General features: G+C 70.4%; 102 protein-coding genes, 1 tRNA gene, 1 other RNA gene and 1 pseudogene (1 of these 105 running past the window's edge). 48 read left to right on the top strand and 57 right to left on the bottom strand.

Annotated elements, in window-relative coordinates; all coding sequences use genetic code 11:
- Window positions 1-681, top strand: partial view of a type VII secretion protein EccB gene (gene eccB / locus WH85_RS20520; RefSeq protein WP_045743535.1) — the 3' portion only. Its footprint begins 645 nt before the window's first position; the window shows 681 of its 1,326 coding nt (coding positions 646-1,326); its start codon lies off the left edge, out of view; its stop codon occupies window positions 679-681.
- Between the two features lie 41 nt (window positions 682-722).
- Here the strand turns inward: eccB and WH85_RS20515 are convergent, their stop codons facing one another.
- Genes WH85_RS20515 through WH85_RS20505 form a run of 3 tightly spaced genes read right to left on the bottom strand, consistent with a single transcriptional unit; the run spans window position 723 to window position 2,619 of the window.
- Window positions 723-1,958: a S8 family serine peptidase gene (locus WH85_RS20515; RefSeq protein WP_045743534.1), complete on the bottom strand. Its 1,236-nt coding sequence runs from the start codon at window positions 1,956-1,958 to the stop codon at window positions 723-725.
- A 1-nt stretch (window position 1,959) separates the two neighbouring features.
- The gene (locus tag WH85_RS20510; protein ID WP_045743533.1) at window positions 1,960-2,244 is read right to left on the bottom strand and encodes a WXG100 family type VII secretion target; all 285 of its coding nucleotides are present in this window, start codon (window positions 2,242-2,244) and stop codon (window positions 1,960-1,962) included.
- 21 nt (window positions 2,245-2,265) lie between these two features.
- Window positions 2,266-2,619: a WXG100 family type VII secretion target gene (locus WH85_RS20505; RefSeq protein WP_245674018.1), complete on the bottom strand. Its 354-nt coding sequence runs from the start codon at window positions 2,617-2,619 to the stop codon at window positions 2,266-2,268.
- 149 nt (window positions 2,620-2,768) lie between these two features.
- On the opposite strand from WH85_RS20505, the gene WH85_RS20500 reads away from it, so the two are divergent.
- Together WH85_RS20500 and WH85_RS50575 are read left to right on the top strand one after the other, a co-directional pair.
- Window positions 2,769-3,695, top strand: a complete 927-nt coding sequence (locus WH85_RS20500) for a hypothetical protein (RefSeq protein WP_045743531.1) — start codon at window positions 2,769-2,771, stop codon at window positions 3,693-3,695.
- A gap of 2 nt (window positions 3,696-3,697) precedes the next feature.
- Complete coding sequence (locus WH85_RS50575) at window positions 3,698-5,725, top strand: hypothetical protein (RefSeq protein WP_157411111.1); 2,028 nt, start codon at window positions 3,698-3,700, stop codon at window positions 5,723-5,725.
- Here the strand turns inward: WH85_RS50575 and WH85_RS20485 are convergent, their stop codons facing one another.
- On the bottom strand, window positions 5,726-6,142 hold the full coding sequence (locus tag WH85_RS20485; protein WP_157411113.1) for an RDD family protein: 417 nt from the start codon (window positions 6,140-6,142) through the stop codon (window positions 5,726-5,728).
- A gap of 183 nt (window positions 6,143-6,325) precedes the next feature.
- Here WH85_RS20485 and glnA (WH85_RS20480) point away from each other — a divergent pair, with 183 nt between their 5' ends.
- A complete protein-coding gene (gene glnA / locus WH85_RS20480; RefSeq protein ID WP_045743528.1) occupies window positions 6,326-7,750 on the top strand; it encodes a type I glutamate--ammonia ligase in 1,425 nt (474 codons plus the stop codon).
- A 208-nt stretch (window positions 7,751-7,958) separates the two neighbouring features.
- Window positions 7,959-10,280: an FxSxx-COOH system tetratricopeptide repeat protein gene (gene fxsT, locus WH85_RS20475; protein ID WP_157411110.1), complete on the top strand. Its 2,322-nt coding sequence runs from the start codon at window positions 7,959-7,961 to the stop codon at window positions 10,278-10,280.
- Here the strand turns inward: fxsT and WH85_RS20470 are convergent.
- From WH85_RS20470 to WH85_RS20460, 3 genes are all read right to left on the bottom strand, one after another.
- Entirely contained in the window at window positions 10,277-11,302 is a 1,026-nt protein-coding gene (locus WH85_RS20470; protein WP_045743527.1) for a WxL protein peptidoglycan domain-containing protein, read from the bottom strand. The two genes, fxsT and WH85_RS20470, sit on opposite strands and share 4 nt — an antisense overlap.
- Before the next feature lie 59 nt (window positions 11,303-11,361).
- Window positions 11,362-13,314, bottom strand: a complete 1,953-nt coding sequence (locus tag WH85_RS20465) for a purple acid phosphatase family protein (protein ID WP_045743526.1) — start codon at window positions 13,312-13,314, stop codon at window positions 11,362-11,364.
- A gap of 106 nt (window positions 13,315-13,420) precedes the next feature.
- Entirely contained in the window at window positions 13,421-14,098 is a 678-nt protein-coding gene (locus WH85_RS20460) for a hypothetical protein (RefSeq protein WP_052720567.1), read from the bottom strand.
- Window positions 14,099-14,211: 113 nt separating this feature from the next.
- On the opposite strand from WH85_RS20460, the gene WH85_RS20455 reads away from it, so the two are divergent.
- The 3 genes from WH85_RS20455 to WH85_RS20445 are packed head-to-tail and all read left to right on the top strand — an operon-like array spanning window position 14,212 to window position 16,415.
- Window positions 14,212-14,877 (top strand): type 1 periplasmic-binding domain-containing protein, encoded by a 666-nt coding sequence (locus WH85_RS20455; protein WP_045743525.1) that lies wholly within the window; start codon window positions 14,212-14,214, stop codon window positions 14,875-14,877.
- Between the two features lie 37 nt (window positions 14,878-14,914).
- Window positions 14,915-15,670, top strand: coding sequence for a DUF2927 domain-containing protein (locus tag WH85_RS47130; protein ID WP_052720566.1), 756 nt, complete (start codon window positions 14,915-14,917; stop codon window positions 15,668-15,670).
- A gap of 43 nt (window positions 15,671-15,713) precedes the next feature.
- Window positions 15,714-16,415, top strand: a complete 702-nt coding sequence (locus tag WH85_RS20445; RefSeq protein ID WP_157411109.1) for a YdcF family protein — start codon at window positions 15,714-15,716, stop codon at window positions 16,413-16,415.
- 8 nt (window positions 16,416-16,423) lie between these two features.
- Here WH85_RS20445 and WH85_RS20440 read toward each other — a convergent pair whose 3' ends face one another.
- The 7 genes from WH85_RS20440 to mptB form a co-directional block, all read right to left on the bottom strand.
- Window positions 16,424-17,218, bottom strand: a complete 795-nt coding sequence (locus WH85_RS20440) for a hypothetical protein (protein WP_045743523.1) — start codon at window positions 17,216-17,218, stop codon at window positions 16,424-16,426.
- Window positions 17,219-17,227: 9 nt separating this feature from the next.
- The gene (locus WH85_RS20435) at window positions 17,228-17,548 is read right to left on the bottom strand and encodes a hypothetical protein (RefSeq protein ID WP_045743522.1); all 321 of its coding nucleotides are present in this window, start codon (window positions 17,546-17,548) and stop codon (window positions 17,228-17,230) included.
- A gap of 10 nt (window positions 17,549-17,558) precedes the next feature.
- Entirely contained in the window at window positions 17,559-18,257 is a 699-nt protein-coding gene (locus tag WH85_RS20430; protein ID WP_045743521.1) for a hypothetical protein, read from the bottom strand.
- On the bottom strand, window positions 18,254-18,643 hold the full coding sequence (locus WH85_RS20425) for a hypothetical protein (protein ID WP_157411108.1): 390 nt from the start codon (window positions 18,641-18,643) through the stop codon (window positions 18,254-18,256). Before WH85_RS20425 ends, WH85_RS20430 begins: the two co-directional genes overlap by 4 nt.
- Before the next feature lie 166 nt (window positions 18,644-18,809).
- Complete coding sequence (locus tag WH85_RS20420; RefSeq protein ID WP_045743519.1) at window positions 18,810-20,903, bottom strand: esterase-like activity of phytase family protein; 2,094 nt, start codon at window positions 20,901-20,903, stop codon at window positions 18,810-18,812.
- A 9-nt stretch (window positions 20,904-20,912) separates the two neighbouring features.
- Window positions 20,913-22,067, bottom strand: a complete 1,155-nt coding sequence (locus WH85_RS20415; RefSeq protein ID WP_045743518.1) for a glycosyltransferase 87 family protein — start codon at window positions 22,065-22,067, stop codon at window positions 20,913-20,915.
- A complete protein-coding gene (gene mptB, locus WH85_RS20410; protein WP_045743517.1) occupies window positions 21,985-23,358 on the bottom strand; it encodes a polyprenol phosphomannose-dependent alpha 1,6 mannosyltransferase MptB in 1,374 nt (457 codons plus the stop codon). Before mptB ends, WH85_RS20415 begins: the two co-directional genes overlap by 83 nt.
- Window positions 23,359-23,415: 57 nt before the next feature.
- On the opposite strand from mptB, the gene WH85_RS20405 reads away from it, so the two are divergent.
- On the top strand, window positions 23,416-24,957 hold the full coding sequence (locus WH85_RS20405) for a hypothetical protein (RefSeq protein WP_045743516.1): 1,542 nt from the start codon (window positions 23,416-23,418) through the stop codon (window positions 24,955-24,957).
- Between the two features lie 94 nt (window positions 24,958-25,051).
- On the opposite strand, the gene WH85_RS20400 is transcribed toward WH85_RS20405, so the two are convergent.
- Complete coding sequence (locus WH85_RS20400) at window positions 25,052-25,258, bottom strand: hypothetical protein (RefSeq protein ID WP_045743515.1); 207 nt, start codon at window positions 25,256-25,258, stop codon at window positions 25,052-25,054.
- Window positions 25,259-25,343: 85 nt separating this feature from the next.
- On the opposite strand from WH85_RS20400, the gene WH85_RS20395 reads away from it, so the two are divergent.
- Both WH85_RS20395 and WH85_RS20390 read left to right on the top strand, forming a co-directional pair.
- Entirely contained in the window at window positions 25,344-25,787 is a 444-nt protein-coding gene (locus WH85_RS20395; RefSeq protein WP_045743514.1) for a MarR family winged helix-turn-helix transcriptional regulator, read from the top strand.
- A 386-nt stretch (window positions 25,788-26,173) separates the two neighbouring features.
- On the top strand, window positions 26,174-26,872 hold the full coding sequence (locus tag WH85_RS20390) for a hypothetical protein (RefSeq protein ID WP_157411107.1): 699 nt from the start codon (window positions 26,174-26,176) through the stop codon (window positions 26,870-26,872).
- Window positions 26,873-26,884: 12 nt separating this feature from the next.
- Here the strand turns inward: WH85_RS20390 and WH85_RS20385 are convergent, their stop codons facing one another.
- The 4 genes from WH85_RS20385 to WH85_RS20370 form a co-directional block, all read right to left on the bottom strand.
- Entirely contained in the window at window positions 26,885-29,887 is a 3,003-nt protein-coding gene (locus WH85_RS20385) for a bifunctional [glutamine synthetase] adenylyltransferase/[glutamine synthetase]-adenylyl-L-tyrosine phosphorylase (protein WP_045743512.1), read from the bottom strand.
- The gene (locus WH85_RS20380; RefSeq protein ID WP_045743511.1) at window positions 29,887-30,672 is read right to left on the bottom strand and encodes a type 1 glutamine amidotransferase; all 786 of its coding nucleotides are present in this window, start codon (window positions 30,670-30,672) and stop codon (window positions 29,887-29,889) included. Before WH85_RS20380 ends, WH85_RS20385 begins: the two co-directional genes overlap by 1 nt.
- Before the next feature lie 9 nt (window positions 30,673-30,681).
- Entirely contained in the window at window positions 30,682-31,131 is a 450-nt protein-coding gene (locus WH85_RS20375) for a GNAT family N-acetyltransferase (RefSeq protein WP_045743510.1), read from the bottom strand.
- A gap of 117 nt (window positions 31,132-31,248) precedes the next feature.
- Window positions 31,249-31,674 carry a DUF350 domain-containing protein gene (locus tag WH85_RS20370; RefSeq protein ID WP_045743509.1) on the bottom strand — a complete coding sequence of 142 codons (426 nt, stop codon included), beginning with the start codon at window positions 31,672-31,674 and terminating at the stop codon, window positions 31,249-31,251.
- A 161-nt stretch (window positions 31,675-31,835) separates the two neighbouring features.
- Here WH85_RS20370 and WH85_RS20365 point away from each other — a divergent pair, with 161 nt between their 5' ends.
- Together WH85_RS20365 and WH85_RS47125 are read left to right on the top strand one after the other, a co-directional pair.
- Complete coding sequence (locus WH85_RS20365) at window positions 31,836-32,468, top strand: RNA polymerase sigma factor (RefSeq protein WP_045743508.1); 633 nt, start codon at window positions 31,836-31,838, stop codon at window positions 32,466-32,468.
- Complete coding sequence (locus WH85_RS47125; protein ID WP_157411106.1) at window positions 32,465-33,451, top strand: hypothetical protein; 987 nt, start codon at window positions 32,465-32,467, stop codon at window positions 33,449-33,451. Before WH85_RS20365 ends, WH85_RS47125 begins: the two co-directional genes overlap by 4 nt.
- Window positions 33,452-33,784: 333 nt before the next feature.
- On the opposite strand, the gene glnA (WH85_RS20355) is transcribed toward WH85_RS47125, so the two are convergent.
- Window positions 33,785-35,137, bottom strand: a complete 1,353-nt coding sequence (gene glnA, locus WH85_RS20355) for a type I glutamate--ammonia ligase (RefSeq protein ID WP_045743507.1) — start codon at window positions 35,135-35,137, stop codon at window positions 33,785-33,787.
- A gap of 113 nt (window positions 35,138-35,250) precedes the next feature.
- Between glnA (WH85_RS20355) and WH85_RS20350 the strand changes: the two genes are divergently transcribed.
- Both WH85_RS20350 and panB read left to right on the top strand, forming a co-directional pair.
- Window positions 35,251-37,026, top strand: a complete 1,776-nt coding sequence (locus WH85_RS20350; protein ID WP_045743506.1) for an NAD+ synthase — start codon at window positions 35,251-35,253, stop codon at window positions 37,024-37,026.
- A 103-nt stretch (window positions 37,027-37,129) separates the two neighbouring features.
- The gene (gene panB, locus WH85_RS20345) at window positions 37,130-37,960 is read left to right on the top strand and encodes a 3-methyl-2-oxobutanoate hydroxymethyltransferase (RefSeq protein WP_045743505.1); all 831 of its coding nucleotides are present in this window, start codon (window positions 37,130-37,132) and stop codon (window positions 37,958-37,960) included.
- Window positions 37,961-38,188: 228 nt separating this feature from the next.
- Here panB and WH85_RS48885 read toward each other — a convergent pair whose 3' ends face one another.
- The 4 genes from WH85_RS48885 to WH85_RS20320 form a co-directional block, all read right to left on the bottom strand.
- Complete coding sequence (locus WH85_RS48885; protein WP_211275403.1) at window positions 38,189-39,931, bottom strand: RNB domain-containing ribonuclease; 1,743 nt, start codon at window positions 39,929-39,931, stop codon at window positions 38,189-38,191.
- Between the two features lie 517 nt (window positions 39,932-40,448).
- Window positions 40,449-43,823, bottom strand: a complete 3,375-nt coding sequence (locus WH85_RS50570) for a hypothetical protein (protein ID WP_052720564.1) — start codon at window positions 43,821-43,823, stop codon at window positions 40,449-40,451.
- 88 nt (window positions 43,824-43,911) lie between these two features.
- Window positions 43,912-44,118 (bottom strand): hypothetical protein, encoded by a 207-nt coding sequence (locus WH85_RS20325; protein ID WP_045743504.1) that lies wholly within the window; start codon window positions 44,116-44,118, stop codon window positions 43,912-43,914.
- A gap of 298 nt (window positions 44,119-44,416) precedes the next feature.
- Window positions 44,417-45,442, bottom strand: coding sequence for an aspartate-semialdehyde dehydrogenase (locus WH85_RS20320; RefSeq protein ID WP_045743503.1), 1,026 nt, complete (start codon window positions 45,440-45,442; stop codon window positions 44,417-44,419).
- Window positions 45,443-45,544: 102 nt separating this feature from the next.
- Between WH85_RS20320 and WH85_RS20315 the strand changes: the two genes are divergently transcribed.
- Window positions 45,545-46,336, top strand: coding sequence for a methyltransferase domain-containing protein (locus WH85_RS20315; protein WP_045743502.1), 792 nt, complete (start codon window positions 45,545-45,547; stop codon window positions 46,334-46,336).
- Here WH85_RS20315 and WH85_RS20310 read toward each other — a convergent pair.
- From WH85_RS20310 to WH85_RS20290, 5 genes are all read right to left on the bottom strand, one after another.
- Window positions 46,333-46,887, bottom strand: coding sequence for a M15 family metallopeptidase (locus WH85_RS20310; RefSeq protein WP_245674017.1), 555 nt, complete (start codon window positions 46,885-46,887; stop codon window positions 46,333-46,335). The genes WH85_RS20315 and WH85_RS20310 overlap by 4 nt on opposite strands.
- A gap of 70 nt (window positions 46,888-46,957) precedes the next feature.
- Window positions 46,958-47,560, bottom strand: coding sequence for a GTP cyclohydrolase II (locus WH85_RS20305; RefSeq protein ID WP_045743500.1), 603 nt, complete (start codon window positions 47,558-47,560; stop codon window positions 46,958-46,960).
- Window positions 47,561-47,617: 57 nt separating this feature from the next.
- The gene (locus WH85_RS20300) at window positions 47,618-48,715 is read right to left on the bottom strand and encodes an ABC transporter permease (RefSeq protein WP_045743499.1); all 1,098 of its coding nucleotides are present in this window, start codon (window positions 48,713-48,715) and stop codon (window positions 47,618-47,620) included.
- Between the two features lie 40 nt (window positions 48,716-48,755).
- Window positions 48,756-49,676: a threonine/serine dehydratase gene (locus WH85_RS20295; RefSeq protein ID WP_045743498.1), complete on the bottom strand. Its 921-nt coding sequence runs from the start codon at window positions 49,674-49,676 to the stop codon at window positions 48,756-48,758.
- The gene (locus WH85_RS20290) at window positions 49,673-50,752 is read right to left on the bottom strand and encodes a type I glyceraldehyde-3-phosphate dehydrogenase (protein WP_045743497.1); all 1,080 of its coding nucleotides are present in this window, start codon (window positions 50,750-50,752) and stop codon (window positions 49,673-49,675) included. The genes WH85_RS20295 and WH85_RS20290 overlap by 4 nt, the downstream gene beginning before the upstream one ends.
- 20 nt (window positions 50,753-50,772) lie before the next feature.
- On the opposite strand from WH85_RS20290, the pseudogene WH85_RS54150 reads away from it, so the two are divergent.
- Together WH85_RS54150 and rnpB are read left to right on the top strand one after the other, a co-directional pair.
- A pseudogene (locus tag WH85_RS54150) lies at window positions 50,773-51,264 on the top strand (toll/interleukin-1 receptor domain-containing protein); the annotation flags it as partial.
- Between the two features lie 83 nt (window positions 51,265-51,347).
- Window positions 51,348-51,756, top strand: an RNA gene (gene rnpB, locus WH85_RS47135) — RNase P RNA component class A.
- A 569-nt stretch (window positions 51,757-52,325) separates the two neighbouring features.
- Here the strand turns inward: rnpB and WH85_RS20280 are convergent.
- The gene (locus WH85_RS20280) at window positions 52,326-53,048 is read right to left on the bottom strand and encodes a hypothetical protein (RefSeq protein WP_045743495.1); all 723 of its coding nucleotides are present in this window, start codon (window positions 53,046-53,048) and stop codon (window positions 52,326-52,328) included.
- A gap of 156 nt (window positions 53,049-53,204) precedes the next feature.
- Between WH85_RS20280 and WH85_RS20275 the strand changes: the two genes are divergently transcribed.
- Window positions 53,205-53,945: a DUF6301 family protein gene (locus WH85_RS20275; protein WP_157411105.1), complete on the top strand. Its 741-nt coding sequence runs from the start codon at window positions 53,205-53,207 to the stop codon at window positions 53,943-53,945.
- On the opposite strand, the gene mctP is transcribed toward WH85_RS20275, so the two are convergent.
- The 7 genes from mctP to WH85_RS20240 all read right to left on the bottom strand — a co-directional run bounded on the left by mctP (window position 53,914) and on the right by WH85_RS20240 (window position 60,518).
- Window positions 53,914-55,557 carry a monocarboxylate uptake permease MctP gene (mctP, locus tag WH85_RS20270; RefSeq protein ID WP_045743493.1) on the bottom strand — a complete coding sequence of 548 codons (1,644 nt, stop codon included), beginning with the start codon at window positions 55,555-55,557 and terminating at the stop codon, window positions 53,914-53,916. The genes WH85_RS20275 and mctP overlap by 32 nt on opposite strands.
- A complete protein-coding gene (locus WH85_RS20265) occupies window positions 55,550-55,768 on the bottom strand; it encodes a DUF3311 domain-containing protein (RefSeq protein WP_045743492.1) in 219 nt (72 codons plus the stop codon). The genes mctP and WH85_RS20265 overlap by 8 nt, the downstream gene beginning before the upstream one ends.
- Window positions 55,769-55,909: 141 nt before the next feature.
- On the bottom strand, window positions 55,910-57,019 hold the full coding sequence (locus tag WH85_RS20260) for a bifunctional RNase H/acid phosphatase (RefSeq protein ID WP_045743545.1): 1,110 nt from the start codon (window positions 57,017-57,019) through the stop codon (window positions 55,910-55,912).
- 5 nt (window positions 57,020-57,024) lie between these two features.
- Window positions 57,025-57,759, bottom strand: a complete 735-nt coding sequence (locus WH85_RS20255; protein WP_045743491.1) for a zinc ribbon domain-containing protein — start codon at window positions 57,757-57,759, stop codon at window positions 57,025-57,027.
- Window positions 57,756-58,643 (bottom strand): Nif3-like dinuclear metal center hexameric protein, encoded by an 888-nt coding sequence (locus WH85_RS20250; RefSeq protein WP_045743490.1) that lies wholly within the window; start codon window positions 58,641-58,643, stop codon window positions 57,756-57,758. The genes WH85_RS20255 and WH85_RS20250 overlap by 4 nt, the downstream gene beginning before the upstream one ends.
- A gap of 47 nt (window positions 58,644-58,690) precedes the next feature.
- On the bottom strand, window positions 58,691-59,275 hold the full coding sequence (locus tag WH85_RS20245; protein WP_045743544.1) for a flavoprotein: 585 nt from the start codon (window positions 59,273-59,275) through the stop codon (window positions 58,691-58,693).
- 16 nt (window positions 59,276-59,291) lie between these two features.
- Entirely contained in the window at window positions 59,292-60,518 is a 1,227-nt protein-coding gene (locus tag WH85_RS20240; protein ID WP_045743489.1) for a helix-turn-helix domain-containing protein, read from the bottom strand.
- Window positions 60,519-60,735: 217 nt separating this feature from the next.
- On the opposite strand from WH85_RS20240, the gene WH85_RS20235 reads away from it, so the two are divergent.
- Together WH85_RS20235 and WH85_RS20230 are read left to right on the top strand one after the other, a co-directional pair.
- A complete protein-coding gene (locus tag WH85_RS20235; RefSeq protein ID WP_045743488.1) occupies window positions 60,736-61,380 on the top strand; it encodes a bifunctional DNA primase/polymerase in 645 nt (214 codons plus the stop codon).
- Between the two features lie 477 nt (window positions 61,381-61,857).
- Window positions 61,858-63,468, top strand: a complete 1,611-nt coding sequence (locus tag WH85_RS20230; RefSeq protein ID WP_045743487.1) for a methyl-accepting chemotaxis protein — start codon at window positions 61,858-61,860, stop codon at window positions 63,466-63,468.
- A gap of 126 nt (window positions 63,469-63,594) precedes the next feature.
- Here WH85_RS20230 and WH85_RS47115 read toward each other — a convergent pair whose 3' ends face one another.
- From WH85_RS47115 to WH85_RS20200, 5 genes are all read right to left on the bottom strand, one after another.
- Window positions 63,595-63,840, bottom strand: a complete 246-nt coding sequence (locus tag WH85_RS47115) for a hypothetical protein (protein WP_052720562.1) — start codon at window positions 63,838-63,840, stop codon at window positions 63,595-63,597.
- Window positions 63,841-64,755: 915 nt separating this feature from the next.
- Window positions 64,756-64,827, bottom strand: a tRNA-Val gene (locus WH85_RS20215).
- Window positions 64,828-64,861: 34 nt separating this feature from the next.
- Window positions 64,862-65,323, bottom strand: a complete 462-nt coding sequence (locus WH85_RS20210) for a peroxiredoxin (RefSeq protein ID WP_045743484.1) — start codon at window positions 65,321-65,323, stop codon at window positions 64,862-64,864.
- Window positions 65,324-65,375: 52 nt separating this feature from the next.
- On the bottom strand, window positions 65,376-65,807 hold the full coding sequence (locus WH85_RS20205; protein WP_045743483.1) for a DUF3052 domain-containing protein: 432 nt from the start codon (window positions 65,805-65,807) through the stop codon (window positions 65,376-65,378).
- A gap of 107 nt (window positions 65,808-65,914) precedes the next feature.
- Window positions 65,915-68,140, bottom strand: a complete 2,226-nt coding sequence (locus WH85_RS20200; protein WP_045743482.1) for a transketolase C-terminal domain-containing protein — start codon at window positions 68,138-68,140, stop codon at window positions 65,915-65,917.
- Between the two features lie 62 nt (window positions 68,141-68,202).
- On the opposite strand from WH85_RS20200, the gene WH85_RS20195 reads away from it, so the two are divergent.
- The 5 genes from WH85_RS20195 to WH85_RS20175 all read left to right on the top strand — a co-directional run bounded on the left by WH85_RS20195 (window position 68,203) and on the right by WH85_RS20175 (window position 76,283).
- Window positions 68,203-68,607, top strand: coding sequence for a YjbQ family protein (locus WH85_RS20195; protein ID WP_045743481.1), 405 nt, complete (start codon window positions 68,203-68,205; stop codon window positions 68,605-68,607).
- 288 nt (window positions 68,608-68,895) lie between these two features.
- The gene (aceE, locus tag WH85_RS20190; protein ID WP_045743480.1) at window positions 68,896-71,634 is read left to right on the top strand and encodes a pyruvate dehydrogenase (acetyl-transferring), homodimeric type; all 2,739 of its coding nucleotides are present in this window, start codon (window positions 68,896-68,898) and stop codon (window positions 71,632-71,634) included.
- Between the two features lie 94 nt (window positions 71,635-71,728).
- On the top strand, window positions 71,729-73,843 hold the full coding sequence (locus tag WH85_RS20185) for a methyl-accepting chemotaxis protein (protein WP_045743479.1): 2,115 nt from the start codon (window positions 71,729-71,731) through the stop codon (window positions 73,841-73,843).
- Between the two features lie 70 nt (window positions 73,844-73,913).
- On the top strand, window positions 73,914-75,326 hold the full coding sequence (gltX, locus tag WH85_RS20180; RefSeq protein WP_083449126.1) for a glutamate--tRNA ligase: 1,413 nt from the start codon (window positions 73,914-73,916) through the stop codon (window positions 75,324-75,326).
- A 351-nt stretch (window positions 75,327-75,677) separates the two neighbouring features.
- On the top strand, window positions 75,678-76,283 hold the full coding sequence (locus WH85_RS20175) for a hypothetical protein (RefSeq protein WP_245674016.1): 606 nt from the start codon (window positions 75,678-75,680) through the stop codon (window positions 76,281-76,283).
- A gap of 71 nt (window positions 76,284-76,354) precedes the next feature.
- On the opposite strand, the gene WH85_RS53025 is transcribed toward WH85_RS20175, so the two are convergent.
- Together WH85_RS53025 and WH85_RS20165 are read right to left on the bottom strand one after the other, a co-directional pair.
- Window positions 76,355-77,176, bottom strand: coding sequence for a TetR/AcrR family transcriptional regulator (locus tag WH85_RS53025; RefSeq protein ID WP_245674015.1), 822 nt, complete (start codon window positions 77,174-77,176; stop codon window positions 76,355-76,357).
- A gap of 136 nt (window positions 77,177-77,312) precedes the next feature.
- Window positions 77,313-77,537 (bottom strand): hypothetical protein, encoded by a 225-nt coding sequence (locus tag WH85_RS20165; protein WP_045743476.1) that lies wholly within the window; start codon window positions 77,535-77,537, stop codon window positions 77,313-77,315.
- A 400-nt stretch (window positions 77,538-77,937) separates the two neighbouring features.
- Between WH85_RS20165 and WH85_RS20160 the strand changes: the two genes are divergently transcribed.
- The 5 genes from WH85_RS20160 (at window position 77,938) to fabF (ending at window position 82,666) form a co-directional block, all read left to right on the top strand.
- Window positions 77,938-79,023: a PucR family transcriptional regulator gene (locus tag WH85_RS20160; protein WP_083449125.1), complete on the top strand. Its 1,086-nt coding sequence runs from the start codon at window positions 77,938-77,940 to the stop codon at window positions 79,021-79,023.
- A gap of 192 nt (window positions 79,024-79,215) precedes the next feature.
- Window positions 79,216-80,142: an ACP S-malonyltransferase gene (locus WH85_RS20155; RefSeq protein WP_045743475.1), complete on the top strand. Its 927-nt coding sequence runs from the start codon at window positions 79,216-79,218 to the stop codon at window positions 80,140-80,142.
- A gap of 52 nt (window positions 80,143-80,194) precedes the next feature.
- Window positions 80,195-81,145 carry a beta-ketoacyl-ACP synthase III gene (locus WH85_RS20150; RefSeq protein WP_045743474.1) on the top strand — a complete coding sequence of 317 codons (951 nt, stop codon included), beginning with the start codon at window positions 80,195-80,197 and terminating at the stop codon, window positions 81,143-81,145.
- A 50-nt stretch (window positions 81,146-81,195) separates the two neighbouring features.
- Entirely contained in the window at window positions 81,196-81,438 is a 243-nt protein-coding gene (locus WH85_RS20145; RefSeq protein WP_043525374.1) for an acyl carrier protein, read from the top strand.
- A 1-nt stretch (window position 81,439) separates the two neighbouring features.
- Complete coding sequence (gene fabF, locus WH85_RS20140; protein ID WP_045743473.1) at window positions 81,440-82,666, top strand: beta-ketoacyl-ACP synthase II; 1,227 nt, start codon at window positions 81,440-81,442, stop codon at window positions 82,664-82,666.
- Window positions 82,667-82,732: 66 nt separating this feature from the next.
- Here fabF and WH85_RS20135 read toward each other — a convergent pair whose 3' ends face one another.
- Together WH85_RS20135 and WH85_RS20130 are read right to left on the bottom strand one after the other, a co-directional pair.
- The gene (locus WH85_RS20135) at window positions 82,733-84,463 is read right to left on the bottom strand and encodes a glycoside hydrolase family 3 protein (RefSeq protein ID WP_425394656.1); all 1,731 of its coding nucleotides are present in this window, start codon (window positions 84,461-84,463) and stop codon (window positions 82,733-82,735) included.
- 228 nt (window positions 84,464-84,691) lie between these two features.
- Window positions 84,692-85,183 (bottom strand): DUF3145 domain-containing protein, encoded by a 492-nt coding sequence (locus tag WH85_RS20130; RefSeq protein ID WP_045743471.1) that lies wholly within the window; start codon window positions 85,181-85,183, stop codon window positions 84,692-84,694.
- A gap of 232 nt (window positions 85,184-85,415) precedes the next feature.
- On the opposite strand from WH85_RS20130, the gene WH85_RS20125 reads away from it, so the two are divergent.
- Window positions 85,416-85,742: a hypothetical protein gene (locus WH85_RS20125; protein ID WP_045743470.1), complete on the top strand. Its 327-nt coding sequence runs from the start codon at window positions 85,416-85,418 to the stop codon at window positions 85,740-85,742.
- Window positions 85,743-85,836: 94 nt separating this feature from the next.
- Here the strand turns inward: WH85_RS20125 and WH85_RS50565 are convergent, their stop codons facing one another.
- Together WH85_RS50565 and WH85_RS20120 are read right to left on the bottom strand one after the other, a co-directional pair.
- Window positions 85,837-85,995 (bottom strand): hypothetical protein, encoded by a 159-nt coding sequence (locus WH85_RS50565; protein ID WP_157411104.1) that lies wholly within the window; start codon window positions 85,993-85,995, stop codon window positions 85,837-85,839.
- 239 nt (window positions 85,996-86,234) lie between these two features.
- On the bottom strand, window positions 86,235-86,846 hold the full coding sequence (locus WH85_RS20120; protein ID WP_045743469.1) for a carbonic anhydrase: 612 nt from the start codon (window positions 86,844-86,846) through the stop codon (window positions 86,235-86,237).
- A 181-nt stretch (window positions 86,847-87,027) separates the two neighbouring features.
- On the opposite strand from WH85_RS20120, the gene WH85_RS20115 reads away from it, so the two are divergent.
- Complete coding sequence (locus tag WH85_RS20115) at window positions 87,028-87,993, top strand: alpha/beta fold hydrolase (protein WP_045743541.1); 966 nt, start codon at window positions 87,028-87,030, stop codon at window positions 87,991-87,993.
- Between the two features lie 225 nt (window positions 87,994-88,218).
- On the top strand, window positions 88,219-90,342 hold the full coding sequence (locus WH85_RS20110; protein ID WP_045743468.1) for a HelD family protein: 2,124 nt from the start codon (window positions 88,219-88,221) through the stop codon (window positions 90,340-90,342).
- Here the strand turns inward: WH85_RS20110 and WH85_RS20105 are convergent.
- Window positions 90,339-91,262 (bottom strand): SMP-30/gluconolactonase/LRE family protein, encoded by a 924-nt coding sequence (locus WH85_RS20105; RefSeq protein WP_052720570.1) that lies wholly within the window; start codon window positions 91,260-91,262, stop codon window positions 90,339-90,341. The two genes, WH85_RS20110 and WH85_RS20105, sit on opposite strands and share 4 nt — an antisense overlap.
- A gap of 82 nt (window positions 91,263-91,344) precedes the next feature.
- On the opposite strand from WH85_RS20105, the gene WH85_RS20100 reads away from it, so the two are divergent.
- From WH85_RS20100 to surE, 3 genes are read left to right on the top strand one after another with little or no spacing between them, the layout of a single operon-like run.
- Entirely contained in the window at window positions 91,345-92,256 is a 912-nt protein-coding gene (locus WH85_RS20100) for a cation diffusion facilitator family transporter (protein ID WP_045743467.1), read from the top strand.
- Between the two features lie 58 nt (window positions 92,257-92,314).
- Window positions 92,315-93,259 (top strand): 1-phosphofructokinase family hexose kinase, encoded by a 945-nt coding sequence (locus WH85_RS20095; protein ID WP_245674014.1) that lies wholly within the window; start codon window positions 92,315-92,317, stop codon window positions 93,257-93,259.
- 26 nt (window positions 93,260-93,285) lie between these two features.
- Window positions 93,286-94,122 carry a 5'/3'-nucleotidase SurE gene (gene surE / locus WH85_RS20090; RefSeq protein ID WP_083449124.1) on the top strand — a complete coding sequence of 279 codons (837 nt, stop codon included), beginning with the start codon at window positions 93,286-93,288 and terminating at the stop codon, window positions 94,120-94,122.
- Window positions 94,123-94,148: 26 nt separating this feature from the next.
- Here surE and WH85_RS20085 read toward each other — a convergent pair whose 3' ends face one another.
- Window positions 94,149-94,499: an STAS domain-containing protein gene (locus tag WH85_RS20085; protein WP_045743465.1), complete on the bottom strand. Its 351-nt coding sequence runs from the start codon at window positions 94,497-94,499 to the stop codon at window positions 94,149-94,151.
- A 305-nt stretch (window positions 94,500-94,804) separates the two neighbouring features.
- Here WH85_RS20085 and WH85_RS20080 point away from each other — a divergent pair, with 305 nt between their 5' ends.
- The 3 genes from WH85_RS20080 (at window position 94,805) to WH85_RS20070 (ending at window position 97,503) form a co-directional block, all read left to right on the top strand.
- Window positions 94,805-95,218: a hypothetical protein gene (locus WH85_RS20080; protein ID WP_045743464.1), complete on the top strand. Its 414-nt coding sequence runs from the start codon at window positions 94,805-94,807 to the stop codon at window positions 95,216-95,218.
- A 175-nt stretch (window positions 95,219-95,393) separates the two neighbouring features.
- Window positions 95,394-96,821, top strand: a complete 1,428-nt coding sequence (locus WH85_RS20075; RefSeq protein ID WP_342669800.1) for a serine/threonine-protein kinase — start codon at window positions 95,394-95,396, stop codon at window positions 96,819-96,821.
- Window positions 96,822-96,873: 52 nt separating this feature from the next.
- On the top strand, window positions 96,874-97,503 hold the full coding sequence (locus WH85_RS20070) for a sulfite exporter TauE/SafE family protein (RefSeq protein ID WP_045743462.1): 630 nt from the start codon (window positions 96,874-96,876) through the stop codon (window positions 97,501-97,503).
- Between the two features lie 51 nt (window positions 97,504-97,554).
- Here the strand turns inward: WH85_RS20070 and WH85_RS20065 are convergent, their stop codons facing one another.
- From WH85_RS20065 to WH85_RS20055, 3 genes are all read right to left on the bottom strand, one after another.
- Entirely contained in the window at window positions 97,555-99,339 is a 1,785-nt protein-coding gene (locus tag WH85_RS20065; protein ID WP_045743461.1) for a bifunctional metallophosphatase/5'-nucleotidase, read from the bottom strand.
- 105 nt (window positions 99,340-99,444) lie between these two features.
- The gene (argS, locus tag WH85_RS20060; RefSeq protein WP_045743460.1) at window positions 99,445-101,085 is read right to left on the bottom strand and encodes an arginine--tRNA ligase; all 1,641 of its coding nucleotides are present in this window, start codon (window positions 101,083-101,085) and stop codon (window positions 99,445-99,447) included.
- Window positions 101,086-101,236: 151 nt separating this feature from the next.
- Window positions 101,237-102,469: an MFS transporter gene (locus tag WH85_RS20055; protein ID WP_045743459.1), complete on the bottom strand. Its 1,233-nt coding sequence runs from the start codon at window positions 102,467-102,469 to the stop codon at window positions 101,237-101,239.
- A 70-nt stretch (window positions 102,470-102,539) separates the two neighbouring features.
- Here WH85_RS20055 and WH85_RS20050 point away from each other — a divergent pair, with 70 nt between their 5' ends.
- On the top strand, window positions 102,540-102,989 hold the full coding sequence (locus WH85_RS20050; RefSeq protein ID WP_425394655.1) for a protein-tyrosine phosphatase family protein: 450 nt from the start codon (window positions 102,540-102,542) through the stop codon (window positions 102,987-102,989).
- 153 nt (window positions 102,990-103,142) lie between these two features.
- Here WH85_RS20050 and WH85_RS20045 read toward each other — a convergent pair whose 3' ends face one another.
- Window positions 103,143-105,611 carry a rhamnogalacturonan lyase family protein gene (locus tag WH85_RS20045; RefSeq protein WP_052720560.1) on the bottom strand — a complete coding sequence of 823 codons (2,469 nt, stop codon included), beginning with the start codon at window positions 105,609-105,611 and terminating at the stop codon, window positions 103,143-103,145.
- Complete coding sequence (locus WH85_RS20040) at window positions 105,608-106,060, bottom strand: MarR family winged helix-turn-helix transcriptional regulator (RefSeq protein ID WP_045743458.1); 453 nt, start codon at window positions 106,058-106,060, stop codon at window positions 105,608-105,610. The genes WH85_RS20045 and WH85_RS20040 overlap by 4 nt, the downstream gene beginning before the upstream one ends.
- A 69-nt stretch (window positions 106,061-106,129) precedes the next feature.
- Between WH85_RS20040 and WH85_RS20035 the strand changes: the two genes are divergently transcribed.
- From WH85_RS20035 to urtE, 6 genes are all read left to right on the top strand, one after another.
- Window positions 106,130-107,188 (top strand): substrate-binding domain-containing protein, encoded by a 1,059-nt coding sequence (locus WH85_RS20035; RefSeq protein ID WP_045743457.1) that lies wholly within the window; start codon window positions 106,130-106,132, stop codon window positions 107,186-107,188.
- A gap of 199 nt (window positions 107,189-107,387) precedes the next feature.
- Window positions 107,388-108,626: an urea ABC transporter substrate-binding protein gene (urtA, locus tag WH85_RS20030; RefSeq protein ID WP_045743456.1), complete on the top strand. Its 1,239-nt coding sequence runs from the start codon at window positions 107,388-107,390 to the stop codon at window positions 108,624-108,626.
- Window positions 108,626-109,513: an urea ABC transporter permease subunit UrtB gene (gene urtB / locus WH85_RS20025; RefSeq protein WP_045743455.1), complete on the top strand. Its 888-nt coding sequence runs from the start codon at window positions 108,626-108,628 to the stop codon at window positions 109,511-109,513. The genes urtA and urtB overlap by 1 nt, the downstream gene beginning before the upstream one ends.
- Window positions 109,510-110,565 (top strand): urea ABC transporter permease subunit UrtC, encoded by a 1,056-nt coding sequence (gene urtC / locus WH85_RS20020; protein WP_045743454.1) that lies wholly within the window; start codon window positions 109,510-109,512, stop codon window positions 110,563-110,565. Before urtB ends, urtC begins: the two co-directional genes overlap by 4 nt.
- Window positions 110,562-111,302, top strand: a complete 741-nt coding sequence (gene urtD, locus WH85_RS20015) for an urea ABC transporter ATP-binding protein UrtD (RefSeq protein WP_045743453.1) — start codon at window positions 110,562-110,564, stop codon at window positions 111,300-111,302. Before urtC ends, urtD begins: the two co-directional genes overlap by 4 nt.
- Entirely contained in the window at window positions 111,302-111,994 is a 693-nt protein-coding gene (gene urtE / locus WH85_RS20010) for an urea ABC transporter ATP-binding subunit UrtE (RefSeq protein ID WP_045743452.1), read from the top strand. The genes urtD and urtE overlap by 1 nt, the downstream gene beginning before the upstream one ends.
- A gap of 14 nt (window positions 111,995-112,008) precedes the next feature.
- Here the strand turns inward: urtE and WH85_RS20005 are convergent, their stop codons facing one another.
- On the bottom strand, window positions 112,009-113,139 hold the full coding sequence (locus WH85_RS20005; RefSeq protein WP_045743451.1) for a Fic family protein: 1,131 nt from the start codon (window positions 113,137-113,139) through the stop codon (window positions 112,009-112,011).
- 96 nt (window positions 113,140-113,235) lie between these two features.
- On the opposite strand from WH85_RS20005, the gene WH85_RS20000 reads away from it, so the two are divergent.
- Window positions 113,236-114,816, top strand: coding sequence for a DUF2079 domain-containing protein (locus WH85_RS20000; protein WP_045743450.1), 1,581 nt, complete (start codon window positions 113,236-113,238; stop codon window positions 114,814-114,816).
- A 46-nt stretch (window positions 114,817-114,862) separates the two neighbouring features.
- Here the strand turns inward: WH85_RS20000 and WH85_RS51650 are convergent.
- A partial coding sequence (locus WH85_RS51650; protein ID WP_045743449.1) for a hypothetical protein occupies window positions 114,863-115,343 on the bottom strand: 481 nt, incomplete at its 5' end.

Raw genomic sequence — 115,343 nt, 5'->3', positions numbered from 1 at the left:
ATCCGGGTGGACCCCACCTGGCTCAACACCCTGCCCACCGGATCGGACATCGGTCCGCTGCCAGTCGGCAATGCCGGCCGGAGATCCGCGGCCGCCTCGCGCTTCACCAACGGCGACGTGCTCTTCACCGAAACCGGCAACGGCCGCCAGTACTACCTGGTCAAAAATGCAGGCCTGCTTCCGATCAGCGATCTGCAGCAGCGGGTACAACTGGCGCCCACCAGGGACGAGGCTCAAAAGATCGCGGTGGGCGACGTGTCCGACGTGTTGCCGGCCGACGGCTCCCCCGCTTCGGGTCCCGCCACCGTCCCGCAGCTCCTCGAGAACGCCGGTGGTTCGGTGTGCGCAACGACTTCCACGCCCGAGAAGCCGCCGAAGGTGACGGTGGACGTTCCCGAGTCGGCCTACGCAGCGGCGATCAGCACTGGCGGCGGGCCGGGAACCGCCGATCGCGTCCAGGTTCCGGCGGGCAGGTTCGCGCTGGCCCGCGCCTCCGGTGGCCTGTTCCTGATCACTGATCTGGGCCTGCGGCATCCGGTGCCGTCCGCCGACGACCTGCGGTTCCTGGGTTACTCCGCCGACAACGCGACCGAGGTGCCGTCGGCCCTGCTCAACACACTTCCCGCCGGTGTCACGCTGACTTCCGCACAAGCCCGGAAGAGGGCGCCCCAGGAAAATTGACGGGCCGTTTCGAGGGTACGGCTACCCCGCTCGCCCGTGGGCTACCGCGTCGTTCCGGCGGCCGTGTCCAGGAGCATCACCGGGGGCCCGGGCTCCAACGGTTCCGACGGCGCCTCGAGCGGCGCGGTCAGCGCGGGACGCCACCGGCTGGCCCGGCTACGGCGTACCGCCGCGGCCCCGAGCAGCACCGCTCCCACAAGCGCCAGCGCCACCCCGCTGCCGGCCAGCGCGACGTTCCGGGCCCGTACCTGCGCAGCCGTGTCCGGCACTTCCGGCGCCGACACCGGCGACGGCGCCTGGCCTTTGCCGGCCTCCACCAGACCGGTCACCGCGGCCACCGGATCCACCACGCCCAGGCCGAATCCTCTGGTCGCGGGGGCAGCGGAGGCCGTCGCGATCAGCTGCCGGCGTACGCCCTCCGCGCGTAGCCCGGGGCGCCGATCACGGACCAGAGCGGCCGCCGCACCAACAAAACCGGCCGCCACCCCGGTGCTGCTGACCTCCACCAGTCCGCCACCGGTCTGTGTGGTCGGTACCTGGATTCCCGGCGCCACCAGATCCACCGACCGGCCCTGGAGGCCGGGCACCGCGCCGAACTGATCGACGACGCCGACCCCGATGACCTCGTCGTAGGCAGCCGGAAAAGACTGCTGCCCGGCGTCGGCCTCGTCGCGCGGGACCTCGACCGCGCTGATCACCACGACATTCGCGTCGACCGCGGCCCGTACCGCATCCGCGAGACTCTCGTCATCCCGGATCGCCGGCGCAGCCACCACGACCACACGAGCGCCCCGCTGGACCGCCGCCGTGATACCCCGGGCGATCGCGGCCGGCCCGGGGTTCGGGTTCCCGGCCGGATCATCCACCACAGTACGCACCGGCACGATCTCCACGCCCGGAGCGAGATCTGTGATCACGCCGGCGACCTGCGTCCCGCTCCCGGTGCAGTCCTGTCCGATCGGAGTCACCGCGCCTGCCACGTCCACGCCCGCCCTCACCTTGCCGTCGAGCAGCGGATGACCGGCGTCCACCCCGGTGGACAGCACCGCCACCTTGACGTTACTTCCGTCCGCGACCGGCTCGAGTGCCTCGGCGCCGAGCGCGAGCCGCGGCCAGAACGCGTCGATCTTCGCCTCGCCCGGTTCCGCGCAGTTCTGCCCCGGGGCCGCCGACGCGCCCGGGGCGATGCCCAGAGCGCCGACGACCGCGGCGACGGCGATGGCCATGGACCGGCCACCGATGCGGGTCCGGCGGCCGGTCATCGCAGTGGTGTCCATGTCACATGGACGACGCGATCTGGGCGTCCACCTGCTGCATCCGGTCCGCCGAGGCGCCCAGTTTGACGCCGACCGCGGCCAGCGCCGTCTTGATCTCGGTGGCGCCCTGGTTCCACTTCTGCCGGGCCTCGTCGCAGGCGGTGCCGGCCGCGCCGGTCCAGTCCTGGGCGAACAGTGCGGTGAACGCGGCGTACAGGTCGTTGAGGTCGCTGTCCATCCGGCCCTGGAAGGTGTTGATCGACGCCGAGACGTCGGCGATCTGCCCGAAGTTGTAGGTGATGTTCATGTCGGTTCTCCTCGAGTCGAGTCAGCCGCGGAGGATGCCGGCGACGGAACCGTCGACGACTCCGGCGGTACGGATGGACTGGGCGGCTTCCTCGTCGTTCACGCCGTACTGCGTCGACGCGGACGACATCTTGGCGCCGAGCTCGCTCAACGCGCTCATGATCTTCGCGAGGCCGTCGTTGAGCTGTCCCGACACGTCCTGCAGGGCGTTGTTCGCGGTGCCCTGGAAACCGGCGCCGCTGAGTCCCTGGATCTGTCCGAGCAGCTGCCGCATCCCCTGCGAGATGTTCTGCCCGGTGTCGTCGCAACGCTGCGCCATCGCGGTGAGCTGCTCCTGAGTGGCATGGACCTGACCCATGCCCGCGGTTCCTGCCACGGTCCTACTCCCCGGTTCTCGTTCGGCGCGCAACGGTGGTGGCGCCGAGTGGTCTATGCCGGGTCGTACACCCACCGTGTCCGAACGGTTCGAACCAGTCACCAAGATTTCGTGTACACCCCGGCGAAGGACCGAACACGGGAGGCGTGATGGAGGCGAACCCTTACGCGGAACAGACCGCGGCGAACACGAGCGCGGGCTGGCTCGGCGACGGCCCCACGGTCGACGTCGACCTGGACGGCCTCCGCGAGTACGCCCTCCGGATAGCCGAGCAACGGAACTTCCTCGAATCCCGGGCCGACGACCTGCAGGTGCTGGCGGGGTATCCGGCGGAAGCCTTCGCCGGCGATCTCCTCCTGGGCGAGGTGGCAACGATCCGGACCACCTTGGAAGCCAACGCTCGGGAGATGGCGGTCTATCTCGATGCACTTCGGTTGGCGCTCGGTGACATCAGCGTCGTCGCGTCGAGGATCGCCGACATCTTCCAGGACACCGATGCGACCTCTGCGGCGTCGATCAACGACGTGTCGTCCGCGTTCGCCACACCGCTTCCCGGCACTACGACGGAAACGGGGAAACCCGAGTTCGGCGACGGCGTCTACCGGCCCGACCCGAACGCCCCCGGCTCCAACAACCAGATCGTCCAGGTGGCCACCGGACCGAACGGTGAACACCTCCAGCTGAAGACCCTCAGCGTGCCGGGCAGCCCGGTGGTCACCACCGAAACGGTCCACGGCACGAACGGCGTACTCCTCTCGACCTCGACCACCCTGACCTCGACCCGGACCGACGGCCCGGTCGAGACCATCACCCAGGAGAAGTACGACGGTGACGGCGCGCTGGTCAGCAAGATCGAGACCCGGACGACCCACGTCGGCGACGAGGTCGTCGCACGGCAGGTCGAGTCGGTCGACGGGAAGGGCCGGACCACCGAACTGACCACCGAGAACCTCGACCCCGGCACCAAGGAGAACACCGTGGTCACGCTCCGCCCCGGCGAAAGCGGACTGTTGGAGGAGACGAACCGGATAGTCGTCGGCCCGCGCACCGCCGGACCGTCCCCGCTGGGAGGCTGACCATGGGCGAATACTGGGGTGCCGTCATCGGCCCGAGCGACCTCTACGACCGAGACGGCCAACTCAAGCGCTACTTCACCGCCCCGGTGCCCTCGGGAAACACCCACACCGGTGCGGCCGGGCCCGGCAACCCTCTCGACCTGGCGGGCGTCGCCGCGAGGATCCGGAACATGCACCCGGAGTCGATGGCGGCACTCGCCGACCAATGGTCGAACGCGGTGACACTGCTGACGAACGCCCGCCACCTCCTGGTGCAACAGAGCACCGTGCTGCAGGACGAGCACTGGCGATCGTCAGCGGCCCGCGACGCGTTCCTGAAACAGGGGCCGGGCCGGACCCTCACCTTCCTGGACGCCTGGATCGACGGCGCCCAGCAGAACGTGACCGCACTCCGGCATCTGGTCTCGATCACCGACAGCGCGCGGGCCGAAGTGGACAACCTGGTGCGAAACTACCAGGCGGAGGCCGCCAGGATCCCGGCTCTCGCCATCGCCCAGACCGCCCATCTGGTCTACGGGAACGACCTCGAGCTCCAGACGGCGAAGACGCTGAAGGGCGGCGCCCTCCAGGCCGAACTCGACCACCGGTACAACCACGAGGCCCAACAGCTGGCCGCGCGATACGGCCAGGAGATCTACCCGTACATCTTCCGGGTGTCGAGTGGTCTCGGGCCGCAGTACAAACCACCGCTCTCCCCCTTGAAGCTCTCCGACTGGCGCTTCGTCGGCACACCGCAGTTCACTGATCCCCACCCTTTCCGGTCGCACGGGTTCATGTCGGTGAGCAACGAGGCCACGGCATCCGGGGGTTCGCCCCAGGGACTGGCGCCGCCGTCGGCGGTTCCGCCCGGCTCATCCGCGCCGGGCGTCGTCCCGCCGGGCGTCGTGGTGCCCGGCGGTAAGGCACCCGGGACGCTGCCGCCCGGGATTCGGCCGCCGGGGACGGTACCGCCGAGCATTCTTCCGCCGGGTGGGGCCGGGCGGTTGCCGGGGGCCGTACCGCCGCCGGGACAGGCGTTTCCGCCGCGGGGCACGCTGCCGCCCGGTGGCACCGTGCCCGGGCCGGGGACGCTGCCGCCCGGCGGAACTGTGCCGGGACCGGGAACGCTGCCGCCTGGCGGGACCGTGCCGGGACCGGGAACGGTGCCGTCGCCCGGGACGCCGCCGCCAGGCGCCGTGCCGGGGACGATTTCGCCGCCGGCGTCCACGCCGATCGGGACGATTCCGCCGGGGACCACCACGCTGCCGCCGCCATTGTTCCGGCCTCGGCAGCCGGGGCAGATCGGCCGGTTCGGTGCGGACGCCACGCAGCAGCCGGGATCAGAGGCGCCGCCCGGCCGGGCGCTGCGGGCGCCGGGAGTGCCGGTCGAAACGGGTGGGGCTGCGATCCGGCCCTCGCTCTCGGGGCCGGGGCAGATCTACGTACCGCCGTCCACAACGGCCGGCCCCCGCCTGCAACCGGGCGTCACGGGGCCTGTCGTGGGCGGTCCCGGGCTTGTCAGGCCAGGTGCCGGAGAAGTAGGAACCGCCGGATCAAGGGCTGCGGGAGTGAGCCCCGGGCCGGGTGGGGGGCAGGCGCCGAGGCAGCCGGCCACTGGAGTGGGCGGGGACGGTCCTCTACGCGTACCCGAGAAGGGGCCGGACCGGACCGCCTCGCCGGAGGTTTCCCCACCACGGGCCGCGCCGCCTTCACCGGAAACGGCGCGGGGAGCGTGGTCGGACCTCTACCGCTCGGAGCAGGGGCGGAACCAGGCCGGGCCGGCGATCATCGGGGCACCGTCGCGGGAGACCGGTGCGGTGGGCCCGCAGGGGCTTCGGAGTCCGGCCTCCGGGCGGGCCGGCAGTCCGGCGGAGCCGTCTCGGCCCGGCGCTGTTCCGGCTGAGCTGGGAAGACGGCGCACCGTGGGCAGGGCAGCAGATCCACACGAAGAGACATTCGGGGTACGGACGCCGGGCGGTGGCGTGATCAGCGGGCGGCCGGCCCAGGACGACGAGGAGGAACCTGGCGGGCGAATGTTCCGGCGGGACTGATCAGCGCGGTCCGGGTGCCTGTCTCGTGCGAGTGACCAGGGAGTCGATCGCGCGGTCGTGCAGGCCCCGTCCGTCCCCGTCCATGATCATGGCAGGGATGAAGAGGCCGAGCAGGACCGCGCGGATCAGCGCCCGGTAGAGGCCGAGCACCCCACCGTCGGGAATCGAGACGCAGCGGATGCGGAACAGGCGCATGCCGACGGTCTGACCGAAAAGGCCGATGAAGAAGGTGTTGGTGAGAACCAGCACGAGGACCACCAGCCACGGCTGCTCCATCGGGCTCACGAAGAGGCCGCCGACGAGCTGGCACAGCAACCAGTCGATCAGCAGAGCACCCAGCCGGGGTCCGAAACCGGCCGGCTCCAGACCCGTTCCGCTCACATCGGCCCTGCGTACCTCGTTGCTGGAAGGCGCCACGGCGGCCAAGCCTACGCGATAGGATCTTGATGATCAGCTCGTGTCGGCGACGTAACACGCCTTAACACGACAGAAACAATAGGGATACGCCGGGGCAACCGCGGGCCCATAACGTCGCGACCAGCCTTGCCCAGTGGTGGTTCAGGCCGCCCGCGGTATCGGAAAACTGCGCCAGGAGGACGTGTGTTCGCCAATCCCGAGGAACTCCTGCGATACCTCAAAGACGAGGACGTCAAGTTCGTCGACGTACGTTTTTGTGACCTTCCCGGCGTGATGCAGCACTTCAACACGCCGACGGAATCGTTCGACGAATCCATCGTGACCGACGGCCTCGCCTTCGACGGATCCTCGATCCGCGGTTTCCAGGCCATCCACGAGTCCGACATGCTCCTCCTGCCGGACGTCACCACCGCCTTCATCGATCCCTTCCGGATCCAGAAGACGCTGGCCCTCAACTTCTTCATCCACGACCCGTTCACCCGTGAGGCCTACTCGCGGGACCCGCGCAACGTGGCCAAGAAGGCCGAGGCGTACCTCGCCTCCAGCGGCATCGCCGACACCGCCTTCTTCGGCGCCGAGGCCGAGTTCTACATCTTCGACTCGATCCGGCACGAGACCTCCGCCCACCAGGCCTACTACTACATCGACTCGATCGAGGGCGCCTGGAACTCCGGCCGTGAGGAGGAGGGCGGCAACCGCGGCTACAAGACCGCGTACAAGGGCGGCTACTTCCCCGTGTCGCCGGTCGACCACTACTCCGACCTGCGCGACGCCATGGTGCGCCGCCTCATCGACGTGGGCTTCACCGTCGAGCGCTCGCACCACGAGGTCGGCACCGCCGGCCAGGCCGAGATCAACTACAAGTTCTCGACCCTGCTGCACGCCGGCGACCAGATGCAGTTGTTCAAGTACATCATCAAGAACACCGCGTGGGAGCACGGCAAGACCGTGACCTTCATGCCCAAGCCGCTGTTCGGCGACAACGGCTCCGGCATGCACACCCACCAGAGCCTGTGGCTGGGCGGCGAGCCGCTGTTCTACGACGAGACCGGCTACGCGGGCCTGTCCGACATGGCCCGCTGGTACATCGGCGGCCTCCTCCAGCACGCGCCGTCGCTGCTCGCCTTCACCAACCCGACGGTCAACTCGTACCGGCGCCTGGTGCCCGGCTACGAGGCCCCGGTCAACCTGGTCTACTCGCAGCGCAACCGCTCCGCCTGCACCCGCATCCCGGTGACCGGCAGCAACCCGAAGGCCAAGCGCGTCGAGTTCCGCGTCCCGGACCCGTCGAGCAACCCGTACCTGTCGTTCTCGGCCCAGATGATGGCCGGCCTCGACGGCATCAAGAACAAGATCGAGCCGCCGGCCCCGATCGACAAGGACCTCTACGACCTGCCGCCCGAGGAGTGGGGCAACGTCAAGCAGGTCCCGGGTTCCCTCGACGCCGTGCTCAACTCCCTCGAGGCGGACAACGACTTCCTCACCGCGGGCGGCGTCTTCACCGACGACCTGATCTCCACGTGGATCGACTACAAGCGTTCCAACGAGATCGACCCGGTGCGGCTGCGCCCGACCCCGCACGAGTTCGAGATGTATTACAACGTCTGATCTCGCTGCCTGAACGCTGAGAGCGGCGGTCACGCCCGGCCCGATCCGGCCGGCGTGGCCGCCGTTCGTCATGGTGCCGAGATGTCGGGCGGCCGCACATCCGGCCACCGACCAAGCCATCACCATCGGTCGATGCATTCCGGCCTGCCGCATGTGCCGCCGCGGGTCTACATTCGACGCTACGGGGCCGAGCGCGGATGGTGACGGCGTGGCTGGACGGGGAGCACCGCGACGGGTGTTCCTGTCGCATGCGGGCGAGCTTCGACGACTCCCCCAGCCGAGATCTTTCGTGGCGGCCGCCGAGGACGCGGTCAAGCGGGCCGGTGATGCCGTCGTCGACATGCACTATCTCGCGGCCACGGACACGCCGCCGAGCCAGGTGTGCCGGGACGCGGTCGCCGAAGCCGACGTGTACGTGCTGATCGCCGGGTTCCGATACGGGTCGCCGGTGCGTGAGCGCCCCGAGTTGTCGTACACCGAGCTGGAGTTCGAAACGGCCACCGAACTGGGCAAGCCGCGGCTGGTGTTCCTGCTCGGCGACGACGTGAGCGGCACCCGGGAGTTGCTGAACGATCTGACGCACGGCCGTCGGCAGGAGGCGTTCCGGACCCGGTTGCCGGACAGCGGTGTCACGGTGACCACCGTGTCCTCGCCAGCCGAGTTGGAGACCGCGCTGTTGCAGGCGCTGACCGGGTTGCGGCGGCCGGAGAAAGCCGGCCGGGTGTGGAACATTCCGCCGCCGAGCACCCTGTTCACCGGCCGGGAGGAGATGCTGGACCGGCTGGAGCAGAACCGGCCGGTGGTGGTGCAGGCCGTGCACGGGATGGGCGGGGTGGGCAAGACGCAGCTGGCGTTGCAGTTCGCGGACAGGCACGCGGACCGGTTCGACATCGGCTGGTGGGTGGACGCGGAGACACCCGAGCGAATCCCGGAGCAGCTGGCCGGTCTGGCCCGGGCACTGGGGCTGGTGCAGGCCGGCGACCCGGTGGAGATCGTGCTGACCCGGTTGTACGGCCTGCTGGCCCGACGCCGACGGTGGCTGCTGGTGTTCGACAACGCCGAGAGCCCACAGGCATTGGACCGGTTTCTGCCAGGAGCGGGGCAGCCGGGCGGCCAGGTGGTCATCACGTCGCGGCATTCCGGCTGGGCGGGCCGGGCAGAGCCGGTGGAGGTGGACGTGTTCGCCCGGGAGGAGTCGGTACGCCTGTTGCGCCGCCGGGTTCCGGCACTGCGGGCCGACGAGGCAGATCGGGTGGCGGAGGCACTCGGTGATCTACCGCTGGCGATCGATCAGGCCGCCGCTTTCCTGTCCGACACGGCGTTGCCGGTGGCGGAATATCTGCGGCTGGTCACCGAGCGAGGCAGTGATGTCCTGGAACGCCAGTTCGGTGGCCGCTATCCAGCGACGGTGGCCGGGGCGTGGCAGGTGGCTTTCGACCGGCTGACCGCCGACGATCCGGCGGCGGCCCAGCTGCTGACGGTGCTGGCGTGGCTGGCACCGGAGCCGGTTCCCCGGACGGTGCTGATCGCCGGGCCGGCGGAGCTGCCTGAGCCGTTGCAGGCGGTGGCCGCCGACGAGTTGCGGCTGGCGGTGACGCTGGCGTCGCTGCGGCAGCACAGCCTGCTCCGGATGGACGCCGACAGTGTGGTGCTGCACCGGATTCCCGCCCTGCTGATCCGGGACCGCAGCGAGGACAAGGCGCAGCATGCCGCGGTGGCAGTGCGGCTGATGGCTCGCGCCGCGCCCGAGGATCCGTGGGAGAACCCGCCGGTCTGGCCGCGGTGGCAACGTCTGCTGCCGCACATCCTGGCCGCCGTGGACGTGCGGCGTCCCGCCGAGGACCCGGTGACGGTGGCCTGGCTGCTCGACCGGGCAGCCACCTACATTCACGTCCGCGGTGAGCCCAGGGCTGCGACCGGGCTGTTCGAACGGGCTTTCGGGCTCTATCGGTCCGAGCTGGGAGCCGATGACCCGCAGACGTTGAACGCGGCCGGCAATCTGGCCGTCAACCTGTCCGCGGTGGGCCGGGCCGACCAGGCGCGGAGGCTCGACGAGGACACCCTCGAGCGCAAGCGCCGGTTGCTCGGCATGGATCATCCCGACACGCTGACCGCGGCCAGTAATCTCGCATTCGTACTGGCCGCGGCGGGTGAGCACGACCGTGCCCGGGACCTGGACGAGGACACCTACGAGCGACGCCGCCGAGTGCTCGGCGACGACCATCCGGCGACCCTCTTCTCGGCCAACAACTTCGCGGTGGTGCTGGCCGCGGTGGGCGAGCACGACCGTGCCCGGGAGCTGAACGAGGACACCTACCAGCGGCGCCGCCGGCTGTTCGGCGCCGACCATCCGAGTACCCTGCTGTCGGCGACCGACCTGGCCGAGGATCTGACCGCGGCCGGTGACCACGAGCGGGCGCGGGACCTCCTCGAGGACACCCTGGAGCGCCGGCGGCGGGTGCTGGGCGACGACCATCCGGACACCCGGGAGTCGGCCGACCGGCTGGCCGCCGCGCGGCGTACCCCCTAATTCGCGGTGTCCTTCTCGCGGAGGGCGGCCTCGACGGCCTCGCGCACGCGCTCGTCCTCGCGCTGCTTGCGCTGGGTGCGGCGGCGCCGGGTCAGGGCCACACCGGCGATCAGAAGGCCGACGAGTACGAGCAGGAGCACGGTGAGCGTCCACGGGAGCGCCCACACGCGTGCCGTGGCGCTGACCGGTTCGAGGGAGGTCGTCGATCCGGAGGCGTCGGTGAGCAGCGGCGTCAGGGTTACCGTGCCGGCCAGCAGGACCGCCGGGGAGACGTCCTTGATCGGCACGGTGACCTGCCACGACTCGCCGGGCAGGAGTTCCGGCGGGGCGGTGATGCCGGTCGCCTCGGTGCGCAGCCAGCCGAACGGCCCGCTGATCGCGACGGCCTGGTCGGCGGTCTGCACCGCGTTGCCGGTGTTGTGAATCGTGTACGAGACGGTGGCCGTCCCCGCGCCGAACGGGTCGGCGACACCCTCGTAGCCGACGTCGAGGTCCTCGATCGCCAGGGCCGGCGCGAGCTCGCCGGCGACGCGCAGCTTGACCCGGATGCCGAGGCGGCGCTCCACGTTGACGTTCGACGACTGGTCGGCGGCGGTCAGCGAGGTGACGATCCCGCCGACGTGGTCGCCCGGGGTGGCGTTGTCCGGGACCGCGATGCTGAACGGCACCTCGACCACCTTGCCGGGCGCCACGGTCACCTCGGTGGTCGTGGCCCGGAGCCAGGCGCCGATGCCTGTCGACTGCTGGTCGCCGGTGAGCAGGTCGAGCTGGCCCGCGCCGGTGGTGTAGCCGTCGGCGGCGTACACCGAGAGTCTGACCGCTTCCCTGCCCTTGTTGGCGACGACCATCGCGTCGGTGGTCGTGGTGCCGGGGCTGACGTCGTAGCTGTAGCTCGACCGGGTCGCGCCGAAGTCGTTGGAGGCGGTCCGCACCGTCCAGGTGACGTCACCCTCAGCGGCCTGCGCGGGGACCGGCACGGAAATGATCACTAAAGCGGCCAGCAGAGCGGCGGCGGTCTTCATGCAGGGGACTCCTAGAGAAGGTGGGCGGGCGCGGAGTGCGCCCGCCCACCGGGGTGCGATCAGCTGCTCAGCGCGGTGATCGTCAGAGTGGTGCGGTAGTTGCCCTTCTCGACCTCGCCCGGGATCTTCAGATCCAGGTCGGCGCCGAGGACGGCCGAGCCACGGGCGTGTCCCTGCTCCGCGTAACCGAGGCCACGGGAGATCGAGAGGCCCTTGCCGTCGTCGTCGTAGCCGGAGGCGACCGAGGTTCCGGCCTTGGCGCCGGCACCGGCGGTGGCGAGGTACGGACCCCAGCCCAGGTACGAGCCGGAGAACTTCTTGTCGGCGTCGACGAAGTCGCCCACGCTCGCCGAGATCGACCACGGCGAGAGGGAACGGCGGCTGTCCGACACCTTGATCGGGTTGATCTTGCCTGCGGCGGCGAAGTACTCGCCCTCCGTCTCGACCGCGGTACCGAGGTCGACCAGGCCGTTGTGGCCGTCGATGGTCCAGCCGAACTCACCCGGGGCGGCCGTCGGGACGGCGACCTGGATGTCCTGGCTGTCACCGTGGTACGGGCGGACCGTCACCTTGTCGACGACCGACCCGACCGGCTGGCCGGCGGTGGTGTTGTCGCACCAGCTGCCGCCCTCGACGGAGGCGTTCGGGGCGGCGCAGGTGCCACTCCGGACGTTCTCCACGACCAGCTTGTCGCTGCGGACCCCGACCTTGATGTAGGAGCGGACGTGCTCCTGGTTCTGGACCGAGTTGTACCAGTAGTTCTCCGGCTTGAGCGGGTCGGCGCCGTTGCCCGCGCCGCTGGTGCCGCTGTTGTCCGGGGTGGTGATGTCGTAGTACTTCGAGCCGGAGGCCGAGTTCGAGGTGACGTACAGGACGCCACCGGGACCGGCGAACACCTCTTCGGCGCCCGGCTGCTCGGCCGCGTTCGCCTTCGCACCGTTCTTGATCAGGTAGCTGCGGGTGTAGACGTGGTCGTGGCCCTGCAGCACCAGGTCGACACCGAGCTCCGAGAAGGTGGTCGGGAAGTCCACCCGGCGGACCTTGTTGTCGCTGTCCTTGGCGTGCGCCGCGGCGGAGTAGATCGAGTGGTGGTAGACCAGGACGGTCCACTTCGCCTCGGCGCCGTGCTGCTTGATCGTGTCGGTCACGTACTTGACGTGCGCCGCGTCACCGCCGCCGCCCTGCGAGGTGGCGTAGGAGTTGCTGTTCAGGTCGATGAACAGGGTGTCCTTGTAGATGTACCAGTAGTTGCCGCCCGAGGTGTTGGACGACGGGGTGCCGTTGGCGTAGTAGGCGCCCGAGCGGTCCGTGTTCGGGGTGAACAGGTGCTGCTCGTACGCCTTGCCGCCGACGTCGTGGTTGCCGATGGTGGCCACCCACGGGTACTGCCGCAGCTTGTCGGACGCCAGGAAGGCGTTCCACTGCGACTCGGTGTTGGCGGTCTCCACCTGGTCGCCGCCGGACACCAGCAGTTCGGCGTCCGGGTTGGCGGCCAGCGAGACGTCCAGGGTGTCGGTCCAGCCGGCCTGGTCCTTGGCGACGTTGCCGGAGGCGCCGATCTGGGGGTCACCGTAGAACAGGAAGTCGTAGTCGCCTTCGAAGTCCTGCGTCTTGAACGTGTACGCCGGCGACCAGTTGCCCTCCGAGCCCACCCGGTAGGAGTACGCGGTGTGCTCGGCGAGCCCGGTGATCGTGGCGTGCCGGTTGTATCCGCCGCTGGTCGCGATGTTCGCCGACCCGAGGGCCGCGAACGTCTGCGCGCTCGCCGGGAACTCGCCGCCGACCACCGAGGCGGCCGGGGCGAGCTGGACCGACTGGGTGGTGTCCGCCGAGGAGTACCAGGTCACGATGCGCTGGGTCTCGGTGGCACCGACGCCGAGGATGACGGCGCTCAGCGTGGCGGGGTCGGCGGCGTAGGCGGGTGCGCCCAGTCCGCCGAAGGCCACCGCCAGCCCGAGGGCCGCCGCCGCGGCGCCCTTGGCCACCCGGTTGCGGGTGAGGTGCGTTCTCATCGGTGTCCGTTCCGTAGATGAGAGAAATCGCTTCCCATGGGGAAAGGTGCGGAAGCGGAGATCAAGCTCGTCGTACTCGATGAACCGGACATGAACCAGATCAAGATCATTGATGGCGTACGCCGGAAGCTCTCCGCCTTCTCAACAGCAAGACCATCGTGGACACCGCGATGAGCAGCACGATGACGGCCGCGGTGACGACGAGCACAGGAGTGCCGCCGAGGGTCAGAACGGGCGTCCCGGCGTTCAGGACGGCGCTGCCCCGCTCCCCCGCCAGGTCGTAGGTGACCTTCGTGGTGGTGTCCCGCACGTACTCCTCCGACTCCGGGAACAGCCCGCTCCGCACCTCGTGACCACCGTCGACGGGGCAGGTCCAGTCCAGCGTCAGAGTCGTGTAGGGGACGTTCTCCTGCGTACCCATGCGGAAGCCACCGACCGGGACCGGGACGCAGGCCTCGCCGCCCGCGGTGATGGTGAAACGGTCGGTCACATAACCGACCGCCGCCGTGGCGTGCGCGTCCAGCGCCGCCGCCTGCGCCTGCTCGTCGCCGGCCTCGAACGCCGCGGTGCCCTCCTGGAAGAGGCCGTCGTCCTTGCCGTAGTCGGCGGCCGACACGACGAACAGGTCGTACTCCAACTCCAGCTCGGTACGGACGTGACCGTCGTCCGCGCCGGAGACGTCCGCGTAGACGGTCGAGGTGAAGCCGTGGGCGAGGGCCGGGCCGGCACCGATTCCGATCAGGACGGCGGCGACCAGCGGGACGAGCAGGCGGTGCGGTGACATGCGAAGGCACGTTGCACCCCACGGGTTAACAAGATCCGGATGTCCGGCGAACCGCTGGCGACAACTCCCTGCCGGCCCTGGACCCGGGCCCGAAAACGTGTAGGAAGGGGACCGTGCACCGCCTCCTCCGGACCGTCGTCGCCGTCGCCTTCCTCGTCGCCGTCGCCGCCTGCGCCGACCCCGATGACTGGTCCCGGTCACGTCCCGTCCCGGCACCGGCCGGTGTCCTCGGCGCCGGCTTCACCGACCCCGCCACGCCACCCACCCCGGAGGCGGTCATCACGCCCAGCCCGGGATCGTGGTCGTCGGTCCGGCCCGCCGAGGGATACCGGGTGGTGCTGCTCACGGCCGGCGAGGACGCCCCCACCAGGGCGCTGGTCACCGCGGTGACCGACTGGGCCGCCGCCGAGGAGGTCTCGCTGAAGACCGTCACCGCCGACGTGACGAAACCCGTCGACGCGATCGTCGCGGCCATGCAGATGCGCCCCGACCTGATCGTCAGCGCCGGCAACGATTTGATCGACCCGCTCGCCCTGGTCAGCCCCAACCATCTCGACCAGCAGTTCCTCATCGTCGGCGCGGAGATCGCCGAACCCACGCACAACGTGACCGCGGTCGACTGGACCGGTGCCTCGTTCCGCGGCGAGGGCCTCGGCGCGGCGTCCGCGTTCGACCCGGCGTCGTTCACCGGGGAACGCTGCGCGGCCGCGATCCGGGCCGGGGTGGCCGCCGTCCTGCACGACGTCACCGGAATCGTCCTCTGGCTCGATCAGTTCTGAGCTCTATATTGGGACCCCTCTCATCGAAGGGGTTCCCGTGGGCCGCAAGCTTGTTGTCGTCTTCGCGGCGCTGCTGATCACCGTCGCGGGGTGCACGCCGACCGCCACCCGGTCGGCGCCGGCGGCGTCCCCGTCAGCGCCGCTGCCCTTCACCTCGTTCTCGGCCTCACCGTCGCCGTCGCCGTCGCCGTCGCAGCCCGGCGTCGACCAGCAGACTCTGCGGTACTTCTTCGAGGTGGCACTGGGCGGCGAGTACGGCGACAAGTTCTCCGTCGCCACCATGTGGACCCAGCCGGTCGTCACCGTCCGGGTCAACGGCAAGCCGACCGCCGCGGCCCGCGACTGCCTCGACACGGTGATCGCCGACTTCAACGCGCTGACCGCCACCACCGACCTGAAGCTCGTCGACGAGCCCGCCGACCTCGAGATGCACTTCGTGCCGCTGTCCAAGTTCGCATCCATCGAGAAGAACTACGTCAAGGGCAACGACGGCTTCATCTACGTGTACTGGTCGGATTCGCACGCCATCACCGAGGGGACCGTGCTGATCCGCTCCACCGGCATCCCCGAACGGATCCGCTGCCACCTGATCCGCGAGGAGCTGACCCAGGGGATGGGCCTGCTCCGCGACTCCGACCGCTATCCGGGCAGTGTCTTCTACGGCGGATACGAACCCGCGCCCACCGGATATTCGGCCATGGACAAGCGGCTCATCAGGCTGCTGTACAGCGGCGCGATCCGGCCCGGCGACGACAGGGACACCGTCACCGCCGCCGTCCGCGTTCAGAGATGATCCCGCTTCCGGCCCGCCGGAATCCGTGATCCGGGCGACCGGCATGCCGACGACGACGGCCGTCGCCTCCGACCGCGTCACCGCCTCCGATCAGGCAGACTTGGCGATCATGAACGGTATGACCGTGCTGCCCGGCACACCCGGCCTCACCCCGGCCGACGTCGCCCACGTACTGGTCCCCGGGCACGGCCGGAACGCCGACGCGACCGGCCTGACCCCGGGCGGCGCCGACCGGTGCCGGGCCGCCGCGGCCCTGGAGGTCCCGGGTGTGATCGTCTGCTCCGGCTACAAATCACCGATCGACGACAAGGGCGCCCCCTGGACCCACCAGGACGAGACCTTCCAGGGCGTGCCGGAAGCTGATCTGATGCGGTCATGGCTGCTCGAGGCGGGCGTCCCGGACACCCGGATCCGAGTGGAGCGGCACTCGGTCGACACCGTGACGAACCTGCTGCGCGCCGACCACGAGGGCCACTTCGGCGACGGCCGGCCGGTGGCGATCGTCGCCCAGCAGGGCCACCTGCGCCGCATCCTGGCCATCGCACCCCGCCTGCTGCGCCGCCCCTACCTGGGCGTGGTCGTCCCCGGCGGCGACACCCGCGAGAACCCGTTGGCGAAACCGGTCAGCCGGTGGATCAGCTCGGGCCTCCCCCGCGACCCGGCCGCCGCGATCGGCACCGCCACCCGCAGGGCCGAACTTCTCTGGGGTACGGCCCGAGCCCTCGGCCGACGCCGCTACTACTGAGCAGGCGGTCAGTCGCCCTTCAGCGACCAGTCGGCGTCCCCGTCCTTGACCGTGGAGTCGCTGAACGTGGCGGTGTTGGAGACCGGCCAGAATCCGCCCGGGAAGGACGCCGGGTCCACCGCCTCGCCGTGCAGCATGACCATCGCGGTGGCCTGAGCCCCTAGAAAAGCGGTCAGGGTACCCACCCCGGCCCAGATCGCCGCGGTGTTGACAGCCGCCTCCTCCAGCATGATTCCCAGTCCGACCCAGGAGAAGGCGATGCTGCCGAGCGCCCCGATGACGAAGACGGTCGCGGCGATCAGCTTCTGGAGGACCGCGGCGAGCAACACGTAGAACGCCGCCCCGGCAACCGCACAGGCGATCAGGTTGGCCGACGTGGTCATCGCGATCGAACCGATGCGGGCGGCCGCGGCCGACTGCGCGGCCACCACCGTCGCGTAGGCGTCACGGGCCGACCCCGACCAGTCGGAATCGTCGATCGACAGATTCTGGTCGGTGAGGTTGCCGCTGACACCGTTCGCCTCGCCGCGGATGTCCATCCAGTTCCAGGCGTCGATGGCCATGTAAATCGGGGCGACAGTCCCCTTGAGGAGATCGATGATCCAGTTGATGATCTCCTTACCGACCTCGACGGACTTGTCGGCGATCGCATGGACCGCCTCGGCAACGCTGTCACTGACGTACCAGTGGCCGGTCGCTTTCCGGGCGGCCGGCTGGACCTTGTCGAGATCGGCGGAGAAGGTGCTGAGACCGCCCTGGATCTCCGCCACGACCGCTTCGAACTGGGCGACGCTGAAACTCATGACCGTCCTCTAATAGATACCGCGGAGCGAGTGCTCGTTCGCCTCGTCCTCGGCCTGGTAGATGTCCGCGACCTTGACGAGCATGTCGCCGATCTCCGTCATGGCACGGGCGCCCTCACCGGCCCGGGACGAGACCGCCCGGATCACATCGTTGTACGGGTCAACCACGAGTTGGAACAGCCCGGCCTCTACCCGGCCGAGTTCCATCCCGTCCACTCGTGCCCTCAGAGCGGCCAATGCGGCGCTCTGGTCGTCCCAGGTCAGGGACTCACGACGGAGGATGTCGGTGGCAACGCGGACTTCCTCCGCGGTCGGTGGCGTGTCTGACATGGCTCTGTCCTCAGTTCGGGTCGGCAACCGTACGCAGGGTGGCGAGTGCTGTGCCGAGGAGATCGTCAGGGCCACGGGTGAGTGGTGCGGGTACGGCGGCCTCCGCCGTACGAAGAGCCCGGCCCAGGGCCGCGGTGATGTCGTCTCCGGAATTACGTTCGGCCCACGCGGCGTCAACGGTGCAGGCCGTCAGCCCCGCTGGGCCCAGGACCACGGCAACGTGTCCCCCGCCGCCGGTTCCCTTCACCGGTTCGGCGGACTGCTCCTGATCAGCGGACCGCGTCGTCTGGAGGGCCCGGATGACATCCTCGGTCAGTTCGCCGAGTTCCCGGGCAAGGCCGGCCGGGGACCGCGGCTGCCCGATCGGCTCGCGGTGGAATCGCTCGTCCTCGACGTCCCGTAGTCGTCCGCGCCATCCGCGGTCGTCCAGCTCGTACGCCCAGTCCTGCATGCCACGCCGGAGGGCGTCGGTGGCAGCGTCCATCACCGCCGAGCCCAAACGGTCCGGCCGCAGGTACCGAGTCCAGTCGTTGCGCACGCGGATCGATCGGGGAAGCCCGTTCGCGCCCAGCGTCACCGTCACCCGGCCGGACTCGTCGCTGCCCTCGGCCTGGCGGGGTGCCGACGCGGTGAACGTCGCCGCCAGATCGCCCCACCGGGCTGTTTCTGCGTGCAACAGGCTCAGACGTCGCATCATCTCGTCGGTCACCGAACCTGCTCCTTCGTTGCGGTGTGGGCATCGGGAGCGCGCAGAACCGCACGGCCGACCATCGCCATCGACAGGGCCGCGTGTGCCAGCAGGAGCGTGAAGACCGCGAGCACGCCGCCGCTGGTCAGCAGCGCGAGGCCGAGAGCCGTCGTGAGTCCGGCGGCGACGAACTGCGCGCCCCCGACGGCCAGGCGCAGTCGGCCATGGACTCCGATCCGGGCGGCAACCAAGCCGGTCAGGGTGACAGCGATCAGCGACACGACGAGAGCCGAGAGGGCGGACCCGCGGACCGGAAGGCCGGCCGTCACATCGGGCATCCCGGCATGGACGAGGAGTACCCCACCCAACTCCACGACGGCGGGAAAGGCCCACAGGACTATCACCACAGAAGCCTCCCCTCGATCGCCTGAAACCCCTGTTCAGAAGTCCCGAAAATCTAGGCGCGCGAGATAATCGGCGCGACTTTCCGTGACTACTATTACCAATAGGAAAGACACAGGAAAGGGCACCGGACAGAACGCCCGGCGCCCTTTCGGCGTACGATGAGAAGGGTTAAAGAAGTTTGCCGAGGTTCATGAAGACGGTTTCGCCGGTGGCGTCGTCGAGGCCGTCGTTGTCGGTCACGGCGTAGGTGCGGCCGTCACCGGCGATCGCGAGGCCCTCGACCTTGTCCTGGACCCAGCCGTTGCCGGACTTGAGGATCGGCAGGAGGTCCTTGGCCGGTTTCTTGGTGACCGTCGGTGTTCCGGACCAGGTGCGCGGCACGTCGAAGGTGTAGATCTTCTTGATCGCGGCGAGGGGGCCGCGCTGGTTGTCGCGTTCGATCACGGCGAACATGTTGCCGTCGACGGCGACGATCTCGGAGAGGCCGGACCAGCCGGTGGGTGCGGCGTCGAGCGGGTAGAGCAGCCACGACCAGGTCTTGGTGACGGTGTCGTAGCGGCCGATGCGCGCGGTGTTCGCCGGGTCGCCCTTGAGGGTGCGCTGTACGGCGACCCAGACCGAGGTGCCGGATTCGGCGACGCCCTCCAGGCCGTTCGTGGTGATGGTGGCGGCGACGTCGGCGGGGAGGGTGATCTCCTCCTGGACGCGGCCCTTCGCGTCGAGCCGGACCAGCAGGTTGGGCGTGCTCGCGGAGCCTTCCACGGCCAGCCAGTATCCGCCCTGCTTACGGGCCACGATGCCCTCGGCGTCGTAGCCGATCGGCGTGCCGTCCTTGGTGACGGTCAGCTGCGAGTCGATCGTGCCGCCGGTGGTCAGGCCCAGGATACGGGTCGGCGTGTAGACGGCGTCGGTGACGCTGACCAGGCGGTCCTTGCGGCCGGGCACGGCGGAGAGCGCGGAAAGCGCACCCCATGGGATGCCATTCCGCGAGATAAGCTGATTTGTCGGATTGGCGCCTAATCCGAAAACCTGGACCGTGCCGCGGATGCCGATCGACGCGTCCTCCTCCTCGCTGGAGACGACGACCAGCCCACGGGACGGCACCGCGACGACGCCCTCGGGACCGTTCGTGGTCGGCAGGAGCTGGGTGAACTTCGGCTTGCGCGGGTTGGACACGTCGTAGACGGCGGTGAAGTTGCCGCGCTCGGAGTTCACGAAGACATAGGGCACGCCGTGGAAGCGACCGAACGCCACGTTCTCCGGTTCGATGCCCTTGGCGTCCGAGCGCTTGTCCGGGTACTGCCCGTAGGAGACGGCGATGTGCTCCAGGGCGTTGCCGGCGTCCCAGACGACCGCGCCGGTCTTCGCGTTGAAGATCGTCCAGCCGCGGGAGCCGCCCTCGTAGTCGCCCTCGTTGGCGGTGGCGAACAGCTCGTCGGTGATCCAGGTGACGCCGTCCGGCTCGCGTTTCGCGGTGATCGAGCCGGTGAGCGCGATCCGGTCGTCGTCGACCGTGTCCACGCCGGACACGGTGACCGCGCCCGCGGTGAAGTGCTTCTTGATCTTTCCGGTCGCGAGGGAGACCACCACCAGGTGGTTGTTCTCCTGCAGCGAGACGACGGCCTCGTCGCGGGAGTTGATGCTGACGTACTCCGGCTCCGGGTCGGTCGGCGCGACCGTGGACAGCCCGGTCAGCGCGACCTTGGTGAGCTTCCACGTCTTGGCGTCGATCACGGCCAGGTAGCCGGCCGGACCCTGCGGGAGGGCGCCGCCGTTGACGTCCTCGTCGCGCTCGTTCTCGATGGCGACGGCGATGTAACGGCCGCTGGGCGCCACGGCGACCGAGTCGGGCTGGCCGCCCAGGTCGATCGTCCTGACGATCTTGCGCGATGCCGAGACGACAACGAGCCGTCCGTCGGCGACCGCGGCCAGGAGCAGGCCGCCGAGATGCGCAACCGACGTCGGCTCACCGCCCATCGCCAGCGTCCCGGCAGGCTGCGGCTTGGACGGGTTCGTGATGTCGACGAAGCCGAGACGCTCGCCGGGGCTGTCGGTGTAGACGACCGTCCGGCCGTCCTCGGTGACCGTGGAGATCTCGGCCGCCGCGGTGTCGCCGATCGACGAGTTCAGATAGGCCGGGAACGTGGAGAGTCGGGTGAAACCGTCGGCGCGACCGTGCGCGGCCGCCGCGGTGGGCACAGCGCCCACTGCGGCCAGGGCCAGGACGGACACGAGCGCCGACGAGGTACGGCGGAGAGACATGCGCTCTGCCTACGTGGTGATCTTGTCCGTCTCATGGACGTCAGACGAACGCCGGGTACCGAGCGGTGTCCAGATCAGCAGAGCCAGGCTGAACCAGACATAGGTGTTGCCGCCGAGGATCTCCAGTGGCGGCCGGGGACGGTTCTCCCACAGCCAGGTCAGCCGGGACGTCATCAGCAGGTAGGCCGCGATCGCCAGGGTCCGCTGCCGTCCACCGTGCTCGAAGCAGCGGATCAGCGCCGGGATCAGCCACACGCAGTGGTGGATCCAGGTGACCGGGCTGAGCAGGCAGCCCAGCACGCCGGTCAGCGCCAGCCCGCCGATCACGTCCTGCGGTGACCGGGCCACCCGCCAGGCCCAGAAGCCCAGAGTGACGACCACGCAGACCAGCCACACCTGCGCCTCGACGGCGTCCAGCGGCAGCCGGGCCAGGAACCCGCGTTCCGACTGGTTGGACAGGAAGTGCAGCTGGCCGACCCGGTTGGTGTCGCGCAGCGCGGAGAACCAGAACTCGCGGGACTCGTTCGGGAAGATCGCCGCGGCCAGCAGGGTCGCCGCGGCGGCCGCACCGATCGAGGTCGCCGCCGCCCGCCACCGGCGCGTCACGAGCAGGTACAGGATGAAGACGCCGGGAGTCAGCTTGATCGCGGTGGCGAGTCCGATGCCGACACCCGCCCAGCGGCTGTCCTTGGCCACGCCGAAGAGCATGTCGAAGGCGACCACGGCCAGCAGCAGCGTGTTGACCTGGCCGAAAGTGAACGTCTCGCGGACCGGTTCGAAAGCCAGGGCCACAAGCACGGCTATCGCGTACGCGTACCAGACGGTCCACCCGCGGCCCCGGATCATCGGGCCGGCCAGCCACCAGACCAGCAGTGCCGTGGTGAGCACCGTGCCGAGGCAGGCCAGCACCACGACCGGCCAGAACGGCAGGTACGCCATCGGCAGCATCACCAGTCCGGCGAACGGCGGATAGGTGAAGCCGTACGGCGTACCGGGTCGCAGCCAGTCGTAGACCATGCCGCCGTCGCCGCGGAACCAGTACTGGATCGCGCCGTAGTAGACCTTCGAGTCGAAGAACCCGTTACGCCTCGCGGCGAGGACGACGATCCCCACCGTGATCAGCGTCAGGACGACGACGGTCGCGATCTGTCTGTTTCGCTTCATGCAGAACTTTCCACGCTAGATATCCGGCGAGCGCGGTCATCACGACCGCACCCTGCGCCTTGGTGGCGAGCGCCAGGTTGTACCCGTCCGGGAGGCAGAGGACGCCGGCCACCGCGCACGGGGCGACCAGCCAGAGGGTGTCGCGCCACGGGGTCGCGGCGAGAAGGGCGAGCGGCCAGATCGCGTACCAAGGGTGGAAGACCGGGGCGAGCAGCACCGTGGCGGCCAGCGCCAGTCCGGCGTGCAGCAGCGGATCGCCCTTGCGCAGCGCCCGCACCCAGAGCAGGAGCAGCACCACGACCAGCGCGGCCATGCCGAGAACCCGGGTGACGGCGACCGCACCGGGCACGCCGATCATCTCCAGGGTCATGCCGATCGCGGTCGACGGGGCGGTCCACTGCACCGAGACGCCGCTGCCGGTCAGCCCGGCGATCCAGCCCAGGCCCAGGCCGGAGCCGAGCGAGACGGCCACCAGCGCCGCCGTCGCTCCCCCACCGATCATCGTCACCGCGCGCCGGAAACGTCCGGGGAAGAACAGCACGGCGAACGGGATCACGACGATCGCGGTGGCCTTGACCCCGACCGCCAGGCCGAGCAGCACGCCCATCATCAGCATGCTTCTTCGCATGGCCAGCCCCGCCATGATCAGGGCGACCATCACCGCCTCGTTGTGCGCGCCGGAGACCAGGTGCACCAGGACCAGCGGGCTCGCCAGAACCAGGAACACCGCTTCCTTGTCGCCACGCAGACACCAACCGATCACCGCGACACCGGCCACCGCGATCACCCTCAGCAACACGACCGCTCCGGTCAGCGAGCCACCCAGCTTCACCGCGACCGCCGCCAGGACCAGGAACACCGGTCCGTAAGGGGCCGGCGAGGAGCGCCAGGTGGGTGCGACGGCGTCGGCCCAGGGACAACCCAGAAGATCGACACCGCCGGAGTACGGGTCGAAGCCCGCGGACTGCTGCCATCCCTGACAGGCGTACGAGTAGACGTCGTAGCTGCCCAACGGGAGGACGGGCAGCAGGGGTACGGCCCACAGCGCGGCGGTCACGAAGGCCCAGCGCACCGACGGCACCCGCCGGCGGCCGAGCACCCAGGCGGCGACCAGCAGACCCGTCCCGGCCAGCCACGCCAGCGGCAGGACGACACCGTTCTGCCCGGCGAGAATCGTGCGCGGAGTCACAGTGGGTTCCCACGGACTGCTCGCGCCACCGAGCCAGGCGGCCACCGCGAGCAGCAGACTGCCTGCAAGCCCCGTGTATCGGACGAGGAACGGACGGGGCATGGCAAGGACCCTACCGTGACAGGCTGCTACCACCGGTGAACCGGTACTGTCGGCGGGATGTGGGCCCGGCACCGGTTGGAATGGATCACCGCGCTGCTGGCGACGGTGGCCGGCATCGTCTTCCTGCTCCTACCACCGATGGGCACCGACCTCGCGGCCCAGACGGCACGGGCCGAGTTCTTCGCGTCACACGGATTCGTCCCGGTCGACCTCCGCTGGTACGCGGGGGTGGAGCAGTTCGGCTACAGCCTCGTCTCCCAGCCGATCATGGCGCTGTTCGGTGTCCGCGTGACCGGCGTCCTGGCGATGATCGCGGGCTCGGTGCTGCTGGCGGTGCTGTTCCGGCGCACCGGGGCGGCCCGGCCGTGGGCGGGGGCGCTGCTCGGGACACTCGGATTCGCCGGGAACCTGGTGAGTGGACGGGTCACGTACGGTCTCGGGATCTGTCTGGGGGTCGCCGCCCTGGTCCTGCTGACCGTGCCACGCCTGCGTCCGCTCGCCGGTGCGGCCGCGTTCCTGGCCGCCGCGACGAGCCCGGTCGCCGGCCTGTTCACCGGTCTCGCCGGAGCGGCCCTCGTGCTGACCGGCCGGTACCGTGACGGGCTGCTGCTGGGGGTGCCGGCCGCGCTGCCGCTGGCGGTGACGTCGCTGCTCTTCGGCGACGGCGGCTGGATGAACATCAGCCGCGCCGACACCGTCCGGACCATGCTGACCGGCCTGGTGGTGGCCGCCTTCGTCCCGATCCGGGCGGTCCGCTTCGGTGCTCTGCTGTCGTCGGCCGGGGTGCTGGCGGCGGCGCTGATCCACACCCCGGTCGGCCTGAACGCGACCCGTCTCGCCGCGATGTTCGGCGTCCCGGTGCTGGCCGCCTACGCGACGCTCGCCCACCGGCTGGTGCCCCGGCCCGGCGCGGTGCTGGCCGTCCTCATCGGAGCGGTGATCTGGTGGCAGCAGCCGGTCGTCGTCGGCGATCTGCGCGACCTCGGCAACCCGACCGTGGCGGACTCCTACTTCCGCCCGTTGCGTGACCAGCTGGCGTCCCGCCCGTTGACCGGGCGGGTGGAGATCCCGCCGACCCGGGCCTACTGGGAGGCGGCGTCGATGGGGCCGGTCCCGCTGGCCCGCGGCTGGCTGCGGCAGGCCGACATCGACCGCAACCCGCTGTTCTTCACGGTCGTCCCGGGGGCTTCGGGGACCGGGGTGGATCTGACGCCGTCGTCCTACGAAGAATGGCTGCACGAGGAGGCCGTCCAGTACGTGGCGGTTCCGTCGGCGGAGCTGTCCTGGCCCGGCCGGGCGGAGGCCGCGATGGTCACGGCCGGTCTCCCCTACCTGTCGCTGATCTGGTCCGACGCGGACTGGAAGCTCTACGAGGTGGCGTCCGCCCGCCCGATCGTCGCCGCCCCGGCCACCCTGGTGTCGCAGGACGCCGCCACGCTGACCTTCGACGCCCCGGCCGCCGGACCGGTGTCCCTGCGCATCCGCCACCACCGCTGGTTCACCGCCTCCGGGGGCGCGTCGGTCACCGCGGACGGCGAGTGGACGACGGTCCGGGTCCCGGCTCCGGGCCGTTACACCGTGACCAGCAGCCTGTTCTGACCCGGACGACCCGGCGGTCGCGGCAGTCGCTTGCGCCGGAACGCAGGTCGCGGCCAGTGCCAGGCCGGGACTCCCGTCGACGCGTACCAGAAAATCAGGACCGCCTGGCCTCGCGCTCCGCACGCTTGCGTTCGCGTTGTTCGCGGGTGAAGCGCTTCCGGTTCTCCAGGTCGCGTTTCCACTGCTCGCGGGCGAACTCGTCGCAACCCTGGACAGCGCCCTTGGTCTGCGCCGGGCCGATCATGGAGCGGAAGAACCAGTCGTCGAACGTGCGGTGGAACCAGTCCGAGAACCTGGACACGGCGCGACTCCTCAGAAACTTGGTGGGCCAATCGTTGGTGCACCAACTATCGGTAGAATACCCAATGACATGAGGAGGCACGCCAGTGAGTGATCCGGACGACCCCCTGGCACTCGAACAACAGGTCTGTTTCGCCCTGTCGGTCGCCGCGCGCAGTGTGGTGGCGATCTACCGCCCGCTGCTGGAGCCGATGGGCCTGACCCACCCGCAATACCTGGTCATGCTCGCCCTCTGGCAACATGCCCCGCTCTCCGTGCGCCGCCTCAGCGAGCTGCTGCAACTCGACCCGGGCACCCTCTCCCCGCTACTGAAACGGCTGGAGGCGATCGGCTACCTGCGCCGCCGGCGGGATCCGGCCGACGAGCGCAGCCTCGCCATCACGCTGACCGACAGTGGTCGCGCGCTGCGGGCCGACGCCGAGCGGATCCCCCCGGCCGTGGTGGCACGCCTCGGCATGCCCGTCGAGGACCTGCGATCGGTGCACGCCGCCCTGACCCGGGTGATCGCCGCCGCCACACCACAGACCTGACCGCGCCCGCCGCGCAAGCCCGGCGTCATCCGATCGAATGAGGACCGGCCGTAAACCGGACGATAAGCCGTCACCCGGGTCGGTTGATCAGCAGAATCGTTGCCCGAAGCGGACGATACGGACGGCCGGGACAACCGATTCACTGGATCCTCGTGTGGAACTGCGTCAACTGCGGCGAGGACAACGCCGATACGCCGGAGCGATGTGCGGTGTGCGGCCAGCCGTGGCAGCCGGACAACGGGGACCAGCCGCTGCCCTGGCAGCCGAGAGACCGCCCCCGGGACCCGATACCGCCGCGGTCCCGGCCCGCGCCGGCACCCGGATTCCGGTCCGGCACACCACCGGCACCACGCAACGCCGCGCCCCGGCACGCCGGCCCGAGCCGCATGACGCAGACCGAAGCTGATCAGAGTGGCGTGACCTGGATCCCGGAGGCCGCCGACCCCGGCGCCCCGGCACCCCGGCGCCGTCGGCGGTCCCGGCTGATGCCCGCGCTGCCACTGGCCGTGCTCGGCGGCGCGTTGATCACCGCGGGGGTGATCGGCGGCCCGCGCCTGATCGGCACCTCCACCGGGCCGAGTACGGCGCCACCGCCGCCGGTGACCGGGAAGCCGATCCTGGAGAACATCCCGGTCAGCCTCTCGCCGATCACCGGGGCCACCGTCACGCCCTCGGCGTCCGCCCTGGTCACCGTGGACCGCACCGTCACCGACAAGCGGGCACCCGCGGTCGCGGCGATGTTCCACACCTACTTCACCGGGATCAACAACAAGGACTACGTCGCGGTGGGGCGGGTACTCGACCCGGACGGCGCGGTCGACCCCGGCGACACCGACCAGATGGCGGCGTTCGCCGAGGGCACCGGCAGCGCCCGCGACTCCCGGGTGGTGCTGCACGCCCTGTCCACCGCCGGCGACGGCACCACCACGGCGGACGTCCGGTTCCGCAGCGAACAGGAGCCCGGAGACGGCCCGGACGGACGGCTGGACGAGACCTGCACGGTGTGGCAGATCACCTACGTGGTCAGCGGCACGGACGGGGCGTACCGGATCGTCCGCGGCAAGGGCACGTCCCAACCCTGCTAGGACCTGGGGCTTTCAAGAGTCGAGGACCCGTTCCATCGCCGCGCGGGACCGCCGGGTCAGCCGCAGGTACCGGTCCACGAACTCACCCGGATCGCCGCCGCCCAGCAGGAGCACCGCGCCCGCCAGCTCGACCCCGTGCCGGGGCAGCTGATCGGTCGGACGCCCGCGGACCAGGGTGAGCGCGTTACGGACCTGGGCGGCCAGGGTCCAGCCGGCCGCCATCGCCTCCGCGTCGGCGGCGCCGACCAGACCGGTCCGGCACTCGTGGTCCAGCGCCTCCAGAGTGCGGGTCCTGCGCAGTTCGGGCTGCTCGTGGGCGTACCGCAACTGGAGCAGCTGGACCGCCCACTCCACATCGGCCAGACCGCCGCGGCCCAGTTTGGTGTGCGTGTTCGGGTCGGCGCCCCGGGGCATCCGCTCGGTCTCCACCCGGGCCTTGATCCGGCGGATCTCGATCACCTGCTCGCGGGTGAGGCCGCCCTCCGGATAGCGCATGCCGTCGGCGAGGGCCTCGAACCGGCGGCCCAGCTCGGCGTCACCAGCGACGAACCGGGCCCGCAGCAGCGCCTGCGCCTCCCACACCCGCGACCACCGGGCGTAGTACTGCTGGTAGGCCTGCAGGCTGCGGACCAGCGGACCCTGCCGGCCCTCCGGTCGCAGGTCGGCGTCGACACCGAGGGCCGGGTCGGGGGCGGGTGCGTTGAGCAGGCGGCGCAACTCCTCGGCGATCGCGTGGGCGGCGGCGCTGGCCTCCCCCTCGGGACAACCGGGCGGCGGCTCGTGGACGAAGAGCACATCGGCGTCGGAGGGGTAGCTCATCTCGTACCCGCCGAGGCGGCCCATCCCGATGACGGCGAACCGCAGGCCCGCCGGACCGGGCCGGCCGCGACGGGCGATGCCCAGCGCCGCGCCCAGGGTCGCATCGGTGATGTCGGAGAGGGCCATGCCGACCCCGTCGACGTCCAGCGGACGATCCGGGGCCAGGTCACCGCCCTCCCGCAGGATGTCGGCGCAGGCGATCCGGAACAACTCCCGCCGGCGCAGGGCACGGACCGCGGCGATCGCCTTCACCGGATCGGGGTGCCGGTCGCCGGCGGCCGCGAACCCGTCGAGCAGCGCCTGCCGGGGGCGGGGCTGCAACTCGGCGTCCTCGGCGAGCAGCCGCAGCGCCTCCGGGTCGCGGGTGAGCAGGTCGGACGCGTACCTCGACAGGCCGATCACCCGGGCCATGCGGCGGGCCACCGGTCCGCCGTCGCGCAGCAGCCGCAGGTACCACGGGGTGCTGCCGAGCTTGTCCGAGACGTGCCGGTAGTTGAGCAGGCCGCGATCCGGTTCGGGGGCGTCGGCGAAGTCCTCGAGCAGCATCGGCAGCAGGGTGCGCTGGATCGCCGCGGTCCGGGTGACACCGCCGGTCAGCGCCTCCAGGTGCCGCAGCGCTCCGGCCGGGTCGGCGAAACCGAGGATCTCCAGGCGCTTGCGGGCCGACTCCGGGGTCATCCGCAGCGACTCGGCGGGCACCCGGGCCACCGCCTCGAGCAGCGGCTGGTAGAGCAGCTTGACGTGCAGGCGCCGGACGTTGGCGGCGTGCCCCACCCAGTCCGAGCGGAACGCCTCGACCGCGTCGCGACCGGGCAGCGCGGTGTAGCCGAGGGCCGCCGCGAGCCAGCGCAGACCGGCCGGGTCGTCCGGCACGGTGTGGGTCCGTTTGAGCTGCTGAAGCTGCAGCCGGTGCTCGACGCCGCGCAGGAAACGGTAACCCCGCAGCAGGGTCTCGCCGTCCTGGCGGCCGACGTAACCGCCCGCAACCAGCGCACGCAGCGCCGGGAGGGTGCCCGGGGCGCGCAGCGTCTCGTCGACCCGGCCGTGCACGAGCTGCAGCAGCTGCACCGCGAACTCGATGTCGCGCAGACCACCGGGACCGCGTTTGATCTCCCGGTCGACCTCCTTGGCCGGCACGTTGTCGATGATCCGCCGGCGCATGTCACGGACGTCGGCGACCGCCTCCGGGCGTTCCGCGGCATGCCACACCAGGGGCGCCAGGTCGGCGATCCACTCACTCGCCAGCGCCAGGTCACCGGCGGCCGGCCGGGCCTTCAACAGCGCCTGGAACTCCCACGTCCGGGCCCAGCGCCGGTAGTACGCCTGATGGCTGGCCAGGGTCCGGACCAGCGGGCCGCGACTGCCCTCGGGGCGCAGCGCCGCGTCGACCGGCCAGGCCACCTGACCGCAGATCTCGATCAGCCGGGCGGCGATCGTGGTGCCCGCACTCAGATCCTCGTCTCCGGCCACCACGAAGATCACGTCCACGTCGGAGACGTAGTTCAGCTCGTTGCCGCCGCACTTACCCATCGCCACGACCGCCAGCCGCGGCTCGGCCACACCCTTCAGACCCAGGACCGCGATCGTGTACGCGGCCGCGAGCGTCTCGTCCGCCAGCCGCGACAGCGCCGCCATGGTCGGCTCGAGTCCCCGCCCGCCGGTCAGGTCCGCGGCCGCGATCCGCAGCAGCGCCAGCCGGTAGGCGGCCCGCAGGCCCGGCACGCCCGTCTCCGGGTCGAACACCAGCCGGCCCTCGGCGTCCGGCGGCAGACCGCTGCGCCCGGTCGACAGTGTCCGCCACTCGTCCGGATTGGCCACCAGGTTGTCGCCGAGCGTGGACGACGCGCCGAGCACCGCCAGCAGCCGGCGCCGCAGACCGTGGTCGCGGTGCAGCTCGACGAAGAACTCGTCGGTCGCCGCGTTCACCGTCAGCGCGCCGCCGGGGCCGACGATCCGGCCGCCGTTGCCCCGCTCGGCGGCCCGGCCGACCGCGTCGACGAGCCGGTGCAGCTGGCGCAGCGACAGGTTCGGATCGGCCGACCGGGAGAGCCCGTCCAGCAGTTCGGCGGCCCGCTCGTCGACCGGGCCCTGCATCCGCGGATCCCACATCCGCAGGCCCTCGTCGCCGAGCAGGTCGGTGGCGCTGGCCCCGTTGTCGGCGAACCCGTACCGGGCGAGCCGGGTCGGCCGGGTCATCAGTGCCCCAGCAGAGGCAGGGTCCGGCCGGTGCTCTGCTGGGGGATGTCGGCGTCCGGCAGGGTGCCGAGGGCCAGCGCGGCGAACCGGACGGCGAACGGCTGCCAGACCTCCTCGACGTCGGCGAGGACCGCCGACGTCGCCGCCACCAGCACCTCGGGGTCGATGCCGAGTTCGGCGAGCGTCGCCGCGTCGCTGCGGCTCCAGTCCTCGATCATCGCCGCGTCGCACTCGATGTGGAACTGCACGCCCCACGCCCGGTCACCGATCCGGAACGCCTGATGCGGGTAGCGGCTGGAAGCGGCGAGCAACGTCGCGTTCGCCGGCAGCTCGGTGATCTCGTCGTGGTGCCACTGCAGCACGTCCGGCAGCAGCGGCACCCACTTGAACAGCGGATCCGTGTCGGCGGCGTCCCGCTTGGCGACCAGCCCGGGACCGATCTCCGGGCCGGCGGTGCTGCGCTCCACCAGGCCGCCGTGCGCGTGGGCCAGGATCTGCCCGCCGAGGCAGACCCCGAGGGTCGGCACCCGGTGGCGGACCGCCTTGCGCAGCAGGCCCTCCAGCGCGGGGAACCAGGGCGCGCCCGGCTCGCCGCCGGGGTCCGGGTAGGCGTTCTGCCCGCCGCCCAGCACCACCAGCGCGGAGAACCCGTCGAGGGTCTCCGGCAGCGGGTCGCCGGCGTGCGGGCGCAGGACGGTGAGGTCCAGGCCCGCTTCGGTCAGCCAGTCGCCCAGTCGGCGAAGATCGTCACTGGGGTCGTTCTCGATGACTAATGCGCCACTCACGTCTCGAGGCTAGTCGCCCGGTGTCCAGCGGGCGACCACCTCGTCACCGTCGGTCTCGCCGGTCTCCACGAAACCGAGGCTCAGGTACAGGTCACGGGCCGCGGTGTTCTCCGGCTGATAGCTCAGGGCCACGTTCGGCGTGCCGGGTACGGCGATCAGCCGGTCCCGCAGCTGGCGGACCAGTTCGCGGCCGATGCCCTGGCGCTGGTGCTCGGCGTCCACCACCACGCCGCCGATCCAGCGGCTGGCGTCGTCGTCGACGGCCCAGATCGCGAAGGCCACCACCTTGCCGTCGCGGGTCACGGCGTACGGCTTCCACAGATCGCCGTAGTTGCACATGCAGAGGTAGTAGGTGACGTCCGCGACGAACTGCTTCTGCTCAGGATGCACGGTCAGGGCGGCGCACTCGCGCCAGTTGGCCTCGGTGACCGGCTCCAGGCGGATCTCGTCCAGATTCATAAAGTTGATCTTGCCACTCCGCGTCAAAGTAGTTCGTCGCCGCTTCTCGTCCTCGACCACCCTCGACCGTCGTCGACCATCCTCGAGCGTCGTCGACCACCGTCGACCGTCGTCGATCTAGGAGATGCAGGCGCAGACGATCAGCGCCGCGCCGAAGTGCGACGCCGCACTGACCAGGGCGCCGCCGTGCCGCTCCGGGGTGCAGATGACCTCGCCCAACTTGCCCGGGGTCATCCAGTCCAGGACCAGGAACGCCAGGCCCATGATGCCGATGCCGACCAGGCCGAACAGCACCGTCGACGCCAGGCCCTGGGCGAACGACTCGTACGACGTGAAGATCGCGGTGAAGACGATCAGCGCGATGCCCAACTGGTTGGCCGCCAGCAACAGCGAGGCGTTCGGGTTGCGCTCGGCCCAGATCAGGTCCCGCAGCTTGCCCGGCGTGAGCAGGTCGATCAGCACGTAGCCGACCGCCATCAGTCCGATGCCCACGATGCCGAACGCGATACTGCGCCCAGCGCCCTCAAGCAGATCTTGCAGCACGGCTTCTCCCTTGTCGCGTGTTCTCCCCGACGACGGTATCGGAGCCGATCTAGCCCGGGGTTCGGACGATAGCCTGTGACGTTTTCGGGCCGGGTGTCGCTGTACCTACGGGTGCCCGCATCCTCGGGGGCGCGATCGGCGAGAGGCGCGGAGGTCGTGTGATGGTGGCACCGGAGGACCTCGGCGCTGTGGTACGCGCGGCGCAGACCGGCGACGAGGACGCGTTCCGGCAGCTCTACCGATTGCAGCAGCCGGTGCTGCTGCGATATCTGCGGGTCCTGGTGGGCGACGACGCGGAGGACGTCGCCTCCGAGGCGTGGCTGCAGATCGCCCGCGACCTGCGCTCGTTCGCGGGCGACGGCGACGGTTTCCGGGGCTGGACCGCAACGATCGCCCGGCACCGGGCGATGGACCTGCTCCGGGCCCAGCGCCGCCGTCCGCAGACCGGCGCACCGGTCGAGGGCCTGGACGGTCTGCGGGCCGGCGACGACACCGCCGAACGCGCCCTGGAGCTGGTCACCACCGACGAGGCGGTGGCCCTGATCGCCACCCTGCCGCCGGAGATGGCCGAGGCGGTGATGCTGCGCGTGGTCGCCGGGCTGGACGCGAAGAGCACCGGGCTGATCCTCGGACGGCGGGCCGGAGCGGTCCGCACCGCGGCGTACCGCGGGTTGCGACAGCTCGCCCAGCGCCTGACCGCCCGCGATCCCAAGCCTCCTGAGCAGCGCCGATCCGCGACCTGGACGGCGCCGGTGACACCGGCGGCAACGGCGGCGCTGAAGGAGATGAGATGACCAGCGAGCGCGTCCCCCGTCACCGGCCGGGCGCCGCACGTGACAGGACGACCGAGGGCGGGAGACCGATGGACCGGGAGACGGCGGAGGGCGCCCTGCGGGGCGATCTGTCCGCGCTGCCGGACGGTCTGGCCCAGGTGCTCCGGGCGGCGCAGGCTCCGGGCCGGCCGCACGAGCTGGCCGGGGAGGACGCCGCGGTGGCCGCGTTCCGGGCAGCGGGCCACGCCCCCGGCGACGCGCGGATCCGCCGCCGGTCGACGATTCTGACACGGCTGCTGAGTCTCAAGGTGGCCGCGGCGGCGTTCGCGACGACGGCGACGATCGGTGGGGTGGCCCTGGCGGCCGGCACCGGCACGTTCTCCGCGGCACCGCCGGCCTCGTCCCCCGTCTCCGACCTGGCGTCGGCAGGCCGGGAGGCAGGTCAGGAGGCGAAGCGGGAGGCTGCGGGCCAGAAAGCGACGGGTCCGGAAACGGCGGGCCTCGGGACGGCGAGCGCGACGCCGGGACCGTCGGCCACCGCCACACCGCAGCGGCTGGCGCAGCTCTGCACCGAGTTCACCGGGCAGGACGAGCAGGAGCGGGATCGGGCGCTCGACGCCGGGTACTACGGCGAGTTGGTCGACCGGGCCGGCGAGCGGGACGAGGTCGGCCGCTTCTGCGGTGACCTCCGCCGGGACGGCACACCCGATGCCACCCGGTCCGCGGCTCCCCGCACCAGCGATCCCGCCGGCCACGGTCCCGGCGGCGGCCGACCGTCGAGCGACCGGCCCTCGGAGGGGCATCCCCGCGACGGCGATCCGCGGACCGGCGACTCCCGGAACGGACGGGACACCCTCGGGTTCGCCGCCCGGAACGGGCAGGACACCACCGGGTTCGCCGCCCGGAACGGACGGATCCCCGCCGGATTCGCCGCCCGGAACGGACACCGCACCCCGTCGGCCGGCGACGGCGTGCGGACGGACCGCGGGTCGAGGGAGAGGTGAGGCAGGTCATGGGCGACCAGGAGCCTCACCGGTGAGAGCCGGCATCCGGTGGACTGGATCTGGGGAACGGGCGGTCCACCGGATGCCTTGTAAGGTCGGCTGACAACGGGGTTGCCCCCACCCTGCGCAGGCAGCCGAACCAGTCGGACGGCGGCGATCCCCGGATCGCCGCCGTCTGGCGTATCCCGGGCTACCCGAGGTGGAGGAGAAGCACCACCGTGACGGAACACAGGCGCAGGACCACAGCACGGCGGACCGCCGGCGCTGAACGAGACGGAGGCCGGGGCGGTCGTCCGCCCCGGCCTCCGGTCGAGCTGTGGGTTCGAGCTGCGCTCAGAGCGCGCCGAGGTAACGCTGACGCTCGTACGGCGTGACCTCGCGGCGGAACTGCTCCCACTCGGCCCGCTTGTTACGCAGGAAGAAGTCGAAGACGTGCTCGCCGAGCACCTCGGCGACCAGCTCGGACTTGGCCATCACGTCGATCGCCTCGGACAGGTTCTCCGGGAGCGCCTCGTAACCGGCGGCCTTACGCTCGGCCGGCGACAGCGACCACACGTCGTCCTCGGCGCCCGGCGGCAGCTCGTAGCCCTCCTCGATGCCCTTGAGACCGGCACCGAGCATGACCGCGAAGGCCAGGTAGGGGTTCGCCGCCGAGTCGATCGAGCGGACCTCGACGCGCGCCGAGCTAGGCTTGCCGAAGGCGGGGACCCGGACCAGGGCGGACCGGTTGAGGTGGCCCCAGCTGACGAACGCCGGCGACTCGGTGATCCGGTCCGGCAGCTGCAGCGGGAACAGCCGCTTGTACGAGTTGACCCACTGGTTCGTGATCGCGGTGTACTCCCGCGCGTGCACCAGCAGGCCGGCGATGAACGCCCGCGCCGTCTTGGACAGCTTCTGCGGGTCCTCGCTGTCGTAGAAGGCGTTGCGTTCGCCCTCCATCAGCGACAGGTGGGTGTGCATGCCGGAACCGGGCTGGTCGGTGTACGGCTTCGGCATGAAGGTCGCCCGGACACCCTGGGTGACGGCCACCTCCTTGACCACATGCCGGAACGTCATGATGTTGTCGGCGGTGGTGAGGGCGTCCGCATACCGCAGGTCGATCTCCTGCTGGCCGGGCGCGACCTCGTGGTGGCTGAACTCGACCGAGATGCCGATCCGCTCCAGGGAGAGCACGGCCTGGCGGCGGAAGTCGCGGGCCACCGCGTGGGTGGTGTGGTCGAAGTAGCCGCCGGTGTCGACCGGGACCGGCACCGAACCGTCGTTCGCGCCGTCCTGGATCAGGAAGAACTCGACCTCGGGGTGGGTGTAGAAGGTGAAGCCCTTCTCGGCGGCCTTGGCCAGGGCGCGGCGCAGCACGTGGCGCGGGTCGGCCCAGGCGGCGCTGCCGTCGGGGAGCAGGATGTCGCAGAACATCCGGGCGCTCTCGCCGCTGACCCCGCCCTCGAACGGGAAGACCTGGAAGGTGGTCGGGTCGGGCATGGCGACCATGTCCGACTCGTAGACCCGGGCGAATCCTTCGATCGCCGAGCCGTCGATCCCGATGCCCTCCTCGAACGCGGACTCGAGTTCGGCCGGGGCGACCGAGACGCTCTTCAGCGTACCCAGCACATCGGTGAACCAAAGGCGGACAAAACGGATGTCGCGCTCCTCGAGCGTGCGAAGCACGAACTCCTGCTGACGGTCCACTTCCACCCCTAGTTCCCGTGTCTACCTATCGAGCCGAGACTACGCTGACCAGAGCCTGTGAGGTCGGCCCGGGTCCGGAACTGAAACCGCGGCATTGGGGAACAATAAGGTCCATGCCAACGCTGCGCATCGCTCTCGCTCAGGTGAACTCGACAGTCGGTGACATACCCGGCAATGCGGCCTCGATCCGCAGGTGGTCACGGACGGCCGCAGACGCCGGGGCGCACCTGGTCGCCTTCCCCGAGATGATGCTGACCGGTTATCCCATCGAGGATCTCGTCTTCCGCAGCTCGTTCGTCACCGCCTCGCAGCAGGCCCTCCGCGGTCTCGCCGCCGATCTGGCCGCGGACGGCCTCGGTGAGCTGCCGGTGATCGTCGGATATGTGGACGCCGACGGCCCGGCCGCGATCAGCTCGGACGCCGAGGCGGGCACCGGACGGCGGGACGCCTCCGCGCTGCTGTTCCGGGGCGAGGTCGCCGCCACCTACTACAAGCACCACCTGCCCAACTACGGCGTCTTCGACGAGGACCGCTACTTCGAGCCGGGCACCGCGCTGACCGTGGTGCGGATCGGTGGCGTGGACGTGGCACTGACCGTCTGCGAGGACATCTGGCAGGCCGGCGGCCCGTTCACCGCGGCGCGGCGGGCCGGCGTGGGACTCGTGGTCAACATCAACGCGTCACCCTACGAGGCGAACAAGGACGACGTCCGTCTCCCCCTGGTACAACGGCGGGCGGCGGAGGCCGGGGCCACGATCGCCTACGTGAACATGGTCGGCGGGCAGGACGAGCTGGTCTTCGACGGCGACTCGATGATCGTGTCGCCGAGCGGGGAGCTGCTCTGCCGGGCGGGCCAGTTCACGGAGGCTCTGCTCGTACACGATCTGGATCTGCCGGAGGCGGACGCGGCGCCGAACACCCCCGGCGAGACCGATGCGGCGAAGCCGCGAGTCGAGCAGGACCGGCCCGACGACATGGCCATCACGCGGGTGGAGATCCCCAAAAATCTGGATCACAACCCCGATGTGGTACGCGGTGAGATCGCCCCGCCGCTGTCCGACGACGCCGAGATCTGGAACGCCCTGGTCGTCGGCCTGCGCGACTATGTCGACAAGAACCGGTTCCGGAGCGTCGTCTTCGGGCTCTCCGGCGGCATCGACTCGGCTGTCGTCGCCGCGATCGCCGTCGACGCCCTCGGCCCGGAACGCGTGGTCGGCGTCTCACTGCCCAGCGGCTACTCCTCGGAGCACTCCAAGGACGACGCCGCCGACCTGGCCAAACGCACCGGCCTGGACTACCGGGTGCAGCCGATCCAGCCGATGGTCGACGGCTTCCTGGCGAACATGTCACTGTCGGGTCTGGCCGTGGAGAACCTGCAGGCCCGGGTCCGCGGCGTGATCCTGATGGCACTCTCCAACCAGGAGGGCCACCTGGTGCTGACCACCGGCAACAAGAGCGAACTGGCGGTCGGTTACTCCACCCTCTACGGCGACTCGGTCGGCGGCTACAACCCGATCAAGGACGTGCCGAAGACGATGGTCTGGCAACTGGCCCGCTGGCGCAACACCCAGGCGGACGCGCCGATCCCGGAGAATTCGATCACCAAGGAACCGAGCGCCGAACTGCGCCCGGACCAGAAGGACTCGGACTCGCTCCCGGACTACTCGATCCTCGACCCGATCATCCGCGGCTACGTGGATCAGGACATGGGCCGGGCCGAGCTGATCGAGGCCGGTAACGACCCGGCCCTGGTCGACCGGACCCTTCGCATGATCGACATCGCGGAGTACAAACGCCGCCAGGCCGCCCCCGGCACCAAGATCTCCGGCAAGGCGTTCGGCCGCGATCGTCGCCTCCCTATTACCAACCTGTTTCGTGAAGGGGTGTGAAAACCCTTACTGAGGCCTGACTTTCAGGGGGTCCCCGGTGTCACGATGTGCGGACACCCGGGGACCGCACCTCAGCGGCCTCGAGGGAAGGGAGAAGTGCGTCATGTCGGAGATTCCCACCTTGTACGGTGGCCCAGCAACCCGCCGCGTCCGCACCCGTGACCTGCTCAACGCCAAGATTCGCGGCGACCGCTGGCCGATGCTGACCGCCTACGACATGTACACGGCGCAGATCTTCGACCAGAACGGGATCCCGGTCCTGCTGGTCGGCGACTCGGCCGCCAACAACGTCTACGGCTACGAAACCACCGTGCAGATCACCGTCGACGAGCTGCTACCGCTGGTCAAGGCGGTGGTCCGGTCCACGAGCACCGCGCTGATCGTCGGTGACCTGCCGTTCGGCAGCTACGAGGAGGGCCCCACCCAGGCCCTGCGCACCGCGGTCCGGTTCATGAAGGAGAGCGGCTGCCACGCCGTGAAACTCGAAGGCGGCCGCAGCGTAGCCCCGCAGATCGCCGCGATCACCGGCGCCGGCATTCCCGTCATGGCCCACATCGGCTTCACCCCGCAGCGCGAACACACCATCGGCGGCTACCGCGTGCAGGGCCGCGACGAGGACGCCGCCGAGGTCATCGCGGACGCCCGGGCCGTCGCCGAGGCGGGCGCCTTCGCCGTGGTCCTCGAAATGGTCCCCGGCGAAGTCTCCAAGCAGATCACCAAGGAACTCACCATCCCCACCGTCGGCATCGGCGCGGGCCCCGACACCGACGCACAGGTGCTGGTCTGGCAGGACATGGCCGGCCTGCGCACCGGCCGGATGCCCCGCTTCGTCAAGCAGTACGCCGACTTGAACAGCGCCCTCGCCGAGGCCACCCGCCAGTTCGCCGCCGAAGTCCGAGGCGGCGAATTCCCGGCAGCCGAACACACCTTCTAAACCCTCCCTCGGTGTACGGGGTGGGCCGCCCAGCCACAGCCCGCCCCGTCCCACCAGCGCCAGCGTCTGGATGGCCGCTCGGAGCCGCTCGGAGCCGCTCGGAGCCGCTCGGAGCCGCTCGGAGCCGCTCGAAGGCCGCTCGAAGGCCGCTCGAAGGCCGCTCGAAGGCCGCTCGAAGGCCGCTCGAAGGCCGCTCGGAGCGGTCGATTCAGGACGGACGGCCGGAGATCAGAGCCGCTCGAAGCGGACGGTTCGGGTTGACGGGTCGGCGGCGGTGAGGCGTGCCGGGATCCGGCGGCCCAGTGGCAGGTCGCCGGCGCACTTGGCGCGGACCGCGGGATCGTCCAGGGCCACCGTCCCACCGGGTGGGCGCTTGCTGTTGCCCTCGTCGCGGTCCAATACGGCCACCTCGAAGGTCTCCCCCACCCGGTGTTCCAGCACCACCGCCTCGGCCAGATCGATCGCACCGCGGTCGGCCGCTCCCGCCACCCGGTCGGTGGTCGCCATCGTCTTCGGCAACCGTCCCAGCGCCTCCCGCACGTCGTCCGGAACCGGGCGTCCCTCGAACAGAGCCAGACAGGCCTCGGTCGCATACCGGTCCGCGAGGCGCCGCAACGGAGCCGTCACATGCGCGTAGGGCGCCCCCACCCCACCATGGCCCACCTCAGCGGGCAACCCGCCGCCACTCCCCGGCCCAGCGCCTTCAAAAGGCGAGCGCCCAGGCCCGGTGTCCCCGGGACGAGCACTTTCAGGACGAGCGCTTTCAGGACGAGCGCTTTCAGGACGAGCGCTTTCAGGACCAGCGTTCCCAGGAGCAGCATTTCCGGCATCTGCGTTCGTCGAGACTGGGCTTTCCGGAGCGATGCTCACCGCGTTCGGGGCTGCTGATGCCGATATCTCTGGCGCGGCTGAAGCCGGAGCGGCTGAAGCCGGAGCAGCTGAAGCCGGAGCAGCTGAAGCCGGCGTTGCCGACTTTGGCGGGACTGCCGGGGACGATGGTTCGGAGGTGGTGCCGAAGGCTGTGTAGGCGGCGCCCCTCAACAGGTCGGCTGCCTGGTCCAGGAACGCGGCGCCGCGAGGACTGGCCGGGTCGACCGAGGATACGACTGCGCCGACTAAGGCTCCCGGGGGCCACGGGACGTCCAGGGACTCGGCGGCGGCACGCAAGGTGGCGACGGCCTCCGGTTTGGGGGCGGGCATGGTGCGGAGCAGGCCTATGCCGCCGGCGAGCATGATCTGGGCGGCGGCCATGCCGGTCAGCAGGGAGATCTGGGCGTTGTGCTCCTCGATCGGCAGGGACGCGCGCAACACCAGGCGCCAGCCGTCACCGTCGCGTTCGACATCCTGCTCGGGCAGAGGCAGATTGACCGCGCCACGGTCGGCGGCTCGCTCGGCCAGGATCGTGCCGATCTCGGGCAGCAGGAGCAGCTCGTCGGGGGCTGTGCCGGCGTCGATCTGCTGCTGCACGCCTGCGTAGTCGAGTTTGGCCCGGCTCCGGATCCGGGCCCGGCCCAGTGCGACACCCACCGTCTCGCCGACGGCGTCCAGGTCGATCGTCCAGACGACAGCGGCCCGGACCACGTCCGGAAGCAGGCTCACCGCGCCCTCGCTGAGCACCGGTGGGTGCAGCGGGACCCGGCCGTCCGGCAGATAGATCGTCTGGCCGCGCACCCAGCTCTCCGCCTCGACCAGGCTGCCCGGGCGGACGTAGGCGAACACGTCAGCGATCGCATAACGAATCCGGTAACCGCCGCCGTCCCGCCGGCTCAGATGCATCGCCTGGTCGAGGTCCTGGGACCCGGCCGGATCGACCGTCAGGAACGGCACCTCCGTCAGATCCGCCTCGGGCAGCGGCGTGTCCCGCGCGGACTCCCCCGCCTCAGCGAGCACCGCCGCCGGGAACTCGTCCGGCAGCCGTAGTTCTCTCCGCAGCACCGAGAAGTCGATCTGCGGCGCCACCACCCTTTTCATCGGCACGGCCCATTCCTACCAGGCCCCACCGACACTTCCCGCCGTCCCGCACCCCGTAGGAGGGTGAACGCACCCGAAATCCCGAGCTCTGCGGTGTCAGGCTGTGCGGCAGCACTGGACAGCAGAGCCGTGGAACAAGCGTTGGGCATCAACCGAGTGGATCCGGCTGAGGCCCAACGCTGTATCGAATACTCGCGAGCAACCGAGAACACCGGTCAAGCCGCTCGCAGGATCGGATAGTACGGGTGGAGCCGGTCGGCTAGACACGTTTCGTGGTCAGGGTGCGAAGCCCATCCGTGTGGTGATTTCGGGCGCGCTCGACGCCCCAATTCACCACACCCCTGGTGGTGTGGTGAATTGGGGCGCGCTGGACGCCCGAAATCACCACGCTGTTGTGGCTGTGGTGAATACGGGCGCGCTGGACGCCCGAAATCACCACGCTGTTGTGGCTGTGGTGAATACGGGCGCGCTGAGCGCCCGAAATCACCACAGAGGCAGACCCTGACTGCGAAGGTGTCTAGCGGGAACGGGCTGCGGTACGGGTCGCCTTGGTCGGAGCGGCCTTGGCGGTGTTTCGGGTACTCCGCGTTGCGGTCTGCGCCCGGCCTGAGGCCGAACTGTTGGCGGCCGAGGTACGGGTCACGCGGCTCGGCTTGGCGGTGTTACCAGTCGACCGGGTCGAAGTGGTGGACGACGCCTTGTTGGCCGCCTTGCCGGTGGCGCCTCGGGTGGTGCTTCCCTTGGCGTTCGCGGCCTTCCCCACAGCGGCCTTCGTAGCGGTCGCCTTCGTAGCGGTCGATTTAGCGGCTGCAGCCTTAGCCCCCGTCGACTTGGCAGCAGTCGACTTGGCAGCAGTCGACTTGGCAGCAGTCGACTTGGCAGCAGTCGACTTGGCCGCCGTCGACTTGGTGGCGGCCGACTTCGCTGCCGTCGACTTGGTGGAGGTCGACTTCGCGGCGGGACGGGACTTTGCCTGGGCCTTGGTGGCTTGGGAACCGACAGTCTTGGCCCCGGTCGACTTCGCCACCGTGGCCTTGGTTTCGGGCCTCTTGGCGGCTGTGGCCTTGGTTCCGGTTGCCTTGGTTCCGGTCGACTTGGCCGCCGTCGCTTTGACTCCGGCCGCCTTGGTCGCCGTCGCTTTGCTCGCCGTCGTCTTGGCCGCCGTGGATTTGGCCGCCGTTGCCTTGGTGGTCTTCGCCGCCGTTGCCTTGCCCGCAGTTGCCTTGCCCGCAGTGCCCCTTGCCGGTGTGGCTTTGGAGGCAGCAGCCTTGGAAACCGCGGTCTTGGCTGCGGTGGCCTTGGTCGCGGCCTTCTTGGGCGTGACGGACTTGGCAGCGGTCTTCTTCGCCGTGGTGACCTTCGCGGTGGCCTTCGTGGCGTTCTTGGCCGGTGTCGCCTTGGCGACGGCCTTCTTCGCGGTGGTCGTCTTGGCCGGGGTCGTCTTGGCCGGGGTCGTCTTGGCCGGGGTCGCCTTGGGCGCGGCCTTCTTCGACGTAGCCTTGGACGCTGCGATCTTGGTGGCTGTGGACTTGGCCGCGGTCGCCTTGGTCGCTGCCGCCTTACCGGCGGCGGCCTTCGTGACTGTCGCCTTCGCTGCCGCTGCCTTCGTCCCGGTGGCCTTGGACGCGGTGGCCTTGGACGCAGGAGCCGCCTTCGAGGCGGTGACCTTTGCGGCTGTCTTCTTGGCTGCCGTCGCCTTCGTGGCCGTGACCTTGGTCGCGGCCTTCTTCGCGGCGGTCGCCTTCGACCCAGCGACCTTCGACCCAGCGACCTTCGACGCGGTGGCCTTCGACCCGGTGGACTTCGACGCTGCCGACTTCGAGGCTGCGGGCTTCGACGCCACGGACTTCGCGCCTGTGGACCTGGTCGCCGCGGGCTTGGTGATGCTCTTCGTCGCGGCGGTGCCGGTGGTCCGGGCCGTCGAACCGGTGGTCTTCTTCGGAGACGCCGTACGGGACGGCTTCGCAACCGCGCCGGACGCGCGGGGACGACGGCGGCCGGCCGGACGCGCGGGTTCGGCGTCGACGTCGTCGTCGTCGAACTCGTCGTCGGACGACGGGGCGGTGGACGCCCCGCCGATGGTCGTGCCGGTGCCGAACATGCGGGTGCCGCCGGTGCCCTCGCCGCGGGCTGCGGCACGACGGGCGGCCGTGGTCCGGGCCGCGGGGTGGGTCTCGTCGTCCTCGAAACCGTGACCGCCCACGACGTCGATCTCCAGGACCTCGGCGACGCCGGGGGCGAACTCGACGTCCTCGTCGATCACCGGGGCCACCTTGGCGACGCCGATCGCGCGAACCGGTTCGTCCTCGTCGTACTCGGGCGCCAGGTCGCCGTCGATCGTCTCGGAACTCTCGCGGGGTTCCACGCCGAACCGGCGCACGATCGGGGCGCCCGCCGCGTAGGAGGCCAGCGCCGCGGCACCGGCTCGGCTCACCTCGTCGGGGGTGGCGATGGTTCCGGGCGGCAGACGGCGCGAACCCTCCTGGTCGACGGCCTGCGTGGGGTCGTCCGGCCGCGGCTGGGCCAGGATCGGCCCGGGAACCGTGGTGCCGTCGGTGTCCTCGTCGTCGCCGAGGACTTCCAGGTCGGGACGGTTCGCACCCCACTGGTCGGAGTCCTGGTCCTGGTCGGAGGCGTTGGCCGGGTCGTCGCCGGGGTGCCGGTCCGCGTTGCGCAGGTCACCGTTCGGGTCTGAGCCGGTCGGGTCCACGTCGTACTGGTCCGCGTCGTTCTCGTCGGCACCGTCCGGGTCGGCACCGGTGCCGTCCGAACCGTTCGCATCCGGGTCGTACGGGTCGGAGCGGTACGGTTCCGAGCCGGTCGTGTCCGGGCCGGACGGGTCCGACCGCGGGGGCATCCAGGCGACCTCGAACGGGCGGTCCAGTGAGCTGCCGGGCCCGGTGGTGTTCTCGTGGACGGGGCCGCTCGGCAGAGCGATCGGCTCCTGCGGGTTCTGCCCGTCGCCGGTCGACGCGGTGATCTGTGCCTGGGCGAGGGCGGCGGCTGCTGAGCGGCGGCCCGGGGCGCGGCGGGGAGCGGCGACGGCCGGCTTCGGCGTCGCGGACCGGGAACGGCCGCCGACGAGGGCGAGGATGCCGTCACCGTTGCCGGTGCGGCGGGTCGAGGTGCCACCGCTCTGGGAACGGGCCGCCGGGATCGCCGTGGCCGACCGGGAACCACGGGCGGTTCCGGGCTGGGCGGCTTTCGGGGACGTGCGGGTGGGTTGCTTCGGGGTGACGTTCTTGGCGACCGGAGTGGATTTCCCGGCGGCCTTCGCGACGGTGGCCTTCTTCGCGATAGCGGGCTTCTTCGCGACAGCGGGCTTCGCCGTCACCGTCGGCTTCTTGGTGACCGTGGCCTTCGCTGCTGACTTCTTGGTGACCGCGGTCTTCGACGGAGTGGCGGTCTTGGAAGCCGCCTTCTTCGGTGCCGTGACCTTGGTGGCCGTCGTCTTCGACTGCTGCGCGGGCACGAGTCGGCCCGTTCTGGCGGCCTTCGCGGGAGAGCCGGCCGGAGTCCGGGGCTTCACGATGGCGGCCTTGGAGGAAGCCGACTTGGCGGCGGGCTTGGCGGCGGGCTTGGCGACAGGCTTGGCCGCGGGCTTGGCAGCGGCCTTCACCGGCCGTTTGACAACCGGAGCCTTCACCGGAGCCTTCGCCGCCGACTTGGCCGCCACGGGCTTGGCGGCAGCTGCCTTCTTGGTGACCGCAGCCCTGGTGGCTGCCGGCTTCGGCGCGGTGGTTCGGGACGCGGCCGGCTTCGCAGCGGCGGCGGCCCTGGTGGTGGGCTTGGGTGCGACCGTACGGGCCGGCGACGCTGCCGCCGTGCGGCGGGGTGCGGCCGCGCCGGAGACGGCGGGCCTGGTCGCGGCCTTCTTGGTGGCAGCGGGCATCGAGGTGTTCCTCCTTGCGAATGACTGCGGGCACGTCTGCGCCTGGAGTTGCCCGGTTCCGGCTTGGACGCGTGGCCGGAACCGGGCGTCAGCCGGCTTCCCCTGTCCAGCGGGCGTCCTCGGCATCCCATTCGGCATTGCGCTTCTCGACGGTCTCGAGTGCCCGCGTCGCGTCTTCAGCCGTGGTGTAGGGACCGAGCCGGAATTGGGCGGGACACACGTCGTCCCCGCTCTCCACCCGACGATCGCGGAGGCACCAGAAATAGAGTGCCTCGCCGAGCCCACTGTCGTTCATTCCATCACTGTGCCGCTAAAACCGGCCAAGCGCTACCGATTCGGGCAAAAAGTCCACAATTTTCCACTGTGGAACCGGATGAGACAGTCACCCGGCGTGAGACTGCGCGGTAGTGGACGGCTTGGCGGGTGACCATGCAGCGCAGCCCGGCGCGGGCCCTACGGCCTTGCCCACCGCACGTGGTGGCGGCCGGTCCGGGCGGTGTGGTTGCGGTGGGGGACCATCAGGTCGTACAAGAAAGACAAGCGCAAGAGAAACGCCCCGGCCTGGAATCGGCCGGGGCGTGACGCAGGTGTGGTCAGCGGAGTTCGGCGGCGACCAACTCGGCGACCTGGACCGCGTTGAGGGCGGCACCCTTGCGGAGGTTGTCGTTGGAGATGAAGAAGGCCAGGCCGTTCTCCGCGGTGGGGTCGACGCGGAACCTGCCCACGTAGGACGGGTCCCGGCCGGCGGCCTGCAGCGGGGTGGGCACATCGGAGAGCTCGACGCCGGGGGCGTTCGCCAGCAGCTCCTGCGCGCGCGCCGGGCTGAGCGCACGGGTGAAGCGGGCGTTGACCTGGATCGAGTGGCCGGTGAAGACCGGGACGCGGACGCAGGTGCCGGAGACCAGCAGGCCGGGCAGATCGAGGATCTTGCGGCTTTCGTTGCGGAGCTTCTGCTCCTCGTCGGTCTCGAAGCTGCCGTCGTCGACGAAGGAGCCCGCCTGCGGGACCACGTTGAAGGCGATCGGCCGGGGGAAGACCTTGGATTCGGGGAACTCGACCGCGGAACCGTCGTGGGTCAGCTCGGTGGCCCGGTCGGCGACCTTCTTGATCTGCTCGTCGAGCTCGGCGACGCCGGCCAGGCCGGCACCACCGACGGCCTGGTAGGTGGTGGCGACGAAGGAGACCAGGCCGGCCTCGTCGTGCAGCGGGCGCAGCACCGGCATGGCGGCCATGGTGGTGCAGTTCGGGTTGGCGATGATGCCCTTCGGACGGTTCCGCGCGGCGTCCGGGTTGACCTCGGCGACGACGAGCGGGACGTCCGGGTCCATCCGGTAGGCGGACGAGTTGTCCACCACGACGGCACCGGCCTCGGCGACGCGCGGGGCATACTCCTTGGAGCTGCCCTTGCCCGCGGAGAACAGGACGATGTCCAGACCGCGGTAGTCGGCCGTGGCCGCGTCCTCGACGGTCACCTCGCCGTCGCCCCAGCCGATGGTGCGGCCCGCGCTGCGCGCGGAGGCGAAGAGCCGGAGCTCACTGACGGGAAACTGGCGTTCGGCCAGGATGCGGCGCATGACGCCACCGACCTGTCCCGTGGCGCCCACGATACCGATCCTCATGGACACCAAACTACGGCCTGAACTGCGCGGGGAGAAATCTCATTGCCCACGATGCGGGAAAGGTGTCTCACATTGGGGGACAATGGGGCTAGCTTCGAGGGCATGGCGACCTACACCCATGGACACCACGAGTCGGTCTTGCGCTCACACCGCTGGCGCACCGCAGAGAATTCGGCGGCATACCTGCTGCCGCATCTTTCCTCCGGAAATTCCCTCCTGGACGTCGGATGCGGTCCCGGGACCATCACCGCGGACCTGGCGACGCGTCTCACACCGGGTCGCGTCACCGCCCTGGAACACCACGAGGCCGCGCTCGGCCTGGCCCGCGAGGAGATCGGCCGGCAGGGCCTGACGAACGTGGACTTCCTGGTCGGCGACGTGCACGCGCTCGACCTGCCGGACGACTCCTTCGACGTGGTGCACGCCCATCAGGTGCTGCAGCACGTGACCGACCCGGTCACGGCGCTGCGCGAGATGCGGCGGGTCACCAAACCGGGCGGGGTGGTGGCGGCGCGCGACAGCGACTACGCCACGTTCACCTGGTTCCCGGTGGTGCCGGAGCTCGACGAGTGGCTGGCGCTCTACCAGAGGGTGGCGCGGGCCAACGGCGGCGAGCCGGACGCGGGACGGCGGCTCTACGCGTGGGCGCGGGCAGCCGGGTTCACCGACGTGACCGCGACGGCGAGCGTGTGGTGCTTCACCGGCGAGGAACGCCGGTGGTGGGGCGGCATGTGGGCGGACCGGATCCTGCAGTCGGAGATGGCCGGCGGCGCACGGAGGGCCGGAGCCACCGACGCCGACCTGCAGCGGATCTCGGACGGGTGGCGGCGCTGGTCCTCCGACGAGGACGGCTGGCTCGCCCTGACCCACGGCGAGATCATCTGCCGGGCCTAGAGAGAGGGCTTGTAGGCCCAGTGCCAGGATTCGCGGGGGACGTTCTCCACGAAGCCGTACGCCCCGGCGTTCTGCCGCATCCAGGACAACGCCTGCCGGTTCAGGTGCAGGTCGGCGGCCATCCCCCAGCCGTGCTCGCTGGTGCCCGGGCGGGCCGCCAGCCCACCCCGGGAGTAGAGACCCTTGGTGCGGACCAGATGAGCCTGTTCGTCGTACGAGCGATAGCCGCTGTTGACCCCGATCGTGACCCCGTCCGCGCGGGCCGCCTCGATCAGCGCCGTCAACGACCGGGCGGCCGGGTCCCAGAGCAGGTGGCGGGTGTCACCGACCCGGCTCAGGGCGTCCGCCGGGATCCGGCCGTTGCCGAACCCGGCCAGATCCACCGGGATGCCACGGCCGTCGAGGCGGGCGGTGGTCCTGGGTTGCTCCACCGCTTTCCGCAACTGCTCGGCGAAGGCCGTGACCGGTTGCGGCTCCTTCGCCGGAACAGGAGGAGCCGCAACCGGTGGCGGCTGCTGCAACGACAGGATCCGGGTCTGGATCTCCGCCATGCGTGACGTCACTGCCTCGATGCCCACGTCCTCCCGTTCGGCAACCGGCCGACCGGGCTGAGGGCGGATCTCAGGAGGCCGCGGGCAGGTCGATCGTGTGCTGCGTGTGCGCGACCTTGGCCTGCAGGTAGCGGACGTTCGCCGGGGACGCGTGCACCCCGGTGGCCCGCACCGACCGGACGCCGACGCCCAGGTCGCGCAGTTGACGGGACTTGTCCGGGTTGTTGGTCAGCAGGTCCACCTCGGTGACACCGAGCGCCTCCAGCATCTGCCCGGCCGCGGTGTAGTCCCGCTCGTCGTCGGCGTGACCGAGTGCCCGGTTCGCCTCGTAGGTGTCCATCCCCAGGTCCTGCAGCGCGTACGCGTCCAACTTGGCGTACAGGCCGATCCCCCGGCCCTCCTGCCGCAGGTAGAGGAGGTACCCACCGGCGGTGGCGATCTCCTCGACGGCCTCGCGCAGCTGCGGGCCGCAGTCGCAGCGCTGTGAACCGAAGACGTCCCCGGTCATGCACTCGGAGTGCATCCGGACCAGCGGCACCCCGGTGACGTTCCCGAGAGCGAGCGCCAGGTGCTCCTTGCCGTCCGCCAGGCCGGTGAACGTGATGACCTCCGCGGTGGTTCCCCAACCGTCGGCGAACTCGAGCGGAACGGTGACGCGAGTACGAACCGGCATGCCCTCTCCCTGCACTTGATATTTCAAGTCAAGTACGGACCGAGAGTGCTTCCCGGTTCACTTGCCGGTGATCTTGAGATCAACCTCCGATGTGGCGTCGCTCCGGTTGGGCAGGAAATTGGTGATCAGGATGAGGAGCGAGCCGATGACCGCGTACAGCGAGAGGATCAGCAGATGCCCGCCGATCGCGGCATCCGGGAAGTACAGGTCGTCGCGGACGGCCTGCACCCCGGCGCCGGTCGGCAGGTTCTCGCCGAGACGCCGGCCGAAGTCGGGCAGGAACTCCGGCAGGATGCTGGCCCCGGAGATGACCGTGCCGACGGTGAAGTAGAACGCGCCGACCAGCGCGCCGGCCGGGCCGATCAGGGCGACCGCGCCGGCCGTCGACCCGGTCACCGCCAGCGAGATCAGCGAGAAGATGCCGAGCATCTCCCACCGGTTCGCGTCGGCTCCGACACCGAACCAGCTCATCGACCACAGCACCACCGCCGCGGAACCGATCGCATAGAGGATCAGCGTGGTGAGATGTGCGACGCCACGCTTCCAGCTTCTGCGGGTACGCGGAATGAGCCGGCCCAGTCCCATCGAGGCGATCGTGCCGCCCAGTGACAGCGCCTGGGTGAGGAAACCCAGCGACGCCCCGTTGACGTCGTCCGCGGGCAGCGGCACCACGTCGGTCATCGCATCGGCCGCCACCAGCGCCTGGGCCTCGGTCACCGGCACCGTGGCCGTCGTCAGCGCGGCCAGTTGCGCGGTCTTCTGCTGCCGCATGACCGTCGCGTAGGTGCTCTTCAGCAGGGTCGCCGCCGCGGTGCCGGCAGCACTGGCCACGTACAGCATCGGCGCGTCCCCGGTCAGGTCCACGCCGCCGTAGACGTCCCGTTCCCGGATCGCCGTGGTCAGGGCGGCCGCATCGCCGTACCCGGACACCTTGAAGGAACCGCCGTCCTCCAGCATCGCGGTGACCCTGGCCTTCTGCTCGCCGGAGGCGGAGACCAGCCCGACCGGCAGATGATGCGGCGCCGCCTTGTGCCCCATGCCCAGGTAATAGGTGGTCAGCAGAAGCTGGACCAGCACACCGATGGCGCACACCACCGTGGCGAAGCGCCGGAACTGGCGTACCGAGCTGATCTGCCCGTCGTTGTCGTCGGCCATTTCCTGAGACTGGCCGACCGGACGGTCCCACGAGGGCGGTTCAGGCCAGATCGGCCGGGTCGGAGTTGGCGCCGCAGAGCAGGACGACGACCCGCTCCCCCGGTTCCGGACGGTAGACGCCGGAGATCAGGGCCGCCTGCGCGGCCGCGGTGCCGTGCTCGACCACGATCCGGTGCTCGTCCCACAGGCGCCGGCGGGCCTCGACGATCGCGGTGTCCTCGACCAGCACCGAGGTGATTCCGGCGTCGGCTGCCATCTCGTACGCGATCCGCCCGGACCGACGGGCCCCCAGCGAGTCGGCCGCCACCCCGGAGACCGGCACGTCCACCGGTCCGCCCGCCGCCAGCGCCGCCCCCAGAGCCCGCGAGGTCGCCGGTTCCACGGCGACGATCCGCGCCCGGTCCCGCAGCGCCGCGATCACCCCGGCGATCAGCCCGCCGCCACCGACCGCGACGAGCACGGTGTCGAAGCCGTCCGGCAGTTGCTCGGCCAGTTCCAGCCCGATGGTCCCGTTGCCCGCGACCATGGCCGGGTCGTCGTACGCGTGACAGAACAGCGCACCGGTCTGCTCGGCGCGGACGGTCGCGGCGGCGTACGCCTCGGCGTACTCGCCACCGGCCTGCACCACCCGGGCGCCCAGCTTGCCGAGTTTGGCCACCTTCACGGCGGGTGCGGTGACCGGCACGTACACCTCGGCGGTGATCCCCAGCTCGCGGGCGGTGTACGCGGCGGCCAGCCCGGCGTTGCCCCCGGAGGCGGCCACGATGCCCGCGGCCGGGACGGCGCCCCGCTCGACGCCGGCGAGCACCTGGTTGAACATGCCGCGGGTCTTGAACGACCCGGCGTGCTGGAGATATTCGAGCTTGAACCACCGGTCCGGCGCGGTGGCGAACACGGGGGTACGCCGGAGCCGCCCCTCGAGGCGCCGGGCGGCATCCCGTACGTCAGAAGTGTTGATCATTGGTTCGAGACTAGGTCCTCGACGACGCTCCAGTTCATCCGGCTGGACGGCACCGGCAGTCGCTCGCCGACCAGTCGTGCCAGGTCGAGCAGCCGGTTGGAGAAGCCCCACTCGTTGTCGAACCAGCCGCGCACCTTCACCCCGCCGGACGCGGTGGTCTGCGTGCCGGACGGGTCGAACAGGCAGGACGCCGAGTTGTTCTTGACGTCGATGGAGACCGTGGGGTCCGGGTCGTACGCCAGCACCCCGCGCAGCGGGCCCGCCGCGGCCTCGGCCATCGCCCGGTTGACCTCCTCGATGGTGACCGGCCGGCGGGTCTGCCCGGACAGCTCGGCGAGCGAACCGACCGGCGTGGGCACGCAGTAGTAGCTGTAGCGCATCTCGCCGATCTCCGGCAGCGCCACCCGGACCAGGTCACCGACCACGTAGTTGTGCGGGACGATGCTCTCCCCGACGGCCCGGCCCAGCCGCGGGTCCTCCCGGGAATTGCCGACCAGCGAGTCCTGCACCCGCTGCCAACCTTGGGCGGCGAGCATCACCGAGGTGTTGACCGAGCTGAGGCCGAACCGGTCGAGCAGCACCTTCGCCATCACGGTGAGCGCGTTGACGCCGCAGGAGGCGGGCGAGACCACGTCGTGCAGGTCCGGGTCGTAGCTGAGGTGGTTGGCGCCGTAGACCAGGAACGCGTCCGGGTCGTCGGCGGAGGCGCTGATCACCACCTTGCGGGCGCCGCCGTGGGTGATGTGGCTGCGTGCCGCGGTGCCGGCCCGGAAACGCCCGGTGGCCTCGATGACGACGTCGACGCCCTCCTCGGCCCACGGGATCCGCTCGGGACGCTCGTGGTGGAACGCCCGAATGGTGCGATCGTTCACCACCAGTTGGTCGCCGCGGGAGGAGACCGTCCCGGGGAAGGCGCCGCGGATGCTGTCGCGGCGCAGGCCGTACGCCAGTTTCTCGGTGGAGGCGAGGTCGTTGACCGCGACGATCTCGACACCCGGGTTGGGCGCGGCCGCCACGATCCGAGTCAAGCTTCGGCCGATCCGCCCGAGTCCGTTGATCCCGATCGTGACAGTCATCGAGCGCTCCTCGGATTCGGATGCTTTGTCAGCATATGACTCGTGACCAGGTCGCCCCGTTTTCACTAGAGTCCACCCGTAGTCACTGGGTCGACACTATGAGTTGTGCAAGTTGCACGTCAACGGACGACATTGTCACAGGAATTCAGCGACACCCGTCGACGGATGGGCGAGCACTGTGGAGAGTCGTCCGGCATGCTGGGGACGTGCCCATCCTCGTGTCCTACGCACCCCCCGATCACCCCTGGGCACAGTGGATCGCCGTCGAGCTGCGGGCCGCCGGCCACGACGTCCGGCTCCACCCCGCCGACGCCGGATTCGCGGATCGGCTGGTCCACGCGCGATCCGGCCCGGAACCGGTGCTGCTCCTGCTCTCCGCCGAACACCACGGCGCCGGACCCGACTGGAAAGCCCTCGCCACCCTCACCGACCAGGTGATCATTCTAGGACTCGACGACACCGGACCGCCGCCCGAACTGCGCCGGATGTCCTGCCGCAGCCTCCACGGCCTCGGCGACGAAGACGCCCACGACCTGCTGATGACGCTGGTCGGCGGGCCGCGCCGAGGCTCGGCTACGATGGCGGACGCGATGGACGAGCCGGTTGGGCGGCCGCGTCGGTGCCCTCAAAGCATCGCCGAGGAACGTCCGGACTCCGCAGAGCAGGGTGGTTGTTAACGGCAACCCGGGGCGACCCGCGGGACAGTGCCACAGAGAACAGACCGCCGGCACGCGCCACGGCGCGGCGCCGGTAAGGGTGAAACGGTGAGGTAAGAGCTCACCAGCACCCCGGGCGACCGGGGTGGCTCGGTAAACCCCACCCGGAGCAAGGCCAAGCAAGGCCACAGCCGCGAGGCGGTGGCCGGCGCAGGCGTTCGAGGGCTGCTCGCCCGAGCCTGCGGGTAGGCTGCATGAGCCTGTCGGCAACGGCAGGCCGAGATGGATGGCCGCCCATGGAGGCTTCGGCCTCCGGGACAGAATCCGGCGTACAGGCCGACTCGTCCATCGCCCCCCAGGCCAGAGGCGCCGAAACGGTGCTGACCTCATCTTGCGCACAGGCATTGATGGTCGGCCGCGGGCAACATCAGGCGTCATTTGATGACCCCAGGAGGCCCGGTTCACCCCTGGAAAAGGATCCGCAGGGGGTAATCCAGCCGAATGGTCCACAGCTGCGGTGCATGCGTACTTTCACGTACGCGAGATCACCACATCCAAATACACACTCCCTCCAGCGGAAACCCGCACCTGACCAACAGGCCGGGCCGCGGTCGATCTGGCGGTGATGAGATGCTGCGCTCAGCCCGCCTCTGCTGCTGCAAAGTTCACCAGGACAGCGGCACTGACATTCAGCACGACGCTCACACTTGCCTTGGGTCCCCTCATGCGCGCCTCCCTCCCGGCGTTGGACACACTCACGTGGCCCACCTGGGCGTAGTAGGTCAAGCAGTACGCACCGATCATGCAGAGCAAGAACCAGGCCGACCCGAGGGGCCGGCTCAGCGCAGCATCTCGCCGGCAATCATATCGACTGATCGCCACCGAAAGTCGGCCGCGAAAGCCAGATGCTTGCCTACTCAGTCGGCCCGGTGCTGGCCGGCCAGCACCGGATGCGGCTGAACCCCGTCCAACATCTGCTCGAGTTCGGCCTGTTCGCGGGCGTCCTTCTCGGTGCGCACCCTCGCTCTTTCCGCGGCCCTGGCCGCTCGGGCCTGGGCGGCCTCGGCTCGAGCCCGGGCCTCGTCCTCGGCGAGCTTCGCGGCCTCGTTGGCCTTGCGGGTGGCGGCTGCCTTGGCGGCTCGTTCGCGGGCCACCTCCGGGTCGAGTTTGCGGATCGGGGCGCTCACCTCGGCGATCACCTCGACCTCGCGGGCCTCGATCGCGGCGAAGTCCGGGCGGATCTTCGCGGCCACCCATTCGACGCCGGCCACCAGGCCGACCACCAGGGCGAAGATGATCCGCAGGCCGAGGGGGCCGGGTGCGGCGAAGTTGACCGCAGCCGAGATGACCACGACGACGGCGAGGATCTTCATGGCGGCGCGTTTGGCGTCGGCGGCCATGCCCGCGGTGCCGGCGATGGTCAGCATGGAGAGCATGGCCAGGTCGAAGACGCCGGGCACGATCCAGGCGAACATGCCGGCGCCGAGACTGGCCAGGTAGTGGGCCTGGTGGAGGTAGCTGGCACCGAGCGCGCCGAGCAGGATCAGCTGGTTGGCGCGTTTGCTGGTGCGGATGGCCCGGAGCATGCCGGGCACCGCACCTTTGGCGTATTCGGTGGCGAACTGCTGCGTCAGGGTCATCAGGGTTTGACTCCAAAAGACCGAGGCGGGGAAGGCCGTGGTCGGCGCCGAAAAACGACGCTACCGGACCTGAAGGCCTTTATACGCATTTTTCGCGTTCTTGGGCTCTATGGCCCCTGGGGGATCGGATCTCACCGGTACGCGAGAATGACAACCGTGATCGAAGCGCTCGCGCACACCGTCCCGGCGCTCGCCGCGATGCGCTGGAACTGGTCGCTCCAGGATCTCGAGCGGCTGGTCGTCGCCGCCGGGCGAACCTACCGCGCCCCGTCCGAGGGGAACGTCAGTTGCGACTTCGGCGCGGGTGCCGGCGCGTTCCTGTTCGGCGACGAGGTCACCGCGGTCTGGCTGAGCCTGGTGGCCCGGCCCACCCCGGCGCCGGTGCTGGCCCGCCGGGACGCGTTCGCCGCCGCGGTCGACGTGGTGACCGGGCTGCTCGGACCGCCCGCGACGCCGCATCCCGGACCGGATCCGAGCGCCGGCTGGCCGGTGGCCTCCGGGGTGCTCGAGGTGGTCGACAAGCCGGGTGCCCTCGACCTCTGGTTGCGGCCGGGACCGCGACGCACGGCGTACCCGAGGAACGTCGTTGATCTGGAAAGCGCGCCCACCTGGGCGGATCTGGAGGCGGGGCTCGCTGACGCGGCCGCCTCGCTGCCCGCCGGGACCGTGGTGTGGCTGACCGACGACCTGGTACTCAGTCAGGCGGCCGACCGGCTGACCGTCACGATCGGCGGCACGACCCGGGTCCTGGCCTGGCCGGCCCGGGGCGCGGACTACGCGGAGCTGGCGACCGACCTCGTCATCTGGTTGCGGGACGAGGCCGGCCACCGATCGCCGGAAGAGCTGTCCTACCGGTCCGACCTGCCTATTTGGCACCTTCCGCTACGTCGAGCCTGAGGTCGCGGTCGATCCGCGGGTCGTCGGCGTCGGCGAAGTAGTCGTCCGGCTTCGTGCCGTCGGTCCCCTCCGGCGTGCCCGCCGCCCGCAGCGCCACCGAGACGATCACCGCCACGAGCAGGTTGACCAGGACCGCGACGAATCCGGCGTACACCGTCCGGGTGGTGTCGAAGCCGAATTCGGCGAGCGAGAAGGCCGACCCGCCGAAGTGTGCCCGGCCGGTCACCGCGTTCGGGATCTGCCAGAGCATCCAGAAACCGAGGCCCATCCCGGCCACCCAGCCGGCGATCAGCCCGCCCCGGTGCAGCCACCGGGTGAAGAGGCCGACCATCACCGACGGCGCGGTCTGCAGGATGATCACGCCGCCGATCAGCTGCAGGTCGATGGAGAACTGCGGATCGAGGAAGATGATGCAGGCCACCGCGCCCAGCTTGACCACCAGCGAGGTGACCTTCGCAACGGTCGCCTCCTGGGCCGGGGTGGCGTCGCGCCGCAGGTACTCCTTGTAGATGTTGCGGGTGAACAGGTTGGCCGCGGCGATCGACATGATCGCGGCCGGGACCAGGGCGCCGATGCCGATCGCGGCGAACGCCACTCCGGCGAACCAGGCCGGGAAGTGCATGTCGAACAGCAGCGGCACGACGGTGTTGCCGTCCACACTGCCGGGCTTCGCCCCGGGCAGGGGCTTCACCCCGGCCGCGATGGCCATGTAGCCGAGCAGGGCGATCAGGCCGAGCAGGAGACTGTACGCCGGAAGCGCCGACATGTTCCGTTTGATGACGTTACGGTTCTTGCTGGCCAGCACCCCGGTGATGCTGTGCGGGTAGAGGAACAGCGCCAGCGCCGACCCGAGTGCCAGCGTGAAGTACTGGATCTGATTGTTGGCGTTGAGGATGATCCCGTCCCCGGGTGCCGGTGACGCCTGGAACTTCGCGTCCGCGGCGTCGAAGATCGCACTCCAGCCGCCCAACTGGGAGGGCAACCACAGCACCGCCACGATGATCACCAGGTAGATCAGGGTGTCCTTGACGAACGCGATCAGCGCCGGCGCCCGCAGACCCGACTGGTAGGTGTACGCCGCCAGGATCGCGAACGCCACGATGATCGGCAGGTGCCGGGCGAACGCGCTCTCCCCGGTCATCCCCATCGTCTTGAGGACCGCCTCGATGCCGATCAGCTGCAGCGCGATGTAGGGCATCGTCGCGGTGATGCCGGTGATCGCGATCAGCAGCGCCAGCGTCGGCGAGTCGAACCGGGTGCGTACGAAGTCGGCCGGCGTGACGAACCCGTGCCGGTGCGACACCGACCAGAGCCGGATCAGGATCAGGAAGAAGATCGGGTAGATGACCACCGTGTAGGGCACCGCGAAGAACCCCGCGGCGCCGGCACCGAAGATCAGCGCGGGTACGGCGACGAAGGTGTACGCCGTGTACAGGTCGCCACCCACCAGGAACCAGGTGATCCAGCCGCCGAAGCTGCGGCCGCCCAGCCCCCACTCGTCCAGGTGTGCCATGTCCTGCGGGGCCCGCCACCGCGACGCGATGAAACCCATCACGCTGACCAGCAGGAACAGGAAGGCGAAGACCGAGATCTCGACGATGTGGTCACCCACGACGGCCTCGCTTGGTCATCTGGTAGACGACGGTCGTCGTCGTGACGCCGAGGAGGATGAACGCGAACTGCAGCCAGTAGAAGAGCGGAAACCCGCCCAGTCGCGGTTCGTCGAAGTTGTACAGCGGGGTCAGCAGCGGCACCACGATCGGCACCACGAGCAGCCAGTTCCAGGGACTTCTATCGGTTCGCGGATGCTCCGGCTCAGCCATGAGTCCTCCTCCGTCAGCAGAGCGTGTGTCCTACGTCACGCTAACGAGAGATGGGACGCCGGAGCGATCCTCACTGCGCCCAACGGACGAGACGGTGCGCCCAATGGGCACACCGTCTCGTTCCTTGACCTATGGGTGCGTCTAACGCAGGTGGGCGGTCTCGTTGACCGACCGCACCGCGATGTTGCCGTCCGGCCACACGTCCATCGTGGAGACGCCCGCCGCGTCCAGGTAGAGCCGGTGCAGGAACGCGTCACCGGCCGCGAGCGCGTCCCGCAGGATCAGCTTGATCGGTGAGACGTGCGAGACGATCACCACGGTCTTTCCGGGGTACGTGCTGAGCACGGTCGCCAGGACGCCACGGACGCGTTTCGCCACCGTCTGGAAGGACTCCCCGCCGGGCGGGGCGACGCTGGTCGACGCCATCCACGCCGCCATCTCGTCCGGCCAGCCCTCCTGCACCTCGGCGAAGGTGCGGGCCTCCCACGCCCCGAAATCGCATTCGATCAGGTCGTCCATCACGGTCACCGGCAGTCCGCCCACCTCGGCCGAGATGAGCTCGGCGGTCCGCGTACACCGCTGAAGGGGTGAGCTGAGGACGGCCGTGACGTCGCGGCAGATGCCGGCCACCCGCCCGGCCGCGGCCATCGCCTGGGCCTCGCCCTCGTCGGTGAGCGGCACGTCACCGCGGCCGGAGTAGCGGCCCGCCGAGGTCAACGGCGTCGAACCGTGCCGGACCAGGATGATCCGGGTGGCGTTGTCCAGTGACGGCGGCGCCCAGGACAGCGGCGGCTTGGTGTCGCCGAGCACCGGGGCGGAGGCCTCGATCGTGTCCCGCACCGGCTTGCCGGCGGCCTCGTCCATCGCCCGGTTGGCCAGGGCGTCCGCGGCCTTGTTCTTCTCCCGGGGGATCCAGTCGAACGTCACCCGGGCGAACTTGCCGACCAGCACGGCCGCCTCCGCGGCGAGCGGGCGCAGACCCGGGTTCTTGATCTGCCAACGGCCGGACATCTGCTCGACGACCAGCTTCGAGTCCATCCGGACGTCGACCCGGGTCGCGTTCAGCTCGGCGGCGGCCTGCAGGCCGGCGACCAGACCGGAGTACTCCGCGACGTTGTTGGTGGCCACGCCGAGCGAGGCGAACCGCTCCAGCAGGACCTCACCGGTGGCCGCCTCACGGACCACAGCGCCGTACCCGGCCGGCCCGGGATTGCCCCGGGACCCGCCGTCTGCCTCGACGATGACGTGCAGATCCGTCACAGGCCCGACTCCGAGCTGCGCACCATGATCCGGCGGCACTCCTCGCAACGGACCACGTCGTCACGCGGGGCCGCCTTGACCCGGGCCAGGTCGGCGCCGTACAGCTCGATGCGGCAGCCGCCGCAGCGCCCGGCGTACACCAGAGCCGCGCCCAGACCGCTCTCGGTCCGGATCTTGTCGTAGAGGGTGACCAGATCGGCCGGGAGATCCGCGGCGAGCGGAACCCGCGCCGCCGTCTTGAACTCCCGCTCCTTGGTGATCTCCGTGGAACTCTCGTCACGACGGCGCTCGGCGTCCGTGCGGCGGGCGGCGGCCGACGCCAGCCGGCCCTGCACCTCGGCCAGCGTCGCGACCGCGGCCTCCCGCTGCTCCATCAGCTCCAGCTCGGCGTCCTCCAGCTCGGACTGCCGGCGGTTCAGCGTGGCCAGCTCGTGCTGCAGGCCCTCGATCTCGCGCAGCGCGCCACCGGCGTCCAGGCGCTTCTGGTCCTTCTCCTTGCGCTGGCGGACCTGATCGATGTCCTTCTCGAACCGGGTGATGTCCCGGTCCAGGTCGTCGACCGCGACCTGGGCGCGGACCCGCTCGTCCTCCAGCGCGGAGATCTCCCGGGCGGCGGCGTCGATCTCGGCGATCTCCGGCAGGTTCTTGAGCCGGTGCGCGAGCTGGGCCAGGGCGGTGTCGACGGCCTGCAGGTCGAGCAGGCGGCGCTGGGCTTCCGGGGCGGCCTTCACGGGTGGTTCTCCTTCTCCTCAGAAGCGGCATGAACCGGCCGGTCCGCCGCGGAGGCGGCATGGACGGTCCACGGGTCGGTGTCCAGGTCTGACACCACGACGTCGATGGGAAACGCACCGCGCAGCCAGGCGGCCACCTCGTCGAGCCACGGACGCTCGCTCGCCCAGTGTGCGACGTCGAGCAGAGCCGGGCCACCGGCGGCGAGATGCTCGCTCACCGGATGATGCCGCAGGTCGGCACAGAGGTAGGCGTCGGCGCCGGAACGCGCGGCGAGGGACAGGAACGAGTCGCCGGCACCGCCGCAGACGGCAAGCGTGCGGATCACCCGGCCCGGGTCGCCGGCCGCGCGGACCCCCGCGGCGGTGGCCGGCAGGCGCTCGGCCGCGAGAACGGTCAGCTCCTCCAGGGTGATCGGCTCGGGAAGCTCACCGATCCGGCCCACACCGCGGCCTCCACCGGCGGCCGCGCCCTCGGCGGGCGCCAGCGGGCGCAGAGCGGTCAGGCCGAGACGGGCGGCCAGCGCGTCGGACACGCCGGGATCGGCCACGTCGGCGTTGGTGTGCGCGGTGTAGAGCGCCACCCCGGCCCGGATCAGCCGGTGCACGAGGCGGCCCTTGAAGGTGTCCGGCGCGAGCGAGGACACCGGCTTCAGGAAGAGCGGATGGTGCGCGACGATCAGGTCCGCGCCGATCTCCAGCGCCTGGTCGACGGTCTCCGGCACGCAGTCCACCACGCAGAGGACGCGGGAGACCGTGGCGTCGAACTCGCCGAGCACCGGACCGACCCGATCCCAGGACTCGGCCCAGGCCCGCGGGTAACGCTCGTCCAGGGCGCCGACCAGATCGCGGACGGTGGTCTCATTCCGCTCGGTGCAGTCCGTCACGGCGAAACTCTATATCGCTGGGCCGGGGCCGTCGGCGCTGGCTATGGCTAGGAGACCGCCCCCGGCTCGACACGGCCCGCGGCGGTCGTGACCGCGCCGCTGACCGCCTGCAGCGCCCGGCGCCACGGGAACTGACCGCGGAAACGGTCGGTCTGCCCGGGGCCGCCGAGACGGCAGTACTCGTCGCCGTACAACACGTGAACTCCCCAGTCCCGCAACTTGGCGACACTCTCGTGCAACGACGGGTGCAGGGCCATCACCTTGTTGGTGTACGGGACCACGGAGATCGGGACGCCGTAGCCGTACGCCTCCACGAGAAGGCCCAGCACCAGGGTGTCGGTGATCCCGGCGGCCCACTTGTTGACCGTGTTGACGGTGGCCGGCGCGACGATCATCGCGGTCGCCGCCGGCAGCACGTCCGGGTCGCCGGGACTCTTGTACGAGGAGCGGACCGGATGGCCGGTCTGGGCCTGCAGGGCCGCGACGTCGACGAACTTGCGCCCGTCCGGCGTCGTGATCACGCAGACCTCCCAGCCCTCGTCCTGAGCGAGCGCGACGAGGATACCGACGTCCCGGGCCATCGGTGAGCCGCACACCAGCACATACAGCACACCGGGAGAGGGGTTGACCATCACGTGCGGACCCACCTCATACCCCGACTCCCATCTGTTCGGCCAGCTCCGCGATGGGAGCCGGTGGCGTGCCACGGGTACGCCGGAGCACGTCGGAAAGGACCTCATGAGCCAGCGGCCGGCAGCGGATCTCGGCGGGGGCGAGCCGGTCGCCCTCGAGCAACATCTCGCCGGCCTTCTCCATGTCGCCGATCTGCGTGTAGCCCCGCGCGATGTCCAGGTAGTGGTGCGCGCGGCGTTCCGGCAGCATGGCGTGGAACCCCGCCAGGTCGATCCGCTCGTGGGTCTCCACGGCGGTCCGCCCGTCGCCCAGCTCGACCGCGGTCGCCACCCGGTGCAGTTGCACGTTGGTCGGGCCGAAGCAGGTCCAGTAGTGGTTGAAGTCGCCACCCAACTCCAGCGAGGCCTGTTCGGCGCCGCAGAGCAGGTCGCGCACGGTCGCGCTGTCCCCGATCCGGGCCGCCGCCATGGCCCCGTTGAGCAGGAGCATGCCGTAGACCGAGAGCTGTTCCCCGCGGGGACGCTCCGGACCCGGCGCCAGCCGGTTGGCGATGTTGACGTTGACCTCGAGCGCGGGACGGACCCGGCCGAGCGCGAGCAGCGCACTGCCCACCCGGTAACTGGCCAGACCGGCCAGCAGCTGGTCGCCGGCCCGCTGCGAGACCGCGATGGAGCGGTCCGCCGCCAGCCAGGACAGCTCGTGTTCGCCGACCTTGCGCAGTGCCGACGAGGCGATCTGGTAGACCTGCCCGAGCAGGTGGGCCGCGGTCGACGCCTCGTCGCTGTTCGCGTAGGCGCTGTCCGCCGCCTGCGCGTCACGCAGCAGCTTGGGCAGGGTGCGCGCGAGTACGCCGTACTTCGCGTGCTGATAGGTCAGCCAGGCGTGGCTGACCGCCTTCTTCATCTCGGACAGCGGCGGCGCATGCGGCACCGCCTGGAAGAACGCGCTCATCTGGTCATACCGCTCCAGCGCCGCGCGGATCTCCTCGACCTCGACCTGATCGATGCAGTTCTGCGTCTCCGGTTTGCGCTCCACCTCTTTGCCCAGCAGCAGCTGGACATCGACCTGCAGCACATCCGCGATGTCGTACACGACCGAGAACTTGTCGAGTCGGCGGACGCCCCGTTCCACCTTGTCGACCCAGCTCTTGGACTTGCCCAGCCGGTCCGCGAAGACCTGCTGGGACATTTTTCGACGGCCCCGCCAGTAGGCGACGCGGCGGCCGATCGGCAGCTCGTCCACGGTGCCTCCCCACTCGACCGGTGGCTCTTCATACCCGCCGGTCGAGCCATCCGGTGTCACCCGCAGTGTGGACCGTTCACGTCCGTGCGGATCGCACAGCGTGTGTGATCTCCTGCGCACCGAAGCTCGTAGTTTTTCATGCAAGTTGCAGTAGGTGGATCTGACCGACCCAACGACGACCGTCGCGCTGGGATACGGATCCGGGGGTTATCGAGCCATGCAGTGGAACAACCGTCAACCGTTCGTCCCACCGTCACTCCTCGATCGGCTGGATCGCCTTCGTCTGCGCCGCACGGCGTTGCGGTACGCGGAACACGGCTGGTCCGTCACGCCGGGAGCCTGGCTCTCCGGTCACCACTTCGACTGCGGCCGCCCCGGTTGCCGGATCACCGGTTGCCATCCGGCGCTCGACACCTGGACCGAGTCGGCGACCACCGACCCCGCCCGGATCACCGCGTGGTGGCGACGGCGCCCGTACGCCGTCCTGCTCACCACCGGCACCACTTTCGACGTCCTGGAGGTCCCCGCCGCGATGGGCCGGTTCGCCCCGGCCGCCGGGCCCGTCGCGGTGACCGCCACCGGACGCTGGATGTTCTTCGTCGCACCCGGCCGCCCGCTCCGGTCCGAACTGGAACATCGCCTCGACGTGGTCCGGCACGGCACCGGCTCATGGATCCCGGCACCGCCGAGCCGGATGATCGAGGGACCGGTCCGCTGGGTGAACCCGCCCGGCCGGACCGGCTGGCGCCTGCCCGACGCGGGTGAGGTGCAGCAGTCGCTCGCCGCCGTGTTCGGTTCGGCGCGCGGGCCGGGCCCGCTCGTCGTGCCCCGCCAACTGTCGACGTCGCGCCGCTCGGCCTGACACCGTGGCATGCCCGCCCGCCGCCTCACCAGTGGTGGGCGGCTGCCGCCGGGGCTTAACACGGTTACACATGTCAAGGAGCAAGATACCGTGTTCGTACGGTGATCAGGGAATCACACGAAGGGATGATATGCATGAGTGAGTGGGTAGTTATCTCACGAAAATGCTGCTTCATCCCGAATCGGCAGGGCGTTCGTCCGGATCTGTCCCGGCTGCGAGGCCGGTCGATCTCATCCGGGCGGGCCCGCACCGCCGAGGGGAAACCGGCCGGACCCGCCCACCTGCGGGGCGTCCCGCAGGTGTCATAAGGGATCGGAGACGGGCGGGCCGACTTGAGCCCGCCCGCGTTGCGTGCCGGTTGCCTCCGCGGCGAGCCGGCCGATGGGCCGGTCCGCGCCGGTTCCCGGGTTCCGCCGACCCGGCGACCCTCGCCGTGGTTCCCTGACCGGGAGTCCTGTCGCCGTCCGGGAGCCCGCGATGACCACCGCAGCAGTGCCAGCAGGCCGGTTCCGGCCCACCATCGCCTTCAGAATCACCGCGATGGTGGTACTGGCGATCCTCCTGCTCACCGGCCTGGGGATCATGACGATCACCTCGATCACCTCACTGCGCGCCCAGGCCGACGAACAGGCGACGCTGAACGGCGCCAACGCCCAGCTGATCGACCTCGACCTCCAGCAGAGCATGGCCAGCCTGGCGCTGAGCTGGGGGCTGCTGGCCACCACCGAGGCCGAGGGCACCACCGCCAACAACCTGATGACCTCGGTCGTCGAGAAGATCGAGACCGACCTGAGCGAGCTGACCGCCGTCACGCTGCCGACCGCACTGTCCTCCCCGCTCGCCGAGGTGGTCAGCGGCTACCGCGACTACCTGACCGCGGTGCAGGAGAAGATGACGACCGCGGTGAAACTCGACCCGGCGTCCGCCGCGGCGAAAGCGCTGATCGCCGAGGACACCGCGACCTCCGACGCGCTGGGCGAGAAACTGGCCGCCATGCGCCAGCAACTCGCCGAAGCGGTCGCGGCCGGCGACGAGGCCGCCGCCGAACGGGCCACCGGCGTCCGGGTCATGGTCGTGGTGACCCTCATCGTCGCGGCCGTGGTGCTCGGCGGCATCGGCTGGTTCCTGGTCCGCGGCATCCGGTCCGCGCTGACCGGCCTGCGCACCCGGATGGAGGACATCGCCGAGGGCGAAGGCGACCTGACCGCCCGCCTGCCGGAGACCGCCCGCGACGAGACCGGCGACGTGGCCCGCGCCGTCAACCGGTTCATCAGCCGGGTGCAGACCCTGGTGCAGGAGATGGCGAACGCCGCCGAGACCCTGGGCGGTTCGGTCCACACGCTGAGCGCGATGACCACCGAGATGTCCGCGAACGCCGGCGAGACGAACGGTCAGGCCTCCGCCGCCAGCGACGCCGCCGAGGACGTCTCCCGCAACATCTCCACCCTGTCCGCGGGCAGCGAGCAGATGACCGCCTCGATCCGGGAGATCGCCCAGAGCGCCGCCGAAGCCGCCCAGGTCGCCAACACCGCCGTCAACATCGCCGCCACCGCCCGCGGCACGGTCACCGCACTCGCCGACTCCAGCTCCGAGATCGAGAACGTGGTCGCCCTGATCACCAGCATCGCCGAGCAGACCAACCTGCTCGCCCTGAACGCCACCATCGAGGCGGCCCGGGCCGGCGAGTCCGGCAAGGGCTTCGCGGTCGTCGCCGGCGAGGTCAAGGAGCTGGCCCAGGAGACCGCGAAGGCCACCGAGGACATCACCCAGCGGGTCGCCGCCATCCAGTCCGGCACCACCGCCGCCGTGGACGCCATCTCCACCATCGGCGAGATCGTCACCAAGATCAGCGACTACTCCACCACGATCGCCTCCGCCGTCGAGGAACAGACCGCCACCACCAACGAGATGTCCCGCAACGTCTCCGAGGCGGCATCCGGCGCCAACCTGATAGCGGGCAACATCTCCCAGGTGGCCGGCGGCGCCTCCTCGACGTCGGAGGCCGCCGCGGAGGCCGCCCGCACCACGTCGACCGTCTCCACCGTGGTCGAGAACCTCCGCACCACGGTCGGCACGTTCCGCTACTGACCCGTCCGGCTGGACGCCGGGGCTCCGGTGCCGGGAACCGCCCGGCTGGACGCCAGGGCTCCGGTATCGGAAACCGCCCGGCTGGACGCCAGGGCTCCGGTGCCGGGAACCGCCCGGCTCCGGTAGTCACTGGTTTCGTGGGATCTCGTTCCGGCCTTCGACGTCGGCGCCTTCCCGGAACTGATCGCCACCGATCGGCACGCCAGGATTCGAACCCGTCGGCGAACCGATGCCGACGCCCGACCGACGTGACCGGCTCCGGTAGCCGAAGCCCGCGGTCCTGCAGCCGCAGACGACGGCCGAGACGCAGCCGCAGCCGCAGCCGCAGCCGCAGCCGCAGACGACGGCCGAGACAGTCCAGCCGTCGGTCATGGCTGTTCGCCGGACAAGAACCAGCCATGACCGACGGCCCGGGATCACCCAGCCGTCACCCACGGCCGTATCCGACTCACAGACGAACCACAGCCGACGGCCGGGTCAGGCGAGCCGTCGAACACGGTCCATCCGCAAGCCGAAAACGGCCCTGAACGACGGCCGTCACCGTCGCCGAGAGTTGTCGGCGTCTCGGGCGAACCGTGGGCGACGGCCGGGATGCCCGACATGCCGCCCGGCCCCGGTCTGCCGTCCGCCCCGGTCTGCCGCCAGGCCCCGAATACCGCCCGGCCCTCGTCCGCCGTCCGCCCCAGGTCGGTCATCGGCCGGGAGCAGTACCACAACGAGCAACTGAACCCCGAGCAGCTCTGCGAACACAGCGACGTATCGGGCGTCATGAGCTGCCGCAGGGTCGGCACAAAGCGGTGATCGCGTAACACCTGGTCATCGCCACCCGGAGTAGGCGGAGTGGCATTGAAAGCTCTGTGACGAAAACACGCCGACACCCAGGGACCCGCTCCCCAGGAAATGATGGCGGCAAGGCGGTGTTTCTCGTCCGGAACAAGAGCAGGAATCGCAACACTGACGACCACGCGACCCGCCGCACGGGACGCCCGGCTCCAGAGGCAGCCCCGGCTCAGCCGCAAACCACTGCACTCAGCCGCCGATGGGCTGACCCGCCAATAAGCCGAACCCGAGACCCACCCGACACGCGGAGACCCCGCCGGAGAATCCCGCAACAGACCTGGGTAGTGGAGGCGAAAGCCGACGTCGATCAGACGAAAGCCAGGCAGCAACCGAACAGAAAGCCGGCAGCAAGCGATAACGCGGGGCGTCCGGGGGCTCGGCCCCCGGAGCAGACAAGACGAGCGACCAAGGTCCGCGCATTCCGCGGACACAATCCGCCCGAGCTCGTGGGCGCGGTAGGTTTCGAACCTACGACCCCCCGCTTGTAAGGCGGGTGCTCTCCCACTGAGCTACGCGCCCGGCACAGACCACAAACCGGCCGGAGCCGCCAATCTTACCCGAGGGCGGCGACGGCGTCGCGCCAGGACTGCTGGTCGCGGGACTTGCCTATCTCGGCGTGTTCGGCCCAGCGGATGATGCCGTCGCGGTCGATGAGGAACGTGCCGCGGACGGCCACCCCGGCCTGCTCGTCGAGGACGCCGTAGGCGTGGGCCACCTCGCCGTGCGGCCAGAAGTCGGCGAGGAGGGGAAAGTCGAATCCCTCCTGGTCGGCCCACACCTTGTGGCTGAAGAACGAGTCCACGCTGACGGTCAGCACCTGGACGTCGTCGTTCGCGTACGCCGGAAGGTTCTGCTGGATCTCGGTGAGCTCGCCGTGGCAGCGACGGCTGAAGGCGAGCGGGTAGAAGATCAGCAGGACGGCTTTGCGTCCCCGGAAGTCGGCCAGCCTCACCTCTTGGTTGTTCTGGTCCTTGAGGGTGAAGTCGGGCGCGGGCACGCCAACAGAGATCGGCATCCGCTCAGCTTAGGCCTGGGCGGACGCCGACCTCGGCGAGGTGGCAGTGTCGCTACTTCTTCTTGGCGCCCCGGGGGGTGACCAGGCGTGCGCCGGTCCAGTCCTTGCCGGCGTTCACCGTCGAGGTCTGCTGCAGCCCCGCGGTGGGGGCCGACTCGCTGATCTCGCTCGGCTCGACGTGTCCGTCGCGGCCGGCTTTCGGGGTCAGCAGCCACACCACACCGTTGTCGGCGAGGGGGCCGAGGGCGTCGGTGAGAATCTCGAACAGGTCACCGTCGCCGTCGCGGTACCACAACAGCACCGCATCGACGACCTCGTCGGTGTCCTCTTCGACCAACTCTCCAACGCGTTCGGTCAGGGCGTCACGGAGATCCTCGTCGACGTCGTCGTCGTAACCCATCTCCATGACCACCATGTTCGGCTCGAAGCCGAACCGGTCCGCCAGGCTGCGTACGCCGTCGGCCTGACCCGCGGTCGCGCTCACTGTCCAAATCCTCCTAGCCTGAAATCCGTGGAAAATGCACCGGAACCTGGGGGTAGTCCACACACTCCGGGGCTCGGGCGCAAGTGGCGCACCGAGTGTGTGGCAATTTACCGCGCCAGCAGCGTGTGGGCACCCTGTGTGATGGCATCCTCTCCCACGAGAACCTGTTGGGCTGCTGGTCCGAGCGGAACGGGTGAGTCAGCCGCGGCCACTCGGCGTACGGATCCGACAAATGCCCCGTCCACCAGGGCCGCGAGGACACCCTCGCCGACGCCGCCGGATCGCCGGGTCTCGTCGACGATCAGCACCCGCCCGGTTGCCGAGGCCTCTCGGACCAGGTCAGCCGCGGGGAGCGGGCTGAGCCACCTGAGATCCACCACTCGGGAACCGTACCCCTCGGCGGCGAGTTGGGCAGCGACACGGAGCGACATCCGCACCCCGTTGCCGTACGTCACGATGGTCAGATCCTGGGCGGTGCCCAGCCCGTAGGTGCGTGCCCGGCCGATCGGCACGTGGTCCTCGGACCAGGTTCCGGGGGCCGGATAGGGCGCCAGCCACTCGTTGTCGCCTTGTTGATAGAGGTCCCTCGTCGGGTAGAGGGCGACCGGTTCGAGGAAGACGCAGACCGTCCCGTCGGCCCGTGCCGCCGCCAGGCAGGTGCGCAGCATCGGCGCGGCGTCGACCGGGTGGGCGGGCACCGCGACGACCAGGCCGGGCACGTCGCGCAGCGCGGCGACGGTGTTGTCGTTGGCGAGCCGGCCGCCGGGGGCGAGTGGCTGGGCGAACGCCGGGATCCGCAGGACGAGCGGATTCCGGTAGGCCCCGGCGGACAGGAACGCCATCCCGGTCGCCTCGGCCCGCAACTGGTCGATGCCGGTGTCCAGGTCGGCCTGGCCGGTCAGTTCGGGCACCGGCAGCATGCCGGCGAGCCCGGCGCCGAGGGCCGTGCCGAGGATGGTCGTGGTGTCCGGCAGGGTGTCCAGCACCCGGTCCGGGGCGTGCTCGCGCAGCCCGGTGGTGACCCCGTGCCGCCCGCCGCGGGTGGTGCCCGGCCCGAGGACCAGAAGTCCCGGGTCGGCGAGCAGCGCGTCGGTGAGGGTGGCGTTGACGGTCTGCGCCAGTGTCATCGGCCCGGCGTCCTCGGGCAGACGCCCGCCGAAGGCCCTCAGACGGCCGGAGCGTCCCGGACCGGCAGCCCGGGTCGCGGACTCGGTCACGGCGTGTGCGACCCGCAGCGGCCGTCGTGGGGCCAGCGTGGCGGCCACCTCGGCGAGGGAGGCCAGCTTCGGTTCGCCGAGGACCTCCTCGGCGGCTTTGCGGACCTGCCAGCCCACCTCGTCGTACCGGCTGATCGTCTCGTCGGGGGTGAGCAGGCCGGCGGCGACCAGCAGGCCGGCGGCGACGATCAGCGGGTCCCGGTCGAGACCCGGGGTGGTGTCCGGTTCGCCGGGGCCGCCGAGCAGCCGGACGGTGGACAGGTGCAGCAGGGCGGGACGGCGTTCGGCGCGGACGAACGCCGCCGCATCGGCCGCCGCGTCGTACACCGCGGCGGGGTCGCAGCCGTCGGCGAACGAGTACCGCAGGCCGGGCCGGGCGCGCAGGGACGCGGCGACCCAGCCGTCCGGCTCGGGGCCGCCGGGGGTGTCGTCCTCACAGACCAGCAGCAGCGGCAGGGGCACACCGGAACGCTCGTCCCAGCCGGCCGAGTGCAGGGCGGCGGTCGCACCGGGCCCGGACAGGCCGTCGTCGCCGAACGAGGCGACCACGATGGCGTCGTCCGGCCAGGGAGTGCCGGCGGCGCGGGCCAGCACCCGGGCCAGTCCGGCGGCCCGGGGCAGGTGGGCGCCGGGCCCGCCGACCGCCGGGATCAGGTGCAGGGCGGGGCTGCCCAGGGTGAAGTCGCGGCCGCCGGAGCCGGGGTCGCGGACCGACGCGACGACACCGCGCAGAACGTCACGGGCGGCCTCCTCGAGGGACGGGTCCGCTGCGGGACCGCGCGCCGCGCGTACACAGAAGAATGCTGTCGATCGATGGTGCGGGAGGGCGGGATCATCGCCGCGCAGCGCCGCGGCGACCGCGGCGTTGCCCTCGTGACCGGCCGAGCCGAGGCTGTGGAAGCCCTCGTTGAAGCTGCGCAGCCAGCGCGCGGCGAGGTCGAGGTGACGGCTGGTGAGCTGGGCGTCGAAGAGTTCGCGGGCCTGGTCGCCGGTCAACGTGACACCGTCACGGACCGGGTCGCCGGGGGCACGCGACGTGGCGGGGAGAGGCAGGGCCGAGACCGCGTCGCGGAACCGCTCGTCGAGGTTTTGCGGGGTGGTCACGCGATTCAGCATTGCCGAACCGCGCGAACCCTGCCAGTGCGGAAGTGTTCCGGCTCGATCTCTATACATGACACATGCGCACTGAACTGATCACTGTCCGGACCGGTGGCTCGCCCGTGGTCCGGGACATCACCGCCGAGGCGGGGTCCTTCGTGGCCTCCGAGAAGGACGGCCTGCTGCACGTCTTCGTGCCGCACGCGACGGCCGGCATCGCGATCATCGAGACCGGCGCCGGCTCTGACGACGACCTGCTGGCCGCGATCGACCGGCTGCTGCCCACCGAGGACATCTGGCAGCACCGGCACGGTTCGCGCGGTCACGGCCGCGACCACGTGCTGCCCGCCTGGATCACCCCGTTCGCCTCACTGCCGGTGATCGGCGGGCGGATCGCGCTCGGCACCTGGCAGTCGATCTGCCTGGTCGACACCAACGGCGACAACCCCACACGCCAGGTGCGTTTCTCCTTCCTGGCGGGGTGAGATCCCCTTCCGGGGGTACGCGCCGGAGCGCGCCGTCCGTCCCATGAGGGCCGTCCGGGGGTCCCGCCACGCCGGACCGGGCCCGCGGGCAAGGGCCGGACGGTACCTCTTTTGCCTGCCAGTCGCCCCGGAACCGGCAAATTACTGGTCAGTACATGTGTCCCGCGTCGCTGACACCTCGGGTAGGCGTGACGAGGCCCACCGTGAGGGGGCAGGATGGAAGCCTATTCCGAGCGATTCGCCACCTAGGTCGCCCGGTTCCCGACACTCAACCAAGAGGTAATGCCTGTGGCCACGGAGCGCAAGCGCCCGGTGATCAGCGACGGCCTGCCGAGCCAGCTTCCGGACATCGACCCCGAGGAAACCACCGAGTGGGTCGAGTCGCTGGACGGAGTCATCGACGAACGGGGCACCAAAAGAGCCCGGTACGTGATGTTGCGGCTGCTGGAACGGGCCCGGGAGCGACAGGTCGGCGTTCCGCCGCTGAGGTCCACCGACTACATCAACACGATCGCTCCCGAGGACGAACCCTGGTTCCCCGGTGACGAGTTCGTCGAGCGGCGGATCCGCGCCTACGTCCGGTGGAACGCCGCGATGCTGGTGCACCGCGCGCAGCGCCCGGAGATCGGCGTCGGCGGGCACATCTCGTCGTATGCGTCGTCGGCCAGCCTCTACGAGGTCGGCATGAACCACTTCTTCCGCGGCAAGGACCACCCCGGCGGCGGCGACCAGATCTTCTTTCAGGGTCACGCCTCCCCCGGCATGTACGCGCGGGCCTACCTCGAGGGCCGGCTCAGCACCGACCAGCTCGACGGCTTCCGGCAGGAGCTCAGCCACCCCGGTGGCGGTCTCCCGTCGTACCCGCATCCGCGCCTGATGCCGAACTTCTGGGAGTTCCCGACCGTCAGCATGGGCCTGGGCCCGATGAACGCGATCTACCAGGCCCGGTACAACCGGTACCTGCACAACCGCGGCATCAAGGACACCAGCCAGCAGCACGTCTGGGCGTTCCTCGGCGACGGTGAGATGGACGAGGTCGAGTCGCTCGGCGCGATCGGCGTGGCCGCCCGCGAGGAGCTCGACAACCTCACCTTCGTGGTCAACTGCAACCTGCAGCGCCTCGACGGGCCGGTCCGCGGCAACGGCAAGGTCATCCAGGAACTGGAGGGCTTCTTCCGCGGCGCCGGCTGGAACGTCATCAAGGTCGTCTGGGGCCGCGAGTGGGACACCCTGCTCGAGGCGGACGCCGACGGCGCGCTGCGCAACCTGATGAACGTGACGCCCGACGGTGACTACCAGACCTACAAGGGCGAGTCCGGGGCGTACGTCCGGGAGCACTTCTTCGGCCGTGACCAGCGGACCCGCAAGCTCGTCGAGGGCATGACCGACGACGAGATCTGGAACCTCAAGCGGGGCGGTCACGACTACCGCAAGCTCTACGCGGCCTACAAGGCGGCCACCGAGCACACCGGCCAGCCGACCGTGATCCTGGCCAAGACCATCAAGGGCTGGACGCTCGGGTCGCACTTCGAGGCCCGCAACGCCACGCACCAGATGAAGAAGCTGACCCTCGACGACCTCAAGGGCTTCCGCGACCGGCTCTACCTCGACATCAGCGACAAGCAGCTCGAGGAGAACCCGTACCTCCCGCCGTACTACCACCCCGGCGAGAAGTCCGACGAGATGCAGTACATGCTGCAGCGCCGTCGTGAGCTGGGCGGGTCCATCCCGAGCCGGCGCACCAAGGCCAAGTCGCTGGCGATCCCGAACTCCGACGCGTTCAGCTTCCTCAAGAAGGGCAGCGGCAAGCAGAAGGTCGCCACCACGATGGCCTTCGTCCGCCTGCTCAAGGACCTGATGAAGGACAAGGAGTTCGGCGCCCGGTGGGTGCCGATCATCCCGGACGAGGCCCGTACCTTCGGCATGGACTCGCTCTTCCCGACCAAGAAGATCTACTCGCCGCACGGCCAGAACTACACCTCCGTGGACCGGGACCTGTTCCTGTCCTACAAGGAGGCGACCAACGGCCAGATCCTGCACGAGGGCATCAACGAGGCCGGTTCCACCGCGAGCTTCATCGCCGCCGGTACGTCGTACGCGACGCACGACGAGCCGATGATCCCGCTGTACATCTTCTACTCGATGTTCGGCTTCCAGCGGACCGCGGACGAGCTGTGGGCGGCCGCGGACCAGATGACCCGGGGCTTCCTGCTCGGCGCGACCGCGGGGCGGACCACGCTCAACGGTGAGGGCCTGCAGCACGAGGACGGGCACTCGCTGCTGATCGCGGCGACGAACCCGGCTGTCGTGTCGTACGACCCAGCGTTCGGGTACGAGATCGCGCACATCATGGAGGACGGCCTCCACCGGATGTACGGCGAGAAGCAGGAGAACATCTTCTACTACCTCACGATCTACAACGAGCCGGCGCTTCAGCCCGCCGAGCCCGCGAACGTGGACCGGGAGGGCCTGCTCAAGGGCATCTACCGGTACAGCGAGGGTCCGTCGACCACCGGCCCGAAGGCGCAGCTGCTCGCCTCCGGCACCGGCATGCGCTGGGCGCTCAAGGCCCAGGAGCTGCTGGCTCAGGACTGGGGCGTGAGCGCCGACGTCTGGTCGGTCACCTCCTGGACCGAGCTGCGCCGCGACGCGATCGAGGCCGAGGAGCACAACCTGCTCCACCCGAGCGACACCCCGCGCAAGCCGTTCGTCCTGCAGAAGCTGGAGGACACCGAGGGTCCCGCGGTGGCCGTCAGCGACTGGATGCGGGCGGTTCCGGACCTGATCGCCCGGTGGGCGCCGAACGGCTGGACCTCGCTGGGCACCGACGGTTTCGGCATGAGCGACACCCGGCACGCACTGCGCCGCCACTTCCACGTGGACGGCGAGTCGGTCACCGTCGCGACCCTGCGGGAACTGGCCCTCAAGGGCAAGATCCCGGCGCACGTGCCGGCCGAGGCCGCCAAGAAGTACGCGATCGACGACGTCAACGCGGCGCCGGTGGGCGAGACCGGTGGCGACAGCTGATCGCCGCGCTTGAACCGATCACGATGTGATGAAGCCCGCCGTGCATGCGGCGGGCTTCGCTCATTGCCGGGAGTAATTCGCCGATACACCCTTTGTGAGCCTTCGCATCAGTCACAAACTGCTTCTTCTCGGACTCGGCAGCGTCCTGGCGACCGCCCTCGTGCTGGTCCTGGTCGGCGCCTGGCGCAGCGCCGAGTTCGCCGAAAGCACCGAGAAGGAGGTGCTGAAGCAGAACCAGGCCTCGCTGGCGGCGAGCGCCAAGGACGCCAGCACCCTGGTCCAGACGGTCGGGGACGAGGTGCAGAACGGCGTCGACGCCAGCATGACGACCGCTTCCGGCCTGCTTTCGCAGCTCGGTGGAATGGTCAAGACCGCGGGGACCTACACCTGGTCGGCGATCAACCAGGTGACCACGACGGCGAAGAGCGTCACCCTGCCCCGCATGGCGATCGACGGCAAGGCGCTCGGGCAGAACACCAACCTCAAGGTCACCACGCCCTACGTCGACCGGGTCAAACAACTGACCAGCGCCGACGTGACCATCTTCCAGATGATGAACGGCGACACCGGCCTGCTGCGGATCGCCACCACGGTGAAGTCCGCCAAGGGCACCCGGGCGATCGGCACGTACATCCCGTCGTCCGCCGACGGCAAGGCCAACGCGGTGTACACCGCGATCAAGGCCGGCAAGACCTACCGCGGTGTCGCCTCGGTGGTCGGTACGCCGTACATCACCGTCTACGAGCCCATCAAGAGCGGCAACACGGTGATCGGCGCGCTCTTCGTCGGCGTGCCGCAGAGTTCCGCACTGGAGACCCTGACCTCGGCGATCGGCGAGACGACGATCCAGACCAACGGCTGGCTCGCCACGTACAGCACCGCCGCCGCGGACGCCGGCCGGGTGGTCGCCTCCAGCATCGAGGCCGCGGTCGGCCAGACCTTCCTCGACGCGACCGACGCCAACGGTGTCACGTACGTCCAGGAGATCGTGGCCGCGGCGCCCTCCCTCACCGACGGCCAGACGTGGCAGGGCACCTACAAACTGGCCGGAGCGGCCGGCGGTGAACCCGCGTCGACCACCATCACGGTGGCCTACTACGCGCCGTACCAGTGGGCGGTCGCGGTCGGCGGCTACGGGCCGGACTCCGCCACCGCGGTGACCGTGGTCCGCGACGGCCGCAGCGCGATGCTCACCTGGTTCGTGGTCGCCGCCGTGCTGCTCGCCCTGCTCGGCGCGGCCGTGGCCTGGTGGCAGGCGTCCCGGATCGCCGGGCGGATCAGCGGCCTGACCGGTGCGCTGCGCCGACTCGCCGACCGGGACCTGACCGTCACGGTGAACGACAAGGGCACCGACGAGATCGGCGAGGCGGCCACCGCGCTGAACACCGCCTCGGCCCAGCTGCGCACGGTGATGCAGGAGGTGACCTCCGCGTCGGCCGAGGTGTCCAACACCGCCCAGCAGGTCGCCACCACCGGCAGCGAGCTGACGTACGCGGCGGACACCGCCGCCGAGCGGGTCGGCACGGTCAGCAACGCGGCGGACACCGTCTCGCACGTGGTGCAGACGGTGGCCGCCGGCGCCGAGGAGATGGGCGCGTCGATCGGCGAGATCTCGCACAACGCCCAGGAGGCGGCGCAGGCCGGCCGGGACGGTGTCGGCCTCACCGCGGCCGCGGCGGACGTCATCACCGAGCTGCGCGCCTCCACCGGGAAGATCACCGACGTGGTGCAGCTGATCGCCACCATCGCCGAGCAGACCAACCTGCTCGCCCTGAACGCCACCATCGAGGCGGCCCGGGCCGGCGAGACCGGCAAGGGCTTCGCGGTCGTCGCCAACGAGGTCAAGGAGCTGGCCCAGGAGACCGCCCGGGCCACCGAGGACGTCACCTCCCGGGTCGCCGCCATCGACTCGGACACCGCCCGCGCGGTCCAGGCGATCGACGCGATCTCGCAGCGGATCGCCCAGGTCAACGACTACCAGACGGCGATCGCGGCGGCGGTCGAGGAGCAGGCGGCCACCACCGCCGAGATGGCCCGCAACATCTCCGAGGCGGCCGGCGGCAGCCGGGACATCGCGGAGGGCATCGGCACGGTCAGCGGCGCGATGCAGAGCACCCGCGAGTCGGTCACCATCTCGCACCAGGCCGCCGACGAGCTGGCCAAGACCGCCCAGCGTCTCGACGGGCTGGTCGGCCGCTTCACGGTCTGATCCGGCGTTTCCGCCCGGCATCCCACGATGCCGGGCGGAAACGGCTTTCGGCCCTGGGTAGTCTGGGGCGGTGACTGTTCGCGTACGTTTCGCACCCTCCCCCACCGGCATGTTCCACGTCGGCGGCGCCCGGTCGGCGCTGCAGAACTGGATCTACGCCCAGCAACAGGGCGGGGTGTTCGTGCTCCGGATCGAGGACACCGACGCAGCCCGCAACAAGCCGGAGTGGACCGAGGGCATCATCTCGGCACTCGACTGGATCGGCATCGAACGCGGGACGTATGAGGGCCCCTACTACCAGTCCTCCTACGCGGCCGACCACACCGCCGCCGCCACCCGGCTCTACGGCGAGGCCAAGGCGTACTACTGCGACTGCAAGCGCGACGACGTGATCGCGCGGACCGGCAACACCCACACCGGCTACGACGGGTTCTGCCGTGAGCGCGCGCTCGGCCCCGGCGAGGGTCGCGCCCTGCGCTTCCGCACGCCGGACACCGGCGAGACCGTGGTGATCGACCTGGTCCGCGGCAAGCCCACCTTCGAGAACAAGCTGATCGAGGACTTCGTCATCGCCCGCAGCGACGGCTCGGCGGTGTTCCTGCTGGCCAACGTGGTCGACGACATGAGCATGGGCATCACCCACGTGTTCCGCGCCGAGGAGCACCTGCCGAACACCCCCAAGCAGCAGCTGCTCTGGGAGGCGCTGGGTGTCACGCCGCCGGTCTGGGGCCACGTCCCCGTGATCGTCAACGAGAAGCGGCAGAAACTCTCCAAGCGCCGCGACAAGGTCGCCCTGGAGTCCTACCGCGACGAGGGTTACCTCGCCGCCGCGATGCGCAACTACCTGATGCTGCTCGGCTGGGCGCCCACCGGCGACCGGGAGATCGTCCCGTGGTCGGTCGTCGAGGAGGAGTACCGGATCGAGGACGTCAACCACGCGCCGGCGTTCTTCGACGTCAAGAAGCTGCGGGCGTTCAACGGCGAGTACATCCGGGCGCTCACCCAGGACGAGTTCATCCAGGTCTGCGCGCCCTGGCTGAGTGGCACCGACACCATCCCGGCCCCGCGCTGGGAGACCGCGAAGTTCGACATCGCGGTGTTCGCCGCGATCGCCCCGCTGGCGCAGACCCGCATCGCGGTGCTCTCCGAGATCGTCGACTATGTGGACTTCCTCTTCCTCGACGAGCCGGTGCACGACGAGGCCTCCTGGGCCAAGGCGATGAAGGAGGGCGCGGCGGACATCCTGACCGCCACGTCCGCCGCGTTCGCCGCGCTGCCGGAGTGGTCGGCCGACGCGCTGAAGGCGGCTCTCGAGCAGGTCGGCGAGGCCCGAGGTCTCAAGTTGGGCAAGACTCAGGCGCCGGTCCGGGTCGCCGCGACCGGGCGCACCATCGGTCTGCCGCTGTTCGAGTCGCTCGAGGCCCTCGGCCGGGAGCGCACCATCACCCGCCTGGACGCCGCCCTGGCGAAGCTTTCGTCCTGATTCGCCGACAATAGTCGCGTTCGACGACCGGGGAACACCACCGGTCGTCGAACGGGACGAAACTGTCCGCTACCAGGGTGACCGCTGCCCCCGCCGGTTGCACGACATGGGTACTATTCGGCGGCTGATCAACGGCCGTTCCGGCTCCGTCCCCCCTCATGGCTCCAATTCACCCTGCCTCGAGATGCGCGCGGGGCGGTGTCCGGGGAGGCTGGAGACCTGGGCCTTCGCACCGGCGCTACCGCCGGTTCATGAGCAGCGTGTTCACTGGTCCATGTCCATCCACACGGGGCGGGAGGTCGGATGGTGCGAGGGACGGTCACGAGGGCGGTGTCCGCGGTCGGAGCCTTGATGGTGACGTTCGCGCTACTGCTCGGCGTCGTGCCGGGCGCGGCACACGCCGCGCCGAAAACGACGAAACCCACGGCGATCAAGATCGATGGCAAGGAGATCGCCGAGGAGATCATGGTGCAGGAGGAGGCTCAGCCTCGCCTGTTCCAGATGCTGTTCAGCGAGGTCGGCTGGTTGTCCGCGGCCAAGCCGCAGACCACGGCGCCGAAATCGTCGGAACTCGGACCGAAATACACGGTCACCCTGCTGGTCAAGGAATCGCCCAGCCAGGTCTACGACCTCTACCCGCTGGCGACCGGCGGCCCCCGGGCCTACCGGCCGGCCAAGCAGCCTTCCGGCAAGAAGACCGCCGGCTGGTTCTACGGACGGCTGTCCATGTCCGAGGCGCTGCGCCTCGGCGGGGCCCCGCTGGAGGCCAAGCCGGACGTCGTCAACGGCGGCATCGGCGGCGGCTTCGGCGAGGACATCAAGGCAGTCGACCCGATGGACACCGTCAACGACGCGTTCACCGAGTTCCGCCAGCTGTTCCTGCTGAACGGCGCGGTCCTGCTGGCGATCATGGTCGGCCTGGCCGGCATGGCGTTCCTGATCCGCCGGCGGATCTAGCCACACCACGCACATCACCGGGCCCGGCCGACTCATCGGCCGGGCCCGGTCGCTTTTCCGCGCAGGCCCTTTCAGACCTTTCTCGGGTACGGGAGAGCGCACTCGACCAGGCGCACCAGATCATCGAGGTCGGCGTCGAACTCGGCGTCGGCGCGCGCCCGGACGGCGGCCGGATCGGGCTCCTCCTGATCAGGGTCCGTCAGTCCAGAATCCGCCCGCTCGATATCCTTCGGCCCGGGATCCACCTGCTCCGCATACGCCGGCCCGGGATCTGCCCGCTCCGCATACGCCGGCTCGGGATCTACCCGCTCCGCATACGCCGGCTCGGGAGGCTGCCCGATGGAGGCCGTGGCGAACCGGGAGGTCCGGGGCGGGGCGGGGCCGGGTTCCGGGCCGGGAGTTACGGGTGGGATGGGAACGGGCGCCGCGGGCAGGCCACCGGTCACCTCCCCGGTGGTGTAGCCGAGCAGGAACGCGCAGATCATCCGGGCCATCCGGGGCACCCCCGCCGGCGGCACGCCCGCATCGTGCAGCACCCCGCGCAGCGCCGCGGTCAGCCACGACGCCGACGCGCCCGCCGCCGACCGGTTGAGCAGCAGCGGGAAAGCACTCGGATGCGCCCCGGCCAGCGCGCGAACCGCCCGCCCGAGGGCACGCAGCCGGCGTCGCCAGTCGATGTCCGCGAGATCGCCGCCGACCGCCGAGCCCAACTCCAGGTTGAGCAGGTCGACGAGGCCGTCGAGCAGGGCGTCCTTGCCACCGACGTACGGGTACAACGCCATCGAGGTGAGCCCGACACGTTCGGCGACCGCCCGCATCGACATGGCCGCGAGTCCGCGCTCGTCCACGAGAGCGAGTGCCTGGTCGAGAATCAGCCGCCTCTTGTCGTCCACCGCGACAACCTGATCAGGCCCGGACCCCGCGGCCCGGGAAACGCGCCCGAAACAGGCTTCCGCTCACTCGTTCGGGGACGACCGGGGGAGGTGTGGCGTCAGATGCGACGGCGGCTGACGCGTACCCCCAAGAGAATCAGCACCAACGGCCCGGAGGCCGGCCTCGCCCGGCTGCACGACGCCGTGGCCGCACCGCGCCGTGCAGATGTGCGCCGGCCCATCCGCGCAGTTCGGTCCGGCAACCGACCCGCCCGGTGACCTCGTTGTCGACAGGCTCCTCGTCGGCCGGCGTGACCGCCGGCATGTCGTCGAGGGGGGCTTCGCTGTCGGTACGCGGAAACGACTCGTCCCGCTCCATCATCTCGCCTCCTCGATCCGTGTCCTCGACACCGGCTTCCCCCGGCACCGCATCTTCATCGGCACCGGGGCGCCCGGTGTTAACCCTCAGCCCGGACCGCACTCGTCCGACACCTTGCCAGGTCACCGACCGAAATCGCGGCAGAGGCGCACCGCTACTCCCGTCAAATGTCATAAAAACGCCTAAAGTTCTGGCCTGGAGGGCTCTCCCGGCGTGTCATCCGCATGCCGGAGGCGGGTACCCACACCGGCCGGACCCGCCGTGACACCCTGGGCCGGTGGCAGACACCGCCCGAAACGACAATCCTCCTCCCCCCGCACCGGATGCGAATCCGCTGCGCCCGGACACGCTGCGCCGGATAGAACGGCAGGCCGGAGCCCTCGCCAGCGGCGCGATCAGCCGGATGGACGAGACCCTCCCCTGGTTCCGGGCACTGCCGGCCGATCAGCGGGCCTGGGTGATGCTCGTCGCACAGGCCGGCGTCCGGTCGCTGGTCGAGTGGCTGCGCTCGGGTGGCACGGTCGCCGAGACGCAGGAGATCTCCGACGAGGTGTTCGCCGCGGCGCCGCGCGCCCTGGCCCGGGTGATCACGCTGACCCACACCGTCCAGCTGATCAAGGTGACCATCGACGTCGCCGAGGCCGAGGTGCCCAGTTTCGCCGAGGAGGGCGAGCAGGAGGCGCTGCTGCGGGCGATCCTGCGGTTCTCCCGGGAGATCGCCTTCTCGGCCGCCCGGGTGTACGCGCGGGCCGCCGAGTCCCGGGGCGCCTGGGACGCCCGGCTGCAGGCCCTGCTGGTCGACGCGCTGCTGCGGGGCGACTCCTCGGACGTGCTGGCCAGCCGGGCGGCCGCACTGGGCTGGGCGGACGCGCCGCCGGTGACGGTGGTGGTGGGGCGTACGCCGGGCGGGGACATCGCCGCCGTGCTGCACGCGGTCTACCGGGCGGCGCGGCGCGCCCGGCTCGAGGTGATCGGCGGCGTGCACGGCGACCGGCTGGTGGTGGTGGCCGGTGGCGCGGCCAACCCGCTGGCGACCGCGTCCGCCCTGGCGTCCAGTTTCGGCGAGGGCCCGGTGGTGGTCGGCCCGGCGGTGCCGTCCCTGGATCAGGCGACCGAGTCGGCCCGCGCCGCGCTCTCCGGGTTCCGGGTGGCGGCGGCGTGGCCGGGGGCGCCGAACCCGGTGGCCGCCGACGACCTGCTGCCGGAGCGGGTGCTGGCCGGCGACATGGACGCCCGGCGGCAGCTGCGGCACGACGTGTTCGGGGCGCTGTCGCGGGCCGGCAGCGGACTGCTGGAGACGCTCGACGCATTTTTCTCGGCCGGGGGCGTGCTGGAGAGTGCCGCCCGGGAGTTGTACGTGCATCCGAACACCGTGCGGTACCGCCTGAAGCGGGTCGCGGAGGTGACCGCGCTGTCCCCGCTGGACGGCCGGGACGCTTTCGCCCTGCGGATGGCGCTCACGATCGGCCGGATGGATCCGGTGTCCTGAACCCGCAAGAGGGTCACTCTTCCGGGTGAACGACCGGCGTATCGCCTACCAGCAACAAACGACCACGACCCCAAAAGCGGATAAAGTTACCCAAGTCGTCCACCCTTTTGTAGGTTTCCTACAACCCTCATCGTAGGGATTGGTAGCCCCCGGCAACCCCGGAACGGCCTCCGATCCGGGAGAGTCAACAACGTGCTCGCCGTACTCTCGCCTGGCCAGGGCTCACAGAAGCCAGGCTTCCTCACTCCGTGGCTCGACCTCCCCGGTGCTGCCGACCGTCTCCGTGACTGGTCCGGCCATGCCGGCGTCGACCTGATCCATCTCGGCACCGAGGCGGACGCCGAGGAGATCAAGGACACCGCGCGGACTCAGCCCCTGCTGATAGCCGCCGCTCTGCTCGCCGCGGAACACCTGCCGCTCGCGGGCTCCGTCGTCGTCGCCGGCCACAGCGTCGGTGAGCTCGGCGCGGCCTCGGTCGCCGGCGTGCTGCCGGCGGAGGCCGCGATCACGCTGGCCGGAGTCCGCGGACGGGCGATGGCCGCGGCCTGCGCCCTGGAGCAGTCCGGCATGAGCGCCGTCCTGGGCGGCGACCCGGACGAGGTGGTCGCCACCATCGAGAAGCACGGGCTGCACGCGGCCAACCGCAACGGCGCCGGCCAGATCGTCGCGGCCGGCTCGCTCGAAGGGCTCGCCGCGTTCGCCGCCGAGCCGCCGGAGAAAGCCAAGATCGTCGCGCTGAAGGTCGCCGGGGCGTTCCACACGCCGTACATGGCGCCCGCCGAGTCCGAGCTGGCCGCCGCCGCGGCCGGCATCGAGGCCCACGACCCCGGCCGGACGCTGCTCTCCAACTTCGACGGCACCGCCGTCACCGAGGGCCGGGAGGTGCTGCGGCGCCTGGTCCAGCAGGTCACCTCGCCGGTGCGCTGGGACCTCTGCATGAACACGTTGAAGGAGCTGGGCGTCACCGGCATCATCGAGCTGCCGCCGGCCGGCACGCTCGCCGGCCTGGTCAAGCGCGAGTTCCGGCCGATCGGCGTCCCGGAGACGGTCACCCTGAACACCCCGGACGACCTGCCCGCGGCCCTCGACCTGATCGCACGGCACAGCGCACAGCAATGACACACCCCACACACCACCCCGTTGCGCTCGCCGCGCCCCAAGGAGGAACACGATGACGGGTTCCCGCATCGTCGCGATGGGCCACTACCAGCCCTCTCGCGTGGTCACCAACGACGACCTGGCCATGACCCTGGACACGAACGACGCGTGGATCCGGGACCGGGTCGGGATCGCCGAGCGGCGCATCGCCGACCACGCCGAGTCGGTCGCCGACATGGCCACCATCGCCGCCGAGAAGGCGCTCGCCGCCTCCGGCATCGCGGCCACCGACATCGACCTGGTCGTCGTGGCCACCTGCTCGGCGATCGACCGGTGCCCGAACGTGGCCGCCGAGGTCTCGCACCGGCTCGGCATCCTCGCCCCGGGCGCGTTCGACATCAACACCGCCTGCTCCGGTTTCTCGTACGCGCTGGGCAACGCCGACAACGCGATCCGGGCCGGCGCCTCGCGCAACGCCCTGGTGATCGGCGCGGAGAAGCTGTCCGACGTGATCGACTGGTCGGACCGCACCACCGCCATCCTGTTCGGCGACGCCGCCGGTGCCGCGGTCCTGACCGCCACCGCCGACGACGAGGAGCACGGCGTCGGGCCGGTCATCTGGGGATCCGCCCCGGAGAAGGGCGAGGCCCTGACCATCGCGGGCTGGCGGCCGTACATCAAGCAGAACGGCCAGTCGGTCTTCCGCTGGGCCACCACCGCTCTCGCGCCGTTCGCGCTCGAGGCGTGCCGTCGGGCCGGGGTCGACCCGTCCGAACTGGCCGCGTTCGTGCCGCACCAGGCGAACACCCGCATCATCGACGCCATCGTGAAGAAGCTCGGCGTCGGGCCCGACACGATCGTCGTCAAGGACCTCGTCGAGTCCGGGAACACCTCGGCCGCGAGCGTCCCCCTGGCCCTGTCCAAGCTGATCGAGCGCCGTGAGGTGCCCTCCGGGGCACCGGTGCTGCTCTTCGGCTTCGGCGGCGGCCTCACCTACGCCGGACAGGTCATCCGCTGCCCGTGAGCAGCACCCTTCCGTCGACACATCGCACCATCGAGAGGAAAGAATCCGAAATGGCAACTCGCGCAGAGATCACCTCCGGCCTTGCTGAGATCCTCGAGGAGGTCGCCGGGGTGAACCCGGACGACGTCGCCGAGGAGAAGTCCTTCACCGACGACCTGGACGTCGACTCGCTGTCCATGGTCGAGGTCGTGGTCGCGGCTGAGGAGAAGTTCGGCGTCAAGATCCCCGACAACGAGGTCCAGAACCTCAAGACCGTCGGCGACGCGGTCACCTACATCGAGGCGAACCACTGACATGAGCAATGTTGACGTCGTCGTCACCGGGCTCGGCGCGACGACCCCGCTGGGCGGGGACGTCGCGTCCACCTGGGACGCCATGCTCGCCGGTCACTCCGGGGTGGGTCCGCTCACCCAGGAGTGGGCCGAGCAACTCCCGGTCCGGATCGGCGCCCTGCTCAAGGTCGACCCCTCCGAGGTCATCGACCGTGTCAAGATGCGGCGCCTGGACCGGGCCGAGGCGATGGCGATCATCGCCGCCAAGGAGGCGTGGGCGGACGCCGGGCTGGCCGGCTCCGGCCTCGACCCGGAACGGCTCGCGGTCTCCTACGGCAGCGGCATCGGTGGTGCGCTGACCCTTCTCGAGCAGGACGACATCCTGGAGAAGTCGGGTCCGCGCCGGGTCAGCCCGCACACCGTGCCGATGCTGATGCCGAACGGGCCGGCCGCCTGGATCGGCATCGAACTCGGCGCTCAGGCCGGCGTCCGCGCCATGGCCAGCGCCTGCGCCACCGGGGCCGAGGCGGTGGCCCTGGGTCTCGACCTGATCCGGGCCGGACGGGCGGACGTGGTGCTGGCCGGCAGCACCGAGGCCGTGGTGCACCCGCTGCCGATCGCCGGTTTCGCCTCGATGCGCGCCATGTCCACCCGCAACGACGAGCCGGAACGGGCCTCACGTCCGTGGGACAAGAACCGGGACGGCTTCGTCCTCGGTGAGGGCGCCGGCGCGATCGTCCTGGAACGCGCCGACCACGCGGCCGCCCGGGGTGCGCGGGTCCACGCCCGCCTGCTCGGTGGTGGCATCACCTCGGACGGCTACGACATCGTCCAGCCGGACCCGGAGTGCAAGGGCGGCATCCGGGCGATGAAGATGGCCATCAAGGACTCCGGTCTGACCGGGGCGGACATCCAGCACGTCAACGCCCACGCCACGTCGACCCCGGTCGGCGACATGGGCGAGATCATCGGCATCAAGGCGGCGATCGGAAGCCACCCGATCCTGACCTCGACCAAGTCGATGACGGGTCACCTGCTCGGCGCGGCCGGCGCCCTGGAGTCGATCGCCACGATCCTCGCCCTGCGCGAGGGCGTCATCCCCCCGACGATCAACCTGGACGACCCGGACGAGCGTCTCGACCTCGAGGTCGCCGCGCACAAGGCGCGGACGGCCGAGATCCAGGCGGCGATGAACAACTCGTTCGGTTTCGGCGGGCACAACGTGGCGCTGATCTTCGGCAAGGCCTGATCAGCCCGTACAGACGAGGAGGGCCCCCGGTGCGCTGCACCGGGGGCCCTCCTCGTTCGCGTCCGGTCACTTCACGCAGGCGCTCCGCGGCAGGCCGGGCACGGCCACCGGAGACCTGCCGGGTGCCTTCGCCTTGCCGGCGATCACCGCGGCCAGAGCGGTCAGCGACAGCTTGCTGGACGAGTACGTGGCGATCAGGGTCGGTGACTTGGCCGACCCCAGCAGCCCCGGGTTGTCCATCATCACGGTGACGCCGGCGTCGGCGTTCAGATCGGCCAGGCCGTCGCCGTAGCCCACCAGGTGCACGACCGTGCCACCGGCCGCCTGAACGGTCACACCGGCGTCCTGGAGGGCCCGGACCAGGTTGGCACGCGCGGTCTCCCGGGAGCCGGGTGCGGTGACCGTGACCGGCCCGGTGACCAGCGAGCCGGTGCACCGGCCCTTCAGCACGGTGATCGAGGCGGCGTCCAGTGCGGTGACCGCCTGCCGGTGCTGCTCGGAACCGACCACGGACAACTCGGGCTGGGTCTTCTGCGCGGTGGTGAACTTCAGCGTCAGGATCCGGGTGACCGCCTCGGTCAGGCGCTCCCGCTTGAGACTGCCGCTCTTCAGGCCGTCCAGGATGCCGTCCCGCGCCGCCCGGATGTCCGGCGGCATCAGCAGCATGTCGTTGCCCGCGTTGAGGGCCCGGACGGCGGCCTCACCGGCCGGCCACTTCTTCGCCGGGGCCATGTTCATCGCGTCGCTGATCGCGACCCCGGTGAACTTGAGCTCGCCGCGCAGCACGTCGGTCATCACCTTGTGCGAGAACGTGGCCGCGGTGCCCTTGTCGACCGCCTGCAGGTCGAGGTGGCCGGACATCACCACCCCGGCGCCGGCCCCGATCCCGGCCTTGAACGGCGGCAGGTCCTCCTTCTCCCACTTCGCGCGAGACTGCGCGATCACCGGCAGCTCGTCGTGGCTGTCCCCGGTGGTGTGCCCGTGCCCCGGGAAGTGCTTGAGAGAGGCAGCCACCCCGGCGCTCTGCAGGCCGCGGACCGCCGCCGCGACCTGGGCGCTGTTCACCGCCGGGTCCGCACCGTACGACCGGGAACCGATCACACCGCTGCCCTGCGGTCCGAGAGTGTCGGCGACCGGGGCGAAGTCCACCGTGACACCCATCGCGGCCAGCTCCTCGCCGGCCGCCCGCCAGGCGCCCTCGGTCAGCGACGGCTGGGCCGCGGCCCCGAAGGCCATCGCCGACGGCATCATGGTGACGCCCTCGGTGATCCGGGTGACGACGCCGTACTCCTGGTCGGTGCCGATCATCAGCGGCGCCTGGACCGGGAGCGCGGCGGACGCCTGCTGAAGACCGGCGGTCAGCTTGCGGACCTGCTCGGGGTTCTCCACGTTCGTGGTGGGGTTGGTGTCGCTGGTCGGGTCGCCCGCGGTGAAGCTGACCAGGATCAGGCCGCCCAGCCGGTATTTCGCGATCATCTCGGCCGGGGTGTTCACCCCGGCGAGTTGCTGGTTGCCACCGGCGGCGATCTTGTCGACCTCGGTGGCGGCGCTGCCGTACGCATAGGGCATCAGCACCTGCCCGGCCAGATCCTCGTCGCTGAGCCGGGCCACCGTGGCGGCGGCCCGGGTCGCCGGATCCCCGGTCGGCGCCGGCAGGGCGCTGGAGGGCAGGGCGCTCTCGGGAACGGGTGGCGGCGCGCTGGACGCCGGCGCCACCGGCTCGGCGCCCTCACTCCCGCAAGCCCCGGTGACCAGCAGTAACGGCACGACGACGGCGGCTCGCAGCAGCTTTCTCACGCCCGCCATCGAACCAGTTCGCCGGAAACGTCGCCACTTCAACCCCCGTGTGCACATCTCTCGGGGCATCGGTGTCCGACCGTTTCCGGACACGCCTTCAATCGTCGCAGGCCGCGCTTTCGACTGTTTCCGGCCACGCCTTCGACCGTTTCCGGACACGCCTTCGACCGTTTCCGGACACGGCGAGCCGGCGTGCCGGCACCTGGCCGGCACGCGTGTCGCCCCCGCTCAGCCGACCCGGGTGAGCAGGGTGACCGGGGCGCCGTCACCGGCGTAGCGATATGGCTCGAGTTCGGCGTCCCAGGCGGTGCCGAGCGCCTTGTCCAGCGCATGCGACAGCGCCTCGGGCGCACGGACCGAGGACATGATGGCGCGCAACCGGTCCTCACCGATCTGGATGTCGCCCGACGCGCCCATGACCCCGTGGAAGAGACCGCGGCCGGGGACGTGCATGAAGCGCTCCCCGTCGACGCCCGCACTGGGCTCCTCGGTGACCTCGAACCGGATCATGGGCCACTGTCGCAAGGCAGCAGCCAGCTCGGCGCCAGTACCGGTCCGGCCGGTCCAGGTGCACTCGGCACGCCGCATGCCCGGATCGACCGGTTGCACGGTCCATTGCAGATTGACCGGCGCTGTCAGGACGCGCGCGATCGCCCACTCGACATGCTGGCACACGGCGAGTGGGGTCGAGTGGACGTATACGACGCCACACGTTGGCACGGTGACCTCCCGGAGACCGAGGTGCGTCTTCCCCTACGACCTCGACCGCGGTTGATCGTGTCCCATGATGCCGGGTGGTACTGATGGTGCGCCAGAGAATCCGCAACATCGACTATGGGAGCTGTCGTAGTGGCACACCCTGTGCAACGGCCTTACCTGCTCCGACGGCACGGTCCGAGGGCAGTCGTGTAGAGTTGCCAAAGCCTTTTTCTATTCCTCAAGGAGTGCCGTCGTGGCGAGCAACACCTCAAAGACCGCCCGCGCATCAGTCCGCGCCGGCCAGGGTTCCGGTGGCGCCCTCAGCGTTCTCGGTGAGTTCAAATACCTCATCCCGCTCGCCGACGGCCGCTACGCATATGTGCGGAACCTGACCAATGGCAAGACCACCCACCTCGCGACCGGCTCGGACGCCTTCGTCGAGGAGATCCGCGTCCTGACCGCCGCCGGTCACGGTGCCAAGATCCGTGCCGAGCTCTCCGCGCTCGAGACCTCGAACCCGGGTCACGGCTGGGCCGCCACCGAGAAGCGCCTCGCCGAGGCCGGCGTCTTCGAGGGCTGATCTTCGGTCTTCCGGAAGGCGCTTCGACTGACGTCGGGGCGCCTTCTTCTTGCCCGCTCCAGGCGCTTCTCGGACGCTTTTCCGGTGGTACGACCTACGCGCCGGCCGGCAACCACGGGGTGTCGTGGCTGCACGCGGCCACCTGCCCACGCACGGCCGAGAACGCGACCGCCGGGCCGTAGCGGTGGGTCACCCACCAGATGTCGCGCCTCGCGTCCACAAGCATGCTGTGGATCCGGGGTGTCGCACTCATCACCATCCGCACCGGGCACGTGGCGGATTCCCGACGCTGCGACCCGCTGCAGCCGGGCTCGCGGGGCGGCCTCAGATGCCGCACACGCCACGTTCGACCGCTTCCGACCCCGCGGGGCCGATCTCAGAAGCCGCGGGCGCCACAGCTGAGCCCGAGGGGCCCGCCGGGACGACTCCGGAACGGGCGGGAGGGCGTGGGCGAGGAAGGGGACGGGACGTCTTTGGCCCGTACCCGATGAATCAGCGCAGGAAATCCACCCAGCCGGTGCTGAGGTCGTAGACCGCGCCCTCGACACGGACCTGCCCGGAGGCGAGCGCCTCGGCGAGACCCGGGTTGATCCGCAGACGGTCGACCGTGCGGGCGACGTGGGCCCGGACCGCCTTCTCCTCGGCGTCCGGATCGTCCAGGCCCACCTCGTGGACCGCCGGCGCGAGTTCGTCCACCAGGTACCCGATGTCCCCACCGGGCTGCTGTCCGGCGCGCAGCGACTGAACGGTGGCGTGCACGGCACCACAGCGCTTGTGGCCGACCACCAGGACGAGCGAGACGCCGAGTTCGCTGACCGCGAAGGCGACCGAGCCGGCCACCGAGCGGTCGAGCACGTGGGCGCCGGACCGGGCCACGCAGATCGAACCGAACGACTGGTCGAACACCGCCTCGAGGGGCACGCGGGAGTCGATGCAGCCGAGCACGATCGAGTGCGGCTGCTGTCCGCTCGCGGTCGCGGCGGCCTGCGTCACGTGGTGTCCGTAACGGGGCTTGCCGTAGACGAACCGTTTGTTGCCGGAGATGAGCTCGCTCAGGGCGGCTGCGGGGGTGCTGACCTGGGTGGCGTCTCGAGTAGCCGTCATGCACACGATTCTCACCGGCACCGGCCGTCGCCATAGTATTTGCGAGCTAACTCACTGTCCGATCCGCGTGGCCTGAACGGATTTGAATCACCACCGAAACATGCTGGTAATAATCGTGATCGCGAGTGATGCTGATGACCCGTGGGTACGTACGGGGACCGTGACCCTCACGGAGGTGCCCATGATCGAGCATTCCGCGGTCGTCATGACCGACGGCGTACGCCTGCACGTCGAGACGTCCGGACCGGTGGACGCGGCGGCGACGGTGATCCTGCTGCACGGCTGGTGCCAGGATCGCCGCACCTGGGAACATCAGGTGTCGGCGCTCGCCGGGCTGGGCCGCAAGGCGCCCCGCGTGGTCGCGTTCGACATCCGCGGCCACGGGCGTTCCGACGCGACCGACATCGGCTCGGCCACCCTGGACCGGCTCGGCGACGACCTGGCCGAGGTGATCGCGCGGTACGCCCCCGAGGGCCCACTCGTCCTGGCCGGCCACTCGATGGGCGGGATGGCCGTGATGGAGTACGCGCACCGCCGTCCCGAGGAGTTCGCCACCCGGGTCGCCGGGCTGCTCCTGGTCTCCACCACGGCCGAGGGCCACGCCCACACCCGGTACGGCCTGCCGCCCCAGGTGGCCACGCTGCTGCGCGCCGGCGAGACGCTCGGGGCCGGCCTGCTCGCCCGGTCCGGGGCCTGGCGCCCGCACCGGGCGGTGCTGCCCGTCCTGCGGCCGGCTCTGCGCTGGCTGCTGTTCGGCGACGAGTGCGCCGAGACGGCGATGCTCACCACGATGCGCGGGTTCGGGCGTGCCCCGCTCAACTCGATCGGCGGTTTCCGCGCCGCGGTCGGCGCCCAGCAGCGGCTGGACACCCTGGCCGCGATCGGGCCCGTCCCGTCCGTCGTGCTGGTCGGCGACCGGGATCGCCTGACCCCGCGGGCCTGCGCCGAGTCGATCGCCGGGGCGCTGCCGGACGCCGAGCTGACCGTGCTGGCCGGTGCCGGGCACATGCTGCCGCTGGAACGCCCGGAGGCGGTGGCCGACGCGTTGACCGGGATCGTGCGCCGGGTGCTGCGCGACGTGAAGCGGGCTCGCAAGAACGAGGTGCGCCGGATGAGCGCGGCCACCCGCTGCCGCAGGGCCGCTTAGTCGTTTTACCGCAAAGCGCACACTGATCGCCGCCCCGGCGACGATCCTGGGAGTTTCGGACGGCCCCGGGGACGCGCCGGAGGGGAGGCCCTGTCGACGCGCCCCGCCGCGCGGGAGTAAGTTCGATTGCCCCCTTCGCGAGAGCGCTGTGGTGGCGTGATGGGGAAGACGCGCATCCCGGGCGGGGCCGCTCGCGTGGTGCGCAGGAAAGGGAGAACTGCCGTCTTGAGCGACGCCACCGTCCTGCAACAGGAGATCGCGACCGAGCAGCTGCACGTGGACCGGGTCTACTCCCGGCTCGTCGAGCTGCGACGGGACGCGTCCAGGGCCGAGAAGGAGGGCTACCGGCAGGCCGGCGTCGGCACCTTCGGCGCACTGGTGGAACGCGACGCGATGGTCTTCCACGCGGCGCGCCGCCGGCACGCGCTCGACACCGAATACGAGGGTCTGGTCTTCGGTCGCCTCGACCTGAACACCGGAGCCGTGCACTACGTGGGCCGGATGGGCATCCGGGACGAGGATTCCAAGCCGCTGGTGGTGGACTGGCGGGCGCCGGCCGCGGCCGCGTTCTACCGGGCCACCCCGGCCGATCCGCTCGGCGTGGTCCGCCGCCGCATGATCCAGTCGAACCGCGAGAAGGTCACCGGCATCGAGGACGACCTCCTCGACCCGGAGGCAGCGCCGGACGGCATGCGGATCGTCGGCGACGGCGCCCTGCTGGCCAGCCTCTCCAAGGCGACCGGTCACGGGATGCGCGACATCGTCTCCACCATCCAGCGGGAACAGGACGACGCGATCCGCTCCCCCGCCGGCGGGGTGACGATCGTGACCGGCGGCCCGGGCACCGGGAAGACCGCGGTCGCGCTGCACCGGGCGGCCTACCTGCTCTACTCGGACCGCAGCCGTTTCGCCGGCGGCGGCATCCTGGTGGTCGGACCGTCCGGCGTCTTCGTGGAGTACATCGCGACGGTGCTGCCGTCGCTCGGCGAGGAGACGGCGTCGCTGCGCTCGCTGGGATCGCTCGTACCGGCCTGGAACGCGACGAGGGTCGACCCGGGCGACGTCGCGGCGATCAAGGGCTCGCTGCGGATGCGACGGGTCCTGGAGCGCGCCTCGCACGACACGGTGCCGGGCGCCCCCACCGAGTTGCGGATGCTCTACCGGGGGATGCTGCTGCGGCTGGACGCCGCCACCCTGGAGAAGATCCGCCGGCAGGCCCTGCCGCGGGGCGCGCGCCGCAACGAGGTCCGCGGGCACGGCTTCGACCGGGTCTTCAACGAGCTGTGGGCGCAGGCCCGCGAGCAGAAGACCGGCAGCCTGCCGGAGAAGCGCGAGTTCGAGGCGGAACTGGCCGACCGCACCGACTTCCGGGAGTTCCTCAAGGCGTGGTGGCCGCGCTTCACCCCGATGCGGGTGCTGCGCTGGCTGGCCGATCCGCGACGGCTCCGGGCGTACACGAACGGTCTGCTCTCCCGGGAGGAGGTCGCCGCGCTGCAGGGCTCGTTCGACGGCCTGGACGAGCACGGCCCGACGATCGCCGACGTGGCGCTGCTCGACGAGCTGGACGAGCTGATGGGCCGCCCCCGCAAGGCGCAGAAGAAGTCGAAGAACCCGTTCCACGTCCGGGACGGGATCCAGGAGGTCAGCACGTTCGCCGACCGGCAGGCGGCGGCCCGCGCCCAGCAGGTGCACCGCGAGGACGACTACCGCGAGTACGCCCACGTGGTGGTGGACGAGTCGCAGGACGTCACGCCGATGCAGTGGCGGATGATCGGGCGGCGCGGGCAGTACGCGTCCTGGACGATCGTCGGCGACCCGGCGCAGACCGCCTGGTCCGGTGACGCGGAGGAGCTGGAGCGGGCCCGGGAGCGGGCGCTGGGCTCCCGCAAGCGCAACAGTTACGCGCTGACCACGAACTACCGCAACTCCTCGGAGATCTTCGAGGTGGCCGCCCGGGTGATCCGGACGATCATGCCGGATCTGCCGCTGCCGTCGGCGGTCCGCAGCACCGGTGTGCCGCCGGACGACGTGGTCACCGACGCCGGCCGGCTGCCGGAGGTGGTCCGTGAGCTCGCCGAGAAGCAGCTGACCGAGGTGGACGGCACGATCGGCGTGATCACGCCGGTGCCGCGGCGCGACGAGGCGGCCGGCTGGCTCACCGGCCTGCCGGAGCGGGTGCAGGTGGTCACCGCGCTGGAGGCCAAGGGCATGGAGTACGACGCGGTGGTCCTGGTCGAACCGAAGCAGATCGCGACGGACGACGCCGGGGTCCGCACCCTCTACGTGGCGCTGTCGCGTGCCACGCAGCGTCTGACGACCGTGGGCACGGTCCCCGGCTGGTTGCCCTAGGGGATCGCCACGGAGACGGCGGTGTAGGCCGTCTCCGGCGTCGGCGTGGTGGTGAAGCGGGCGTTCGGCAGATAGAACCGCCCGCCGAACTCGGCGATGGTGGTCGGCACGTCGAACCCGGGGTCGCCGGTGCGGGAGAGCACCGTGCCGGCGGTTCCGGACCGGTCCAGCGCGATCTTGGTGATCACGTTGTTGCGGTTCTCCACCACGTACAGCGTGCGGCCGCGCAGCCAGAGGCCGTCCCCGAAGGCGACGGTCTCCCCGGCCAGGCCGATCTCGGTGGTGACCCCGGCCGGGGTCACCCGGAACAGCTTGCCGGTGTTGGACTGCACGATGATCAGCGCGCGGCCGTCCGGCGTGGCGCTGATGCCGTTGGCGTTGTTGCCGGCCAGCAACTCGAGGTCGCCGGTGAGCGGCACCGCGACGGCCGCCTCCGGCAGCGCACCGCCCTTGCCGAGGGGCAGTTTGAACAGGGTGAGGCTGCGCGAGTCGGTGAACCAGGCGGCGCCACCGGTGACGATCACGTCGTTGATGAACGGCGCGTCGGCGGCGGGACGCAGCGGATAGGTCCGCAGCAGCCGCCCGGTCCGCTCGTCGTAGACGCGGGCGTCGCCACCCGCGCCGCCGGCCACGAACAGCCGGCCGCCGGACAGTTTCATGCCGAGTGACGCGGTGCCGGGGCCCGCGGCGAAGGTGGAACCCTCCGCGGTCCGCAGGTCCACGCGCAGGATGTCGCCGGTGGCGCGGGAGCCGAAGTAGGCGTACGGCTTCGCGCCGATCGCCACACCTTCGGGCTGGAAACCGCTCGGCAGGGTGATTGTGCCGGGTAGTGCGCTGGTCTGCGCCGCCGCGGCGGGCTGGGCGGCTACGGTCACCGCCAGGATGGCGCAGAGGACGTTCGCAAGGGTACGGCGAAGCACGAACACTTCCTTTCCGTTGCAGAACGGGTCGTCATGATTCCAACCCACTATGACCCCGCCCACAACCGGAGGAGGGTGAGACATGGGAGCCGGTCACGATCACGGCGCCCGGAGGCAGGGCGGACAGCACCGCGGACGCCTCTGGTGGGCCGCCGGTCTGCTCACCGCAGTCATGCTCGCCGAGGCCGTGGCGGCCGGGCTGACCGGTTCGCTCGCCCTGCTCTCCGATGCCGGGCACATGTTCACCGACGTGCTGGCCATCGCGATGACCCTGGCCGCGATCACCGCCGCGGACCGGCACGGGGGCACCGACTCCCGGCGCACCTTCGGCCTGTACCGGCTGGAGGTGCTGGCCGCCCTCGCCAACGCGCTGCTGCTCACCGCGGTCGCCGGGTTCGTCCTGGTGCAGGCGGTCCGGCGGTTCACCGATCCGCCCGAGGTGCCGGCCGGATGGATGCTGGTGGTCGCGCTCGGCGGTCTCGCCGCGAACGTGGTGGCCTTCGTGCTGCTGCGGTCCGGGGCACGGGACAACATCGGGGTACGCGGTGCGTACCTGGAGGTGCTCGGCGATCTGCTCGGTTCGGCGGGGGTGATCGTGGCGGCCCTGGTCATCGCGGGGACCGGGTGGGCGTACGCGGATCCGATCGTCGCCGTGGTGGTGGCGCTGATGATCCTGCCCCGGACCTTCGCGCTCGGCCGCTCGGCGGTGCGCATCCTGGTGCAGGCCGCCCCGGAGCGTCTCGACATCACCGCGGTGCGTGCCCGCCTGGCCGCCGTCCCCGGCGTCTGCGATGTACACGATCTGCACGTCTGGACATTGACCTCGGGCATGGACGTGGCGTCGGCGCATCTGCGGCTGGACGCGGCGGCCGAGTTCGGGACGGTGCTCACCCGCGCCCGGGAGGCTCTGCACGAGGACTTCGCCATCGATCACGCCACCCTGCAGGTGGAACCGGCCGACACGGATCGACACTGCTCGCCGACCGGTTGGTGACGTGTGGGGCAGAAGTTCTTTCTGCGATCTCCCACGCCGATTGCGCAAAAAGATAACAATGCGAATCATGAGTGACGGCCGGGTCATGGTCTTCGCGCCGGCTCCCCAGCTGACGGTGACCATCGAGCAACACCACGACGAGCCCGAACTGCACGTGCATCCCGGCGGCCAGGGCATCTGGCAGACCCGGATGATCACGTTGCTGGGCGCCCGGGTGACGCTCTGCGCGGCCGCCGGCGGGGAGGTCGGCCGGGTGCTGAGCCCCCTGCTCGAACAACTGACCGGGGTGACCCTGCGCCTGGTGATGCGCGAGCACGGCAGCGGGTGGTACGTCCACGACCGCCGCGGCGGCACCCGCGAGGAGATCGCCGAACGGCCCGGCGTCCCGCTGTCCCGCCACGAACTGGACGAGCTCTACAACCTGAGCCTGGCCGAGGGCCTGCGGGCCGGCATCGCCGTCCTCAGCGGACCGGCACACCCGTCGGTGATCCACCCGGACGTGTACGGCCGGCTCGCCGCCGATCTGCGCGCCAACGGTTGCCGGGTGATCGCCGACCTGTGCGGCCGGCACCTGGCCGCGGTCCTGGAGGCCGGCATCTCGGTTCTGAAGATCAGCCACGAGGAGCTGATCGCCGACGGCACGGCCCCGGACGGCAGCACCGCCGCGCTGACCGAGGCGCTGATCAAACTGCATGACGGCGGCGCCGAGACGGTGCTGGTGTCCCGGGCCGACGAGGGCGCCCTGGCCCTGTTCGACGGCGAGATCCACGAGGTGGCCCTGCCCCGCCTCACCCCGGCCGAGCACCGGGGCGCCGGGGACTCGATGACGGCCGGCGTGGCGGCGGTCCTGGCCCGCGGGGGCCCGATGCACGAGGCGGTCCGCACCGGCACCGCGGCGGGCGCACTGAACGTCACCCGGCACGGCTTGGGCACCGGCCACGTCGACGCGGTCCGGGTCCTGACCGAACGCGTCCGGCTGACTCCGATGAAGAAGGAATCATGAGCGCCGTAGCGGGCAATCAGCCGCCAATGAGAATCCTCATCACGAACGACGACGGCATCGACGCGCCCGGGATCCGCTGGCTGGCCCGGGCCACCGCCCACGCCGGCCACGAGGTGGTGGTCGCCGCCCCGCTGAGCGAGGCGAGCGGCAGCAGCGCCGCGATGACCGCCGTGGTCCAGGACGGCAAGATCGTCTCGCAGCGCCGCGAGCTGGCCGGTGCCAAGAACATCCCGGCGTACGGGGTGGCGGCCTCGCCCGCCTACATCGTGCTGCTGGCCCTGCGGGACGCCTTCGGGCCACCGCCGGACGTCGTGCTCTCCGGGATCAACCGGGGCGCCAACGCCGGGGCCGCGGTGGTGCACTCCGGGACCGTCGGGGCCACCCTGACCGCCTCGCACGCCGGCCTGCACGGGTTCGCCGTCTCGCTGGACGTCCTCACCCCGGCCGCGGCCACGGCCGCCAGCGGGGGCGCCGCCATCGCGGCCCTCGACCACATCGACGACGAGAAGCACCACTGGGGCAGCGCCGCCGACCTGGCGGTCCGGCTGCTGCCGTCGCTGCTGCACACCCCACCCGGGACGGTCTTCAACCTGAACGTGCCGGACCTGCACGTCGACGGCATCCGCGGGTTGCGGCAGGCGTCACTGGCCCGGTTCGGCCAGGTGCAGATGAGCATCGCCGAGGCCGGTGACGGTTATGTCCGGACCGCGGTGCAGGCCGCCGAGGAGGACCTCGATCCGGGCACCGACCTGGCCGCCCTGGCCGAGAACTTCGCGGTGATCACGCCGATCCGGGCCCCCTCGGAGGACCCGGGGGTGCGGATCAGCCTGGACGGCATCAAGTTCCAGAGCCCGGCCTACTAGCCCCGGGCCCTGGAGAAGGACGGATGTCAGGCGCCGGCGGCGGTCACCGCGTCCTCGTGGGGCTGTGGATTGCCGAAGAGGCCCAGCAGCCCGGTCACCCAGAGCTGGCGGTGGGCGAAACGACTGGGCCTGGTCACCACGACCTTGACCCCGCTGACGCCGGCCAGCTGGAACGCGGCCACCAGGGCGCTGATCCCCACCGAGTCGATGAAGGTCACGTGCTGCATGTTGAGCTCGATACGCACCGGGGTGCAGTCGGCCAACTGCGCGGCCACGGCTTCGCGGATCTCGTATGCGTTCTCGACGTCGATCTCGCCGCGCGGCGAGACCTCCACTGCACCGTCGGCCAGCGTCGACGTCGTTATCGACAGCGTCACGCCTCTTCCCTCCACCCGCCCGGCGGGTCCGGGCGTCGTTTCCTGTTACGCGGTTCGGTCCGCGCGTCGCACCTCTGCCACGCGCCGCCCTGTCAGCCAGGGCCGAAGGACTACCCCCGGAAGGTTCGGTGAAACTGCACGAAACGTTAGGACCCGAACCTGTCAGACACCTGAGTGGCCGGTGTGGACGAGGTCAACAGTACTGCGCGACGTCAAATCGTTTTGGAACCGTAATGCGGACGTTTGCGGATTCGATAATTCGGGCAACTAGGCCCTCAGGGGCCTGTCGAGGAGGTAGACCGACGATGTTCGCAAGCAGGAAGAGCCGGGCCGAGCACACGGCCGTCCAGGCATGGGAGTACCTGTCCGAAGCCATGTCGACGGCCGGCGAAAGCGCCAAAGGTGCAGGCCGGGCGACCGCCGGAGTCGCCGAACGCGCCGGACGGCGGACCCGGGGACTGGCCGGGCGGACAGGAGATCGGGTGACCTCGGTCACCGACGAGGCCCGGGTCAGGGCCATCGCCGCCGCGGACGCGCTCGCCGGGCGCAGCCCGGGACGCCCGTGGGGCCTGATCACCGGCGCGATTCTGGCCGGTGCGGCGATCGGCTGGGTGGCCGCGACCACCGCCCGGGCAGCGCTACAACGCCAGGCAGAGGACGAGGAGAGCGAACTGGCCGAGACCGCGATCGTGGTCACGCCGTCGTACGACGAGCCCTGACCGCGGCCGCGAGCAGGCTCTTTCGGGGCCAACCGCCGACCCTCCCGTTGCGAGCGGACCGTCTGTACAGTTGGGCGTCGTTCGGCTTGTTCTCGCGGCGCCGGGTCAGGGCCGCCCGATCAGATGGGTCCGCTTGGTGCTCAGTGCGGGAAGTCTCCTGGACAACAGGTACCGGTTGGACGATCGGATCGCCGCCGGTGGCATGGGTGACGTGTGGCGCGGCACCGATGTCGTCCTGGGCCGCACCGTTGCGGTAAAGGTGCTGCGCACCGCGATGCTCGAGGATCCGGAGTTCGCCACCCGGTTCTACGGCGAGGCCCGGATGATGGCCGCCTTCCGTCACCCCGGCGTGGTCGAGGTCTACGACTACGCCAGCGACGGCGACTACGAGGGCCCGGAGAAGGTCGCCTATCTGGTGATGGCCCTGGTCGAGGGCGAGCCGCTGTCCAACCGGCTCAAGGACGGCCCGATCGACGTGGCCGAGACCATGTCGATCGTGGCTCAGGCCGCCGACGCGCTGCACGCCGCCCACGAGAACGGGATCGTGCACCGGGACGTCAAACCGGGCAACCTGATCGTCAAGCCGTCCGGCGCGGTGATCCTGGTGGACTTCGGTGTCGCCCGGTCGAACGCGATGACCAGCGTCACCGGCCTCAACGCGATCGTCGGCACCGCCCTCTACATGGCGCCCGAGCAGGTCGCCAAGGGCAACCTCACGCCCGGCACCGACATCTACGCGCTGGGCGCGGTGGCCTACCACTGCATCGCCGGCCACCCGCCGTTCGACGGCGACAACGCGCTGCAGGTGGCGCTGCGTCACCTGGAGGACGAGCCGGAGCCGCTGCCCGCGCACGTGCCCGACGAGGTGCGCTATCTGATCGGCCGGGCGATGGCGAAACAGCCCGCCGACCGGTTCCAGAGCGCCTCCGAGTTCGCCGAGGCGGCGATCCTCGCGGCCGGGCCGATGGACTGGAAACGTCTGACCGGCACCGCCCTGGTCGCCCCGATCAGCCCGGCCCGCCTGGGCACCGGCCAGTTCCCCACCGCGCCGATGAGCCCGGCCTCGATGGGTCAGCCCCCGGCCACCCGGCCGGTGCAGATGCCCCGTCCGGTGTCGCCGGCGCCTCCGCCGATGCCACCGGTGCCCGTCTCGTCGCCCCGGCAGCAGCCGGGACAGCGGATCCTGATGTTCGCGGTCCTCGCCCTGTTCGTGATGGCCGGCGGGCTCGGCCTGATCTTCACCTTGACCGGCGGCGAGGACACCCCCAAGGGGGAGAACCCGGTGAAGCAGAACAATCCGGTCGAGGCGGTGCTGCCGACCGAGGAGGTCGTGCCCAGCGAGTCGCCCGACGACGACTACGAGGCGGAGACGACGGAGGCCACCGTCCGGCCGAGCAAGAGCCGGTCCGCGTCGCCCACCCCCGAAGAGTCCTCGTCCTCGCCGACGCCGGATGCCGAGCCGACGACGACCGAGCCGACCACCGAGCCGACGACCGAGCCGACCACCGAGCCGACGACGGAGCCGACCAAGGAACCGACGACCGAGCCGACGACCACCACGCCGACCCTGCCGCCGGTCATCGGCGACGGCGGCGCGGGCTGACGGGAAGCTCTCTAAGCCTCATCTGGGCCTGGCGGGCGCCGATGGTGCCGCCATGACACTCCAGACCTCTCCGGAGCCGGGGCCGTACTCCACCGCCCCGCCGTGGGCGAACCAGGCGGCACCCGCACCGGCAGCGCCGCCCACGGCGCCGCCCGGGGGGCAGGCCCCGCACGACGGTTTCGAGTACTACCAGCACGGTCAGCTGTTGGTGCGCTTCCCGGAGGAGGTGCTCGCCGGGGGCCGCCCGGACGCGCCCTCCTGGAAACCGGTGGTGGTCTGGACGTTCTTCCTCAGCGTCCTGGGCGTGGTCTCGGCGATGCGGCGGGCGGGCCGGGCCCGGCACTACGGGCGGCCGCGCCTGCGGTACTGGATGGCGTTCGGGCTCACCCTGGTGGTGGGCGGCGTGTTCTGGACGGCGCTGACGCTCAAGGTGGCGATCCCGCTCTACCTGAAGAACCAGGAGGCGGCGATCACCGCGGTGGTCGAGGGCGGCCTGCTCACCGACAACCGGATCAAGACCGAGATCGGCGCGGTCACCAGCGCGTCCTGCCAGCCGCAGGGGTACCGCGAGGCCGACGGGATGCTGTCCTACCTGTGCACCTTCAAGTTGGAGAAGGGCACCACCACCTCGGCGTACCTGATGACGGACGAGCGGGGGAACTGGGAGTTCGACACCGAGTGACGGCAGGCCGGACGCGGGGTCCGGCCTGCCACCCGCTCAAACAGCCACCGTTCAGAAGGCGATCGGCACGCCGGCCCGGACGAGCTGCCAGTTCTTCGTGAAGAAGTCCGCCGGGTCGATGCTGCCCTTCTCCTGTGCCCAGTCGATCAGCAGCTGACGGATCTCCTGCTGGGCGTTGTAGACCTGGGTCTTCACGATGCCCGGGAAGCTGCCGCCGCCGGAGCGCCGGTAGTTGTTGACGGCCACCACGAACCGCGCGTCCGCGGCCACGTCCACACCGTCGATCTGCAGGCGGGTGATCCGGCTGCCGACCGGCTGGGAGATGTCGATGTCGTAGTCGACACCGGAGAAGATGTCGTAGTTGTAGTCCGGGATCGCCGGGTCGCTGATCGTCTCCGGGTCGACCGGCGCGTCCGGGGCGACGGTGACGAAGTACTTCGCGGAGTACTCCAGGTACGCCTTCACCTCGGCACCGGTCAGCACGACCGCCTCCAGGGTGTTGTCGTAGATGTAGAGCCCCGCGACGTCCTTGATCTTGACGTCGCCCTGCGGGAAGACCGCGGTCCGGCTGAACGGCGCGGCGATCGACAGGACCGGCAGTCCGGCGTACTCGGTGCCGGCCAGCGCCGCCGTGACCGTGTCGGTCTGCACCTTGTTGATGTAGTCGAGGATCGGGGTGTCCTCGTACCGGGAGGTCGCGGCGGAGAGCGTCGCGGTGGAGGTGGCGACCACCTGGTTGACGTAGGTGACGGTCTTCTCGTGCTGCTTGCGCACCACGGCGAGGACCTTGGGGTCGGCCTCGACGGTGTTGGTGTTCAGCGACGCGGCCGCCTTCTTGGTGATCTTCCAGCCGGTCTTGGCCCGGACCAGGTCGAAGTCCATCTTCGTCAGGCGCTGGCCCCACTTGGACGGCTCGGAGAGCAGCACCTGCTCGCCGGTCTTCGTGTTGGTGACGAACCGTTCGGCCACCTCGCGGTGCGCGTGCCCGAACAGGATCGCGTCGATGCCGGGGACCTGCTCGGCGATCAGCGCGGTCGGGTTCTCGTTGGGCAGCTCGTCGCCGTAGCTGGAGACGCCGCTGTCGCCGCCGTGCGCCGAGATCAGCACGATGTCGGCGCCGCGGGCCCGCATGACCGGCACCCACTTCGCCGCCGCGGCGACCATGTCGGTGAACGTCAGCTTGCCCTCGACGTTCGCCCGGTCCCAGATCGCCGAACCGGGGTTGGTCAGGCCGAGGATGCCCACCCGCAGGGTCGGCGCGTGCTTGCCGAGCGAGACCTTCTTGATGATGTACGGCGTGAAAGCCGGCTTGCCGGTCTTGACGCTGATCGCGTTCGCGGCGAGGGCCGGGAACCCGAGCTGGCGGATCCAGAGGTTCAGCAACGGCAGGCCGTAGTTGAACTCGTGGTTGCCCAGCGTCACCGCGTCGTACTGCAGCACGTTCATCGCCCGCGCCATCGGGTGCTTCTCACCGGTCGTGGTGATCGGCTCCTGCTTCGCGTAGTACGTCGCGAGCGGCGTGCCCTGGATGGTGTCACCGGCGTCGAGGACCAGCACCGGGCCGGTCGCCTCGGCACGCAGCTTCGTCACCAGGGCGGCCAGCTTGGCCACGCCGACGTCGTTGTGCGCGCTGTCGTCGTACTCCTTGTCCTGGTAGTAGTCCCAGTTGTAGACGTTGCCGTGGGTGTCGGACGTGCCGAGCACGGTGAGGCGGAAGGTCTGCGCGGGCTTCGAACCGCCGGCCTGCGCCGCCTCGGAGAAGACGAGCGGCGCGGCGACGGTGGCCGCCGAGGCGGCGAGGACGCTCCGCCGCGAGATGCCGGAGGGAAGGGTCATGTCGAACCTCTCACCATGAGTTTCCGTGGCGCGTCGTGGGCGCCGAAACCAGCACCATAACGGCGAATGGGCAAACTGGTCGATCGATCGGAGGTTGCGCGGAGATCAAATCTCGTCCAACGCCTCGATACCCAGCAGAAACATTCCGATCTGGAGGGTACGAGCGGTGAGGTCGGCCAGTGCCAACCGGCTGGCCCGGGTCGGCTCGTCGGCCCGCAGCACCGGGCACCGCTCGTAGAAGACCGAGAACGCCGCGGCCAGGTCGTGCAGGTACGTGGTGAGCCGGTGCGGCTCGCGCAGGGCGGCGGCCGTCGCGATCGCCGGGTCCAGCCCGAGCAGGGCCAGCGCCAGTTCCCGCTCGGCCGGATCGGTGAGCCGGACCGGGCCGGGCCCGCCGTCGGCCTTCCGGAAGATCGAGCGGATCCGGGCGTACGCGTACTGCAGGTAGGGTCCGGTGTTGCCGACCGAGGCGAGCATCCGGTCCAGGTCGAACACGTAATCGCCCCGCCGGTCGGAGCACAGGTCGGCGTACTTGACCGCGGCGATGCCGATCGCCGGGACGGTGGCCCGGTCGACCGCCGCGTCGAGCAGGTCGGCGAGCCGGACGCTGGTCCCGGACCGGGTTCTGATCATGCAGCCGCTGGTGCTCAGGATCGCGCCGAAGCCGATGTGCTCGGCGGTGACGTCGTCGGGCAGCCAGCCGGCCGCCCGGGCCACCGCGAAGACCATCCGGAAATGGGTCTGCTGCGGCATGCCGACCACATAGAGCAGTTCAGTGGCACCGATCGTGCCGACCCGGTGCCGCAGGGCGGCGAGGTCGGTCGCCGCGTACCCGAAACCGCCGTCCGCCTTGCGGACGATCAGCGGAAGAGGAGCGCCGTCCCTGCCGGTGAACCCCGCCGGGAACGCGCAGAGTGCCCCGTCGCTCTCCGACAGCAGGCCCCGGGCCGCCAGGTCGTCGACCACACCGGCCAGGTCGTCCTGATAGCTGCTCTCCCCCGCGAAGTCGTCCGGCCCGAGGGTCACGCCGAGGGTGTCGTAGACGGCCAGGAAAGCCTTCTCGGACTGGGCGACCAGCCGCCGCCAGAGGTCCCGGGTCGGGCCGTCGCCGTTCTGCAGCGCCACCACCCGCAGCCGGGACCGGGTCCGGAAGTCCTCGTCGGCATCGAACCGGGCCCGCGCCGCCTGATAGAAACCGGTCAGATCACCGAGCGAGTGGTCGCCGTCCCCGGCCTCGGTCAGGTGCTCGATCAGCATCCCGAACGGGGTGCCCCAGTCGCCGAGGTGGTTGACCCGCCGCACGTCGTGGCCCTGCCAGGAGAGCAACCGGGCCAGTGCGTCCCCGATGATCGTGGACCGCAGGTGGCCGACGTGCATCTCCTTGGCCACGTTCGGTCCGGAATAGTCGATCACGATGCGGGACGGGGCGGTCACCGGCGCGATGCCGAGCCGTTCGTCGTGCCGCAGCGCGTCCAGCGCGCCGGTGATCAGCTCGTCGGCGACGTGCAGGTTGAGGAAGCCCGGCCCGGAGACCACGGCGGTGGCCACCCCGGACAGATCGGCCGCGGCGGCGACCTCCGCCGCGATCTCCCGCGGCGGCCGGCCGAGGGACCGGGCCAGGGCGAGGGCCACCCCGGACTGGAAGTCGGCGTGCGGCGACACCCGCACGGCCGGATCGACCGGGGCACCGGCGACCGCCGCCAGGGCGGGCGCGAGCCGGTCGTGCAGCAGGGACTCGAGATTCATCGGTCGGCACTCCTCGGTGGGAACACGAAGACGGGTCGACCGGACACGGATCCCGCACCGGCGGACGACCCGCCGGGAGGGAGACATGCAACGTCAGCGGCGGCCTGGACGAGGCCGGCGTCGCACGCTGAAGCAGAACATGCCGGGAACCCTACCTACCGTGCGCGATGTCGGCGAGCGATTTCCAGAGCACCGCCACGAAGACCGCCGAGCCCGCGAACGCCACCCAGAACGGTGCGGCCACGCCGTAATGGGTGGCCAGCGTGCCGCCGAAAGCCGAGCCGACCACCAGTCCCCCGTACACGCAGATGGTGTTGACGCCGTTGACCCGGCCCTGCAGGTGTTCCGGAACGGCCCGCTGCCGGACCGTGGTGGAGATCGTGCCCCAGACGAACGCATACCCGCCGAAGACGAAGAAGATCGGCATCGCGATCCACGGCGAGCTGGTGGCGGCCAGGGTCAGGTGGACGAGCACCTCGATCACCAGGCCGGTCCGCATCAGATTGCCGAGGCTGAAGCGTGCGGTCAGCCAGCCGTACGCGCCGGTGCCGAGCATCCCGCCCACCGCGGAGACCGTGGTGATCAGGCCGAATCCGATCTCGCCCAGTCCGAGGCGGTCCGAGGCGTAGAGCACCAGCACCGACCAGGCCGCCCCGAAGGTCACGTTGAACACCAGGATGGTCAGGCACAGTGTCCGGACCGGCGGATGGTGCAGCACCCAGCGGAAACCCTCGGCGATCTCCCGGCGTACCCCGGTGGTGGTGCCCGGGCCCGCGGCCCGGCGGCCGTGCGGCGGCAGGCGCACCCGGGAGATCAGCAGCATCCCGGCGGCCACCAGCAGCACCTCGGTGGCGAACGGCCAGACCCGCCCGGCGGCGAACAGCGCGGCACCGATCGGCGGCCCGGCCAACTGGTTGAGAGTGATGAACCCGGCCTGCAGACGGGTGTTCGCCAGCCCCAGATCGTCGCGGTGCACCAGCATCGGGGCGAGCGTGCCGGTGGTGTTGTCGGCGAACACCTCCGCGGTGCTGATCAGTCCCAGACCGAGCAGCGCCGAGGCGACCGTGAGCCGGCCGGTGGACAGGCCCACGACCATGGCGAACAGCACGACCAGGCGCAGCGCGTTGGCGGCCAGCACGATCCGCCGGCGGTCGTAACGGTCCGAGAGCACCCCGGCGTACAACCCGAACAGCAGTGGCGGCGCCCAGGTCAGCAACGCCGCCATCGAGATCAGGAACGGACCGTCGGTCAGCGAGGCCACCAGCAGCGGACCGGCCGCCGCGGCGATGCCGTCACCCAGGTTGGTCGACCAGGAGGAGGCGGCGAGCCAGCGGAATCCGGCACCGAGACGGGGCGGCAGTAGAGTCTGGACGAGAGTGCTCACAAGGCGATCACCCTACGTCGATCCGGGCGCCCGGGCTGCCGGGTTCCGGCACACCGGGGAAGATGACCCGGTGCGAAACGACAACGGGGTGACCGTGACGTGGGACGAGGACGGCGACGGTGTGCTGCGCCTGCCGTCCGGGCGGCTGGTCCGCGGCCGCGGCCTGCGATCACCGATGCCGTCCGGGCATCCCCCGCAGTTCGGCGTCTACCTGCTGGGCTCCGCGCCGGATCAGTTCGGCTGGGAGAGCCGTTTCGTGCGCTGGCCGGACTTCTGGTTGCCGCGTGATCGCGCGTACACGACGGAGGTCTTGATCGAAGCCCTGCGCCGCTCCGGGAGTGAGCGGGTCGAGGTGGCCTGCGGCGGCGGCCGGGGACGCACCGGCACCGCGCTGGCCTGCCTGGCCGTGCTCGACGGGGTGCCGCCGGGCGAGGCGGTGGCGTTCGTCCGGGACGCCTACCACCGCCGTGCCGTCGAGACGCTCTGGCAGCGCCGCTTCGTGGAGCGTTTCCGGAGTTAGACACGTTCCGCAGTCAGGGTCTGCCTGCGTGGTGATTTCGGGCGCGCTGACCGCCCGTAATCACCACACCCCCACGGGTGTGGTGATTACGGGCGTCCAGCGCGCCCGAAATCACCACGCGGATGGGCTTCGCACCCTGACCACGAAACGTGTCTAGACCGGGGGCCGCCAGACGGTGAAGTCCTGCAGGTGGAAGTGGCTGGCCACGGTGCGGAAGGCGAACCACCCGCTGGGGTACGGGTCCGCGTCGGTCCAGTCGAAGACCAGCCGGTCGTCGCTGAAGTAGCGGATGTGCTGCCCGTCGACGGCGATCCGGACGCGCACCGGGGTGTTCGCCGCGATCAGCGGAGACGTGTAGTCGTAGATCAGCGGACGGTTGCCCGGCTCACCGACGTACTTCCGGAACCGGGTGGTGGTGTTGAGGTTGGCGCCCTGCCCGACGTAGTACGTCTTGAGATGGTCGTACTCGGCGAAGGCGCCCTGCCGAACGGTCGCGAAGATGTCGTCAGGTGAGCGGGCGTCACGCGCGTTCCAGAACGAGTTCAGGTCGGTGACCAGGTCGTTCGGTCCGCCGGCCTGGATCGGGGTGGCGGTGTACTCGATCTCGTAGGGGCCGGCGAGTTCCTGCTTGAGCCAGACGGTCGCGCCGCCGGGGACGTCGACGTCAAGAACGCCGTCACGGGCTTCCACCGTGCCGCCGCTCTGCAGCTCCGCAAACCACTTATCTGCATTTTTCGTGAAATTGTCGTGGGTAACGACCTGCCAGGCGTTCCCCGCCTTCGCCGTCGTCTGAATCCGGGGCCGCGCCGGGGGCCGCGCGCCGAACCCGAGGTAGAAATCGGTCAGCGTGGACTGCAGGTAACCCCGGACCGTCCAGCCGAGACGGTAGGCCGGATCGTGCGCCGGCGTGTAGAGACGCGTCGTGGTCGGGATGTTCGTGGTGAAGATCCGCAGCGCGGTGTGGTCCGCCGTCTCGGCGAGGAACTCCTCCCGCCAGTCGCCCAGGATGTCGCCGTAGAACGGGACCGCGTTGCGCCAGGACGACACCACCCCGGCCGGCTCGAAGATCTTCGCCGTCGTCGAGGTCCGCCAGTCCCACTTCTCCACGGAGGTGGTGTCCAGCAACTCGGAGCCGAGGTCGCCGTCCCACCAGATCCGGAAGTTGACGCTGGGTGTGCTCTTGGTGATCTGCCTGCCGTCGACGCTCCACACCCCGGCGCCCGGCAGGTCGCTGTTCGCGGTGGCCGCCCAGTACTCGTAGCCGGGCGTCCGCGGGTCGATGTCGGCGGTGGTGCCGCGCGGGACGTCCCAGAGCGTGGCGTCCTGCGGTACGTCCGGATGCACGCCGGTGACCAGCCGCTCCCCGGTCGCCGCGTCGTAGTAGTACCAGGGGAACGCGGTGAAGACACCGCCCTCGGTCTGCTGGATCGCGTACCCCTCCAGCCCGGGGCGGGACGGGTCGAGGTCACCGATGTGGAACCGGTCGCCGTGGGTCGCGCCGGCCACCACGTACCGGAACGTGCCGTCGCTGTTCACCACGTAGTTGCCGTCCGCGATGTCGTCCCGGCCGTCCTGGTCGACGTCGACGATCCGCAGCTGGTGGAAGCTGGTGCCCTGGTCCGCGCCGCGGATGAACTTCCACCGCTCCCGCAGCGTCCGCCCGTCGTAGTCCCAGGCGACGAAGAGTACCCGGAAGTCGCCGCGCTTGGCGCCCACCCGGACCCCCTGCTTGGTGATCAGGCTGGGATGCACGCCGTCCAGGTAGCCGACGCCGTACTGCCCGCCGGAGGTGCCGTCGGCCGCGAAGTCGCCGGCGACCGGGACACGCTCGCGTTCCACGCCGCTGCGGCCGTCGATCACCGAGACGAACTGGTCCAGTTCGCCGGCCCGGAGCACCGCACCGTCGGCGAAGACGGTCCCGTTCGCGGTCTTCACCACGACCTCGGCACGGCCGTCGCTGTCCAGGTCGTAGACGGTGACGTTGTCGTCGTTGCGGTAGCCGGCCACGTCGCCGTACCCGCTGACCGCGGCGGGCGGCGGGTCGTTGGCGGCGTTGCCACCGGCCCGGGCGTAGGACGCCGGCCCCAGGTCGACGCGCCACAGGTGCTCGCCGGCGAGGGTGTACGCCTCCAGATGGTTGGGCTTGTCCAGGTCGTAGGAGAGCCGGGACACCACGATCTCGTAGCGCCCGTCCCCGTCCAGGTCACCGGGCCAGGCGTGCTGCACGTAGTAGCCGGGCGCCTCGGACAGCGGGATGTCGCCGGGTGTGAACGCGGGGCCGCTCGCCGCCTGCTCCCGCCCGCGGACCACGGCCCGGACGGTGTACGCCCCGGAGCCCCGGGATCTGTCGGTGAAGGTGGTCGACGCGGTGACCGGTGTGGGGGTCAGCCGCCTGGCGCCCTTGTAGACGTGGAAGGCGATGTCCGTGCCGTACTCGGTGCCGAGCAGACGCCAGCTCAGGAAGGTCCCGCCGCCGGTGGCGGGCACCGCGACGAGCCCCCGGTCCAGCGACTCGACGATCCGTAGCGGGCCGCTCTCATGACGGCCACCGGCGGCGGCCGGGACGGGAAGGATGCCGGCGGCCAGCGTGAAGCCGGCCGCGGCGGCGATGAGCGCTCTCATCCGCCGGAAGGTAACCGACCACTGTGTATCGATATTTGCGAACTTTTGACGTCGAGTGCCGTGATCAGCTCGTTCAGCAACGCACTGAGGTCGTCGCCGACCGGCAGTTCGGCGATGCTGGCCCGGACCTTCCGGTCGACGCTGTCGTGCAGGCGGCGGCCACGGGCGGCCAGGTGCACCCGGATCCGCCGGCGGTCCACGTCGTCGCCGCGGCGGTACACCAGGTTGTCCTCGACCATCTGGTCGATCAGCCGGGTCAGGCTGCCGGGCGGCAGGGAGACCCGCTCGGAGAGGCCGGTCATGAAGTGGCCCTTGCCGTCGGCGAGGACGCAGAGCACCCGCCAGGCCTCCGGACCGCAGCCGTGGGTGTCGAGGATGCCGGCCAGACGGCGGGACAGCAGCCGTTCGGCACGGGTGAGCAGGTACATCAGATCATCGGAGCCCCGCATCGCTGGGATGTTACCGAACGGGGACCGGCTTTCCTGGAGATCGAGGCAACGATCCGCGACGATGGGGCCATGTCGGCCCCGGACACCCTCGACATCGCCCTCGTCGTGCCGCTGCGGGGCCCGGCCGGGATTCTCGGGCCGAGCGCCGAGTCGTGTGCCGAGCTCGCCGCCGCCGAAGTGAACGCCGCCGGTGGCGTCCTCGGGCGTGAGGTGCGGCTGCTGCCGGTGGACGGCGGGGCGGCACCCGGCGCGGTGGCCGACGAGGTGGCCGCCCTGGTCACGTCGGGTGCGGTGCAGGGTGTCACCGGCTGGCACATCTCCTCGGTCCGGCAGGCGGTGGCGCCGCGGGTGGCCGGCCGGGTGCCGTACGTCTACACCGCGCTGTACGAGGGCGGCGAGAACACCGACGGCGTCTTCCTGACCAGCGAGACCCCGGACGTGCAGCTGTTCCCGGCGATCCGGTTGCTCGCCGCCGAACGCGGAGCCCGACGGTGGTTCGTGGTGGGCAACGACTACGTCTGGCCGCGCCGGACCGCGGCCGCCGCCCGCCGGTACGCCACCGGCGCCGGCCTGTCCGTGGTCGGCGAGACGTACGTGCCGCTGTCCACCCACGACTTCACCGACGTGCTTCGCGAGATCGAGCACTCCGCGGCGGACGCCGTGCTGATGCTGCTGGTGGGCACCGACGCGGTCCGTTTCAACCGGGCGTTCGCCCGTCGCGGGCTGGCCGCCCGGTGTCTGCGGCTGAGCACCCTGATGGACGAGAACATGCTGCTGGCCAGTGGCGCGACGGCCACCGAGGACCTGTTCAGCACGGCCGGTTTCTTCGCCGCCATGGTCACGCCGGAGAACCTCGACTTCCACGGCCGGTACGCCGCCCGGTTCGGTCCCGAGGCGCCACCGCTGGGCAGTCTGGGCGAGTCCTGCTACGAGGGGGTGCTTCTGCTGTCCGCCCTGATCGAGCGGGCCGGCCGGCTGGATCTGCGGGCGATCGGGGCGAACGCCGAGTCGGTCTGTTACGAGGGCCCACGGGGTCTCTTGCGGCTGCGGCGCCGGCACGTCAACCAGCGGATCTATCTGGCGCAGGCCCGGGGTGTCGAGTTCGACGTGCTGACCCAGCTGTCTTGACAGGTCCGGCCACTTCGGACCAAGATGCTTCCAGCAGGAAGTAACAATGCGCCGATCCTTTATGGGTCGGCTTTTTTTATTGATCTCAACCAATGGAAGAAACGGCTTGTCAATCGCCGTGAAACTCGTCGGAAATCGATGAATCCAACACTGTCGTTACCCGGTTGACCAGCGCGGACCGGCGGTGTTCGGAGGATTCATGCTGAAAAGAACGATGGCTTTCGTCGCGGTGGCGGCGACTTTTGCGACCCTGACCGCCTGCGGCGCCAAGACCGACGAGAGCGGTGCCGCATCACCCGACGGCGCGGTCATCGACACCTCCGGGCCGACCGTCAAGGTCGGCCTGCTCAACTCCCTCTCCGGCACGATGGCGATCAGCGAGGTGACCGTCCGCGACTCGCTGCAACTGGCGATCGAGGAGATCAACGCGGCCGGCGGCGTGCTCGGCAAGCAGATCGAGGCGATCAGCGAGGACGGCGCCTCGGACTGGCCCACCTTCGCCGAGAAGTCCGGGAAGCTGATCAGCGAGGACAAGGTGGCAGCGGTCTTCGGCTGCTGGACCTCGGCCAGCCGCAAGGCGGTCAAGCCGGTCTTCGAGAAGAACAAGGCGCTGCTGTTCTATCCGGTGCAGTACGAGGGCCTGGAGCAGTCGCCGTACATCTTCTACACCGGCGCGACCACCAACCAGCAGATCGTCCCGGGACTGGACTACCTCAAGGCGCAGGGGAAGACGAGCGTCTACCTGGTCGGCAGCGACTACGTCTTCCCGCGGACCGCTAACAAGATAATTAAGGCGTACGCCGAGGCCAACGGCATGAAGGTCCTGGGCGAGGACTACGCGCCGCTCGGCTCCACCGAGTTCTCCACGATCGTCAACAAGGTCAAGGCGTCCGGCGCCTCGGCGGTGTTCAACACCCTCAACGGCGACAGCAACGTGGCCTTCTTCAAGGAGTACAAGTCGGCCGGGCTGACCGCCGGCGCCATGCCCGTGGTCTCCGTCTCGATCGCCGAGGAGGAGGTCAAGAGCATCGGCACGCAGTACCTGGCCGGGCAGCTGACCGCCTGGAACTACTACCAGACCACGGAGGGCGCGGCGAACGAGAAGTTCGTCAAGGCCTACAAGGCGAAGTACGGCGCGGACAAGCCGACCAGCGACCCGATGGAGGCCGCGTACGTCTCGGTCCACCTGTGGAAGGCGATGGTCGAGAAGGCCGGCACCTTCGAGGTGGAGAAGGTCAAGGCGGCCTCGGACGGCATCACCTTCGACGCCCCCGAAGGACTGGTCACGGTGGACGGCGCGACCCAGCACATCCACAAGACCGCCCGGATCGGCAGGATCGGCGACGACGGCCTGATCACCGAGGTGTGGAACTCCGGTCAGCCGGTCAAGCCGGACCCCTACCTCAAGGGTTACAGCTGGGCGACCGGGCTGTCCTGATGACCCTCGTCCTCAGCCAGCTCTTCACCGGGATCAGCATCGGGGCCGTACTGCTCCTGATCGCCCTCGGGCTCTCGCTGACCTTCGGCCAGATGAACGTGATCAACATGGCGCACGGCGAGCTGATCATGGTCGGCGCGTACACCGTCTACGTCCTCCAGCAGGTGATCAGCGGCGCCGGGTGGTCGCTGCTGATCGCCCTGCCGGTGGCGTTCGCGGTGGCCGGCCTGATCGGCGTCCTGCTGGAGGTGTCGTTGATCCGCCGCCTCTACCTGCGGCCACTGGACACCCTGCTCGTCACCTGGGGTGTCTCGCTGCTGCTCCAGCAGCTCGCCCGGGACGTCTTCGGCGCACCCAACGTGCAGACCCGCGCACCGGAGATCCTGACCGGCAGCATCCGGATCACCGACGACCTGGCGATCTCCAGCAGCCGGGTGTTCATCCTGGTGCTGGCGCTGGCCGCGGTCGCCGCCGTGACCCTCGTGCTGCGGACCACGCCGCTGGGCCGGCGGATCCGGGCCGTGGTGCAGAACCGCGACCTGGCCGCCGTCTCCGGCCTGGCCACCGGCCGGATCGACCGGCTGACCTTCTTCATCGGGTCCGGGCTGGCCGGGATCGCCGGGGTCGCGCTGACCCTGATCGGCCCGATCGGCCCGGCCATGGGCACCAACATCATCGTCAACGCGTTCCTGGTCGTGGTGGTGGGCGGCATCGGCCAGCTGAAGGGCACCGTGATCGTCGCGTTCGTGCTCGGCGTGCTGCAGTCGATGGTCGAGTACACCACCACGACCAGCGTCGCCAGCGTGATCGTCTTCGTCACGATCGTCGCCTTCCTGCAGTGGCGCCCGCAGGGGCTGTTCACCCTCCGCACGAGGAGCCTGGCATGAGACGACCATTGATAGGTTTCGGACTGGCGGCCGTCGCCCTGTTCGGCGTTGCCCCACTGGTCCTCGGCGACTTCCGGCTCAACCTGCTCGCGAAATACCTCTGCCTGGCGATCGTCGCGGTCGGCATCGGCCTGGCCTGGGGGCGGGGCGGCATGCTCACCCTCGGACAGGGGGTGTTCTTCGGGCTCGGCGGCTACGCGATGGCCATGCACCTCAAGCTCGCCGACGCGGGCCCCGGTGAGCTGCCCGACTTCATGCAGTTGTACGGGCAACTCGACGAACTGCCCTGGTGGTGGCGACCGTTCGCGAACCCGGTGTTCGCGATGGCCGCCACCGTGCTGCTGCCGATGCTGGTCGCCCTGCTCCTCGGTCTGCTGATCTTCCGGCGGCGGGTCCGCGGCGCGTACTTCGCGATCCTGTCCCAGGCCCTCTGCGCCGCCTTCGCGATCTTCCTGATCGGGCAGCAGGGCACCACCGGCGGCACCAACGGGCTCACCGACATCCGGGGCTTCTTCGGGTACGACCTGAACGACCCGCTCAACCGCCGGACCGTCTACTTCATCATCGCCGCGAGCCTGCTCGCCGTCCTCGCCCTGACCTGGCAGCTCATCCGCAGCCGCTACGGCGAACTGCTGGTGGCGGTCCGCGACGGCGAGGAACGGGTGCGGTTCCTCGGCTACGACCCGGCGAACGTCAAACTCGTCGCGTACGTCGCCGCCGCGGGCATGGCCGGACTGGCCGGCGCCCTCTTCGTCCCCGCCGTGGGGATCATCTCGCCGGCCCTGATCGGCGTGGTCCCGTCGATCGAATTCGTCATCGGCGTCGCCGTCGGCGGCCGGGCCAGCCTGGTCGGGCCGGCCCTCGGCGCCGTCGCGGTGGCCTGGGCCAAGACCGCCCTGTCCGAGCGGGCACCGTCGGCCTGGACGTACTTCGAGGGCCTGCTCTTCATCCTGCCGATCGTGTTCCTGCCCGGCGGTCTGGCCTCACTGGCCCGGCTCCGGCCCTCGTGGCGCCGGCGGCAGGCCCGGATCCCCGCGGAGGCAACCCCATGAGCGGCCTGACCATTCGCGGTCTCACAGTGACCTTCGACGGATTCGTCGCGGTCGGCGGCGTCGACCTGGACATCCCGGACGGCGACGTCCGTTTCATCATCGGGCCCAACGGCGCCGGCAAGACCACCCTGATCGACGCGGTCACCGGCCTGGCCCGGGCCGGCGGCTCGGTCACCTTCGACGGACAGGAACTGCTCGGCCGCAAAGTCCACAGGATCGCCCGGATGGGCGTCGGCCGCACCTTCCAGACCGCCACGGTCTTCGAGGAACTCACCGTCCTGCAGAACCTGGACATCGCCGCGGGCTGGGCGCGCGGGCCGCTCACCCTGCTGCGCACCCGCCGGGCCGTTCCCCCCGAGGTCGAGAAAGCCCTGGAGACGGTACGCCTGACCGCCGTGCGCGACAGCCCCGCCGGAACGCTCGCCCACGGCCAGAAGCAGTGGCTCGAGATCGGCATGCTGCTGGTCCAGAATGCCCGCCTGTTCCTGCTCGACGAGCCGGTCGCCGGCATGAGCCACGAGGAACGCGACGCCACCGGTGAACTGCTCGGACTGCTCAGCGCGGACCACACCATCGTGGTGATCGAACACGACATGGACTTCCTGCGGCGCTTCGCCCGGACCGTCACCGTCATGCACGCCGGGAAGGTCCTCTCCGAAGGCACCGTGGCGCAGGTGCAGGCCGACCCGAGGGTCCAGGAGGTCTATCTGGGGCACGCGGTAGGGGAGGCCGTCTGATGCTGAGCTTCGAGGACGTCCACGCCGGGTACGGCCGCAGCGTGGTACTGCACGGCGTCAGCCTGTCCGTGCCGGCCGACGGCGTCGCCGCGGTGCTGGGCCACAACGGCGCCGGCAAGAGCACCCTGCTGCGCGCCGCGATCGGCCTGCTCACCCCGCGGTCCGGCCGCATCCTGCTGGACGGCGACGACATCACCGGCCTGGCACCGCACGACCGGGTGGCGCGCGGGATGGCGTACGTTCCGCAGGGTCAGCAGAGTTTCCCGCACCTGACCACCGCCGAGAACCTGCAGTTGGTCGCCGACGGCCGCCGCGACGGCCGCGCGGCGATGGCCGAGTCGCTGGACCTCTTCCCGGCGCTGAAGGACCTGCTCCCCCGCCGGGCCGGTCTGCTCTCCGGCGGCCAGCGCCAGCAACTCGCCCTGGCCCGGGCCCTGATCACCCGCCCCCGTCTGCTGCTGCTCGACGAACCGACCGAGGGCATCCAGCCGTCGGTCGTCGCCGAGATCGAACAGACCATCCTGTCGCTGGCCGCCCGCGGCGGCCTCTCGGTCCTGCTGGTCGAGCAGCACGTGGGGTTCGCCCTGCGGGCCGCCCGCACCTATCACGTCCTGGAGGCCGGCCGGGTGACCTCCACCGGCGACGGCGGCGCCGACGCCGAGCCCCGCGTTCGCCGGGCTCTCACCGTCTGACTCCGCGCCGGCTCCTACCGGTCCCGGTAGGGGTCGGCGATCTCCAGGGGTTTCAGCACCGGCGCGGCCAGGGCCCGCAGCGCCGGTGCGGCCAGGTAGTACCGGCCCCGGGTCTGGCCGTGCTGCTCCAGCGCACCCGCCCGGACCAGCGCACGCAGGTCACGGACCGCCTGGTCGTCGGTGAGCGTCTCGTCCCGCTGGTAGACCGTGCGACGGACCCGGCCACCGGCCGCGGCGACGGTCAGGGCACTGACCGCCCGGTCGGGCAGCCCGCGGGCACCGGCCCATCCCTCCAGGAGCTCCCAGAGCCGGCCGGCCCGGTCCAGGCGCCCCCGGACCCGCTGGGCCTGCTGGTGGTGGGCACTGAGACAGAACCGGACCCACGCCCCGGTCCCGCCGTCCGGACTCCATGACGCGCTGCCGGTATCCGCGAGGGCGTCGTAGTAGGCATAGGTGTTCCGGCCCGCACCCAGCCACTCCTCGATCGAGGAGAACTCCGGAGCCAGGACGCCGTCCCGGGCCAGGACCAGGGTGTGCAGGCAGCGCGCCATCCGCCCGTTGCCGTCCCGCCAAGGATGGATCTTCACCAGGTTCAGGTGGGCCATCGAGGCCCGGACCAGCAGCGGTACGCCGGGGTCCGCGTCGGCGAGCCAGGAGACCAGCTCGCCGATCAGGACGGGGACGTCGTCGGCGTCCGGACCGGTGTAGACCCGGCGCCCGGTGTTCTCCTCGTCGACGTAGATGTCGCCGGGACGGAAGCGGCCGGGCCATTTGCCGAGCTCATGGCGCATCATCATGAAATGCAGCGAGTTCAGCAGCATGTGCTGCCACGCGAACTCCCGGGACTGGGCGAGCTGCTGCACATAGGTGAGGGCGTCGCGGTATCCGGTGATGACGTCCCAGGTCGCCGGTCCGGTCTCCATCGGGTCCTCCCCCGCGACGGCGGCGACCGCGTCGTCGAGCCCGACCTGGTATCCCTCGATCGAGTTGGACCCCTGGATGGCGTGGGCGATCAGATGGCGGCGCAACTGGCCGGTCCACCGGCGCGGCTCGGCGACCTGATAGCGCAACGACTCGCGCATCGCCTCCACCTCGGCGAGCACGCGCTCGTCCGCCGCGGTAAGTGCGGGAGTGGGATAGAGCATCCACCGATCATAGAATAATTCCGGGGTCATGCTGAAATCTTTCCGGCACTCGCCCCGGTGACGCGCCCGGCCCGAGATCCATTAGGTTGAGCCACCGTGGCGAGAGTCGGGCAGTACGCGGTGCGGGTGGTCCTGTCGCCGTGCACGTGGATCGTCGGGGTGGCGATCTGGTTCTTCTCACGGTGGGCCCATGCCCAGTACGTGAACATGTCGGTCGGCGCCTGCGACCTGGGGATCTTCTACCAGGCGGTGCAGGGGTGGGCGTTCGGCGGCTGGCCCTATGTGCCGATCAAGGGGTATCCGCAGATCGGGGACCACTTCTCGCCGATCTACGCGGTGCTGGCGCCGATCGCGTGGGCGTACGACTCGCCGATCACGCTGGTGTACGCGCAGGTGGTGCTGATCTGCCTGTCCGGTGTGCCGATCTACCACATCTTCCGGCGGCGGTTCGGGATCCTCGCGGGCACCGGGATGCTGCTCGCCTACCTGGGCAGCCACGCCGTGCTCGGCACCATCCAGTTCCCGGTGCACGAGGTGATGTTCGGGGCGCTGTTCCTCGCCTGGGGCCTGGAACGGGCGCTGGCCGGCCGGTGGACGCAGGCCACGATCCTGTTCGCGCTGCTGGTCACCGTCAAGGAGGACGGCGGCCTGATGTGCGCGCTGCTCGCCCTGTACGCGCTGCTCAACCGCCGCCTCAAGCACGCGGTGTTCCTGGTGCTGTGGGGCGCATTCTGGTTCCTGATCAGCCTCAAGGTGATCATCCCGGCGCTCAACCCGGGCGGGTTCACCTACGCCGTGGACTACCAGCAGAGCCTGCACGCGGACGGGATCTTCGCCGGCATCCCGTACATGCTCAGCCACCCGCTGGAGATCCTGAACCTGATGTACGACCAGCCGGCCAAGGTCGAGACGTGGCAGCAACTGCTGATCCCGATCGGGTTCGCCGCGCTGGCCTCGCCGCTGGCGCTGCTGATCGCGCCGGTGATGCTGAGCCGGATGCTGTCGTCGCGGGAGACCCAGTGGTCCTCGCACCTGTACTACGACATGCCGCTGATGCCGATCCTGTTCGCGGCGGTGGCCGACGGTGCCCGCCGGATCGGGAGCCTGGTCGACCGGCTGCGCGGGCTGGGACCGGATCGCGACTGGGCGATGGCTTCGCGCGTACCGAAAACGGAAGAGGGTGCGGAGACCGCCGAGGCCGCGGCAGAGGAGAAGAAGCGCCCGTGGTGGCAGGTGCGGACCGGAGCGATCCTGGCGAGTGTCGCGGCCGTCACCTTCGTCTGGTTCGCCTGGCAGGACTTCCGCGAGGACAACATCCTGAAGTGGTATCAGGAGGGTCAGCCGGCGTTCGGCAACCACCTGGTGGTCGCCGAGGCGAAGCAGGCCTTCACGCACATCCCGGCGGACGTCACCGTCCGGGCCACGAACAACCTGCTGATCCCGCTGCTGTCGACCAACGAGGTCACGCTGATCGGCTCGAACGTCGACGAGGGCGACTGGGCGGTCGTCGACACGGTCAACCCGAGCTGCCCGATCGGCAAGGGCGACATCCCGAAGATCATGCAGCAGCTGGACGGGATGGGTTTCCGGGAGGTCTTCTCGACCGGCCGGATCAAGGTGCTGAACCGGACCGCCGAGGCGACCCAGCCGATCCGCGGGACCGGCCAGGCCAGCTGACGCGGATGGTCCGCCGGACCGGATCCGGCGGACCGCGGACGTCCGGTCAGACCTTGCGGTCCGGGTACTCGGCGAGGACCTTCTGCACTTCGGCGCGCAGGGCCTCGATGCCGCCGAGGATCTGGCCGTAGGCGCCGGGGGCCGGGATCGGGTCGCCGCCGCGGGTCTTGCCGCGCAACTCCAGGCCCCACGGGTCGCCGATCATGTCGAGGACGTTGCGGCGGTAGGACTTCGGGTCCGCCGGGTTGTCCGCCGACCAGTCCGGGCGGGTGTTGACCAGGGTCTCGTTCGCGGTCGCCTTGGGGAGCTTGGACAGGATGTTCGCTTCGATCTTGTCGGCTCGGGCGTCGATCTGCGCGGTCAGCCACTTCTTGTCGGCGTCGGTCAGTGCCACGGGGATGTCCTCCAGGTGCCAGGAAGCCTTCGATGCTTCGCGTGCGGTTTCGTACGACGAGGAGAAGTGCGCGTGCTCGGTGTGCGGGCTGGCCCCGTTGTACGAGCTCTGCCGCCAGGAGTTCGACGCCTCC

The organism is Actinoplanes rectilineatus, assembly GCF_000962825.1.
GTDB lineage: Bacteria > Actinomycetota > Actinomycetes > Mycobacteriales > Micromonosporaceae > Actinoplanes > Actinoplanes rectilineatus.
The sequence above is the reverse complement of the archived record's forward strand: the minus strand, read 5'-3'. Positions and strand labels throughout refer to the sequence as shown.

Excerpts from the sequence above, each read along its gene's own strand:
- WH85_RS20515 (WP_045743534.1), bottom strand. The coding sequence starts at position 1,958 with ATGGACACCACTGCGATGACCGGCCGCCGGACCCGCATCGGTGGCCGG.
- WH85_RS20510 (WP_045743533.1), bottom strand. The coding sequence starts at position 2,244 with ATGAACATCACCTACAACTTCGGGCAGATCGCCGACGTCTCGGCGTCG.
- WH85_RS20500 (WP_045743531.1), top strand. The coding sequence starts at position 2,769 with ATGGAGGCGAACCCTTACGCGGAACAGACCGCGGCGAACACGAGCGCG.
- WH85_RS50575 (WP_157411111.1), top strand. The coding sequence starts at position 3,698 with ATGGGCGAATACTGGGGTGCCGTCATCGGCCCGAGCGACCTCTACGAC.
- WH85_RS20470 (WP_045743527.1), bottom strand. The coding sequence starts at position 11,302 with ATGAAGACCGCCGCCGCTCTGCTGGCCGCTTTAGTGATCATTTCCGTG.
- WH85_RS20465 (WP_045743526.1), bottom strand. The coding sequence starts at position 13,314 with ATGAGAACGCACCTCACCCGCAACCGGGTGGCCAAGGGCGCCGCGGCG.
- WH85_RS20460 (WP_052720567.1), bottom strand. The coding sequence starts at position 14,098 with ATGTCACCGCACCGCCTGCTCGTCCCGCTGGTCGCCGCCGTCCTGATC.
- WH85_RS20445 (WP_157411109.1), top strand. The coding sequence starts at position 15,714 with ATGCCGACGACGACGGCCGTCGCCTCCGACCGCGTCACCGCCTCCGAT.
- WH85_RS20440 (WP_045743523.1), bottom strand. The coding sequence starts at position 17,218 with ATGAGTTTCAGCGTCGCCCAGTTCGAAGCGGTCGTGGCGGAGATCCAG.
- WH85_RS20435 (WP_045743522.1), bottom strand. The coding sequence starts at position 17,548 with ATGTCAGACACGCCACCGACCGCGGAGGAAGTCCGCGTTGCCACCGAC.
- WH85_RS20420 (WP_045743519.1), bottom strand. The coding sequence starts at position 20,903 with ATGTCTCTCCGCCGTACCTCGTCGGCGCTCGTGTCCGTCCTGGCCCTG.
- WH85_RS20415 (WP_045743518.1), bottom strand. The coding sequence starts at position 22,067 with ATGAAGCGAAACAGACAGATCGCGACCGTCGTCGTCCTGACGCTGATC.
- mptB (WP_045743517.1), bottom strand. The coding sequence starts at position 23,358 with ATGCCCCGTCCGTTCCTCGTCCGATACACGGGGCTTGCAGGCAGTCTG.
- WH85_RS20405 (WP_045743516.1), top strand. The coding sequence starts at position 23,416 with ATGTGGGCCCGGCACCGGTTGGAATGGATCACCGCGCTGCTGGCGACG.
- WH85_RS20390 (WP_157411107.1), top strand. The coding sequence starts at position 26,174 with ATGACGCAGACCGAAGCTGATCAGAGTGGCGTGACCTGGATCCCGGAG.
- WH85_RS20385 (WP_045743512.1), bottom strand. The coding sequence starts at position 29,887 with ATGACCCGGCCGACCCGGCTCGCCCGGTACGGGTTCGCCGACAACGGG.
- WH85_RS20375 (WP_045743510.1), bottom strand. The coding sequence starts at position 31,131 with ATGAATCTGGACGAGATCCGCCTGGAGCCGGTCACCGAGGCCAACTGG.
- WH85_RS20365 (WP_045743508.1), top strand. The coding sequence starts at position 31,836 with ATGGTGGCACCGGAGGACCTCGGCGCTGTGGTACGCGCGGCGCAGACC.
- WH85_RS47125 (WP_157411106.1), top strand. The coding sequence starts at position 32,465 with ATGACCAGCGAGCGCGTCCCCCGTCACCGGCCGGGCGCCGCACGTGAC.
- WH85_RS20350 (WP_045743506.1), top strand. The coding sequence starts at position 35,251 with ATGCCAACGCTGCGCATCGCTCTCGCTCAGGTGAACTCGACAGTCGGT.
- panB (WP_045743505.1), top strand. The coding sequence starts at position 37,130 with ATGTCGGAGATTCCCACCTTGTACGGTGGCCCAGCAACCCGCCGCGTC.
- WH85_RS48885 (WP_211275403.1), bottom strand. The coding sequence starts at position 39,931 with ATGAAAAGGGTGGTGGCGCCGCAGATCGACTTCTCGGTGCTGCGGAGA.
- WH85_RS50570 (WP_052720564.1), bottom strand. The coding sequence starts at position 43,823 with ATGCCCGCTGCCACCAAGAAGGCCGCGACCAGGCCCGCCGTCTCCGGC.
- WH85_RS20325 (WP_045743504.1), bottom strand. The coding sequence starts at position 44,118 with ATGAACGACAGTGGGCTCGGCGAGGCACTCTATTTCTGGTGCCTCCGC.
- WH85_RS20320 (WP_045743503.1), bottom strand. The coding sequence starts at position 45,442 with ATGAGGATCGGTATCGTGGGCGCCACGGGACAGGTCGGTGGCGTCATG.
- WH85_RS20315 (WP_045743502.1), top strand. The coding sequence starts at position 45,545 with ATGGCGACCTACACCCATGGACACCACGAGTCGGTCTTGCGCTCACAC.
- WH85_RS20310 (WP_245674017.1), bottom strand. The coding sequence starts at position 46,887 with ATGGCGGAGATCCAGACCCGGATCCTGTCGTTGCAGCAGCCGCCACCG.
- WH85_RS20305 (WP_045743500.1), bottom strand. The coding sequence starts at position 47,560 with ATGCCGGTTCGTACTCGCGTCACCGTTCCGCTCGAGTTCGCCGACGGT.
- WH85_RS20300 (WP_045743499.1), bottom strand. The coding sequence starts at position 48,715 with ATGGCCGACGACAACGACGGGCAGATCAGCTCGGTACGCCAGTTCCGG.
- WH85_RS20295 (WP_045743498.1), bottom strand. The coding sequence starts at position 49,676 with ATGATCAACACTTCTGACGTACGGGATGCCGCCCGGCGCCTCGAGGGG.
- WH85_RS20290 (WP_045743497.1), bottom strand. The coding sequence starts at position 50,752 with ATGACTGTCACGATCGGGATCAACGGACTCGGGCGGATCGGCCGAAGC.
- WH85_RS20280 (WP_045743495.1), bottom strand. The coding sequence starts at position 53,048 with ATGACCCTGACGCAGCAGTTCGCCACCGAATACGCCAAAGGTGCGGTG.
- WH85_RS20265 (WP_045743492.1), bottom strand. The coding sequence starts at position 55,768 with ATGGCTGAGCCGGAGCATCCGCGAACCGATAGAAGTCCCTGGAACTGG.
- WH85_RS20245 (WP_045743544.1), bottom strand. The coding sequence starts at position 59,275 with ATGGTCAACCCCTCTCCCGGTGTGCTGTATGTGCTGGTGTGCGGCTCA.
- WH85_RS20235 (WP_045743488.1), top strand. The coding sequence starts at position 60,736 with ATGCAGTGGAACAACCGTCAACCGTTCGTCCCACCGTCACTCCTCGAT.
- WH85_RS20230 (WP_045743487.1), top strand. The coding sequence starts at position 61,858 with ATGACCACCGCAGCAGTGCCAGCAGGCCGGTTCCGGCCCACCATCGCC.
- WH85_RS47115 (WP_052720562.1), bottom strand. The coding sequence starts at position 63,840 with ATGACCGACGGCTGGACTGTCTCGGCCGTCGTCTGCGGCTGCGGCTGC.
- WH85_RS20210 (WP_045743484.1), bottom strand. The coding sequence starts at position 65,323 with ATGCCGATCTCTGTTGGCGTGCCCGCGCCCGACTTCACCCTCAAGGAC.
- WH85_RS20200 (WP_045743482.1), bottom strand. The coding sequence starts at position 68,140 with ATGCTGAATCGCGTGACCACCCCGCAAAACCTCGACGAGCGGTTCCGC.
- WH85_RS20195 (WP_045743481.1), top strand. The coding sequence starts at position 68,203 with ATGCGCACTGAACTGATCACTGTCCGGACCGGTGGCTCGCCCGTGGTC.
- WH85_RS20175 (WP_245674016.1), top strand. The coding sequence starts at position 75,678 with ATGGTGACGTTCGCGCTACTGCTCGGCGTCGTGCCGGGCGCGGCACAC.
- WH85_RS20165 (WP_045743476.1), bottom strand. The coding sequence starts at position 77,537 with ATGATGGAGCGGGACGAGTCGTTTCCGCGTACCGACAGCGAAGCCCCC.
- WH85_RS20160 (WP_083449125.1), top strand. The coding sequence starts at position 77,938 with ATGGACGAGACCCTCCCCTGGTTCCGGGCACTGCCGGCCGATCAGCGG.
- WH85_RS20150 (WP_045743474.1), top strand. The coding sequence starts at position 80,195 with ATGACGGGTTCCCGCATCGTCGCGATGGGCCACTACCAGCCCTCTCGC.
- WH85_RS20145 (WP_043525374.1), top strand. The coding sequence starts at position 81,196 with ATGGCAACTCGCGCAGAGATCACCTCCGGCCTTGCTGAGATCCTCGAG.
- fabF (WP_045743473.1), top strand. The coding sequence starts at position 81,440 with ATGAGCAATGTTGACGTCGTCGTCACCGGGCTCGGCGCGACGACCCCG.
- WH85_RS50565 (WP_157411104.1), bottom strand. The coding sequence starts at position 85,995 with ATGAGTGCGACACCCCGGATCCACAGCATGCTTGTGGACGCGAGGCGC.
- WH85_RS20120 (WP_045743469.1), bottom strand. The coding sequence starts at position 86,846 with ATGACGGCTACTCGAGACGCCACCCAGGTCAGCACCCCCGCAGCCGCC.
- WH85_RS20115 (WP_045743541.1), top strand. The coding sequence starts at position 87,028 with ATGATCGAGCATTCCGCGGTCGTCATGACCGACGGCGTACGCCTGCAC.
- WH85_RS20100 (WP_045743467.1), top strand. The coding sequence starts at position 91,345 with ATGGGAGCCGGTCACGATCACGGCGCCCGGAGGCAGGGCGGACAGCAC.
- WH85_RS20095 (WP_245674014.1), top strand. The coding sequence starts at position 92,315 with ATGCGAATCATGAGTGACGGCCGGGTCATGGTCTTCGCGCCGGCTCCC.
- surE (WP_083449124.1), top strand. The coding sequence starts at position 93,286 with ATGAGAATCCTCATCACGAACGACGACGGCATCGACGCGCCCGGGATC.
- WH85_RS20080 (WP_045743464.1), top strand. The coding sequence starts at position 94,805 with ATGTTCGCAAGCAGGAAGAGCCGGGCCGAGCACACGGCCGTCCAGGCA.
- WH85_RS20070 (WP_045743462.1), top strand. The coding sequence starts at position 96,874 with ATGACACTCCAGACCTCTCCGGAGCCGGGGCCGTACTCCACCGCCCCG.
- WH85_RS20065 (WP_045743461.1), bottom strand. The coding sequence starts at position 99,339 with ATGACCCTTCCCTCCGGCATCTCGCGGCGGAGCGTCCTCGCCGCCTCG.
- argS (WP_045743460.1), bottom strand. The coding sequence starts at position 101,085 with ATGAATCTCGAGTCCCTGCTGCACGACCGGCTCGCGCCCGCCCTGGCG.
- WH85_RS20045 (WP_052720560.1), bottom strand. The coding sequence starts at position 105,611 with ATGAGAGCGCTCATCGCCGCCGCGGCCGGCTTCACGCTGGCCGCCGGC.
- WH85_RS20040 (WP_045743458.1), bottom strand. The coding sequence starts at position 106,060 with ATGCGGGGCTCCGATGATCTGATGTACCTGCTCACCCGTGCCGAACGG.
- WH85_RS20035 (WP_045743457.1), top strand. The coding sequence starts at position 106,130 with ATGTCGGCCCCGGACACCCTCGACATCGCCCTCGTCGTGCCGCTGCGG.
- urtA (WP_045743456.1), top strand. The coding sequence starts at position 107,388 with ATGCTGAAAAGAACGATGGCTTTCGTCGCGGTGGCGGCGACTTTTGCG.
- urtB (WP_045743455.1), top strand. The coding sequence starts at position 108,626 with ATGACCCTCGTCCTCAGCCAGCTCTTCACCGGGATCAGCATCGGGGCC.
- urtC (WP_045743454.1), top strand. The coding sequence starts at position 109,510 with ATGAGACGACCATTGATAGGTTTCGGACTGGCGGCCGTCGCCCTGTTC.
- urtD (WP_045743453.1), top strand. The coding sequence starts at position 110,562 with ATGAGCGGCCTGACCATTCGCGGTCTCACAGTGACCTTCGACGGATTC.
- urtE (WP_045743452.1), top strand. The coding sequence starts at position 111,302 with ATGCTGAGCTTCGAGGACGTCCACGCCGGGTACGGCCGCAGCGTGGTA.
- WH85_RS20005 (WP_045743451.1), bottom strand. The coding sequence starts at position 113,139 with ATGCTCTATCCCACTCCCGCACTTACCGCGGCGGACGAGCGCGTGCTC.